The 115,343-nt window shown below is 63.7% G+C and carries 94 protein-coding genes and 1 pseudogene (1 of these 95 running past the window's edge); 53 read left to right on the forward strand and 42 right to left on the reverse strand.

What is annotated here, in order from left to right; translation table 11 throughout:
* Nucleotides 1-444 precede the first annotated feature (444 nt).
* The 3 genes from AC5RWA_RS16090 to AC5RWA_RS16100 all read left to right on the forward strand — a co-directional run bounded on the left by AC5RWA_RS16090 (nucleotide 445) and on the right by AC5RWA_RS16100 (nucleotide 3,361).
* A complete protein-coding gene (locus AC5RWA_RS16090) occupies nucleotides 445-954 on the forward strand; it encodes a DUF3592 domain-containing protein (protein WP_494058283.1) in 510 nt (169 codons plus the stop codon).
* Nucleotides 955-1,160: 206 nt separating this feature from the next.
* Complete coding sequence (locus AC5RWA_RS16095; RefSeq protein ID WP_494058284.1) at nucleotides 1,161-2,558, forward strand: GmrSD restriction endonuclease domain-containing protein; 1,398 nt, start codon at nucleotides 1,161-1,163, stop codon at nucleotides 2,556-2,558.
* A 65-nt stretch (nucleotides 2,559-2,623) separates the two neighbouring features.
* Nucleotides 2,624-3,361 carry an excalibur calcium-binding domain-containing protein gene (locus AC5RWA_RS16100; protein ID WP_494058285.1) on the forward strand — a complete coding sequence of 246 codons (738 nt, stop codon included), beginning with the start codon at nucleotides 2,624-2,626 and terminating at the stop codon, nucleotides 3,359-3,361.
* Between the two features lie 54 nt (nucleotides 3,362-3,415).
* Here AC5RWA_RS16100 and AC5RWA_RS16105 read toward each other — a convergent pair whose 3' ends face one another.
* Both AC5RWA_RS16105 and AC5RWA_RS16110 read right to left on the reverse strand, forming a co-directional pair.
* On the reverse strand, nucleotides 3,416-4,531 hold the full coding sequence (locus tag AC5RWA_RS16105; protein WP_494058286.1) for an amidohydrolase family protein: 1,116 nt from the start codon (nucleotides 4,529-4,531) through the stop codon (nucleotides 3,416-3,418).
* Nucleotides 4,532-4,621: 90 nt separating this feature from the next.
* Complete coding sequence (locus AC5RWA_RS16110; RefSeq protein WP_494058287.1) at nucleotides 4,622-4,753, reverse strand: hypothetical protein; 132 nt, start codon at nucleotides 4,751-4,753, stop codon at nucleotides 4,622-4,624.
* 196 nt (nucleotides 4,754-4,949) lie between these two features.
* Here AC5RWA_RS16110 and AC5RWA_RS16115 point away from each other — a divergent pair, with 196 nt between their 5' ends.
* Together AC5RWA_RS16115 and AC5RWA_RS16120 are read left to right on the forward strand one after the other, a co-directional pair.
* Nucleotides 4,950-5,825: an alpha/beta hydrolase gene (locus tag AC5RWA_RS16115; protein ID WP_494058288.1), complete on the forward strand. Its 876-nt coding sequence runs from the start codon at nucleotides 4,950-4,952 to the stop codon at nucleotides 5,823-5,825.
* A gap of 8 nt (nucleotides 5,826-5,833) precedes the next feature.
* Nucleotides 5,834-6,382 (forward strand): GNAT family N-acetyltransferase, encoded by a 549-nt coding sequence (locus AC5RWA_RS16120; RefSeq protein ID WP_494058289.1) that lies wholly within the window; start codon nucleotides 5,834-5,836, stop codon nucleotides 6,380-6,382.
* Here AC5RWA_RS16120 and AC5RWA_RS16125 read toward each other — a convergent pair.
* Nucleotides 6,330-6,725 (reverse strand): DUF1801 domain-containing protein, encoded by a 396-nt coding sequence (locus tag AC5RWA_RS16125; protein WP_494058290.1) that lies wholly within the window; start codon nucleotides 6,723-6,725, stop codon nucleotides 6,330-6,332. The two genes, AC5RWA_RS16120 and AC5RWA_RS16125, sit on opposite strands and share 53 nt — an antisense overlap.
* 117 nt (nucleotides 6,726-6,842) lie before the next feature.
* On the opposite strand from AC5RWA_RS16125, the gene AC5RWA_RS16130 reads away from it, so the two are divergent.
* The 3 genes from AC5RWA_RS16130 to AC5RWA_RS16140 all read left to right on the forward strand — a co-directional run bounded on the left by AC5RWA_RS16130 (nucleotide 6,843) and on the right by AC5RWA_RS16140 (nucleotide 9,351).
* Entirely contained in the window at nucleotides 6,843-7,355 is a 513-nt protein-coding gene (locus AC5RWA_RS16130; protein WP_494058291.1) for a mycothiol transferase, read from the forward strand.
* A 222-nt stretch (nucleotides 7,356-7,577) separates the two neighbouring features.
* Nucleotides 7,578-7,961, forward strand: a complete 384-nt coding sequence (locus tag AC5RWA_RS16135; protein ID WP_494058292.1) for a VOC family protein — start codon at nucleotides 7,578-7,580, stop codon at nucleotides 7,959-7,961.
* A 64-nt stretch (nucleotides 7,962-8,025) separates the two neighbouring features.
* Entirely contained in the window at nucleotides 8,026-9,351 is a 1,326-nt protein-coding gene (locus AC5RWA_RS16140) for an aspartate aminotransferase family protein (RefSeq protein WP_494058293.1), read from the forward strand.
* Nucleotides 9,352-9,382: 31 nt separating this feature from the next.
* On the opposite strand, the gene AC5RWA_RS16145 is transcribed toward AC5RWA_RS16140, so the two are convergent.
* Complete coding sequence (locus tag AC5RWA_RS16145; protein ID WP_494058294.1) at nucleotides 9,383-9,817, reverse strand: nuclear transport factor 2 family protein; 435 nt, start codon at nucleotides 9,815-9,817, stop codon at nucleotides 9,383-9,385.
* Between the two features lie 20 nt (nucleotides 9,818-9,837).
* Nucleotides 9,838-10,236: a DUF1304 domain-containing protein gene (locus AC5RWA_RS16150; RefSeq protein ID WP_494058295.1), complete on the reverse strand. Its 399-nt coding sequence runs from the start codon at nucleotides 10,234-10,236 to the stop codon at nucleotides 9,838-9,840.
* Nucleotides 10,237-10,356: 120 nt separating this feature from the next.
* Here AC5RWA_RS16150 and AC5RWA_RS16155 point away from each other — a divergent pair, with 120 nt between their 5' ends.
* Nucleotides 10,357-11,406, forward strand: a complete 1,050-nt coding sequence (locus tag AC5RWA_RS16155; RefSeq protein ID WP_494058296.1) for a helix-turn-helix transcriptional regulator — start codon at nucleotides 10,357-10,359, stop codon at nucleotides 11,404-11,406.
* Between the two features lie 9 nt (nucleotides 11,407-11,415).
* On the opposite strand, the gene AC5RWA_RS16160 is transcribed toward AC5RWA_RS16155, so the two are convergent.
* Nucleotides 11,416-12,153: a hypothetical protein gene (locus AC5RWA_RS16160; protein WP_494058297.1), complete on the reverse strand. Its 738-nt coding sequence runs from the start codon at nucleotides 12,151-12,153 to the stop codon at nucleotides 11,416-11,418.
* Nucleotides 12,154-12,311: 158 nt separating this feature from the next.
* Here AC5RWA_RS16160 and AC5RWA_RS16165 point away from each other — a divergent pair, with 158 nt between their 5' ends.
* The 4 genes from AC5RWA_RS16165 (at nucleotide 12,312) to AC5RWA_RS16180 (ending at nucleotide 15,160) form a co-directional block, all read left to right on the forward strand.
* On the forward strand, nucleotides 12,312-13,181 hold the full coding sequence (locus AC5RWA_RS16165; RefSeq protein WP_494058298.1) for a DUF1295 domain-containing protein: 870 nt from the start codon (nucleotides 12,312-12,314) through the stop codon (nucleotides 13,179-13,181).
* A gap of 184 nt (nucleotides 13,182-13,365) precedes the next feature.
* On the forward strand, nucleotides 13,366-14,046 hold the full coding sequence (locus tag AC5RWA_RS16170; protein ID WP_494058299.1) for a maleylpyruvate isomerase family mycothiol-dependent enzyme: 681 nt from the start codon (nucleotides 13,366-13,368) through the stop codon (nucleotides 14,044-14,046).
* Nucleotides 14,043-14,693: a maleylpyruvate isomerase family mycothiol-dependent enzyme gene (locus AC5RWA_RS16175; protein WP_494058300.1), complete on the forward strand. Its 651-nt coding sequence runs from the start codon at nucleotides 14,043-14,045 to the stop codon at nucleotides 14,691-14,693. The genes AC5RWA_RS16170 and AC5RWA_RS16175 overlap by 4 nt, the downstream gene beginning before the upstream one ends.
* A 131-nt stretch (nucleotides 14,694-14,824) precedes the next feature.
* On the forward strand, nucleotides 14,825-15,160 hold the full coding sequence (locus tag AC5RWA_RS16180; RefSeq protein ID WP_079598497.1) for a cupin domain-containing protein: 336 nt from the start codon (nucleotides 14,825-14,827) through the stop codon (nucleotides 15,158-15,160).
* Nucleotides 15,161-15,240: 80 nt separating this feature from the next.
* Here AC5RWA_RS16180 and AC5RWA_RS16185 read toward each other — a convergent pair whose 3' ends face one another.
* Nucleotides 15,241-16,308, reverse strand: a complete 1,068-nt coding sequence (locus AC5RWA_RS16185) for a glycerophosphodiester phosphodiesterase family protein (protein WP_494058301.1) — start codon at nucleotides 16,306-16,308, stop codon at nucleotides 15,241-15,243.
* 175 nt (nucleotides 16,309-16,483) lie between these two features.
* Between AC5RWA_RS16185 and AC5RWA_RS16190 the strand changes: the two genes are divergently transcribed.
* Nucleotides 16,484-17,662 carry a serine hydrolase domain-containing protein gene (locus AC5RWA_RS16190; protein ID WP_494058302.1) on the forward strand — a complete coding sequence of 393 codons (1,179 nt, stop codon included), beginning with the start codon at nucleotides 16,484-16,486 and terminating at the stop codon, nucleotides 17,660-17,662.
* 11 nt (nucleotides 17,663-17,673) lie between these two features.
* Here the strand turns inward: AC5RWA_RS16190 and AC5RWA_RS16195 are convergent, their stop codons facing one another.
* Complete coding sequence (locus AC5RWA_RS16195) at nucleotides 17,674-18,975, reverse strand: hemolysin family protein (protein WP_494058303.1); 1,302 nt, start codon at nucleotides 18,973-18,975, stop codon at nucleotides 17,674-17,676.
* A 74-nt stretch (nucleotides 18,976-19,049) separates the two neighbouring features.
* Between AC5RWA_RS16195 and AC5RWA_RS16200 the strand changes: the two genes are divergently transcribed.
* Nucleotides 19,050-19,868, forward strand: a complete 819-nt coding sequence (locus tag AC5RWA_RS16200; protein WP_115525976.1) for a pyruvate, water dikinase regulatory protein — start codon at nucleotides 19,050-19,052, stop codon at nucleotides 19,866-19,868.
* 144 nt (nucleotides 19,869-20,012) lie between these two features.
* Nucleotides 20,013-22,442, forward strand: a complete 2,430-nt coding sequence (ppsA, locus tag AC5RWA_RS16205) for a phosphoenolpyruvate synthase (RefSeq protein WP_494058304.1) — start codon at nucleotides 20,013-20,015, stop codon at nucleotides 22,440-22,442.
* 107 nt (nucleotides 22,443-22,549) lie between these two features.
* Here the strand turns inward: ppsA and AC5RWA_RS16210 are convergent, their stop codons facing one another.
* From AC5RWA_RS16210 to AC5RWA_RS16220, 3 genes are read right to left on the reverse strand one after another with little or no spacing between them, the layout of a single operon-like run.
* The gene (locus AC5RWA_RS16210; protein WP_494058305.1) at nucleotides 22,550-23,152 is read right to left on the reverse strand and encodes a TetR/AcrR family transcriptional regulator; all 603 of its coding nucleotides are present in this window, start codon (nucleotides 23,150-23,152) and stop codon (nucleotides 22,550-22,552) included.
* A 55-nt stretch (nucleotides 23,153-23,207) separates the two neighbouring features.
* Nucleotides 23,208-24,068: an alpha/beta fold hydrolase gene (locus AC5RWA_RS16215; RefSeq protein WP_494058306.1), complete on the reverse strand. Its 861-nt coding sequence runs from the start codon at nucleotides 24,066-24,068 to the stop codon at nucleotides 23,208-23,210.
* 49 nt (nucleotides 24,069-24,117) lie between these two features.
* Nucleotides 24,118-25,110, reverse strand: a complete 993-nt coding sequence (locus AC5RWA_RS16220) for an NADP-dependent oxidoreductase (protein ID WP_494058307.1) — start codon at nucleotides 25,108-25,110, stop codon at nucleotides 24,118-24,120.
* A gap of 260 nt (nucleotides 25,111-25,370) precedes the next feature.
* On the opposite strand from AC5RWA_RS16220, the gene AC5RWA_RS16225 reads away from it, so the two are divergent.
* Nucleotides 25,371-26,210 (forward strand): alpha/beta fold hydrolase, encoded by an 840-nt coding sequence (locus tag AC5RWA_RS16225; RefSeq protein WP_494058308.1) that lies wholly within the window; start codon nucleotides 25,371-25,373, stop codon nucleotides 26,208-26,210.
* A 146-nt stretch (nucleotides 26,211-26,356) separates the two neighbouring features.
* Nucleotides 26,357-27,253 (forward strand): diacylglycerol/lipid kinase family protein, encoded by an 897-nt coding sequence (locus AC5RWA_RS16230; protein ID WP_494058309.1) that lies wholly within the window; start codon nucleotides 26,357-26,359, stop codon nucleotides 27,251-27,253.
* A gap of 43 nt (nucleotides 27,254-27,296) precedes the next feature.
* On the opposite strand, the gene AC5RWA_RS16235 is transcribed toward AC5RWA_RS16230, so the two are convergent.
* The 3 genes from AC5RWA_RS16235 to AC5RWA_RS16245 form a co-directional block, all read right to left on the reverse strand.
* Nucleotides 27,297-27,563, reverse strand: a complete 267-nt coding sequence (locus AC5RWA_RS16235) for a hypothetical protein (RefSeq protein WP_275730217.1) — start codon at nucleotides 27,561-27,563, stop codon at nucleotides 27,297-27,299.
* Nucleotides 27,564-27,675: 112 nt separating this feature from the next.
* Nucleotides 27,676-28,224 (reverse strand): hypothetical protein, encoded by a 549-nt coding sequence (locus AC5RWA_RS16240; protein ID WP_494058310.1) that lies wholly within the window; start codon nucleotides 28,222-28,224, stop codon nucleotides 27,676-27,678.
* A gap of 132 nt (nucleotides 28,225-28,356) precedes the next feature.
* Complete coding sequence (locus AC5RWA_RS16245) at nucleotides 28,357-29,361, reverse strand: bile acid:sodium symporter family protein (protein WP_494058311.1); 1,005 nt, start codon at nucleotides 29,359-29,361, stop codon at nucleotides 28,357-28,359.
* 104 nt (nucleotides 29,362-29,465) lie between these two features.
* Between AC5RWA_RS16245 and AC5RWA_RS16250 the strand changes: the two genes are divergently transcribed.
* The 4 genes from AC5RWA_RS16250 (at nucleotide 29,466) to AC5RWA_RS16265 (ending at nucleotide 35,021) form a co-directional block, all read left to right on the forward strand.
* Nucleotides 29,466-30,158, forward strand: a complete 693-nt coding sequence (locus tag AC5RWA_RS16250) for an LmeA family phospholipid-binding protein (protein WP_494058312.1) — start codon at nucleotides 29,466-29,468, stop codon at nucleotides 30,156-30,158.
* A 149-nt stretch (nucleotides 30,159-30,307) separates the two neighbouring features.
* Nucleotides 30,308-31,330, forward strand: coding sequence for a 3-oxoacyl-ACP synthase III (locus tag AC5RWA_RS16255; protein ID WP_176156915.1), 1,023 nt, complete (start codon nucleotides 30,308-30,310; stop codon nucleotides 31,328-31,330).
* Nucleotides 31,324-34,038: an alpha/beta fold hydrolase gene (locus AC5RWA_RS16260; protein WP_494058313.1), complete on the forward strand. Its 2,715-nt coding sequence runs from the start codon at nucleotides 31,324-31,326 to the stop codon at nucleotides 34,036-34,038. The genes AC5RWA_RS16255 and AC5RWA_RS16260 overlap by 7 nt, the downstream gene beginning before the upstream one ends.
* A complete protein-coding gene (locus AC5RWA_RS16265) occupies nucleotides 34,035-35,021 on the forward strand; it encodes an NAD-dependent epimerase/dehydratase family protein (RefSeq protein WP_494058314.1) in 987 nt (328 codons plus the stop codon). The genes AC5RWA_RS16260 and AC5RWA_RS16265 overlap by 4 nt, the downstream gene beginning before the upstream one ends.
* On the opposite strand, the gene AC5RWA_RS16270 is transcribed toward AC5RWA_RS16265, so the two are convergent.
* Nucleotides 34,936-37,650, reverse strand: a complete 2,715-nt coding sequence (locus AC5RWA_RS16270; RefSeq protein ID WP_494058315.1) for a PEP/pyruvate-binding domain-containing protein — start codon at nucleotides 37,648-37,650, stop codon at nucleotides 34,936-34,938. The two genes, AC5RWA_RS16265 and AC5RWA_RS16270, sit on opposite strands and share 86 nt — an antisense overlap.
* Nucleotides 37,651-37,746: 96 nt before the next feature.
* Between AC5RWA_RS16270 and AC5RWA_RS16275 the strand changes: the two genes are divergently transcribed.
* The 3 genes from AC5RWA_RS16275 to AC5RWA_RS16285 all read left to right on the forward strand — a co-directional run bounded on the left by AC5RWA_RS16275 (nucleotide 37,747) and on the right by AC5RWA_RS16285 (nucleotide 39,461).
* Nucleotides 37,747-38,592 (forward strand): hypothetical protein, encoded by an 846-nt coding sequence (locus tag AC5RWA_RS16275; RefSeq protein ID WP_494058316.1) that lies wholly within the window; start codon nucleotides 37,747-37,749, stop codon nucleotides 38,590-38,592.
* Nucleotides 38,593-38,666: 74 nt separating this feature from the next.
* Nucleotides 38,667-39,209, forward strand: a complete 543-nt coding sequence (locus AC5RWA_RS16280; protein WP_494058317.1) for an alpha/beta fold hydrolase — start codon at nucleotides 38,667-38,669, stop codon at nucleotides 39,207-39,209.
* A 24-nt stretch (nucleotides 39,210-39,233) separates the two neighbouring features.
* The gene (locus AC5RWA_RS16285) at nucleotides 39,234-39,461 is read left to right on the forward strand and encodes an alpha/beta fold hydrolase (protein WP_494058318.1); all 228 of its coding nucleotides are present in this window, start codon (nucleotides 39,234-39,236) and stop codon (nucleotides 39,459-39,461) included.
* 619 nt (nucleotides 39,462-40,080) lie between these two features.
* Here AC5RWA_RS16285 and AC5RWA_RS16290 read toward each other — a convergent pair.
* Both AC5RWA_RS16290 and AC5RWA_RS16295 read right to left on the reverse strand, forming a co-directional pair.
* Nucleotides 40,081-40,869, reverse strand: a complete 789-nt coding sequence (locus tag AC5RWA_RS16290) for a DUF2382 domain-containing protein (RefSeq protein WP_494058319.1) — start codon at nucleotides 40,867-40,869, stop codon at nucleotides 40,081-40,083.
* Nucleotides 40,870-41,064: 195 nt separating this feature from the next.
* Nucleotides 41,065-41,541, reverse strand: a complete 477-nt coding sequence (locus AC5RWA_RS16295; protein WP_494058320.1) for a hypothetical protein — start codon at nucleotides 41,539-41,541, stop codon at nucleotides 41,065-41,067.
* 503 nt (nucleotides 41,542-42,044) lie between these two features.
* On the opposite strand from AC5RWA_RS16295, the gene AC5RWA_RS16300 reads away from it, so the two are divergent.
* Nucleotides 42,045-42,272, forward strand: coding sequence for a hypothetical protein (locus AC5RWA_RS16300; protein ID WP_494058321.1), 228 nt, complete (start codon nucleotides 42,045-42,047; stop codon nucleotides 42,270-42,272).
* Between the two features lie 248 nt (nucleotides 42,273-42,520).
* A complete protein-coding gene (locus AC5RWA_RS16305) occupies nucleotides 42,521-42,841 on the forward strand; it encodes a GYD domain-containing protein (RefSeq protein ID WP_079598516.1) in 321 nt (106 codons plus the stop codon).
* A 77-nt stretch (nucleotides 42,842-42,918) separates the two neighbouring features.
* Here the strand turns inward: AC5RWA_RS16305 and AC5RWA_RS16310 are convergent, their stop codons facing one another.
* On the reverse strand, nucleotides 42,919-43,335 hold the full coding sequence (locus AC5RWA_RS16310) for a methyltransferase family protein (protein WP_494058434.1): 417 nt from the start codon (nucleotides 43,333-43,335) through the stop codon (nucleotides 42,919-42,921).
* A 207-nt stretch (nucleotides 43,336-43,542) separates the two neighbouring features.
* Here AC5RWA_RS16310 and AC5RWA_RS16315 point away from each other — a divergent pair, with 207 nt between their 5' ends.
* Entirely contained in the window at nucleotides 43,543-43,788 is a 246-nt protein-coding gene (locus AC5RWA_RS16315; protein ID WP_494058322.1) for a hypothetical protein, read from the forward strand.
* A 61-nt stretch (nucleotides 43,789-43,849) separates the two neighbouring features.
* Here AC5RWA_RS16315 and AC5RWA_RS16320 read toward each other — a convergent pair whose 3' ends face one another.
* Nucleotides 43,850-44,962, reverse strand: a complete 1,113-nt coding sequence (locus AC5RWA_RS16320; protein ID WP_494058323.1) for a TIR domain-containing protein — start codon at nucleotides 44,960-44,962, stop codon at nucleotides 43,850-43,852.
* 121 nt (nucleotides 44,963-45,083) lie between these two features.
* Here AC5RWA_RS16320 and AC5RWA_RS16325 point away from each other — a divergent pair, with 121 nt between their 5' ends.
* The 5 genes from AC5RWA_RS16325 (at nucleotide 45,084) to AC5RWA_RS16345 (ending at nucleotide 47,514) form a co-directional block, all read left to right on the forward strand.
* Nucleotides 45,084-45,509: a hypothetical protein gene (locus AC5RWA_RS16325; RefSeq protein WP_494058324.1), complete on the forward strand. Its 426-nt coding sequence runs from the start codon at nucleotides 45,084-45,086 to the stop codon at nucleotides 45,507-45,509.
* 327 nt (nucleotides 45,510-45,836) lie between these two features.
* The gene (locus AC5RWA_RS16330; protein WP_494058325.1) at nucleotides 45,837-46,049 is read left to right on the forward strand and encodes a hypothetical protein; all 213 of its coding nucleotides are present in this window, start codon (nucleotides 45,837-45,839) and stop codon (nucleotides 46,047-46,049) included.
* Entirely contained in the window at nucleotides 46,042-46,365 is a 324-nt protein-coding gene (locus AC5RWA_RS16335; protein WP_494058326.1) for a hypothetical protein, read from the forward strand. Before AC5RWA_RS16330 ends, AC5RWA_RS16335 begins: the two co-directional genes overlap by 8 nt.
* A 165-nt stretch (nucleotides 46,366-46,530) precedes the next feature.
* Nucleotides 46,531-46,842: a hypothetical protein gene (locus tag AC5RWA_RS16340; protein WP_494058327.1), complete on the forward strand. Its 312-nt coding sequence runs from the start codon at nucleotides 46,531-46,533 to the stop codon at nucleotides 46,840-46,842.
* Between the two features lie 63 nt (nucleotides 46,843-46,905).
* Nucleotides 46,906-47,514, forward strand: a complete 609-nt coding sequence (locus AC5RWA_RS16345; RefSeq protein WP_494058328.1) for a hypothetical protein — start codon at nucleotides 46,906-46,908, stop codon at nucleotides 47,512-47,514.
* Between the two features lie 526 nt (nucleotides 47,515-48,040).
* On the opposite strand, the gene AC5RWA_RS16350 is transcribed toward AC5RWA_RS16345, so the two are convergent.
* The 4 genes from AC5RWA_RS16350 to AC5RWA_RS16365 are packed head-to-tail and all read right to left on the reverse strand — an operon-like array spanning nucleotide 48,041 to nucleotide 51,400.
* Nucleotides 48,041-48,223 carry a hypothetical protein gene (locus AC5RWA_RS16350; protein ID WP_494058329.1) on the reverse strand — a complete coding sequence of 61 codons (183 nt, stop codon included), beginning with the start codon at nucleotides 48,221-48,223 and terminating at the stop codon, nucleotides 48,041-48,043.
* The gene (locus tag AC5RWA_RS16355; RefSeq protein WP_494058330.1) at nucleotides 48,178-49,806 is read right to left on the reverse strand and encodes a serine hydrolase domain-containing protein; all 1,629 of its coding nucleotides are present in this window, start codon (nucleotides 49,804-49,806) and stop codon (nucleotides 48,178-48,180) included. The genes AC5RWA_RS16350 and AC5RWA_RS16355 overlap by 46 nt, the downstream gene beginning before the upstream one ends.
* Nucleotides 49,807-49,832: 26 nt before the next feature.
* Entirely contained in the window at nucleotides 49,833-50,723 is an 891-nt protein-coding gene (locus tag AC5RWA_RS16360) for a potassium channel family protein (RefSeq protein ID WP_494058331.1), read from the reverse strand.
* A gap of 8 nt (nucleotides 50,724-50,731) precedes the next feature.
* Complete coding sequence (locus tag AC5RWA_RS16365) at nucleotides 50,732-51,400, reverse strand: hypothetical protein (protein WP_494058332.1); 669 nt, start codon at nucleotides 51,398-51,400, stop codon at nucleotides 50,732-50,734.
* 181 nt (nucleotides 51,401-51,581) lie between these two features.
* Here AC5RWA_RS16365 and AC5RWA_RS16370 point away from each other — a divergent pair, with 181 nt between their 5' ends.
* The 3 genes from AC5RWA_RS16370 (at nucleotide 51,582) to AC5RWA_RS16380 (ending at nucleotide 56,906) form a co-directional block, all read left to right on the forward strand.
* Nucleotides 51,582-53,123 carry an alanine/glycine:cation symporter family protein gene (locus AC5RWA_RS16370; protein ID WP_494058333.1) on the forward strand — a complete coding sequence of 514 codons (1,542 nt, stop codon included), beginning with the start codon at nucleotides 51,582-51,584 and terminating at the stop codon, nucleotides 53,121-53,123.
* A 387-nt stretch (nucleotides 53,124-53,510) separates the two neighbouring features.
* Nucleotides 53,511-54,887: an FAD-binding oxidoreductase gene (locus AC5RWA_RS16375; protein ID WP_494058334.1), complete on the forward strand. Its 1,377-nt coding sequence runs from the start codon at nucleotides 53,511-53,513 to the stop codon at nucleotides 54,885-54,887.
* 198 nt (nucleotides 54,888-55,085) lie between these two features.
* Nucleotides 55,086-56,906: a calcineurin-like phosphoesterase C-terminal domain-containing protein gene (locus tag AC5RWA_RS16380; protein WP_494058335.1), complete on the forward strand. Its 1,821-nt coding sequence runs from the start codon at nucleotides 55,086-55,088 to the stop codon at nucleotides 56,904-56,906.
* Between the two features lie 116 nt (nucleotides 56,907-57,022).
* Here AC5RWA_RS16380 and AC5RWA_RS16385 read toward each other — a convergent pair whose 3' ends face one another.
* Nucleotides 57,023-57,919, reverse strand: a complete 897-nt coding sequence (locus AC5RWA_RS16385) for a ketopantoate reductase family protein (protein WP_494058336.1) — start codon at nucleotides 57,917-57,919, stop codon at nucleotides 57,023-57,025.
* A 159-nt stretch (nucleotides 57,920-58,078) separates the two neighbouring features.
* On the opposite strand from AC5RWA_RS16385, the gene AC5RWA_RS16390 reads away from it, so the two are divergent.
* From AC5RWA_RS16390 to AC5RWA_RS16410, 5 genes are all read left to right on the forward strand, one after another.
* A complete protein-coding gene (locus tag AC5RWA_RS16390) occupies nucleotides 58,079-58,849 on the forward strand; it encodes a type 1 glutamine amidotransferase domain-containing protein (RefSeq protein ID WP_494058337.1) in 771 nt (256 codons plus the stop codon).
* A 274-nt stretch (nucleotides 58,850-59,123) separates the two neighbouring features.
* Nucleotides 59,124-59,750, forward strand: a complete 627-nt coding sequence (locus AC5RWA_RS16395; protein WP_494058338.1) for an MBL fold metallo-hydrolase — start codon at nucleotides 59,124-59,126, stop codon at nucleotides 59,748-59,750.
* Between the two features lie 135 nt (nucleotides 59,751-59,885).
* A complete protein-coding gene (locus AC5RWA_RS16400) occupies nucleotides 59,886-60,548 on the forward strand; it encodes a dihydrofolate reductase family protein (protein WP_494058339.1) in 663 nt (220 codons plus the stop codon).
* A gap of 3 nt (nucleotides 60,549-60,551) precedes the next feature.
* The gene (locus AC5RWA_RS16405; protein ID WP_494058340.1) at nucleotides 60,552-60,959 is read left to right on the forward strand and encodes a nuclear transport factor 2 family protein; all 408 of its coding nucleotides are present in this window, start codon (nucleotides 60,552-60,554) and stop codon (nucleotides 60,957-60,959) included.
* Nucleotides 60,960-61,070: 111 nt separating this feature from the next.
* On the forward strand, nucleotides 61,071-61,214 hold the full coding sequence (locus AC5RWA_RS16410) for a hypothetical protein (protein ID WP_275729278.1): 144 nt from the start codon (nucleotides 61,071-61,073) through the stop codon (nucleotides 61,212-61,214).
* A gap of 63 nt (nucleotides 61,215-61,277) precedes the next feature.
* On the opposite strand, the gene AC5RWA_RS16415 is transcribed toward AC5RWA_RS16410, so the two are convergent.
* From AC5RWA_RS16415 to AC5RWA_RS16430, 4 genes are all read right to left on the reverse strand, one after another.
* On the reverse strand, nucleotides 61,278-61,991 hold the full coding sequence (locus tag AC5RWA_RS16415; protein ID WP_494058341.1) for a hypothetical protein: 714 nt from the start codon (nucleotides 61,989-61,991) through the stop codon (nucleotides 61,278-61,280).
* A 296-nt stretch (nucleotides 61,992-62,287) separates the two neighbouring features.
* A complete protein-coding gene (locus tag AC5RWA_RS16420) occupies nucleotides 62,288-63,019 on the reverse strand; it encodes a hypothetical protein (RefSeq protein ID WP_494058342.1) in 732 nt (243 codons plus the stop codon).
* Between the two features lie 343 nt (nucleotides 63,020-63,362).
* Nucleotides 63,363-65,021, reverse strand: coding sequence for a thiamine pyrophosphate-binding protein (locus AC5RWA_RS16425; RefSeq protein ID WP_494058343.1), 1,659 nt, complete (start codon nucleotides 65,019-65,021; stop codon nucleotides 63,363-63,365).
* A 119-nt stretch (nucleotides 65,022-65,140) separates the two neighbouring features.
* On the reverse strand, nucleotides 65,141-65,644 hold the full coding sequence (locus AC5RWA_RS16430) for an Lrp/AsnC family transcriptional regulator (RefSeq protein WP_494058344.1): 504 nt from the start codon (nucleotides 65,642-65,644) through the stop codon (nucleotides 65,141-65,143).
* Between the two features lie 93 nt (nucleotides 65,645-65,737).
* Here AC5RWA_RS16430 and hisC point away from each other — a divergent pair, with 93 nt between their 5' ends.
* Nucleotides 65,738-66,835 carry a histidinol-phosphate transaminase gene (gene hisC / locus AC5RWA_RS16435; protein WP_494058345.1) on the forward strand — a complete coding sequence of 366 codons (1,098 nt, stop codon included), beginning with the start codon at nucleotides 65,738-65,740 and terminating at the stop codon, nucleotides 66,833-66,835.
* A gap of 53 nt (nucleotides 66,836-66,888) precedes the next feature.
* Nucleotides 66,889-68,301: an amino acid permease gene (locus AC5RWA_RS16440; protein WP_494058346.1), complete on the forward strand. Its 1,413-nt coding sequence runs from the start codon at nucleotides 66,889-66,891 to the stop codon at nucleotides 68,299-68,301.
* A 96-nt stretch (nucleotides 68,302-68,397) separates the two neighbouring features.
* On the opposite strand, the gene AC5RWA_RS16445 is transcribed toward AC5RWA_RS16440, so the two are convergent.
* From AC5RWA_RS16445 to AC5RWA_RS16460, 4 genes and pseudogenes are all read right to left on the reverse strand, one after another.
* Nucleotides 68,398-68,673 (reverse strand): restriction system modified-DNA reader domain-containing protein, encoded by a 276-nt coding sequence (locus tag AC5RWA_RS16445; protein ID WP_494058435.1) that lies wholly within the window; start codon nucleotides 68,671-68,673, stop codon nucleotides 68,398-68,400.
* 93 nt (nucleotides 68,674-68,766) lie between these two features.
* A pseudogene (locus tag AC5RWA_RS16450) lies at nucleotides 68,767-69,195 on the reverse strand (HNH endonuclease family protein); the annotation flags it as partial.
* Between the two features lie 12 nt (nucleotides 69,196-69,207).
* Nucleotides 69,208-70,530: a DUF262 domain-containing protein gene (locus AC5RWA_RS16455; protein ID WP_494058347.1), complete on the reverse strand. Its 1,323-nt coding sequence runs from the start codon at nucleotides 70,528-70,530 to the stop codon at nucleotides 69,208-69,210.
* Nucleotides 70,531-71,435: 905 nt separating this feature from the next.
* Nucleotides 71,436-72,224, reverse strand: coding sequence for a FadR/GntR family transcriptional regulator (locus AC5RWA_RS16460; protein ID WP_494058348.1), 789 nt, complete (start codon nucleotides 72,222-72,224; stop codon nucleotides 71,436-71,438).
* A 95-nt stretch (nucleotides 72,225-72,319) separates the two neighbouring features.
* Here AC5RWA_RS16460 and AC5RWA_RS16465 point away from each other — a divergent pair, with 95 nt between their 5' ends.
* The 4 genes from AC5RWA_RS16465 (at nucleotide 72,320) to AC5RWA_RS16480 (ending at nucleotide 76,348) form a co-directional block, all read left to right on the forward strand.
* Nucleotides 72,320-73,198 carry a carbon-nitrogen hydrolase family protein gene (locus AC5RWA_RS16465; protein WP_494058349.1) on the forward strand — a complete coding sequence of 293 codons (879 nt, stop codon included), beginning with the start codon at nucleotides 72,320-72,322 and terminating at the stop codon, nucleotides 73,196-73,198.
* Nucleotides 73,199-73,207: 9 nt separating this feature from the next.
* On the forward strand, nucleotides 73,208-74,557 hold the full coding sequence (locus AC5RWA_RS16470; RefSeq protein ID WP_494058350.1) for an APC family permease: 1,350 nt from the start codon (nucleotides 73,208-73,210) through the stop codon (nucleotides 74,555-74,557).
* A gap of 48 nt (nucleotides 74,558-74,605) precedes the next feature.
* A complete protein-coding gene (locus AC5RWA_RS16475) occupies nucleotides 74,606-75,385 on the forward strand; it encodes a carbon-nitrogen hydrolase family protein (protein WP_494058351.1) in 780 nt (259 codons plus the stop codon).
* 285 nt (nucleotides 75,386-75,670) lie between these two features.
* A complete protein-coding gene (locus AC5RWA_RS16480) occupies nucleotides 75,671-76,348 on the forward strand; it encodes a hypothetical protein (protein WP_494058352.1) in 678 nt (225 codons plus the stop codon).
* Between the two features lie 467 nt (nucleotides 76,349-76,815).
* Here AC5RWA_RS16480 and AC5RWA_RS16485 read toward each other — a convergent pair whose 3' ends face one another.
* The 7 genes from AC5RWA_RS16485 to AC5RWA_RS16515 form a co-directional block, all read right to left on the reverse strand.
* Nucleotides 76,816-77,610, reverse strand: coding sequence for a hypothetical protein (locus AC5RWA_RS16485; protein WP_494058353.1), 795 nt, complete (start codon nucleotides 77,608-77,610; stop codon nucleotides 76,816-76,818).
* 68 nt (nucleotides 77,611-77,678) lie between these two features.
* On the reverse strand, nucleotides 77,679-79,736 hold the full coding sequence (drmB, locus tag AC5RWA_RS16490) for a DrmB family protein (protein ID WP_494058354.1): 2,058 nt from the start codon (nucleotides 79,734-79,736) through the stop codon (nucleotides 77,679-77,681).
* Nucleotides 79,729-82,923: a helicase-related protein gene (locus tag AC5RWA_RS16495; RefSeq protein ID WP_494058355.1), complete on the reverse strand. Its 3,195-nt coding sequence runs from the start codon at nucleotides 82,921-82,923 to the stop codon at nucleotides 79,729-79,731. Before AC5RWA_RS16495 ends, drmB begins: the two co-directional genes overlap by 8 nt.
* Nucleotides 82,920-84,731 carry a UvrD-helicase domain-containing protein gene (locus tag AC5RWA_RS16500; RefSeq protein ID WP_494058356.1) on the reverse strand — a complete coding sequence of 604 codons (1,812 nt, stop codon included), beginning with the start codon at nucleotides 84,729-84,731 and terminating at the stop codon, nucleotides 82,920-82,922. The genes AC5RWA_RS16495 and AC5RWA_RS16500 overlap by 4 nt, the downstream gene beginning before the upstream one ends.
* Entirely contained in the window at nucleotides 84,728-89,401 is a 4,674-nt protein-coding gene (locus AC5RWA_RS16505; RefSeq protein WP_494058357.1) for a DEAD/DEAH box helicase, read from the reverse strand. Before AC5RWA_RS16505 ends, AC5RWA_RS16500 begins: the two co-directional genes overlap by 4 nt.
* Before the next feature lie 114 nt (nucleotides 89,402-89,515).
* Nucleotides 89,516-90,619, reverse strand: a complete 1,104-nt coding sequence (locus AC5RWA_RS16510; RefSeq protein ID WP_494058358.1) for a DNA cytosine methyltransferase — start codon at nucleotides 90,617-90,619, stop codon at nucleotides 89,516-89,518.
* Nucleotides 90,620-90,729: 110 nt separating this feature from the next.
* A complete protein-coding gene (locus AC5RWA_RS16515) occupies nucleotides 90,730-92,565 on the reverse strand; it encodes a DUF262 domain-containing protein (protein ID WP_494058359.1) in 1,836 nt (611 codons plus the stop codon).
* 340 nt (nucleotides 92,566-92,905) lie between these two features.
* Between AC5RWA_RS16515 and AC5RWA_RS16520 the strand changes: the two genes are divergently transcribed.
* The 4 genes from AC5RWA_RS16520 (at nucleotide 92,906) to AC5RWA_RS16535 (ending at nucleotide 109,002) form a co-directional block, all read left to right on the forward strand.
* Nucleotides 92,906-95,827 carry a helicase-related protein gene (locus tag AC5RWA_RS16520; RefSeq protein ID WP_494058360.1) on the forward strand — a complete coding sequence of 974 codons (2,922 nt, stop codon included), beginning with the start codon at nucleotides 92,906-92,908 and terminating at the stop codon, nucleotides 95,825-95,827.
* Nucleotide 95,828: 1 nt separating this feature from the next.
* The gene (locus tag AC5RWA_RS16525; RefSeq protein ID WP_494058361.1) at nucleotides 95,829-100,427 is read left to right on the forward strand and encodes a DNA methyltransferase; all 4,599 of its coding nucleotides are present in this window, start codon (nucleotides 95,829-95,831) and stop codon (nucleotides 100,425-100,427) included.
* Nucleotides 100,428-100,729: 302 nt separating this feature from the next.
* Nucleotides 100,730-106,789, forward strand: a complete 6,060-nt coding sequence (locus AC5RWA_RS16530; RefSeq protein WP_494058362.1) for a DEAD/DEAH box helicase — start codon at nucleotides 100,730-100,732, stop codon at nucleotides 106,787-106,789.
* Nucleotides 106,789-109,002, forward strand: a complete 2,214-nt coding sequence (locus tag AC5RWA_RS16535; RefSeq protein WP_494058363.1) for a 3'-5' exonuclease — start codon at nucleotides 106,789-106,791, stop codon at nucleotides 109,000-109,002. Before AC5RWA_RS16530 ends, AC5RWA_RS16535 begins: the two co-directional genes overlap by 1 nt.
* 889 nt (nucleotides 109,003-109,891) lie before the next feature.
* Here the strand turns inward: AC5RWA_RS16535 and AC5RWA_RS16540 are convergent.
* From AC5RWA_RS16540 to AC5RWA_RS16550, 3 genes are all read right to left on the reverse strand, one after another.
* Complete coding sequence (locus tag AC5RWA_RS16540; RefSeq protein ID WP_494058364.1) at nucleotides 109,892-110,959, reverse strand: hypothetical protein; 1,068 nt, start codon at nucleotides 110,957-110,959, stop codon at nucleotides 109,892-109,894.
* A gap of 944 nt (nucleotides 110,960-111,903) precedes the next feature.
* A complete protein-coding gene (locus AC5RWA_RS16545) occupies nucleotides 111,904-112,404 on the reverse strand; it encodes a GNAT family N-acetyltransferase (protein WP_494058436.1) in 501 nt (166 codons plus the stop codon).
* An 8-nt stretch (nucleotides 112,405-112,412) separates the two neighbouring features.
* The gene (locus AC5RWA_RS16550) at nucleotides 112,413-113,279 is read right to left on the reverse strand and encodes a ribokinase (protein WP_494058365.1); all 867 of its coding nucleotides are present in this window, start codon (nucleotides 113,277-113,279) and stop codon (nucleotides 112,413-112,415) included.
* A gap of 142 nt (nucleotides 113,280-113,421) precedes the next feature.
* Here AC5RWA_RS16550 and AC5RWA_RS16555 point away from each other — a divergent pair, with 142 nt between their 5' ends.
* Nucleotides 113,422-114,861 carry an MFS transporter gene (locus AC5RWA_RS16555; protein WP_494058366.1) on the forward strand — a complete coding sequence of 480 codons (1,440 nt, stop codon included), beginning with the start codon at nucleotides 113,422-113,424 and terminating at the stop codon, nucleotides 114,859-114,861.
* A gap of 25 nt (nucleotides 114,862-114,886) precedes the next feature.
* Nucleotides 114,887-115,343, forward strand: partial view of a nucleoside hydrolase gene (locus AC5RWA_RS16560; protein WP_494058367.1) — the 5' end (the start) only. 563 nt of this gene lie beyond the right edge of the window; 457 of the gene's 1,020 nt are visible here — the first part of the coding sequence; its start codon is at nucleotides 114,887-114,889; its stop codon lies off the right edge, out of view.

Here is a 115,343-nt window from a genome sequence, read left to right on the forward strand (position 1 = left end):
TACTGCACCCGGGAGGGTGTGGGAGAGTAGGTCACCGCCGGACAACCATTAAGGTCGAGGCCCCAACCAGCAATGGTTGGGGCCTCCCGCATTTAAAACAACAACCCAACAAACCCGGGCACGCCCCATCACCTCCCGCACCCATACGCGGGACGCCCCATCACCTCCCGCACCCATACGCGGGACGCCCCATCACCTCCCGCACCCATACGCGGGACGCCCCATCACCTCCCGCCCCCAAACCCCCGACGCTCTCTCACGTCCTGCAGGGCAATCGGTGACGCCCTATCAGCTCCTGCAGAAAAACCGGGGATGCTCCATCAGATAACGCACCCAACCAGCCCGGATGGCAACCACAACTGACAGAGCAACGAGGGGGCGGGGACGGTTTGTGCGTGGGTCGGTGTGGCAACGGGCAGGTCTTCTGTCCGGCAGAATGGTGCAGTGACTGGGCGTAGAACTGCTGAAAACCGTAAGTCGAAGTTGTCGCTGGGACAGGTGCTGAACCTCGTTGTGACGGTGCTGGTCCTCTGCCTGGGGCCCGCGATGATCGTGTTCGGGCAGCACATTATCAACATCGACGAAGAATTGGCCCGAACAGGCACTCACACTACGGGGACCATTGTCGAGTTCGACGACGTCACCAAGGCTTCCGAGCGCGACATCGAGGTGGAGTTCATGTCCCTGGACGGGACTTACCACGCTACCTGGGCAGCCGTAGACCATGACCAGCACCCCGAGGTCGGCTCGTACGTCACAGTGGTCTACCGGGAAGCGGATCCCAGCCACGCGATAGTGCTCGGCTACGAAAGCGACGGCGTGTGGTTCCGCGGAGCCGGCACTCTCATAACTGCCCTTTTCGTCATGATTGGCGTGATCGTGGCAATTTCCGTTGCTGTTGGCAGAAGCAAACGCCGGAAGAATGCGGCTGTTGACGGCATGCCCGTTGTGTAAGTGCAATTGTTAAGCCGAAACTACGCAGCCCGGATAGTTTCCTCAAGGCCTGATCAAGAGCTGCTCAATCTTAGGCGAGGATCACGGTAATCGTGCGTTAACCCGAAAAAAGAGAAATAGGCTCGTCGACGACACATTTGCCGGGCTAAGCAGAAGGCCCGGCAAATTGCCGGGCCTTTTTGTGGGCCCTCTTAATTGGGGAAAGAATGTCCGAATACGAGGCCCTTTTGGGTCCAGCACCATCCGTTCCGTCGCCGAAGCCGCCGCGTAAACCGGGCGCCTCCACGTTTATCGTCGCCGGCATCACGGCTCTGTTTATGCTGTTGGGCGCGCTCAGCAGCGGGATTGGGCTCGCACTGGTCTTTGCGGCCATCTCGGCGGCCCTCACCGGCCTTTATGTCCTGCTCACCGGACGCCGATCCTGGGCTTGGCTCCCCGCCAAGCGGAAGTCAGGCGCCGTTGCCCTCGCCACCGCTTTCGCGCTTTTCATCGCCGGCGGACTCGCCCTCCCCCGTGTGTCGACGCAGGACCTCGAGGCAGCCGCATCTGGCACGGCCGCGACAGCCGCATCCTCAAAGGCGAGCCCATCAGCCACAGCCGGCGCAACGCCGTCGTCCGCTCCTACCGCACAGGAAACGGGTGCCCCGCTGGATCCCGAGACGCCCTCCCTGGTGGCGCAGGGTGTGTCCGTGACGTCGCCCAACCCGCAGCCCGCCTACGCAACCAAGGCGCTGGATCTGCTGGCCACACTTCCCATCAAGGGACGCGCGCCGAAGACGGGATATGACCGCGCGCTGTTCGGCCAGGCGTGGGCGGATGTTGACCGCAACGGCTGCGACACCCGGAACGACACCCTCAAACGCGACCTGACGGGAATCACGTTCACCAACAGCGTCCCGTGCAAGGTGCAGTCCGGTACGCTGGCGGACCCCTACACGGGCACGAACATCAGCTTCCTGCGGGGAACCGCAACCAGCTCGGCCGTCCAGATCGACCATGTAGTCGCCCTGAGCGACGCCTGGCAGAAGGGCGCACAGCAGCTGACCACTGACCAGCGGACAGCGTTCGCCAACGATCCGCTGAACCTTCAGGCGACCGACGGGCCGACCAACATGAAAAAGGGCGACGGCGACGCCGCCACCTGGCTGCCGCCGAACAAGGGCTTCCGGTGTGAATACGTCGCCCGGCAGGTTTCGGTGAAGGCGACCTACGGGTTGTGGGTGACCCAGGCAGAGCACGACGCCATGGCACGGATCCTCGCTGACTGCAGCGGACAGCTCACGCCGACGACTTCCCAGGCTCCTGTGGCCTCACCGGCACCTGTGGCACCTGAGCCGGCGCCCGCCGCTGTTGCCCCTGCTCCTGCTGTCCAGGCTCCGGCCCCGGTTGCTCCTGCACCCGCAGCACCTGCCCCGGCACCTCCGGCCCCTCCTGCACCCGTGGCGCCTGCCCCGGCGCCTGCAGCCCCGGCGCCCGCACCGGCGGCTGCCTACTACGCGAACTGTGCCGCGGCGAAGGCTGCCGGCGCCGCTCCGCTGTATGCCGGACAGGGTGGCTACCGGCCCGCGCTTGACAGGGACTCCGACGGCGTGGCCTGCGAATAACTGTTCTCTTTACCCGGGTTTCGCACCCATCCGCATCACCCACACAAACATTCCCAGGGGGAAAAATGACACCAAATCCGCAGGCTTCGGGAGGAGCCCTGAAGAAGACGCTGGCAGTGGTTGTGCTCGCTGGCTTGATGCTCACAGGCTGCAGCAGCAAGCAGGAGGCAACGGAACCGGCGTCGGCGGCAACTGCTGTGGCCACCACTGCTGCGGCAAAGGTTGGCGTTCCCGGAGTCGTGGGCCTGACCCTCGATAAGGCGACGGAGCAGCTGGAAGACCTCGGGTTTGAGGTCGAGGCGAAGGACATAGTGGACGGCAAGTCGATCGTCAAGAAGAGCAACTGGCAGGTAATCTCCCAGGACCCGGCTGAAAATACCCAGGCGGAAGAGGGCTCCACCGTGAAACTCGGGGTCAAGTCCCTCGAGCTGATCGAGGCCGAGAAGGTTGCCGCCGAAAAGGCCGCTGCAGAAAAGGTTGCCGCCGAGCTGGCCGCGGCCCAAAAGGCAGCAGCCGAAAAGGCTGCTGCGGAAGCCGCCGCTGCCGCACAGGCCGCGGCGGATCAGGCTGCACGGGATGCCGCAGCCCGCAAGGCCGTACCGGCACCGGCCGCTCCTGCTGCACCCGCCCCGGCACCGGCTCCCGCGGTTCCCGCGGCTCCGGCTGCCCCCGCTCCGGCTGCCGCCTACTACGCGAACTGCACTGCTGCGCGCGCTGCCGGCGCGGCACCTGTCTACGCAGGTTCACCCGGTTACGGGAAGCACCTGGACCGCGATGGGGACGGCATCGGCTGCGACAAGTAAGCCAAACCAGGAATGCCGCGGATACCTTCGAAAGGTGTCCGCGGCATTTCGTCGTTAAAGCCCGTTCCGGACAACCGCTCCCTGCGCCACAACAACCCGGACCTGCTCAAGTGCGGACGCACTGGACAGAGGATCCGCGTCCACCACAATCGCGTCGGCGAAGCCGCCACGGACCAGCCGGCCCGCGTCGTTGCCCAGCCCGAGCAGCCGCGCCGCGTGGACGGTAGCTGACTGCAGCGCCTCCAGCGGGGACAGGCCGGCTTCGGCGAGCAGGCGGGCTTCGGTGCCGATCGGGGTGACGTCCGTTCCGAAGGAGTCGGTGCCGGCCACGATGGTCACGCCGGCATCCTTCGCTGCCCGCACCGCGGCTTGCAGGATAGGTGCGTATTCCTTGCCGCGCGCCGCGAGGATGGGGTTCGGGGAGGCCGCCATGCTGGTGATCGCGTCCATGGTGGGCGTGAAATAGGTCCCCCGGCGCACCATCTCCGCGATGGTGCCCTCGGAGACGAAGACGCCGTGTTCGATGCTGCGCACCCCGGCGCGGACGGCGCCGTCGATCCCCTCCGCACTGTAGGCGTGGCAGAGCACGCCCGCGCCCCTGGCAGCCTTCACAACAGCGGACAGCTGCTCCTGGTTGTAAACCAGCTCACGCGGGTCCTGCTCCGGGATGCCCGCACGCGGGTTGGCGCGGGTCTTGATGACCTGGGCGCCGCGCGAAAGGTTCACGCGGGTGAGGTACGCCAGGTCAGCGGTTTCCCGCACACCGGTGGGAAGGGTGGCCAGCGGGGCGAGGTCCGGATCGGCAAGGAGCGAGTCGCCGAGGTCCGGGGAGATAAACAGCCCGGCAGGCGTCATGCGCGGGGAGACACCCGGTGCCCAGGCCGGCAGTGCTGCCAGCGCCACGTCCTGGTAGAAGCTGCTGGATCCGCTCCGGACGCTGGTGGCGCCGCCCTGAAGGATGGCCCGCGCGTCGGCAAGCGCGTTGGCGTGGACGTGGACGTCCACAAGACCGGGCAGCACCCACCGGCCGGACGCGTTCAGGACACGGGCACGTCCGGCGACGGCGGCAACGGCCTCACGCGTCTCGTCGCGCGTTCCGACGGCGGCCACCTTGCCGCCGTCGAGGACCAGGACGCCGTCCTCGATGGCGCCGCCGGTTTGGGGATCCACGATGGTGCCGCCTTCGATGACCAGCGGCGGATGGGTCAGCGGACTGCCGTGGTAGTTCGGGCCTGAGGGCTTTTCGCCGGCCTGCGCCGCCTAAGCGCCGCCGAGCTGCGCGGCGATGCTGGCCACGGAGATTCCGGCGAGCGCTCCGGCGCCGGCGAGGATGCCACGGCGCGGGAGGCTGGCCGCCGGTGTAGGGGCAGAGGTGTGGTCATGAAGGCACATCATTGTCTCCTTGGGATGGCGCCCGGCGGGGAAACGGGCTCCGTTGATGGTACTTGGTATTCCAAGCGTGGAACAACCCCTACTCCGAGGTATCTCGCTGCGCATCTGGTATTCCAGATGGACAAACGACGACAGACGCGGAAGCTGATGCCATGCTGAAGGTGCTGCGCATCCGCACCCAGGAAAGGGACCCGCAATGGCTGCTGAGCTAGAGGCCGTGCTTCACGACGGTTCCACCATTCCCGTCACGGTCCATGGTCACGGTCCTGCACTGCTGCTGCCCGTCCGGCTGCAGCCGCATCCGTCCGCCGAGGCCGGGATCATCAGCAAGTGGGGCGGCGAGCCGGACCTCGGACCAGCCCTCGTGAACGGTCTGTCGCCGACGAACCGGGTGATCACGGCCGACTATGAAGGCCACCGGATGGCATACCCCGCCCCGGACACCCTCACGCCTGCCAACCTGGCCGCCGACCTCCTGGCCATCGCCGACGCCGCCGGCGCGGACGCCTTTGGCTACTACGGCTACTCCTGGTTGGCACTGGCCGGCCTCCAGCTGTCCCTCCGCACCGACCGTCTCCGCGCCCTCGCCATGGGCGGATTCCCGCCGATGGACGGCCCGTACCGGAGCATGCTGGCCGTGACCCGGGCCGCGCACACCGCGTCCACCCAGGCCCCGGATCCGGCGTCGGTGCCGGTGGCCGAGGCCGAGCCGGGGGACTGGGACTCTGCTGCCGTCCAGACCACGGAGGCCCAGACCCGCCAGTTCGTCACCCTCTACGAGGCGCTCCAGGACTTCAACGATTCGACGACGGCGGCCCCGGCTGCGTTGCCGCGCCTCGCCTTCGCCGGCGGAGACGACCAGATCGAATACAGCCCGCAGTGGGGCGGGGTGCAGGTGCGGATCGGCGCGCCGTTGGCTGAGCACCGGGATGAACTCGTGGCAGCCGGCTGGGAGGTGCACGTCCTCCCCGGCCTCAACCATTTGAGCGCGATGCACAGTGCTGTGGTGCTGCCCATCCTGGCCGGCTGGCTCGGGAGGATCGGATGGGTTGGGCAGGCCGCCACTGGTTAGGCTGGGGGATGGACTACGTTCTTCGCCAGGCTGTTCCTGGCGACGCCGAGGCGCTGGTGGAGATGCACACGCTGGCCCACGAGGAGTGCTACCCGCACCTGTTGTCGGCTGACTTTTTCCGTGCCCGCCGGGCAGCCGTCCCGGAACGCGTGGAACGCCGTCGTCATTTTCTTGCTGATGCCGCGCCCCGGATCGTCGCCGAGGACGCTACTGGCGCTGTGGTGGGATTTGCCGACGCCGGTCCGGGCCGTGACGAGGACGGTCCCGTGCCGCTGGAGCTGTACTCGATCTACACGCTGCGGCGGACGCACGGCACGGGGCTTGGGGCAGCGCTGCTGGCAGCCGCCGTGGGGGAGCAACCGGCGTACCTGTGGGTGCTGGAGAACAACCCCCGCGCGCACGCTTTCTACCGCAAGAACGGCTTCCGGCCTGACGGAAGGAGCGCGCTGTTGCCGCCGGAATGGGAAAGCCTGCCCGAGATCCGCATGGTTCGCGCGCGACCGGCTACTGGCCCGAAGCGACCTTCCGCCAGCCGCCGGCACGGTTGGTGGCGATGATCGCCCTGAAAATGTCGCCCAAGGCCTGCCCGTTGAAGGGCTCCCCTTCCTTGATGGCGACGGTGCGGCCGGTCTTGTTGCCGTGCCCGCCGGTGATAATGCCCTGCGGGTCCGGGGAGAGCCCGCCGTCGTACAGGAAAACGTTCACGTGGTCCTTGGCCGCGAGGAGCGCACAAACGTTGCCTTCCAGGACGAAGTAGGGCTGGACGGTCCGCTTGATGGTCTCCTCGACGTCGGGGTCGGCCGCGTGGACGAGGTCCCGCACCTGGTGGCAGATGTCCTGCTGCCACGGCGGAAGGGCATTAATGTACTGGTCCACCCGGGGATCCGTCCGGTAGCTCATGGAATCATTGTTCACCTTCCGCAGCCCCGCCGCCCCTCAACGAAAAACGGCGCGCTTAGGATGGCGCCATGGTTCCCGCTCGGATGCGAACCAAAAGATGGCCCTAAGGAGCTCATGATGAAGTCGAATGATCTGCTGCTGGACGCCTTCGGCAGGATCCGTGAAACGGTGGAAGCGGTCCTTGACGGGCTCGACGACGGATCCCTCACCGACAGGCCGGCGGGCACCGGCAACTCGATTGCATGGCTGATCTGGCACCTGGGCCGGGTGGAGGACGCGCAGGTGGCGGACGCGGCCGGCCTCGAACAGGTCTGGACCGGGCAGGATTTCGTGGGCCGCTTCGGTCTTCCTTTGTCCGGGAAGGATACCGGCTACGGCCATTCCAGCGGCCAGGTGGACGCGGTGCAGGCGCCGGCGGGCCTGCTGCTGGAGTACTACGACGCGGTCCACCGGCAGACCGTGGGGTTCCTGAAAACACTCGAGGGCGGAGACCTGGACCGTGTGGTGGACACCCGATGGGACCCGCCCGTTACCCTCGGCGTACGCCTGGTCAGCATCCTCGCGGACTGCCTCCAGCACGTGGGCCAGGCTGCCTACGCCAAGGGTTTGAACCGGTCGCACAGCCACTAAGAATCGCCTATTTCCGTAGCTGCAATTCGGTTCCATAATGGGCCCATAAGCTTCGGGGACTCTTTCGCGCCGATGAAGGCTGGCGTTGCGCAGCAGGGTCCCAGGTGGCCAACCCGGCTTATGGCGGAAAGGGTTGCCACGCGGCCCCGGAGTAGGGATATTCCGGGAACGTCAAGGGGAGAGCATCGCCGCCGACGCGAACAATGCACAAAGGAATTCATCATGCTCAAGGATTCTGCAGTCATGGCCGTCCTCGCTGCGAAGGACATCAACAGGGCGAAGGAATTTTATCGGGACAAGCTCGGCCTTGAATCTTCAGAGGCCATGGAGGAGTACAGCCTGCTGTACCGCTGCGGCAACGGAACGAGTTTCCTCATCTACCAGACCGACAATGCGGGTTCGGCGAAGAACACGCAGATGGGCTGGGAATCGGACAACATCGAACGCGACATGGAGGAACTGCGGGCCAGGGGAGTGGTCTTCGAGGACTACGACATGCCCGGGCTGAAGACGGAGAACGGCCTCGCCACGGATGACTGGGGCAAATCGGCCTGGTTCCTGGACAGCGAGGGCAACATCCTTAACCTCTCCCAGCGCACACAGTAGCCAGTTGACGGGATAGCCACCGACCACGGGCCGCCCTGCACTGAAGCAGCAGCGGCCCGCGTGCGTGTGCGGAAGGAACGTGTCAATGAACCTCGACGAAATGGTCTTCCACCCGTGGGCTGTCCAGGGGCCGCGCGATGTGCCCACCCTGGTGGGTGGATCCGGGAGCCATGTCACCGACGTCAGCGGAAAGCGCTACCTGGACTTCAGCTCCCAGCTGGTATTCACCAACCTCGGCCACCAGCATCCGAAGATTGTCGCCGCCATCAAAGAGCAGGCCGACCGGCTGTGCACGCTCGCACCCGGGAACGCGTCCGATATCCGGGGCGAGGCGGCGCGTCTGATTGTGGAGGTCGCGCCCGAGGGGCTCGGGCACGTCCTGTTCACCACCGGCGGCACGGAGGCCATCGAGCACGCGGTCCGGATGGCGCGTCTCGTCACCGGCCGGCCGAAAGTCCTCTCCGCCTACCGCTCGTACCATGGCTCCACCACCACATCCATCCACCTCACCGGAGATCCCCGCCGCTGGGCCTCGGACACCGGAACGGCGGGTGCCGTCCACTTCTTCGGACCCTTCCTGTACCGGACGGCATTCGGATCAAGCACCGCAGAGGAAGAGTGTGAGCGGGCGCTCGCACATCTGGAGCAGGTGATCCTCCTGGAAGGACCGTCCACCATCGCCGGGCTGGTCCTGGAATCAGTGACCGGCAGCTCGGGCGTCATCGTGCCGCCGGCCGGCTACCTGCGCGGCGTCCGCGAACTGTGCAGCCGGCACGGCATCGTTTACATCGCCGACGAGGTGATGGTCGGTTTCGGCCGCACGGGAGCCTGGTTCGGCGTCGACCACGACGGCGTGGCACCGGACCTGCTGGTATTCGCCAAGGGTGTGAACTCGGGCTATGTGCCGCTGGGCGGAGCCCTGATCGGTGATGCGACCTATGAGATGTTCACCCAGCGCCCCTACCCGGCTGGCCTGACGTACAGCGGCCACCCGCTCGCCTGCGCGGCAGCCGTCGGCGCCATCAACGCCATGCATGAAGAGGCAACCGTGGAAGCAGCTGCCCGCCTCGGCAGGGATTTCCTCGGGCCAGGACTGAAGGAGCTGGCCGGGAAGCACGAGGTGATCGGGGACGTCCGCGGCATCGGCGGCCTGTGGAGCATGGAACTGGTCCGCGACCGGGCCACCAAGGAACCGCTCGTGCCGCCGGGAGCCGTCGGTGCGTCGAACGCGCCGATGGCCTCTTTCGCCAAGGCATGCCTGGAGCGTGGCCTGTTGCCGCTGATCATGGGCAACCGGATCCATGTGGCCCCGCCCCTCAACGTGAGCGACGCTGACGCCGCCTCGGGACTGGCGATCCTGGACGACGCGCTTGCGGCGGCAAACTTCTGAGGGACCTGCCCGGTCCCTGCCCGGACATCGGTCAGTGTTCGGACATTTGGCGCATCAGCCCGAGCTGCGCCAGGAACTCCATCTGGTCGAAGTAGAAGTGGTGGGAGGTAATCCCGGCGCCCTCCACCGTGGCCACGTCGCAGCTCCTGATCCGGAGCTGCCGGCCGGTGGCGGGCATGGTCTCGCCGGAGGGCATGCGCAGGGGCCCGGTGTTGGTGCCCACCACAAACCCCTCGTCGATGGCCACGTTGCCTGCCTCGTGCTTTTCCGCATGCTCGTACCGGACATTCGGCATGGCCTCCCAGAAGCCGAAAAGGTATCCGGCGATGGCGTCACGCCCGCGGAGTTCCCCCTGGTCAGGGGTGTACGCCACAGCGCCGGGGGCGTAGCAGTGTGCCAGCGTTTCCTTGTCTTTTGATCCCATGGCCGCCATCAGGCGGTCCATGACATCGCGGGCCTGTCCCATTGTTGACCTCCGATATTCCTTCAAAACGGCAGCGCGATCAGCGCTATCAGGGCCGGCACCGTGGCACCCAGGGTTCCCGGGATGCTGTCGCCCTTTTTCGGGTAATGGCCCAGCATGTCCGCCAGCAGCATGGCGGGCGCGGTGAGCACCATGTTCGCGCAGCAGTAGATCACCAGGGTGTAGCCCGCCACCAGGTAGCCCATGTTCACCGCCACCACTCCGGCCAGGACTCCCAGGCCGATCACCAGGTTGCGGAACCCGGTGGGGATGGCCCACATCATCACGGCCGGCACGTTCTGCGGCGGGGTGCTCAGGAACTTCTGCGCCGCCGGGCGGTGCATCAGGAAACTTTCCAGCGGGAACACCACGATGTAGATCAGGGCAGCAAGTACCGCGAAAACCTGGGATACGACGTTCATGAGGGAAAGGTACGACGGCGGTGCGCGCCTGCCCCATCCCCCGCAAGGGTGTTCCGGGGTGCTTGAAGAACCCCCACTTTGGGGGATTGCGGCGTCGCCCCCTGGGCGGATACTGGAGCTATGTGGGAGGAGCGCGCCGAGCGTGCCCGGCGGGAGATCGCCGCCTTCGCCGCCGGCGGGATGAGCCTGGCCGACCTTTACCCGTCGGCGCTCGCCGTGGTGCAGCAGGAGGTGCCGTTCGAGCAGGGCTGCTGGGCCGCCGTCGACCCCGACTCCATGGTGATGACGTCCATCACCAACTACCGGCCGTGGCCCGTCGGCAGGGACGAATATGAGGAGTACAGCCTCCGCTTCGCCGAATGCGAATACACGGGCCAAGAACCGAACACGTTCGCTGAGCTGCTGCGGCGGCAGCGCCCGATTGCGAGGATCTCGGACGCCGCGCACCGGGACGTGGTCCGCAGCGTGCGGATTAACGAGCTGTTGAAGCCGCAGGGGTTGGACCACGAACTGCGCGCCGCCTTCCGCATAGACGACGCATGCTGGGGAGTGGGCAGCATCTTTCGGGCCGGCGGCAGGGATTTCACCGACCGGGAGGTGGAATTCCTGGAGGCTGTGACGGCCACCCTGGCTGCGGCGACCAGGATCGCCGTCCGCATGGCGCACCCCGCCCGTCCGGCCGCCGTCGGGCCAGTGATTGTGATCGCCGGGCTGCGCGGTGAGCTGCGGGCTGCCACGCCGGCCGCGGCTGCCTGGCTGACCGAAGTGGAGGATGCGGCACCGGGCCGCTTCACCATGGCGCTGCACTCGGTGGTGGCCCAGGCGCACGCTTCCGGTTCCGGCACGGCGCGCGCCAGGATGCGCGACGCCGGGAACACCTGGGTGGTGCTGCAGGCCAGCCGCCTGATTACCGGCGATGACCCCGAACAGATGGTGGTCACCGTGGAGCCGGCCACCACGCACGACGTGGCCACCCTGCTGCTGGCTGCCTACGGGGTGACCGCCCGCGAGCGGGAGGTCTGCCTGGAGGTGTTGTCCGGAAACGCGACGGCGGACATCGCCCGCCACCTGTTCATCTCCCCGCACACGGTGCACGACCATCTGAAGTCACTCTTCGGGAAGGTGGGCGTGGGCAGCCGCGGCGAGCTCGTGGCCAGGCTGGTGGCGTAACAGTTGACGCTAGGCAGCCCGGCGCGCGCTGGCTGGAAGATGCCGGACCGGGTCAAACCGGTCGTAGGATGACGCGCCGATCAGGAAGATGCCGCGCTGCGGGATCCAGAAATCGCGCAGCCCGGTCTGGATGCGCAGGGGCTGCGGATGGCCGAAATCCTCGCCGTCAAGGGACGCCGAGCTGCCGGACACAAACCACATCCGGCGTGGTTTGGCGCGGAAGCCCTGCCGGTTGGGCACGGTGCCCGTCAGCCCGAGCCGACCCGCCCTCAGCGCAGGTCCTGCTGCGGCGCCCATGACCCGCAGGAAAGGATGGCTTTCCAGCAGCGGTGCGGGCAGTGCGCTCATCACCGCTGTCATGGCGCGGGTCACGGGAGTGGGCGTCAGCTCGAGGTCCCATGCCAGGTCCACATCCCCGCCTACAGTGACGCTGAAGGCGGCGTCGCCCGTCCAGGTGACATCAACCGGGCATTGGACTGCCTCGTCCAGCGCCGCGCCGAAGTAGCGGGCGCAGGAGAGCCCGGGCGGGGCGTCGGCGTAAATGGTCCAGGCGCCGGTGGGGCGCCGCAGCCACAGCGAGGTGTAGCCGGGGCCAACGCTGGTCACGGGGAACCGCCGCATGGCCAGGACGTGGCCGGAGCTGAAGGGCAGGCCCATCACCCCGTAGCCGGAAAACCGTTCGTCCTCACCGGGCCCAAGTTCAGCGCTTTGTTCTGCTTCAAGGACCTGCGCCCGGATGCTCTTCATGGCTTCCCGCCTCTGCCGTCAGTGGTGCGCTGAGTCTACGCTCGGTGGCCTTTCCCCGGGAGTCACGGGACCGGTCAATGCGGAGCCACCCATACAACACCGCCCCGGCTCCGAAGACTATGTGAACCAGGCGAATTGCGTGAAAGGACCACACCCGCATGATCGAAAAACGCCGCAAGGCGCTCATCAGCATCCCCATCGCGGTGGTGGCCGCGGTCCTCATCGCCCTCGCGGGGAGCCAGGGCGGCTCCACCGTGGGCGGTTTCCCCGTGTTCGCACTGGGTGTGGCTGCCGCCTTCGTGATCCAGTGGCTCGTGTTCATTCCGTCCTACAAGGCGCAGACGGAGAAGTTTTACGACCTCACCGGCGCCCTGACGTACATCACCATTACGGTGCTCCTGGTGCTGGCTTCGCCCGGCGTGGACGCGCGCGGCATGCTGCTGGCGGCGATGGTGGTGCTGTGGGCTGCCAGGCTGGGCGTCTACCTTTTCCAGCGCGTGATGAAGCACGGCAAGGACGACCGCTTTGATGAGCTCAAGACTGACTTTGCCCGGTTCCTGAACACCTGGACCCTGCAGGGCCTGTGGGTGGTGCTCACCGCGGCGCTGGCATGGGTGGCCATCACCTCGGACCGGAAGGTGGGCCTGGACGGGTTCTTCTGGGTGGGCCTGCTGGTCTGGGCGCTGGGGATCACGATTGAGACGGTGGCGGACGTCCAGAAAACCCGTTTCAAGGCCGACCCCGGCAACAAGGGACGTTTCATCAGCACCGGCCTCTGGTCCAGATCCCGGCATCCCAACTACTTCGGCGAGATCACGCTGTGGGTGGGGGTAGCCATTGTTGCCCTTCCGGTGCTGCAGGGCTGGCAGTGGGCTGCCCTGGTATCTCCGGTGTTCGTGGCGCTGTTGCTGATCAAGGGCAGCGGCGTGCCCCCGCTGGAGGAGAAAGCGGACAGAAAGTGGGGCGGCCAGTCCGACTATGAGGCCTACAAGCGGAACACTCCGGTGCTGGTCCCGAAGCTTACGTAGCGGGCCCTGGACCAGGCGTACGACGGCGGCACCCGGCTTGGGTGCCGCCGTTTGTGTTCCAGCTGTCTGCCCCGGGCGGGTTGACCTGCTTTACTCGACCGGCCACGTATGGCAGGGCATGGCAGTAGTGTCTAGTCCAGCACTCATAGTGTTGGTTACCGAGACATCACCGGGAAGGAACCGCATGCGCAGGGCAGCAGAAGCGGTCTGGCAGACCGTTCATTCTGAGAGGCGACGGCTCGCCGCGGATCTCTCCGACCTGCGCGACGAACAATGGCGCTTCCCCTCCCTTTGCCCCGGGTGGGATGTCCACGACATCCTTGCGCACCTGGTGGACACGGCACGAACCGGCCGGCTCGCCTTCGTCCGAGACCTGCTGACGGCACGCATGGACTTCGATCTGGCGAACGAGAACGGTATTGTGCGGGAGAAGCGGCAGGATCCGCGGGACACGGTCAACGCGCTCGTGGAAGTTGCGGACCTCACGCGGACGCCGCCGGCGAATCTCGCAACACGCCTGGTGGAGGCCATCGTGCACGGCGAGGACATTCGCCGGCCCCTGGGCATTGCCGGAAGTTACCCGGAACCTGCGGTCGTTCAGGCGCTCACGTATCAGCTGCGCACCCCCGTCTCCTTCGGGGGAGGACGCGAGCGTGTCGCCGGACTTCGGCTGATCGACCAGAAGACCGGGGCGGCCTGGGGCCAGGGAGACGATGTCGAGGCCGATCCGCTTGATCTGCTGCTCGCGGTTTCCGGGCGTCGCGTGGACCGGGGGAGCTTCAAAGGCAGCGGAGCCTCCCGCTTCGTGGCCAGCTCGGCAACCGATGAATCGCGTCGACGAGGAGAGGCGCCCGAAGCGATATGACGAGATGGCAGAACGACGACCTGTGGGCGCTGGCACACGCCGAGCGCACCGCTCTGGCGCAGGACTTGTCGAACCTCAGCGCAGAGCAATGGCAGCACCCCACTCTGTGCGGGCAGTGGAACGTCGAGCAGGTCGTCGCTCACCTTACCGCCGCGGCCAGCCTGAACCAGTGGCAGTGGCTGCGCAGCATGCTCGGCGCGCGTTTCCGTCCCGATGTGCACAACCAACGCCGGCTGGCCGAGCACCGCGGCAAGAATCCGAAAGAGACACTCGACCGTTTCCGCGCCGTCGCCAGGAGTACCACGGCACCCTCGGGACACACCCCGGCCTACCTTGGCGAGGTCGTCGTGCACGCCCAGGACATCCGCCAGCCCCTTGGGCTTCCCCGCACACCGAGCGTCGAGGCGCTGACACCCGTGGCCGAATTCTTCGCCCGGCACGACTTCACCGTTGCCAGCCGCACCCACGTGGCCGGCCTGCGGCTGCGGGCCGATGACGGGCCGTTCGCTGCGGGCACCGGGCCTCTGGTCACCGGATCGACCCTCGCTGTGGTGATGGGCATGGCTGGCCGCGAAACCTACCTTGACCAGCTCAACGGCCCGGGCGTCGCGACCCTCCGGTCGCGCCTCCAGGGCACTGCAGCCTGAACCGCCTTCTGGTAAAAAATCGATTGTTCATCGTAGTTACGAGACACGACGCCGGCGCAGCGGGAGATGCTCGGTACGGCAGCGATGACGATCGGCAGCATCCTGGGGCGCCAGGTGGGTACGGTGTCCTCATGCAGAAGATGTCGATTGATGCCCTGGCCCGTCAGCAACTCCAGGCAGCAGTGTCCGGATCCAGCGGCCGCGCCTCGGACACCGTGTTCGGCGGCCACGAAAAGCGGCTGCGCCAGACCGTGATGGCTTTCCGCGCCGGGACCCAACTCAGCGAACACTTGAACCCCGGCGAGGCCACGGTCTTCGTCATCAAGGGCTCCGTCTGGCTGAAGGCGGGCGCCGAAGCCTGGCAGGGCAAGGCAGGCGACCTGCTGATCGTCCCGGACGGCATGCACAGCCTGGAGGCCGAGGAGGACTCAGCAATACTGTTCACCGCGGTGAAGCTGGACCGGTAAACGGTGGACCCTTAAACGGGGAAGGCCCGGCACCAGCTCGAAGAAGCTGCCGCCGGGCCCCGCCCGGGTCAGTGCAGGGCTTAGCCCTTCAGCCCGTACGCCTTCGGCAGCTTCAGGCCGCGCTCCTCCATGAGGGTGCGCAGGCGCGTGGGGTAGTCGGTGATGATGCCGTCCACGCCCAGGTCCATCAGGCGCTCCATGTCGGCGGTGGTGTTCACGGTCCATGGAATGACCGGCAGGCCCAGATCGTGCGCTTCGGCGATCATCTCTGCGGTGACGGAGCGGAACGTCGGGGAGACGACGTCGTACCCCTGGGCAGCCGCCGCCTTGGGAAGGGAACCGTCGTAGTGGTCGATGTCGATGCCGCCCAGGTTGGGGCTGGCGCCGGGCTGGCCCACGCCCATCCAGGTGTCGCCGCTGGAGAGCGCCACCAGCGGCAGCTCCGGGGCGAGCTCCTTGGTGAGGTTTAGCGAGGACCAGTCGAAGGACTGCAGGGTGGTGCGGTCCGCCATGCCCGAGGCCTGGATGTCGGCCACCACGGCGCGGGTGAGGGACTCCATGCCGGCGCCGCCGATCTGGCTGCTTTCCACCTTGGTCTCGACATTGAAACGGACCTTGGCGGCGTTCGTGTCGCGGACCAGCTGGTAGACGTCCTTCAGCTCGGCGATCCGGTTGCCCTCGATGACGTCCTGCTCCGGGTAGCCGGGCAGCTGCACAAAGCCGCAGTTGAGCGTCCTGACCTGCGCCAGGGACAGCTCGGCCACGCGGTCACCGACGTACGGGAACTCCGGGTCACCGGCGGTGGCGGGGGCGGTGTCGGCGCACTTGGCGGCCTGGATGGTGTCGTCGTGCCAGACGATCACCTTGCCTTCCTGGGTCAGGTGGGTGTCCAGCTCCAGGGTGGTCACGCCCAGCGCCAGCGAGTTCGTGAACGCGGCCAGGGACTCCTCGGTCCATTCGCCGCGGCCGCCGCGGTGGCTCTGCAGGTCGAAGGAGCCGTTGCGCTCGTTCACCGTCAGGGCGGACGTGGCGGTTCCGGCAGCGTTCGACGACGTCGTGCCGGCCTGCGTCTCCGGGGCGGCGGCGGCGGGGCTCGCCATGGCGGCGATCAGGGCGGCGGCGGCCGCGGCAGTCAGGACTGTGCGCATGGGTGGTTTCCTCCAGGGATGACGGGGCCGGCTGGTGGCCGGCCCCGTCCACGCTAGGAAGGGCAGGTGGCGCGTTTGGTGCCAAAAGTTGGAGCGGAGGTTAACATCAAAGGGCCGGTGCAACTGGCGGTCTCCCCGGAGTCCAGCTGCGGCCGGCGTCTCCTAAGGGGATGAGATGCAGGCAGGCCGTTCCACCCTGTTGCGCAGCGTTGCCGCGGCCGTTGCCGCCCTGGTGATTCCCGCCGTCGCAGGCTGCACCGGTGTGCCGGAGCCGCCGGACGCGCAAAGTCCGACGGCGGCCGTCACCGCTACTGCCACCGCCCCGCCTGTTCCGGCGTACGCCGCGGCCCTGGAAAAGTACAGCGAGGATATGCGCGCCGGGGGAGCCACGGCCGTCGTGATTGAGGTGAAGTCCCGCGTGGGCGGCTGGTCCTCGGCAGAGGGCGTCCGGAACCTCGACACCAACGAACCCGTGCAGCTGACGGACCAGACGCATGCCGGGGACATCACCATGACCATGGTGGCGGTGTCCGTCATGAAGCTCGTGGAGGAAGGGAAAATCCAGCTGGATGACCCCGTCCAAAAGCACCTCCCGGACTTCGAAAGCATCATCAAGCCGCCCGGTCCCATCACCATCGGCAGCCTGCTCAGCCACCGCTCCGGGATGCCGGACTACCGGGTGAGCCTGGTGGAGGTAGGGAACAGGCGCTCCACCCACGAGGAGCGGATTTCCTACGCCGCAGCCATGCCGTGGACCGGCGGCTCAGGCAGCCTGTTCAGTTTTTCCGCCACCAACTATTCGGTGCTGGCCCTGCTCCTCGAGAAGCTGCGGGGACAGGGCCTTTCCGCGGTAATCCGCGCCGACAACGTGGAACCTCTCGGGCTGCAGGACACCCTGGTGGCCGGTGACGAGCCGGGGCCGCGGCAGATGATCCGTGGCTACACCAAGACGGCAAGCGGCGAATTGGAGGACAACGCCCTGGCCCCGATCCACAGTGGTTCACCCGATAGCGGAGTGATCTCCACCGTTCCAGAACTCAACACCTACTTCGCGGCCCTGCAGAAAGGGGCGTTGCTGACCGCCCAAAGCGTGGCGGAGATGCACCACCCCAAGTTCCAGACCTATGGCCTCGGAGTGGTGCGGCATTACGATTCCTGCTCCAACAACGACTATTACGGGCACGTGGGAGTGGTGCGGGGCTACGCGGCGCTGGCGCTGGTCAGCGCCGACGGCTCGCGGCAGATTGCCATGGCCGTGGCCCGCGCCCCGAAGTCCGATCCGTTTGGTCTCGGCGAATGGGACTCGTACGAGATGGAGGAAGCGGCGGTGGCGGCACTCAACCAGGCGTGTTGAGCAGTAACATTTCAGGGTTCCTCGGGCTCGGCCTGCACACGTGTCACGCGGATCCGGGCGATGCGCAGCCGGTCCATCGCGGTGACCGTCAGCGCGTGCCCGTCCACTTCCACCCGGTCCCCAACCCGGGGCAGCCGGCCCAGCCGGTCGATGACAAACCCTGCCACCGTCTCGTAATGCCCTTCGGGCAAAGCCAGCCCGGACGCTGACGTGAACTCCTGGAGGATGAGCCCGCCGTCGACGTCCACCTCACCGTTGGTGACGGTGACGCGATCCTCGGGGTCGGCGCCGGCGTCGTACTCGTCGTATATTTCGCCCACCAGTTCCTCCACGAGGTCCTCCAGCGTGACGATGCCGTCCGTGCCGCCGTACTCGTCCACCACCAGGGCAATCTGCTGGCCCAGCCGGCGCATGCGGGACAGCGAGGGCAGCACCTTGTTGGTGCCCGGCAGCGCGAGGATTTCGCGGACGATGTCCCGCACCGGCCGTTCGTCGGACACGGCGTCGCCGGGCATGAGGTCGCGGATGTGGATGAAGCCCAGGACGTCATCCGGGCTGCCGCCGGTCACGGGGAAGCGGGAGTAAGGGCCGTTCTGGACGATGCTGCGGGCCTCGCCGACGGTGAGGCCGCCGCTGATGAAGGCGACGTCGGGGCGGGGGCGCATCACCTCCTGCAAGGTGCGGTCCGCGGCCCCGAAGACGTCCGTGAGGATGTTCCGGTGGCTTTCTTCCAGCGCCTCGCTCCCCGAGACCATGTCATGGAGTTCCTCCGCCGTGACGCTTTCCTGCTTGGCCTTCGGGTCGCCGCCGAACAGCCGGACCACGGCGTCGGTGGAGACGGACAGCAGCCAGACGGCGGGGCGCATCAGTTCCGAGAGGAACAGCAGGGGCGGGGCCAGGACCTTCGCGAAGCCGACGGCGCTCTGCATGGCCAGGCGCTTGGGTACCAGTTCGCCCAGCACCAGGGAGAGGTAGGCCACCAGCAGGGTCATGCCGATGAAGGCCACGGGTTCGGCCGCCGCGCGGAGGCCAAGACCCTCGAGGAGGGGTTCGACGTCGGGGGCGATGGTGGAGGCGCCGTACGCGGCGGAGAAGAATCCGGAGAGCGTCACGCCGATCTGGATGGTGGAGAGGAAGCGGTTGGGATTCCCGGCGAGGGCCGCCACCTGGGCACCGCGTTTGCCGGCCTTTTCCATGCGGCGGACCTGGCTCTCGCGGAGGGAAACCAGCGCCATCTCCGTGCCGGCGAAGATCCCGCCGAGCAGCACGAAGAAGAGGACCAAAAGGAAGTTGACCACGGTGTCGCTGTCCATGGACTGACACTACCGAACTGCGGTGGCCGGTGAACGGGGCGTGGACAGGCGGCCGCGCCCGCTAAGGTCGTGCCATGGTTAATGACGATCTCCGGCCTGTCTATTTCCTCTCGGACAGCACCGGCATCACGGCGGAAACGCTCGGCAACACGCTGCTGACCCAATTCCCCGGGAACAACTTCGACCGGATCACCATCCCCTTCATCACCACCGTGGCCCAGGCCCGGTCCGTGGTCAGGACCATCGACGGCATCGCCGAGGCCGGGCCGGCCCCCATCGTCTTCTCGACGGCGGTCAGCAGCGACATCCGCCAGACCCTGTCCGGGTGCAAGGGCATCGTGGTGGACCTGATCGGGACGCACGTGGGGCAGTTGGAGCACGCCCTGGGCAGCCACGCCAGCGGCGAACCCGGGCGGGCGCACGGCCTGGGGAACGCAGCGCGGTACCAGTCCCGGATGGCCGCCGTCGAATATGCCATGGAGCACGACGACGGCCAGAGCCTGCGCGCGCTGGAGAAGGCCCAGGTCATCCTGGTGGCCCCGTCGCGGTGCGGCAAGACGCCCACCACCATGTACCTGGCTCTCCAGCACGGAATCTTCGCGGCGAACTTTCCGCTGGTGGACGAGGACTTTGAACGGGAAGGGCTCCCCGGGTCCCTGAAGCCGTTCGTGTCGAAATGTTTCGGCCTCACCACCAACGCCCTGCGCCTCAGCCAGGTCCGCACCGAACGGCGCCGCGGCTCGCCCTACGCCTCGCTGCGGCAGTGCGGTTTTGAGCTGCGCAGTGCGGAGCGTTTGTACGAATTCCACGGGATTCCGTACCTCAACTCGGCCAGCGTTTCGGTCGAGGAGATGGCGGCCACCATCCTGCAGAAGATGAACCTGAAGCATTAGGGAAGGTTTTCACAAGCAAAGTGTGGTGTACATCATGTGGCGCACCTCTCCAAGGCCTGCCACTGTGGAGGAGATTTGTGCCCAAGCCGGTTACCGCCCCGGGCACGCCCCTGCACGCCACACTCTGCGAAGGAGCAGTAAATAATGACAACGGACATCCTGTGGTTCTCGGAACTTGGGCTCAAAGACCTGGACCGGGTGGGCGGCAAGAACGCCTCCCTTGGGGAGATGGTGCAGAACCTGACCTCCGCCGGCGTGCAGGTCCCGGACGGTTTCGCCACCACTGCCGATGCCTACCGCCGTTTCCTGGCGGATTCCGGCCTGGACCAGCAGATCGCCGACCGGCTGGTGGGCCTGGACACCGATGACGTGACCGCCCTGGCCGCTGCCGGGCAGGAGATCCGGTCCCTGGTGCGCCAGACGCCGTTCCTGCCGGACTTCGAACAGCAGCTGCGCAGCGCCTACCGGGAGCTGGTGGAAAAGCACGGCGGCTCCGACGACCTTTCCTGGGCTGTGCGGTCCAGCGCGACGGCGGAAGACCTCCCCGACGCGTCCTTCGCCGGCCAGCAGGAAACCTTCCTGAACGTCCGCGGCATCGAGAACATCCTCGCCGCCATCAAGGACGTCTTTGCGTCGCTCTACAACGACCGCGCCATCGCCTACCGCGTGCACCACAAGTTCGAACACGCCGACGTCGCGCTCTCGGCAGGCATCCAGCGGATGGTGCGCTCCGACGTCGGGGCCTCCGGCGTCATGTTCACCATGGACACCGAGTCCGGCTTCCAGGACGCCGTGTTCGTCACCTCCTCCTACGGCCTCGGCGAGGCCGTGGTCCAGGGCGCGGTGAACCCGGACGAGTTCTACGTCTACAAGCCGGCGCTGCAGGCCGGCCGGCCCGCCATCCTCAAGCGCGGACTGGGCGAGAAGGCCCTGCAGATGACCTACACGGCAAGCCAGGAAATCGGCCGCACCATCGACTTCGTCCCGGTCGAGGCGTCCCTGCGGAACCGCTTCAGCCTCAGCGACGAGGACGTCGAGCAGCTCGCACGGCACGCCGTGGCCATCGAAAAGCACTACGGCCGTCCCATGGACATCGAGTGGGGCAAGGACGGGATCGACGGCGGCCTGTACATCCTGCAGGCGCGCCCGGAAACCGTGCAGTCCCGCCGCGCCCCCGGCAGCCAGAGCCGCTTCCGCCTCAACGAAACCGGCCCCGTGCTGGCCGAGGGCCGCGCGATCGGCCAGCGGATCGGTGCCGGCAGCGTCCGCATCCTCACCGCGATCGACCAGATGGCGGCGTTCCAGACCGGCGACGTGCTGGTGGCCGACATGACCGATCCCGACTGGGAACCGATCATGAAGCGCGCGTCCGCGATCGTCACCAACCGCGGCGGACGGACCTGCCACGCGGCCATCATCGCCCGCGAACTGGGGATCCCCGCCGTCGTGGGAACCGGCCACGCCACCGACTCCCTCTCCGACGGGCAGGAAGTCACGGTCTCCTGCGCCGACGGCGAGACCGGCGTCATCTACGCAGGCCTGCTGGACTTCACCGTGGAGGAAACCGGGATCACCAAGATGCCCGAGGCCCCGGTGAAGGTCATGATGAACGTGGGCACCCCGGAGCAGGCGTTCACGTTCGCCCAGCTGCCCAACCATGGCGTGGGCCTGGCCCGGCTTGAGTTCATCATCAACCGCCAGATCGGCATCCACCCCAAGGCCCTGCTGAACCTGGACAGCCAGCCGGCCGAGGTGGCCGCGGAGATCCGGGAGCGGATTGCCGCGTACAGCAGCCCGCGGGAGTACTACGTCAAGCGCCTGGCCGAAGGGGTGTCCACCATCGCTGCCGCGTTCGCGCCCGAGCCGGTGATTGTGCGCATGTCCGACTTCAAGTCCAACGAGTACGCCAACCTCCTGGGCGGCCCGGCGTACGAGCCGCACGAAGAGAACCCGATGCTCGGCTTCCGCGGCGCCTCGCGCTACCTGGAGCCGTCCTTCCGGGACTGCTTCGACCTCGAGTGCGAGGCCCTGTCCTTCGTCCGCAACGAGATGGGCCTGACCAACGTCAAGCTGATGATCCCGTTCGTGCGCACCCTGGAGGAGGCCCGCGGCGTTATCGAGCTGCTGGCCGAGAACGGGCTGCGCCGGGGCGAGAACGGCCTGGAGGTGATCATGATGTGCGAGCTGCCCTCCAACGCGCTGCTCGCCGACGAGTTCCTCGAGTTCTTTGACGGCTTCTCCATCGGCTCCAACGACATGACGCAGCTGGCCCTCGGGCTGGACCGGGACTCCGCCATCGTGTCCGGCGGCTTCGATGAACGCGATCCTGCCGTCAAGAAGCTCCTCCGGATGGCCATCAGGGCCTGCCGGGAGCGCGGCAAGTACGTGGGCATCTGTGGTCAGGGCCCCAGCGACCACCCGGACCTCGCCGAGTGGCTGGTCCAGGAGGGCATCGAGTCCGTCTCGCTGAACCCGGACACCGTGGTGGACACCTGGCTCCGGCTGGCGGATGTCGCGGCAGGTGCTTCGGCCGCCGCGGACACCACTGACCTGGCGGCCGCCGGGGTCCGCTGACTCCAGCTGAAGGCCATCCCTCAGCCTCCCGCGCAACGCACCAGGCCGCGTGCCGCCGTCGTAATGTACGACGGCGGCACGCGGCTTTGGTGCGTTACGGCACCGCGTCAGCGGGGCAACAGCAGGCTGATCTGGTTCCTGATGTCCTGCACAATCGCCTCGATGCCCGCGCCGGCGTTCACGCTGGCTGCCATGCTGATAAACATGATCGCCGAGACGATGCGTGCCGCGGTTGCGGCCGCATCGGTTGCCATCAGCCCATTCCGGCTTAGGACGGCCGCGATGGCCTCCTCGGTCTGCGCGACGATGGACAGCGCTTCACCGTGGTGCGGCTCCGTCGGGTCGCCGAAGACCATCTCCCGCAGGTAGGTGCGGCCGTTGTCCACCTGGCTGCGGTTGCATTCCACGATGGGCCGCACGATGGCCATCACCGCATCCAGGGCATCCGGGATGGTTTCGGCGTCGGCCCGGCCCCGCTCCAGTGCTTCGGCGTAGTTCGCATTCTGCACGAGCAGGAGGAGCTCGCCCTTGGACTTGGCGTAGAGGAAGAGGGTTCCGGTGCCGATGTCCGCCTTCTGCGCAATCTGCTGCGTGGTGACATCCTCCACCCCGTTCTCGGCGAACAGCTCGCTGGCGGCGGCAATGATGCGCTCGAGCTTCTGCTGCTTGTTCCGCTCACGGCGTCCGAGCGGCTGGGAAGCGACGGGCATGGCGTTCCTCTCGGTGTAACTGACTGGGCTCAGTAAGGAGTATAGGTCCGGCGCGTCACCCGGCGAGGAAGTCGACGGCGGCGGGGGCGAAGGCGGCGTGGTGCTGGAAGATGCCGCCGTGACCGGAGTCGGGGTAGATGACCAGCTCGGATCCCTTGATGCGGCGGTGCAGGTCCTCGGACAGGATGGAGGGCACCATGCGGTCGTTGTCGCCGTTGGCGATGAGCGTGGGCTGGGTGAGTTTGGACAGGTCCGCCGGGGCCGAGCGGCCGAACTTCCGGATCGCCTTCAGCTGCGTCTGGAACGCGGCGGTGCTGATCGGCTTGTCCCGGTCCACGGTGCGCTCCTGGAGGCGCCTGATGAACGCCTTTGCGGCGGGCTTGCCGGTGGGGTTGCGGTTGAAGAACAGGAACTCTTTGGGGTCGGACCGGGTCAGTGCCGCACGGAGGATGTCGAAGTACGTAGTGCCCACCACCTTGTCCATGTCCTTGCCGCCCCGCGGGCCGGTGCCGGTCAGCACGAGCCTGCGGACAAGCTCGGGGTGCTTGAGGGCCAGGTCCTGGGCGATCATGCCACCCAGCGAGAAGGAGAAGACGTCGACCGTGTCGAACCCGAGGGCCCGGATGAAGGTGTAGGCGTCGTCGGCCATTTCCTCGATGTTGCCCGGAACCTGTCCGGTTGAAGCGCCCACGCCGGGCTGGTCGAAGGTGATGACGCGGCGGTTCCGGGCGATGGGATCGATGATGCGCGGATCCCAGTTGTCCAGGGTGGCGGCGAGGTGCACAAAGAACACGACCGGGATGCCGCCCTTGGGTCCCAGCTCGCGGTAGGCGTAGGTGGTGCCACCGGCGGTGACGGTCCTGGTTGGCGCATCGGCATATGAGGTGATGACGGAGTCGTTCCCGGGATTGCTCATGACGGTTGTTCTCCTGGATGCTCTGTTTGGCTGAAGGGGGTGCGGGCGGTTACAGCGTGACCACGGCTTTGCCGCGGATGCCACCGCCGGCGAGGGACTGCAGTGCCTCAGGGGTGTTGTCGAAGTCGAAGACCTTGCCCACCACCGGGCGCAGCACGCCGTCGTCCACCAGTTCGGTGATGCGGCGCAGTTGCTCGCCGCTGGCGCGCATGAACAGGAACTCGTAGCTGACGCCGAGCTTTTTCGCCTGCCGCCGGATCTTGCTGCTGAGTCCGGCGATTGCCAGGCGCAGCACGGGGTTGAGGCCTGCCTCGCGGGCGAATGCCGGGTCCGGCGGGCCGGAGATCCCGATTGCCTTGCCGCCGGGCTTCAGGATGCGCAGCGACTTTTCGAGGTTCTCCCCGCCCAAGCTGTCCAGCACCAGGTCGTAGCCGGTGAGGAGCTGCTCGAAGTCCTGCGCGCGGTAATCGATCACCGTGTCCGCGCCCAGGCTGCGGACGAAGTCGGCGTTTGCCGCGCTCGCAGTGGTGGCCACGTCAGCGCCCAGGTGCTTGGCGAGTTGGATGGCGATGGAGCCCACCCCGCCGGCGCCGGCATGGATGAGGACCTTCTGTCCGGGCTTCACGTTGCCCTGCTCCACGAGGGCCTGCCAGGCCGTCAGTGCCACCAGCGGCAGCGCTCCGGCTTCCGCCATGCCGGCCGACGCGGGTTTCAGTGCCAAGTCTTCCTCGGCGACGGCGATGCGCTCAGCGAAGGTGCCGATGCGGTCCTGGGCCGGGCGGGCGTAGACCTCGTCGCCGGGCTTGAACTGGCTTACCTTTGCTCCGACGCGCAGGACCGTGCCCGCCACATCGTTGCCGAGGACCAGCTGGAGCTTGTAGGGGAGGATCTGCTTGAACTCACCCAGCCGGATCTTCTCGTCCAGCTGGTTCAGGCCCGCTGCCTGGACCTGGACCAGCACGTCCCCTTCGCCGACACTGGGCTCGGGCACGTCCGCTTCCCGCAGTGGCTCCTTGTACCGGGTGACGACGAACGCTCGCATGTGTGGTGCTCCTTCTGAGTGGGTTGAAGCAAATAACTGATTGCACTCAATTATGACTTAGCTCAGAAAAATGTCAAGGGGTTGCCGCGGTAGACCAGGCATGGAAGTACGACGGCGATTACGCGGCTCGGGCCCTTCGGCGGAGGACCAGCAGGCAGCGCCGCCGCCGTGAGCGGCCTGTGCATTGACGCGGACATGGCCGTGGAGAAGACTGCATCCCTAGGCTTTGCAAGCGAAGCATTTTCCTCGTGGAGGCGGCCATGCTCCTGGACAGCTCGTCGATCGTGGTTGAGACGAACCTTGGTCCCATCCAGGTCCGCCGGTGCGGCGCGGGAAAGCCGGCCCTGCTGTGGCACAGCCTGTTTGTGGACTCCAGCACCTTCGAGGGCGTAGTGGAGGACCTGTCCAAGGAGCGCGAGCTTTTCCTGCTGGACGGGCCTGGCCATGGCGGGAGCCCGGGTCCGCGAAAGCTTTATTCACTCCAGGGCTGCGCGAAGGCCGCCGCGGAGGTCCTTGATGCGCTGGACGTTTCGGCGCCCGTGGATTGGGTGGGTAACGCGTGGGGCGGGCACGTGGGCATTGTGTTCGCGGACAGCTTCCCGTCGCGCTGCCGGACGCTGACCACGATCGGCACACCCGCGTACCCGCTTTCCAAGGCCGAGCGCCGCCGGTCGGCCCTGCTGGTGTACCTCTTCCGCGTTCTGGGACCCGGGCCGTTCGGTTCGATGGTCGTGGACGCCCTGGCTGGCAAGGGTTCGGCCAAGACCGAGCCGGCGGCTGCCGCGGCCGTCACGGAGTCGTTCCGCCGGGGCGACAAGATGGGCAAATACTGGGCCATGCAGTCCGTCATGCTGCACCGTCCGGACCTCCGCCCGGTCCTGCCGCGGCTGCAGGTGCCGGCCCTGATGCTGGCCAGCAGGAACGACGCCTTGCTCGATATGGCGGAGGCGGAGCGGGCGGCTCGTACCGTTCCGGACGGCCGATTCACGTTGGTGGCAGGAGGCGGCCACGTGGCACCGCTCCTCGTGGCACCTGCCGAAGTCACCCGGCACATCCTGGCCTTCTGGTCGGAAACGGGGAGCGGGGACGCCGCACCCTAATTCCGCGGGGCCCACTGTGCTGCGCAGGCAAAGGAAGGTCCGCGGAGTGGAACCGGCGGCAGTTTGGACTGCGGAGTAGGGCTTCGAATAGCGCGCGGCCGGGGACCTGTCATCCACGGCCGCCGCTACCGTGGGAGGATGGCGCCATGGCTGATGACCCCGCACCTGCCGGCCCGTTCGACAGGGTAGTCCTGATTTTCAATCCGTCCAGGGCCGGAATGGCCAGCCGGATCGATGCCCTGCAAAGGGATATCACCGCTAAATTGCCGGATCTTCATGTTGAGCTCCTGCCAACAGACTTTGCCGGTCATGCCCGTGACCTGGCGCGCTCCGCGGCCGCGGAAGGAGCCCCGCTCATCGTTTCGGTCAGCGGCGACGGCGGGTACAACGAGGTTGTCAACGGCGTCCTGGAGGTCCCCGGCAGCAGGGCGGTGTGCACCGTCCTCCCTGCCGGCAACGCAAACGACCATCACCGGAGCATGCCGGAAAAGTCACTGACCGGGGCCATCCGCGCGAACCGGGTCCGCCGCATCGACCTGCTGCGCATCACGTTCCGCGGTCCGTCTCGGGAGCAGATCCACTACGCCCACTCCTACATAGGGTTCGGGCTTACGCCGTTGATGGCCATCGGCATCGAGAAGGGCGGCAAGGGGAAAATACTCGAACTCATCTCGGTTGCCCGGACGCTCTCCGGCCTGAGGCCGTTCGAGCTGGTGCGGGACGACGGGGCCACCGCGCGCTTCGACAGCCTGATCCTGGCCAACATTTCCCGGATGGCCAAGTATGGAACGGTCAGCGAGTCCCATCACCCGGACGACGGAAAGTTCGAGGTGGTGACCTTGCCCCATGCGGGCCGCTGGAAGATGGCGCTGATGACCCTTCGGGCCGTCACGCTGGGACTGGGGCATCAACCCAGCGTCAGCAGTTATGCCTTTACAACCCGGAACGCTGTTCCTTGCCAGATCGACGGCGAAGTGGTCCATGTGCAGGCCGGCACCCACGTGCTGGTGGAAAGCGCCAAAGGAGCCCTCGCCACAATCTGACGGAACGCCATAGAGCTGCGTTCCCGGTGCGGCGCCCTCGGGCTTAGGGCTGCACGGAGTCGAAGAACTTGTAATCGGTGTCCGGGTGCCCGGTTTCGGCCTCGCGCGATTTCATCCGGATGAAATCCACGTCCTGCTGCCCGAGCGCGGTTTCGCCGTGGAGGTCCTGGTGGAGGGGCTGGCCCGTTGCCGCAATGATTTCCGCGGATAAGGTCCGGGGAAGGATCACGCAGCCTGGGTTATCAATCAGCCACTGGGTAACGGTGGAAGGAAGCCGGTGCCACTGGTCGCGGATGCTGCTCTCGGTCATTGAGGGTGCCTTTCAGGGCATTGGTGCACGGGCTTACATGGCGTCCGACGTACCCGGAGTCTACGCCCTATTGGCGCGCTAAAGGGCGGAGAAGCCAATCCAATCCAGGCAGCTATGCCCACCCGAGGGCAGCCGGCCCCGGTACCGGGTGCAGGACCGGGACGTCTGCCGGGATCTCCGGCGCTGCGGCGGGTGTGGACGGGGCCGGATCGCCGAACAGGGGACGCAGGCCGGACCGGTATGCGGAGTCGATGACGGGTTCGAGTTCGTCGAACACGGTGCGGTTCCCCGGGAGAACCACATGTGCGAGGAATTCCGATTCCAGGGTGGAAATGCCAGCCGCCACCGCCGCGAGTTTGGCATCTATTGCCAACGCCATGGCGTGCCAAGACCTGCGGTTGGCCCGTTCGATCACTTTTGCCTTCGCTTCGCGGACAGGGCCCTCCGCTGTGTCCCCTCGGCCGAGGGAGATCTCGTCGGATTGCGACAGCGAAAGGACGATGCGGAATTGCCTCCCGCCGCCCCTGAAGGCGATGGCGCTGCGGTGCCCGCGCTGACTGAAAAGCACATCGGTGGCCCCGTAGCCCACGAGCGCCCGTTTGATATGTTCCCGGGAATCTCCGCCACTGAAGGAGTCGCCCCGGGTGTAAGGGACTGTCATTGTCCAACTATGCGCCTTTCCCGGCGCATGGTCACGGAGACAGCCTTCCCACATAGCCAAGCGCCGCCGTCGTAATGTACGACGGCGGGGCTTGGCTGGGCGCCGGCATGTTGGCCGGGCGGGAATTTGCGCTTACTCGGCAACAGCCGCCGGAGCCGGCTGACCGTCGCGGAGGGCAGGAGTGCTGCGGCGGCGCCAGTAAGCCGCCAGGACCGCGCCGGAAACGTTGTGCCAGACAGAGAAAATGGCGCCGGGCAGGGCTGCTTCGGGAGTCAGGTACTGCCGTGCCAGCCCCGCTGCCAGGCCTGAGTTCTGCATGCCGACCTCGATGGCAGTAGTACGCCTGGAAGGAATCGGCAGCTTGCAGAGGCGGGCGGCAGCGTAGCCGAGGGCGTATCCCAGGCCGTTGTGCAGAATAACGGCCACGAGAACCAGCAGTCCGGCGGCGAAAATGGCTTTTGCGCTTCCGGAAACAACGGCAACCACCACAAGGGTGATGGCGAGCACCGAGATCCAGGGAAGGGCCGGCAGGGCCTTGTTGACGAGGCGCGGCAGGAAGAGCCGGATCACCAGTCCCAGCAGCACAGGGAACAGCACAATCTGGACGATGGACCACGCCATGGAACCGGCGTCCACCGGCATGTACTGGCCAGCCAGCCACAATGCCAGCACCGGGGTCAGCAGGGGAGCGAGCAGCGTTGACACGGTGGTCATCGCCACGGACAGGGCGACGTCACCCTTGGCCAGGTAGGACACCACGTTCGAAGCCGTTCCACCGGGGCAGCAGCCCACCAGGATGACGCCCGCGGCCAGTGCCGGCGGCAGCCCCAGCGCCGCCGCCACCAGCCAACCCAGGAACGGCATGATGGCGTACTGCGCCACGACTCCGATCACCACCGGGACCGGGCGTTTGGCGATGACGGCGAAGTCGGGCGGCGTCAGCGTCAGCCCCATGCCGAACATGATGACTCCGAGCAGGGGGTTGATCCAGGGAGCAAGCCCCGTGAAGGCTGACGGGGCGGCAAGCGCTACGCCTCCTCCGGCCAGGATAAGCAAGGGAAAGAGGGTGACGGCGATGCGGGCGCTGCGTTCCTCGGCGGGTGATGCCGTCGCGGACGATTGGGATAAGGAAGACATACCTACCGGATTATCACAGCGGGAGTTCCATTTCGGAATCAGCTCGTGATGATGACACGCGCGCAGCGCCGGCCCAACGCAGCCTGGCCACCCATACTGTCCTAGTGAAGTGGACACGTGCGAAGGATTGGCTGGTCGGCGCCGGTGGAATGGTCTTCCTCCTGGCGGTCGCGGTGGCGATCATGTGGTGGGTGGCGAGCAGCCCGGCCGGCGGGAGAGAGGCGCGTCCCGTACCGCTGCCGGCGGAGGGTGCCGGGCCCCGGCCAGGCGCAGAGCCTCCCGCCGACCTGGGCGGGGACGAGGTGTGGTTTGCCGACCTGGAACTGGACGCCGGGACAGTGGTGGCTGCGGGCTCGATGCTCCGTGACGTGCGTGCCGTCGGGCAGGATGTGGTGACAGGGCCGGACGGGCTGGTGGCTGCACGCCTGGCCGTGGACGCGACGGTCCCGTTCGAGGTTGTCGCAGACGAGCTTGGGGGCGGGTCCGTGGTCCGTCCCGCCGACGGTGGCCAGGCCACGGTGGTCCGCACCGTCGAGGCCCTGGGCCGCGAACTGCGCGTCACCGCCACCGGAACAGTGGAGGTAGAGGGCGGCAAACTCGTTGTCGAGCCCAGCTCGATCGACGTTGGCGGGCCGGACTTCCTCTCCGAGGCCACCGCCGCCGTGGTGCGTACGTTCGTCACCATCGAGCACAGCATCGAGGGCCTGCCCGAAGGCCTCGTGCTTGAGGACGTCGCCGTCCAGGATGACGGCTTCCGTACCAGCCTCCGGGGCGGGAACGTCAGGCTTGTCCCATAGAGTCGCCCGCGCAGCTTGTCCACTTTTGGTTGGCGGCCCGCCGATGCGCCTGTAACATATCCTAAGCATGCTTACCATCGCGTTTCTGGTCAGTCGGCTAACGTACTGTCAGCGCATGGCTGCAGGACGGAAACGAACAGGGGCTTGAATTGGCAGGAAATGCAACCTTCCGGCACAGCAACACCGCGTTGCTTTCGGTGAGCAGTGTCGAAGCTCCACGGATTGTGAGTTCCACGGATTTCGACCGCAGGTTGGCGTCCACCCTGCACCGGCTCAAGTTCCCGCCCCGGCTTCTTGAGCGGGTTGCCGGTGTCACGCACCGGCGCTGGTGGGCGGCCGGGACGTCATTCGATGATGCTGCCACGGAAGCGGGCGCGAAGGCCCTGGCCGAGGCCGGCGTGGAACCGTCCGACGTCGGCCTGTTGATCAACACCTCGGTCACGCGGCGGAACCTTGAGCCGTCCGTTGCGGTGAAGATCCACCACGGGCTGGGCTTGCCGTCGTCGGCCATGAACTTCGACCTTGCCAACGCCTGCCTGGGCTTCGTGAACGGCCTGACATTGGCGGCCAACATGATCGACTCCGGCCAGATCAAGTACGCCATGATCGTCAACGCCGAGGATGCCGAGGCCACGCAGGAGGCCACGCTGGCCCGTCTCCAGCGGCCCGAGACCACGCGCGAGGACTTCAACCGCGAGTTCGCCACGCTCACCCTGGGCTCCGGAGCTGCCGCCGCCGTCCTGGGCCCGGCGGACCAGCACCCGGGTGCGCACCGCATCGTCGGCGGTGTGATGCGCGCCGGCACCGAACACCATGAGTTGTGCGTGGGCGGCATTGACGGCATGGCCACCGACACGAAAGGCCTGCTCGACGGCGGCCTGCAGCTTGTGGTCGACGCCTGGCACGAAGCGCGTCCGGAGTGGGACTGGGCAGACATGGACCGTTATGTCACGCACCAGGTGAGCAACGCCTACACGCAGGCCATCATCGACGCCATCGACCTGGATCCTGCCAAGGTGCCCATCACGTTCCCGCACTGGGGCAACGTGGGCCCGGCGTCGCTCCCCATGACCCTCGCCGCTGAGGCGCAATCCCTCGAAGCAGGGGACCGGGTCCTCTGCATGGGCGTCGGGTCCGGGCTGAACACCGCCATGATGGAAATCGTTTGGTAGCCGCAGACTGGCCTGGCGTCGATCCGGAGTGGTCGCGCGAAATTGATGTCCAGTCCACGTCCGGGGCCGATGAACCGGGGACGGTTCGCCGCTGGCACGTGCTGGACAACGGCGCGCAGCTCGCCAGGCTCGGCCTGGCTCCCGCCGGTACTCTGCTGTGCGTGCACGGCAACCCCACCTGGTCATACCTGTGGCGGACGCTGCTGGCAGCTGGATCGGATCCGGTACACCCATGGCGGGTGGTAGCGGTGGACCAGCTGGATATGGGCTATTCGGAGCGCACCGGCACCTTCCGCCGGCTGGCAGACCGGATCAACGACCTCGGTGACCTGACGGACGCACTCGGCCTTGACGGGCCTGTGGTGACGGTGGGCCACGACTGGGGCGGCGTCATCAGCCTGGGCTGGGCCCTGGCGCACCCGCAACTCCTCGCCGGGGTGGTGCTGACCAACACGGCCGTCCACCAACCCGCCGGGTCGGACATCCCGCCGGCCCTGCGGCTTGCCCTGCACCCCGCCGTGCACCAGTGGGGAACAACCACATCGGACGCCTTCCTGCGCGTGACCCACTCGCTGGCACACCCGCCGCTGCCCGCCGACGTGCGCCAGGCCTATATGGCCCCCTACCGCCGAGCCGACCGACGGGCCGGGGTGGGGAATTTCGTGGCGGACATTCCCGTGGACGCCTCCCACCCCAGCTTCCCGGCGCTCAGCGGCGTGGCGGAAGGGCTGCGCGGGTTGAAAGTCCCGGCGCTCATGCTCTGGGGCCCCAAGGATCCCATCTTTTCGGACCGGTACCTCAAAGACCTCATCACCCGGCTTCCGCACGCGGACGTGCACCGCTTCGAAGGCGCCGGCCACCTTGTGGCGGAGGACCGGAATATTGCCGCGCCGATTTTCCAGTGGCTCGCCGGAAACATCAGTGCAGACGGCAGCGGATCCCTTGAAACCGAAGCCATTACAGCCGGGAGGCAGGGGCCGAAGGACACAGCCCAGCCGGCGCCGTCGGAATTCCGGCCCTTGTGGAACCTGCTCGGCGAGCAGGCGGCGGGTCCATCTGGAGGCGATACCGCCGTCGCGGAAATGGCGCCGGACGGCACGGTGGCCCGCTCGCTCAGCTGGCGGCAACTGGACCGGAGCATCCTGGACCTCGCCGTGGGGCTGCAGGAAGCCGGAGTGGGACGCGGCAGCCGGGTCAGCCTGATGGTTCCGCCCGGCGTGGACCTGACCGTAGCCCTGTACGCGTGCCTGCGTCTGGGCGCCGTGGTGGTGGTGGCCGACGCCGGGCTGGGAACCAAGGGCCTCAGCCGCGCCGTGAAAGGTGCCACCCCGGACTTCCTCATCGGCATCGACAAGGCAGTGGCGGCTGCCTCGGTGCTCGGCTGGCCGGGACGGCGGATCAGCGTGCGGGACCTCCCGGCCGCCCGCCGTCGGATGCTGGGGGCCGAAAACTCCCTTGAGGCCCTGGCACGCTCCGGTGCCGGCCGCAGCCCTGGGCAGCTGGCGGACAGCGTGGATCCGGATGCCCCGGCCGCCGTCCTCTTCACGTCCGGCTCCACCGGCCCCGCCAAAGGCGTGCTCTACACGCACCGGAAGCTGGCTGCGATGCGGGACACGGTGGCCGAAACGTTCGGCATCCGTTCCGGTGCCCGGCTGGTGGCAGGCTTCGCCCCGTTCGCCCTGCTGGGACCGGCGCTGGGAGCGGTGTCGGTGACGCCGGCCATGGACGTCACCGCACCCCGCACCCTGACGGCCAGCGCGCTCGCCGACGCCGCCGCGGCCATCGACGCCACGGTGGTCTTCGCCTCGCCGGCGGCTTTGCGGAATGTCGTTGCCACCCGCGATGGTTTGACCGAGGCCGGGCATAAAGCGCTGGAAGGTATCGGGTTGCTCCTGTCCGCCGGCGCGCCCGTCCCGGAACCGCTCCTGGCCGAGGTGCAGCGGCTGCTGCCGGCGGCCTCGCTGCATACCCCGTACGGAATGACCGAGGCGCTGCCGGTCACAGACATCAGCCTGGAACAGATCCAGGCTGCCGACGCAGATGCTGCCGCCGGCACTGAGACTTCTGCCGGCGCCGTAGCGGGAGCAGGCAACGGCGTGTGCGTGGGGTGGCCGGTGCACGGCGCCCGCGTGGCCGTCGTCCCGCTGGCAGCGGACGGCACCGCATCCGGATCCCAACCCGTGACGGAGCCCGGGGTCACCGGCGAGATCCTGGTCAGCGCGCCGCACGTGAAGGAAGCGTACGACAGGCTTTGGCTGACGCAATGGGAAAGCGCCAGCGTGCCGGGCTGGCACCGTACCGGCGACGTTGGGCACTTCGACGCCGCCGGCCGGCTCTGGGTGGAGGGCCGCCTCGCCCACGTGGTCACTTCGCCCGGTGGGGTGGTGACGCCGGTGGGCGCCGAGCAGGCCATCGAACGGCTCGACGGCGTCCGGCTGGCGGCGATCGCCGGGGTGGGACCGGCGGGCACCCAGGCCGTGGTCGCCGTCGTCGAGACCGTCCCGCCCGCGCGGAAAGCCGGCCCTGCCGGGACGCAGCTGGCCGGGGATGTGCGGAAGGCAGCCCTTAAGTCCGGCGTCCAGGTCTCGGCCGTGCTCGCAGTCCCCGCCCAGCCCACCGACATCCGGCACAACGCCAAGATCGACAGGACACGGCTGTCCCGCTGGGCGTCGAGGGTACTGGCCGGCGGCCGTCCGGGAAAGCCGTGAGGGTCCTCGTCACGGGCGCAAGCGGGCTGCTCGGGGGAGAAGTCGCCCGGCTGCTGGTGCGCCAGGGCCATGACGTCGTTACCTTCCAGCGCCGTCCGTCAGGGGTCGACGGCGCCACGGACTTCCGCGGGTCCGTCACGGATGATGATGCGCTCCGGGAAGCAGTCCAGGGTGCCGAAGGGGTCATCCATCTCGCCGCGAAGGTGTCCTTCACGGGCCGCGCCGCGGAGTTCGACGAGGTCAACGTCGAAGGGACCCGCCGCCTGCTCGAAGCCGCCCGGGCGGCCGGGGTGCGGGACGTGGTGTTCGTGTCCTCCCCGTCCGTGGCCAACTCCGGCGCCGCCATCGCGGGGCTGGGCGCGGAGCCGTCCGACCCGGAGCACGCGCACGGCGACTACTCCCGCACCAAGGCTGAGGCGGAGCTGCTGGCGCTGGCGGCGGACGCACCTGATTTCCGGGTCGCTGCGGTGCGGCCCCACATCGTCTGGGGCCCGGATGACACGCAGCTGGTGGAACGGGTTCTGGCCCGCGCCAGCCGTAAGCGCCTGCCGCTGCTCGATGCCGGTGCAGCCCTGATCGACACCACCTACGTGGACAACGCCGCTGCGGCCATCGTCGCCGCACTGCACCGGATGGACCACGTCCACGGCAGGGCCCTTGTCGTCAGCAACGGCGAGCCCCGCCCGGTGGGCGAGCTGTTGGCGGGCATCTGCGCCGCGGGAAGCGTCCCTGCGCCGTCGTGGTCCGTGCCCGGTGCGGTGGCACGGGCGGCGGGAGCGGTGGTGGAGAAGCTGTGGACCTGGGCCGGACGGGACGAGGAGCCGCCGATGACCAGGTTCCTCGCCGAGCAGCTCTCCACAGCCCACTGGTTTGATCAGCGCGAGACCCGGGAGCTCCTTAACTGGACCCCCTCCGTCTCCATCGATGAGGGACTGGCGAGGCTGGCGGAGCACTACCGTTCCCGGCCGGCCGCTCGGGGGTGACCGTTCCGGCGTCGCCGTCCACGGTGATCTGCTGGCCAGTGGCAAGCCGCCGGGTGGCAACCCCGGTGCCGAGGACGGCGGGGATGCCGTACTCGCGGGCCACAATGGAGCTGTGGCTCAGCGGTCCGCCCACGTCCGTCACCACAGCGGAGGCCATCGCGAAGAGCGACGTCCACGCGGGAGTGGTGATGCGGGCCACCAGGACGTCCCCGGGCTTCATCTGGCCGAAGTCCTGCGGTCCGGCCAGGACGCGCGCGGGAGCGGTGACCCGGCCCGCGCTGGCCCCGGCGCCCTTGATGATGTCGCCGTGCTGGTGCTGCGATCCGGCCGGCATCATGGACCCGAAGGCCCGTTCCATCCACCGGCTCTCGGGCAGCATCTGCGGGGCGGCGGCCTTCGCCTGGCCCCGCCAGAGCATCCTGCGTTCCTCGACGGCGGCGGCGCGGACGGGCCGGACGGCTCCGGAAATGGCCACGCCGGCCCCGGCCGCGGCGTCGGCGAGGCCGAATTCGACGGCGCTGCGCAGCTCCTGGAAGCGCAGCCAGAACACGTCGCCCGGCGACGCGATGACGCCGGAACCCACCAGCCGCGTCCCGAGTTCCAGCAGCATCCGCCGCAGCAGCGGCCAGGCAAGCCCGACGTCGGCCAGCGCATCTTCGCGGAGCGGCGCCGTTTCCTGTGCCCAGTGGAGCAGCCGGAGGAACGCGGCGCGCCGGCGGGGTCCCAACCGGGCGGCCAACTGGCGGGTGAGCTCCTCCCGGCGTTCGGTGGAGAGCCGCTGCCGCTCATGCGGGTCGGTGCCCTGCCCGCGCAGGTAGAACTTCACTGTCTCCAGCAGGGCGGACGGATCGTCGGCCGCCACGGGGCTGGCGAAATCCAGGTTGTAGACGGCGTGGCCGTAGAGGGCCAGATGTTCCTGGAAGGCGATACGCCATTCCTGCCACAGGACCCCGTCCACACCCTCGGGCGCGGAACCGGTGCGCTGGCACTCGGCGAGTACCGCCGTCGGACGTTCCAGCAAAGCAGCCGTCAGCCCGGGATCGCTGCGGGCCCAGCCGGCGAGGTCGTACAGCGACTTCTCCGCCCGGATGGGTTCGCTGTCGTAGCCGAGCAGGAAAGTCTGGGCCGGGGGATCGCCGTCGCGGCGGACGAACTTGTCGTAGAACGCCCGGAAGGAGAGCTCGCTGGTGGCGGCGAGCGGAATGATGGACTGCACGGCCGTGTAGTACACGGTGCCGGCATCCAGCAGCGCCTGCACGCCCGCCAGCAGTTCCCCGCCGGTGAGCTGCGCCGGGGGCTTCGCGGACCAGCCCTTGATCACCCGTTCGTACCGGGGGTGGGAGAACTCGCGCCAGCCGGCCACTCCCATGTGCGCCTTGCCGCGGGCCAGCGCCCCGACGGCGGCCGGCGCCTTGCCCATCATCCGCCACATGCCGGAGGTGCGGTAATAGTAGTAGGCGTAGCCGTTGATGGTGGGCAGCCCGATGTCGCCGTCGCGGATTACGTTCTTGCCCAGGGCCTCGGCCAGCAGTGCCTGCAGCGACCGCGCCACGGACCCGTCAACCATGTCGGCGAACAGCGGTGAGAGCGGGTCGGGCAGCTGTTCCACGATGCTCGCGCGGAAGTAGAGCCCCTTGGCATAGGGCAGGGGCCAGGTCTCCGGGGTGTCGGCCGCCGTGTCCGGCAGCGCCGTGATGGGGCGGGACTGCAGGATGAAGAAACCGTCTGCGGTGCGCGCCCACTCGATGTCCTGCGGCGTCCCGAAATGCTCCGTGATCCGCTGTCCGTACCCGGCCAGCTCGGCGGCCGCACTGTCATCAAGGACGGGCGCACGACGGCGGTCTGCCGCCACCGGCTGCTCCCGCGTTCCGTTTTCCGCGTAGACGGTCATGACGTCCTTGTCGGCTGTCTGCCGCGAGACCACGGTGCCGGTCCCGGCGTCGACCACCACGTCATCGGTGGTGACCGTCCCGCTCACCACCGATTCGCCCAGGCCCCACGCGGCACTGATCACCGTCTGGTCCCGCCGCCCGTTGGCGGGGTTGGCGGTGAACATGACCCCGGCGGCCTCGGCCTCCACCATCAGCTGGATCAGGACGGCGAGGCGCACCTCGCCCGGTCCCACGCCTTCGCGCGCACGGTAGGCCATGGCGCGCGCCGTCCAGAGCGACGCCCAGCAGTCGATCACGGCTTCTGACAGCGACTCCGCGCCGCGGACGTTCAGGTAGGTTTCCTGCTGCCCGGCGAAGCTGGCCGAGGCGAGGTCCTCGGCGGTGGCGGAGGAGCGCACCGCCACCGCTGCACCTTCGCCGCCGAGCAGCCCGTAGGCTGCGTTTAATTCTGTTGCGATCCCGGCCGGCATGCCACCGCTCGTGAAGAGGGCGCGGATCTGCTCCGAGGCGTCCTCGTAGTCCTGCGGCGACGCCTGCCGTGGCAGCGCGGCCACGTCCTGGATCGCCGTCACAAGGTTGTTTTCAGTGACGAAATCCGAGTAGGCGGCGGTGGTCAGGACGAACCCCGGCGGCACCGGAAGCCCGGCCTGGATAAGGCCGCCGAGACCGACGGCCTTGCCGCCGGCCACGGCGATGTCGTCCGGTCCCACATCGGCCAGGCCGGTTAAATACGTCATGAGTCGTGCGTCCTTGCTGCCCGATGGGCGCCTGGAGTGAACCTGATCCTCCACATACTGGCACTGCCGGAGGCGGCAGGCCATAGACTCGGACCCATGTCAGCTCATGGGGGAGCGCCGGCACGGCGCGGGGGACTTTTGTTCGGTGTGGCCGTCCTGGCCGTTGCCCTTGCCGGCTGTGAGTACGCCGGGCCGGAGGATCAGCCCGCCCCGGCGTCCCCGCCGGCGGCAACACCGCAGCCGCGGTCCTTCGAGGAAAACGTCGATGAAGTGGCGCGTTTGCTTGAGGCTTCCCCGGCGGACCCCGGCATGCCGTCCGAGGCGGAGCCGGCCGGAAAACTGTTGCTGGATCTGGCGCCCGGAGACTACATGGTGACAGGCGCCTGCGCCGGGGCGTACGGGGCCAAACTCACCATCCTGGGGGCTGACGGTGTGCCGGAGGCAACGGACTTCACATGCGACTCCGCGCTGGACCGGTTCCTCAGGCACGACGGCGGGCCCATCACCATCAGCGCGGTCCCGCCCGTGGGCAAGCCGTCCGCAACGGGGGTCAAGGTGAAGACCAACCCGGACCCCAGGGCCTCGGAGCTGGAGGACTTGTCGGAGTGGTCAGCGGAGCAGTTGCAGCCACGCATCCCGGGGGAGTTGCGCGGTACCAGCGGCGGCAACACGACCACCACGGGAACGCTGATGGCCGAACCGGGCGAGTACGAACTGCACTTCGTCTGCATAGGGCCGACCTTTGCTGAGCTGTCCGTGTCGACGACGGCGGGTGCTGAAGTCCTTGCCCCCGTGCGGGTTCCGTGCGACGGGCAGGCGGTCAAGACGCCCATGCTGCTGCCGACGCAGGGAGCAGATTTCACGATGAGCCCACTCGAGGGTGTGGATGGCCGCTTCGCCTTCAGGCTCGTGCCAACCGCCGCGCCCACGGGTGCCGGATAGAACCGCAGTTTAGACGACGGACAGCATAGGTAGCGGCGTTGCCACGCTTGGCCGCCGGATGCCAAGCTACGTACATGGGCGCAGTTACCGTGTCCGGCCTCAAAATCAACTACCGGGTTGCGGGATCAGGCGAACCCCTCATCCTTCTTCATGGGGGCTTTGGTTTCGACAGCCGATCCTGGAGCCCGCAGCTCGACGCTCTCGGTGACGAGTTCAAACTCGTCGCCTGGGACGCTCCGGGCAGCGGAGGATCCGACGACCCGCCCGAGTCCTTCTCCATGGACGACTACGCCGACACCCTGGCCGCGTTTGTGAAAGCGCTGGGCCTGCCCCGCCCGCACGTCCTTGGCCTGTCGTTCGGCGGAGCACTTGCCTTGGCGCTCCATGGGCGACACCCGGGCCTGCCCAGAAGCCTGATCTTGGCGGGGGCGTATGCCGGCTGGGCCGGCTCCCTGCCAGCCGACGAGGTGCAGCGGCGCGTTCAGATGATCAGTGAGGACATCACACAGCCTCCCGAGGACTGGCTGCCCAAGTACCTACCCGGCATGCTCACCGAGTCTGCACCGCGGGAAATGGCCGAACAAACACTCGCGCTGATGTCCGGTATTCACCCGTGAGCCAGTTTGACGATGCTCCGGGCGATGGCGAATGCTGATCTTCGCGGCATCCTCCCCGACATCTGTATCCCGACGCTGGTGCTGCATGGCGACCTCGACGCGCGCTCGCCGCTGGCAGTCGGGAAGGAGCTGCACAGGAGAATTCCCGCATCGCAGCTCGTCGTACTCCCCGGCGTCGGGCACCTGAGCAACATAGAGGCCGCGGACGCCTTCAATGCCGAGGTGAGGACGTTCCTTCGTTCGCTCGATTAACCGCCACAAACCTCCGGTAGGTACTTCGGCTTCACGAAACGCGTACCAATTACTCGGGTCCCACGAGGGTAGGGGCCATATGGTCATTACTGGAGCCGGCGACGTGGGCGTTCGCCTGAGACCACGAACGCCTCCCCCAGCCGTCGCCGGCTCCGCACCCGGTGCTTGATGACCCGCCGATGACCCGTGGCGCAGCGAAGGCTCAAGATCGGCACAATAAATCCCGATGATGGACATATGTGCTTCCGCCCGGTCCTCTGGCTTCCTAAAGTGTTTTTACAGGGCAGCAGAACAACTACGTCGAGGGGGACGTATGGGCATGGATATACCGCGCGGGGCAAAGGAGTCGCGGCCGTCAATGGAGCTGCGAAAGTCCGCTCCTGTTCCAGCTCCGCCTAAGAGCCGCCTGGTAAGGCCGTGCGCGGTGCAACTGACCCCGCCCCGGAGAGGCCGGGAACATGAAGTCCAGCGGCTGATCCGGGACCTGGCCGCACTCGCAGCCAAAAATCGTCCATCAGTTTCTTAAGGTTCGCTCTGCCAACCCGGCGGGAGCCCTGCAGCCTGGAAGGCATGCAAAGGGCCCGGGGGTTGGTGCCCGGGCCCTTGTGCACAAATTGGTTTAGCGGCGGGTGCCGCCGGTTCCGTCGGTGTCGATGTTTTCCTTGCGGACTTCCTCGTTGACGGTGACGTTTTCGGTCACGGTGTCCTTGTCCAGGCGGACCCGTTCGACAGGGACGGTCTCCTTTTCCACCACGGGGCGTTCTTCGTGGAGGATGACTTCGTGTTCTTCCTCGCTGATCGCGGGTCCATCCATCGCGGCGCCGACGTTCGCGTCGGTGATGGGTTCGCGCTCGATCCTGACTTCTTCACGCTGCACCGGTACGGTCTTGGTGACGTTCTCGGTGGTGACGTATTTGCGAAGCCGGGCCCTGCCTGCGGCCTGCTTTTCGGTGCCGACGCGGAGCTGCTCTTCCGACCGGGTCATTGCATCATCAGTCGTTGGGCCGGAGGTGTCATGGCCTACGGTGCCCGTCCTTTCGCCGGTGTCGGCTGTGCCGGTCCGGGAAGGGGTCCCGCTGTAGGAGGTACCACCACCGAGGTTGTAGTAGGTGTACAGCCGATCTTCCTCGGCCGGTTCCAGATGGCCGTCTTCAGCGACCCGCGGTGCATCCTTGACCTGGTCCTTGCCGTAAGGCACAACAATGTCGTTGCCCTCAGTGCGTGCACCTTCCAGCGGGACGAACGATTCGGACGTACCGAAAAGCCCGGTCTTTACAGTGACGAAGGAGGGCTGGCCTGTCTCATCATCGGCGTAGACCTGGCCGATGGAACCGATCTTGTCCCCGTCAGCACTCAGGGCGTTACCGCCGGCGTTGAGCAGGGTGTCAAAGTTTTCCTTGGCGAACATGGTGTCTCCTTGGATTGATTTCAGGGCCTTTGGCTTTGCGCCAGATCAATACTAAGCACGCTTACTATTGATCTGGCAAGCCGCTCACCTCAAAAGGTCGCGCAGTTGCTCGGCGGGCCCTGCGGAGACTTTCTTCAACACCTGCCCGGCTTTGCGGCGGCGGAACCATTCTGGTGCGCCCCGCGTACGAAGCCCTTATATCCGGCCAGCGGCGAGCTCGGGGTCATCATCAGAACTCTTGCTGCCGGTCTCCTGCACAGTTAGCGAGGGCGCAGACTCTTCCCCTGATGCCTGCAAGGAGCGCCACACGCCCACTCCGGTCCCCGCCGCGAGCAGCATCGCGCCGAGCCACCACAATGTCCTGGCTGCCGACCGACCCGCTTCCACCGGGACCTCGGCAGTGGCTTTCGGCCCAACACGCTTCAACTGTTCCCGCACCCGGGGAGTCAGCGTCTCCACACCGCCTGCAAGCTCGTCCGCCAGCGCGCGCAGAAGCATTTGCAGGCGCGGGGACGCAGTTTCGATGCCGGTATCCAGGCCGGCCACCGCTCTTTGTAGAGCAGCCTGCACGCCGGGCGTGGCCCATTCCTTGCCCCTGGCCAGACGGGTGGTGAGGTTTTCCAGAAGATGGTGGAGCTGCTCGGTTTCAGTCATGGGTTCTGCCGTACGCATGGGTGCCTCCTGTGTGGGATGGATGCCCATAGCCTACGGCCGGCGGCGTGACAGAAGAAAGGGTATTTGGCTCGGACTGGAAGACCTGCGCAGTAGGTACCAACGGGGTATCACCAGTAGTCAGCACTCAGAAAACAGGTAAGGACTGCAGCCTGTTCCGGGCCTACACTCAGGCATGGGTACGATCCCGTCAGTAGTCCTAATCTTCGGCGCAGCTTTCGCTTGGATGGGATTAACGGTCTTCGTACTCCTACGATTGCGGCGCCGCCGGAAAGGGTCGTCGGTGGTGGCTTCGGCTGCCCCTCCCTCCGGCCAGAACAGCGAACTCGCATACAGGCCTTGGCGCCGAGTACGCCCAATAAGCGGGCACCATTCAGCTCGGCACCGCATGCCGGGCGTCAGGAAAGTCCGCACATGGAGGGCCCTGCCAAGCGTCGCACCGCCGACAACAAACAATCATTAAGCTTCATCCCGTTCACGGTAATTAGTTCTTGGGGGTAGACATGGATACCGGGACAATCCTCGGATTCACTTTCGGGTACTTTGCCACCCTTGCCGGCGTGTTCATGCTGTACTTACCCATCGTCGTCCTCGTCGTTGTGCTGTTGATTGCAGCAGGTGTTCTCCAATTACTGCTCCTGCCGTTCATCGTCCTGCTGCGCAAGGTTCGCCGGTCAAAGCCCACGCCGGACATGGATGCAGCATGGCTGTTAACACGGGCTGAGCCGTAGCCTGCCCCGGCTGCTTCGTCTCCGCAGGATCGGCCACTGTGGAGGTGCCAGGCATTAGGTATCCCCAGCATATTGACTGCCCTTAACCCGAGGAATAGCGTCTGCGCTAGCGGGGCAATCAACCCCGTTATCACCGAGTGAGGCGCCGCATCCGTGCCACTTCGGCCCTGCTACAACGGTGTCCTCAGGGCCGGTATGAAGTTCCTGCGGCGACAACCGGGATGAAGATGCAGGGAAGGGAAAAGACCATGCCAAAGTATCTGTTTGAAGCGACGTACGTGGGCCAGGGCATCAAAGGGCTGATGAAGGAAGGCGGCACCGCGCGGCGGGACGCACTGGTGGAGGCCCTCGGCTCGGTGGGAGGCTCACTGGAGAGCTTCTACTACGCCTTTGGCTACTACGACGTCCTGGGTGTTTTTGAGGCGCCGGATGATGCAAGTGCAGCAGCGCTGTCGCTGCTGATCAATTCGACCGGGAACGTCAACGTCCGCCTGAAGCCGCTCCTGACCGTGGAAGACCTCGACAACGCCGCCAAGAAGACGCCGTCCTATCGGGCACCGGGACAGTAGGGGAGCCAGGCATCAAGGCCAGCGGGCCGCCGTCGTGAAGTACGACGGCGGCCCGCTGGGTTTGGAGGCGAAGGCGCCTACGCGCGGGGGAGCCCCAGATAGCGTGGAACCCTTTCCGCATAGCCGGGGTAGGACTGCGGAAAGAGCTCCGCGAGGGCACCTTCTTCGCTGACGATAAAGCGGTGCTCCACCAGCAGCTCGGCGGGCAGCAGCGCGAGAATCCAGGATGAACCGGCCAGGACTCCGGCGCCGAGTTGAATGAGCCACCAGCCCACATACATGGGATGGCGGGTCACCGCGTAAGGGCCTGTGACCACCAGATCCTCCGGCCGCTCCAGCTCGAAGCGGCCCGCCGAGTGACGCCGGCGTTCAGCCAGTACGCAAACCAAGATCCGCGGCATCGTCCCGAAGGCTGTCGCTGGCACTGAGACCGGGACCGTCACGGGTGCCAACGCCACCGGTGCTTCCACCGGCGGCGTACTGACCGCGGCCATCAGCGCAGCGCTGAACACTTACTCGGCTACTCCGACCACCAACGACACGGTGGCGGCGGGTTCGTACTACCAGCTCACCGCTGCCAAGACGACCGCCAGTGGCAAGCTGAACCTAACTCTTGAATATGTGAGGGCCTAAGAAAGCGAGTTGAAGTAACCAAACACAACAACGTCAAACACGGTTTAGTCCTGCACGTCGCCGGTTCAGTGTTCGAGGCTGACGATGAGTCGGCCAAAGCGCTGATCGAAGCCGGCGCGGTAGTGGCCGTCGCCGAAGAAGAAGCAGCGGAGCCAGCTGAGGAAGTGGCCGAAGCTACGGAGGAGCCCGCAGAGGCGCCCGAAGAAGCGGAAGCGACTAAGACTGCTCCTGAAGCGGAGAAGCCTGCTGAAGAGGCTAAGGACGCACCAAAGACAAAGGCCGCGGCCAAAAAGAAGCCAGCGCGCAAAGCGTAAATCAACCCCTCAACCGAGGTTCAAAGAAGCCGCCCATCTGGGCAGCTTCTGTATTCCTGGACTAGGCGATTCCCATAGCTGCTCGGATTCTTAGACAAACAGGGTTAAGGGCGGCGCTCAAGTTTCCGTCTGTCCGTCGGCCCGCGTAGTCCAGCGCCGTCACGCCGTTCAGGTCGCTAGGGAGGTGGATTTGATCCTCACGAGACTTGACCATGAACGTCTTTGCCCGGCCCAAGAGTCCGGTGAAGAGTCCCAGCTCAAATATCAGGTTGTCTCGGGCGACGGGCGATGTCCTGTCACGCATGGTGAGGATATCGTCGGCGGTTAGTACGATGACAGCGCAATCAAAGGACACAGCGCTCTCTACGAGCGTCTCTATGGCCGTCATGGACGGCTGGAACATGTTCTGGTTCCAAACAGTGCATTCAGCAACATAGTCTAGGTTGGCCTGGATGTGTTCCGCCACTGGCAAACCCTCGGCAGAAGAACCGATAAATATCCTGGGCGTCGGGTTGGCGAGGGGCTCACCCGGTTCGCTTAATTCAGTCGCACCTGACGATATCGCTACGACGGCCGCCTGAAGCTCGTTGAGTCTGTCTGAAAGGGATCTCACTTCACCGAGGATCTCGGACAGGACCGCCTCTGTCGCCCTGTCGGTGCGACTGCCAATCAGTTTGAGCTTTCCCTCGGACTTGAAGTTGAGCAGGGGGAGGGCCTTGCGTAGCTCCTCCTCCAGCTTTGGAGACCAAATGCGCAGCAGGCGGTCCAGCTTGGTCTGGCTTAGCGGATCATCGGAAAGCGCATTGAGCATACTGACCAACGAGCGAATTCCTGGGCTATCTAGCGCGACAGCGGTATGCCTGGGAAATGAACGGCCCAGTTCAGAAGGAGAAAAGTCTATACAAACCGGGATGATCCGCAGACCGGCATCGGGCACAGCGAAATACTCATCCCGGAATGCATCAGAGAGCATGTTTTGGCGTGTCAAACACAGCAGGATAGCGGTCGCATCACGAAGATTTTGCTGGATCTGGTGAGCCACAGGCTGGCCGGGGTGAACATCCGTGGACGCTAGCCAAGGTTCTATTGACTGGAGCACTTGCGGTATCCAGTTGCGGAGTACCTGAGCGGCATGTTGGCTAACCTCGCCCGACCAGCTGATGAAGACCTTCATAGGGATGAGAATACAGCGACCGAACCTGCCTAGCCCTGTGCGCTCGGGGTTTCCCATTCGCTATTGCTAAGGAATGAGCACTAGCCCATAGTAAAAGCAGAATTTACGAGGCAATAAATCAATGGCTAGAGCCCTTTACTCGCTCTTCAAACAAAGTCTGCTTTCGCAGAGCCCGTCCATCGACCTGGACACCGACACAATCAAGGTGGCGCTGGTCAACACGTCTACTGATTACACCTACTCTGCCGCCCATCAGCACAAGTCCAGCATGACGAGCTACTCCGGAACGACGGACCAGACGCTGGGTTCGGTTACCGTGGCTATTGGCGTGCTGGACGCCGCAGGTTCCGTCTTTACGTCGGTCGTCGTCTCAGGTGGCAAGGCAGTCCAGGCAGCAGTTGCCTATAAAGATACTGGCTCAGCCGCGACTTCACCGCTGATTGCCTATGTCGAAATGACCGGAGTTACTCCGAACGGCGGCAACCTGCTTGTCAATGGGACAACGACGCAAGCAAGATCTTTGCCCTGCAACTCCCTTAAATCTTAGGAGAATAACATGGCAGTTGCAACAAATCTCGAGCCGTAGGAGCCATTGCAGCTACATCAATTGCGACGAAATATATTACACCCACGGCTATCCGTCTAATCCTGGCGGCTGTTAACTCCCGCACCCGTATCTCGGTGAACCCAAATACGCCAACTCTCGCCGGCAATGGCTTGACATGGGAATTCGTAGACACTACCCGACATGACACAAGTGGCTCTAGTCGCAAGCGCATCAGTCTATCCCGAGCAATGGGGACGAGCCCATCAGTCGGAGCGGCCACCACCAGTTTCGGTGGGCAAACTCAGACTGACATAGGAATCGTCATTGATGAAATTTTCAGACGTAGATACTTCCGGTGCAAATGGCTCGGGGGCTATCGTGCAAGCCGCCACCAACACGGACGCTTCGGTCACGGTCAACACGTTAACGGTGACCTTGGCGGCCTCTAGTTCAGCCAACAATGCCACCTATGGAGCTTTTGGTATCGGCTCGGTAACAAGAACATCTACCGCAGGAACAGACTTTGCTGCGAATGGGTGAAATAGGCACCGCCACTACCAATCGGTTGACAACTGAGTTGCGAAACGACAACGACACCACTGTTAGTATGAACTTCTCTGGCAACGAGGAAATCGGCGGCATTGCGGTCGAAATAAAAGCCAGCGAAGCTGGTGCTCAGACTATTTCCGCAATCGGCATTGCCTCATCCACTTCAATCGGCGCTCCATCCGTCTCTGCCGGAGCAGTCGTTATTGCTGCCACAGGTATGACACCATCCCTGCTTATAGGTTCACCCGCGCTATCGCCGGGCGTAGTCGTATTTGCGCTACTGGTATCGCCGCCAGCCCTTCAATAGGCGTGGCCAATGTCAGTTCGGCCTACAACCTCGCCCCGTCCGGCTTAGATTCTTCCGCCTCACCGGGCAGTCCGACGCTATCCGGGTGCGGTAGCAATCGCGGCGGCCGGTGTGGACGCTGTCTCAGCACTGGGGGCCGCAGCATTGACGGCTGGAGCAGTGTTTATGGCGCCCGCGGGCATCTCATCCGTCGATACGTTCGGAGTGCCGGTTCTTGTACCGGGTGATATGACGCTGCAGCCGACGGGGCTTCCAGCTCTTTGGCTTGCAGCCGACGGGGCTTCCAGCTCTTTGGCTTACGGGCTCGCCTCTCGGACATCGGTTGGGGATATTCAGGTCGAGGCGGAGACAACCATCCTGCCCGTCGAGGATCTCGGGACGGTGACGACCTTGGCAAGTACCGGCACCACGCAACTCGGTTCGCAAGACGATGTCGCTGTTACGCGGCTTGGTGGTGATGATGTGACGGTGCTCTGAGCGGCTGTTGTCGGTCCTGTCCAGTAGCATCGGTGGGTGCATAAATTAGGGGGAATAAGCTAAGTGAATCCACAGGCAGCGCCTGCATGGGTGAGTTACGTGTCGTTGGCATTTTCGTTGCTTTCGAGCAGCGCGGCCGTTTGGGCTCTGGTCTATACGGCCAGGAACTTTAGCGCCAGTAGCGCGAAGGTAAAGATCCGGCTTAACAGAGTTGAGCCGGATGGGCAGTACGTCAAAGTGATCCTCGACGTCATCAACTCGGGGCGCCTCGGAACCTCGGTTGGCCCCATCAAAATGCTGCTGCCAAGAGGATTCAAGACCGATAGGAAGGTCAGCGTCAATTTCTCGGGCATCAGTTCAAATGTGAAGATCGAAGGCCGCAGGGCGATAATCAAGCCGCAGGAGACTCACGAACTCACGTTTGAGATCGGCAAAGACATCGAGACGTTCGTGACCGCCAAACGCTTTCGCCCGTACTACCTTCCGGGTAGCCGCGTTCGATTCTTGTTTGAACTCGGAAACGGCAAAAAGGTCAAATCGAAACGTTCTTGGGGGCTTACTCCCCGCAAGTTCCTGATCATGGGTCGGAACATAGAAAAATATAATATGCAGCGTGAAGAAGAGTTCAGAAATACGGTCTGGGTAGCTAGTTCAGATTCTTCCGCTAACTGATCCGCCTCTTGCCGCCATTCCGTGATTGCCGCATTATGTGAGCAATGGCAATCACCCTACAAGCTGATTCATTTGCACCGGCGAACATAAAAGAGCGAGCCGTTCTTGACGCAGATGTAGCTGCGGGAGGTACGTCCCTCACACTCAAGTCCAACCAGGGCTTGGAAGTGGGGGATTTCCTGTATCTGGGCACGCTGGCGCAGGAGGGCTGCGAGAGGGCCGTCATCCAGTCACTGGTCGACAGCACGGGCGCGACCCTCACTGGTGGTTTGGATTTTGCCCACACGCGTTCTGAGCCGGTTACAGCTGTCCTGGGTGACGAAGTGCGTTTCTATCGGGCGGCCAACGTCGACGGCACTGTTCCGGCCGACCGCTCGTTTGCGGCCATTCTCACGCCCGCTGACATCGACCCAGACCAGCCTTCGACATATCGCGTCGACTCAACTGGTACAAGATCACCTACTACAGCTCATTTGCGGCGGCCGATGCCGCTCAGCCACGGCCCAGGCATTGAGGCCCGCCGCAATCAGCAGTCCGGCCCCGCCGTCCTGTGGACGGAACGGGAACCGGGAAGCGGCAGGGGACGGAGCCTGGCAAGGAGGAGATCGAGGGCCATCCCGGCCACGACGGGCGCCGGCAGGGGAAAGTTTTCGTAGGCAGCCTTCAGCCGCGCCGCCAGGGTGGGCGCAGAACTGATGTCCGCTGCCATTGTTTCAGGGTACGCCCCGTACGCCGTGCCTGAATGAGCAGCCACACCGTCCGCGGAACAGCCCATAGGATGGCCAGCCCGAGCACCGGCACCAGCGAGACGCCCACGTCCGGGAACTGGCGGATGATGACCAGCAGGCCGGTGTCGAACCGGGCCGGTGCGTACATGAAGCACAGCCACAGGGCGAACGCATCGAGGGCGAGCGCCGCCAAACCCGCCGCCAACAGCGGACGCCGCCCGCCGCCGTCGTACGTTCCACCGCTCCGGAACAGCACCCGAAGTGCCAGCCACAGGCTGAGCAGCTCCGCCACCAGCAGTCCCAGCGCGACCGCCCAGCTGTAGCGCTGCAGCCAGTCCTCCTGGACCACGGCGGGAATGGGCTGCTGGCCGTGGAGGATCCGCAGGATATTCGTGTCGATGGCCTTGAGCCGGGAGGGAGCCGAGGTGTCGTTCGCGTTGATGACCAGTGCGACGCCCAGCCTGGTGGAGGGAACCATCGCCAGGTACGTATGGCTGTTGCCCCACTCGCCCTGGTGCTCGGCGAGCAAGGGCAAGGAGGCATCGTCGGCGGCCTCCGCGGCAGGGACGGATTCAACAAGCGGGCGGGTGAACCACCCCATCGCGTACATCTTTGACCCGTCAACCCGGACCCCGGGCTCGAGCATGGCCCGGACGCTGTCAGGCTGAAGGATGCGCCGGGACCGGAATTGCCCCTCGTCCAGCAGCATGCTGAGCTCCCTGCCCAGGTCATTCGCGGAGGCGTACATGGTGCTCGACGGCATCCCGGTGGTGGGCGCGGGCACCTCCGTCTGCTGCCAGAAAGTGCCGAACCACAGCGAGTGGCCGGCGGCGGCACCGTCCGCGCGGGCAGCAGCGCGGGTCGCATGGCTATGGCCCATGTCCAAGGGGTCAAAAACATACTGGCGCATGTAGTCCCCGAACGGCTGCCCGGAGACCGTCTGAACCAGGAGGCCCAGGACGTTGAAGTTGGCGTTGGCGTAGCCGAAGGCAGCACCCGGAACTCCCGCCAGCGGGGAATCGGCAAGGTCCCGGACGCCGCCTTCGAGGGCCTCCGGGTCCTGCACGAAGGAGCCTTCGAAGGCAGTGTCCTTGGACGCCATGCCGCTGGCCTGGTGCAGCAGGTGGCGGACGGTGATGGCGGACGCGCGGCTGTCCTGCAGCGTGAACCACGGCAGGTAGGTCCGGACGGGTTCGTCCAGGCGGAGCCGGCCGGCCTCCACCTGCTGCATCACGGCGATGGCCGTGAGGGACTTGCTGGTGGATGCCAGCAGCACCGGGGTGTCGGCGGTCATCGGACGGCCCGAGTTGTCGGCGCTGCCGTAGGCGGCGGCATGCATCGGGACGCCGTCCTGGACGACGACGACGGCGGCGCCCGGGAGCCCGATGGCGGCCATTTGTTCCTGCAGGAAAGCATCCACCGCTTCATACGTCTGTTGGTCAGGGACGACGGCGGGCGGGGCCTCCTGCGCAGCGGCCGGGGCGTGTTCGAAAGGACCGAAGAGAACGGCACCAGCCAGGAGGCACAACAGGACAGAACGCGAAAACCGGGAGCTTCCTCGCACGCCTGCACCTGCCTCGGCTGACGGCGTCACCGGTCCGGTTCCCCCGCCCGCCGGTGGCGGTGGTGCAGCTCGTAGCTGTCGAACACGTCGGAGGAGGTGGTTCCGGCATGACCGAATTTGCCGCGCAGGACGTCCGCGAGCCCGTCCAGTGCCGCGTGCAGCATCCGTCCGGCGAACTGGAGTTCCCGGCTTTCGCTCCGCTCGGCGTCCGATGCCAGCTGCTGGGCGTAGGCAAGCGTGGCGGGCAGGGAACTCCGCTGGTCCACTTCGCGGAAATAGTAGGTTTCGTGGAACGCCACCAGGTCTATGCCTACGGTGGCTACGTTCCGGGCCAGCGACTCCAGCAGTCCGGCTGCATGGGTGGGTTCCAGTGCCGCTACACCATCAGGGCCGGCCGCCTCCCGGAACAGGTTCAGCTGGTGGGCCAGAGCACGGCGACGGTTCAGGGCCGGGTAGGTTTGCAGGATCCAGGAGACCGTGGCGGTCAACAGCCCGAAGCCGGTGATGGCCTGCAGGGCGGAGACCAGCCGGAGCAGAGGACTGGCGGCCACGATTTCACCGAACCCCACAGTGGAAAGAGTGGCGAGCGAGATGTAGAGGGCTTCGGCAAAATCTCCTCCCTGCGGAACATCAGTCCCGTACACAAAGCCGTCCGGCAGATGGGGCAGGTACAGCAGGGCCCAGCCGACGGCGGCCAGGCTTGCCCAGGTTGCGATGACGGCGGCCATGGCCAGGGGCGCCGCGGCGGAGGATGCCCGGCCCCGGAGTTTCTTCGTCAGCAGCCAGATTCCCCGCATGATCGCGCGCCCGGTAGGGCCGGAATCGTGCGGATAGAGGAGAGTGTGGAAGACGTCCGCGAGCATCAAGAGAATCAGCCCGGCGCCGAGCACCGTCCAGAGCACATCCGCGATGTCCATGCCTCATTTTAGTGGCGGCGTGGGCCCGTATCCCCTGATGGCTGCCGCTGGCCGCCGCGAAGAACCAGCGCAACCCCGGTGGCCAATTCAATGCCGTAAATGGACAGGGGCGGAAGGTCGCCGGTGCTGGCCAGCACGCCGGCGAAGGTTGCCGCGCCGCCGAAATTCAGCCAGCCGGGCCAGCGCGGAAAACCGGCGTGCGTGCGGGACCGCTGGAGCAGGGCGCCGCCGAGGGCTGCCATCCCCGCGAGGCTCACCCACACATACCCATAAAATGGCCACTCGGGCTGCCGCCCCAGCGCGAAGCCCTCGGGGTCGGTGAACCGGGCTGCCAGGTCCACAGGTAAGACGGCAGCTCCACCGGCCAGGAGGACTGCGCCGGCTTGGGCGAGCCGCCGCCCGGCCGGTCGTTCCTGTTCGCCACCCGCGCGTCCCTGGTCCCAAACTCCGGCGAGCACCGCCACGCCGGCAGGCAGCACAATGGTGCCCGCGCCGAGCAACACAGTCTGCGCCCTCCACTGCACGGGGTGCGCCAGCAAAATCTCCAGTTTGCGTTGCCGTTCCCGTTCCACGTATACACGCGAGACAGGCATGAAGGCCCCGGCAAGAAAAGACGCGGACCCTGCAGCCATGACAGCACCCGCAGTTCGGGTTCCTCCACGAAGCAGCCGGCTCATGTAACGACGGTAGGCCTGAGCACCAGGCGGTACAAGAGCCCCCACCGGGAAGCCAAATGGACTGGAGTAACTCTTTGTGAGAGGCTTCACAGGTTTTGGTGTGGTGCGCCACATCGCGTCGACCGACGCCGCGCAGCACCAAACGCATCACCCACGCTCTTCATGGAGGGAACCCACACTTATGAGCGATGCCTTATCAGCCATCAACAACGTGATCTGGAGCGACTGGCTCGTCTATCTCTGCCTCGCCACCGGAGTCTACTTCTCCATCCGGACACGTTTCCTGCAGGTCCGGCACGTTAAGGGGATGTTCCAGCAGCTCGTTCACGGCGAGAAGTCCGCCTCCGGCGTCTCCTCGTTCCAGGCCCTGGCCATGTCCCTGTCCGGCCGCGTCGGCACCGGCAACGTCGCCGGCGTCGCCACCGCGATCGCCTTCGGAGGACCGGGCGCCCTGTTCTGGATGTGGGCGGTCGCCTTCCTGGGCGCGTCCACGTCGTTCATCGAGTCCACCCTCGGCCAGATCTACAAGACCCGTGATCCGCTGACCGGCGAGTACCGCGGCGGCCCGGCCTACTACTTCTCCCGCGGGTTTGCCCACACCAAGGGCGCCGGCTTCTTCAAGGTCTACGGCTATGTCTTCGCGGCAGTGACCGTCCTTGCCTGCGGCGTTCTGATGCCGGGTGTCCAGACCAACTCCATGGCCACCGCAATCAGCGGCGCCTGGGCTCTCGAGCCGTGGATTGTTGCCGTCGGCTCGGTCATCCTCCTGGCACTTGTGGTCATGGGCGGCGTGAAGCGGATCGCCAGCGTTGCCGCCTTCGTGGTGCCCTTCATGGCCGCCGGCTACATCATCCTCGCCCTGATCGTCGTCGTCATCAACGCCGCCCAGCTGCCGGAGATCCTCTCGCTGGTGTTCCGCAGCGCCTTCGGCATGGATTCTGCCCTCGGCGCCATCATCGGCCTGGCCGTGATGTGGGGCGTCAAGCGCGGCGTCTACTCCAACGAGGCCGGCCAGGGAACGGGCCCGCACGCCGCGGCCGCCGCCGAAGTCTCGCACCCGGCGAAGCAGGGCCTGGTCCAGGCCTTCGCGGTGTACATCGACACGCTGTTCGTCTGCTCGGCCACCGGCTTCCTGATCCTCTCCACCGGCGCCTACCGCGTCTTCTCCGGCGGCAGCGAAGACGGCGAAATCCTCGCCGAAGGCGGCCTGCTGTCCGCCTCGGCCGTCGTCGGACCCCAGTATGTGCAGGCCGGATTCGACTCCGTCTTCCCCGGCGTCGGCGCCGCGTTCATTGCTGTCACGCTGATCTTCTTCTGCCTGACCACCGTCATCGCGTACTACTACATGGCCGAGACCAACCTGCGCTTCCTCCTGGGCAACTCGTCGGCCACGGTGATCCCCGGCCTCCGGACCAGCCTCGGCCGCGCCACCACCATCGCCCTGCAGGTGGCCATTCTCGTCGCCGCTGCTTACGGTTGCGTGAACACGGCCGCGGATGCGTGGGTGATGGGCGATATCGGCGTCGGGCTTATGGCCTGGCTGAACATCGTGGGCATCCTGATCCTGCAGAAGCCCGCGCTCAAGGCCCTAAAGGACTTCGAGCGGCAACAGAAGCTCGGCCTCGACCCGGTCTTCGACCCGCAGCCCCTCAGCATCACGGGGGCCACCTTCTGGGAGTCCTACAAGAAGGCCGACCGCGAGAAGGAAACCGCGCGGATTTAGTGCGAGTAGACCGTGCGCCGCGCCGTCCGCGCGGCGCACGGTCCGCATCGTCCCGGCCACCGATGCCGGGACGTACCTTTTCCTACCGCTTCTTGACCTTGAAAACGGGCAGGCGTAGCTTACGGGTAGTCGTCGGCCCAAGGGTGTCCCAAGCTTCGCCCGGCAGCGTCGCCGGCAGGCGCATATTCGAGAATCACGCCGGTGGTGCAATGCCCCATGCACGCAGCACCGGCGCATCCGGTCTCCGCCGCTGCTTCAGGCCGCCAGGCCTGTTCCCGGGCTCGTCCCGGGCCCGCAGCGGCTGCATCATGAAGGTCCCGCACGGCCGGGGGATGCCGTGCCAAGTCCCTGAGCGTGCAGGCATGCCCGGGGCGAATGGAAGTCTCCATGGACAACAACGGATTCCAGGCCCTGCAAGAAAAAGTACGGGGCCAGGTCATCACTTCAGACCACCCCCACTACGACGCGTCACGGGCCGTCTACAACGGCATGATCGACAAACGTCCCGCCGCCATCCTGCGGGTGTCTCAAGTCGCGGACGTCATCGCAGGAGTAAATTTTGCCCGCGACAACGGCATGGACCTCGCGCTCCGGGGTGGGGGTCACAGCGCCCCCGGGTTCGGAACCTGCGACGGCGGCCTCGTGCTGGACTTCGCCGGCCGTACGGGCGTCCGGGTGGATCCTGCTGCCCGGACGGCCCGGGCTGAGGCAGGCACCACCTGGGCCGACTTCAACCACGCCACAAACGCGTTCGGGCTGGCAACAACCGGCGGCATTATCGGGTCCACAGGTGTTGCCGGACTGACGCTCGGCGGAGGCATCGGCTACCTTGCCCGCAAGCACGGCCTGTCCTGCGACAACCTCATATCCGCGGATGTGGTCACCGCAGAGGGGAAGTTCCTCACGGCCAGCGCCACCGAGAACGACGATCTCTTCTGGGCGTTGCGCGGCGGCACAGGAAACTTCGGTGTGGTCACGTCCCTGGAATTCAACCTACACCCGGTGGACGTGGTCTATGGCGGTGTGGTGATCTACCTGCTCGAGCAGGTTGAGGCTGTTGGGCAGCTGTACCGGGACTACATCGCCACAGCTCCCGAAGACATGGGAATCTTCCTCGGATTCCACCAAGGCCCGCCGGTACCCTTCCTGCCGGAGGAGCACCACGGCAAACCAGTAGTGGTTGTGGTGGGCTGCTGGACCGGTCCCCACGATGAAGGCGAGCGGCAATGGCAGCAGTTCCTGGATGTCGCCCCAGTAGCCGGATCCTTTGTGGGCCCGCTCCCGTACCCGGTGCTCAACACGTTGTTCGACCCGATGCTACCGAAGGGCCTGCAAGCGTATTGGAAGGCGGAGTTCCTGCCGGAGCTGAGCGACGACGTAATCAGTGTTGCCCGGAAATTCGGAGCCGGGGTGCCCAGTCCCCAAACCGCCAATCACTACTACCCCATCAACGGTGCGGCGCAGCGCGTGGGACGGGACGAGACTGCCTTTCCTTACCGGAACGCCAACTTCTCGGTAGCCATCGCCGGGATGTGGGAGTCCCCGGAGGACAACGCTGCCAACACGAGGTGGGTCAAGGACTACCACCAGGCGCTGCATCCCTACGGAGCCGGCGGGGGCTACGTCAACTTCCTTGACGCCGACGACCAGTCCAGCATCGAGGACAACTACGGCGGCAACTACGCCAGGCTGGCCAGGATCAAGGCGAAGTACGATCCCGGGAACCTGTTCCATATCAACCAGAACATCAAACCTGCGGCCTGAAACGGGGAAGAGCCTTCCCTCACCTAATATCCGGTACGACGGCGGCAGGCACCTTGGGCGGGTCCTGCCGCTTAATGAGTGGTTACGTGTACGTCCACTTCCCGTGGCATGCCCGTGGGTAACCGTTTACCTGATCCTGTGAGGGTGGATGCGCCGGCTGGAACGGCCGGCAGCATTCACTCGACCCGGAGGACCTTTGTGTACCTGATTGCCAGACCGTCCAAGTTCCATCCCGCCAGGCCGTTGGCCCTGACCGCCAGCACCCTGGCCGTCATCGCCGCGGCCTCCCTCCTCAACCCGTCCAGCGGCAACGCCGCCGAGTCTGCCGACTGGGACGCCACCGCTTATCGCGGCAGCGTCAACGTCGTCGAAGGGCCTGACGAGAACCAACAGGTGATCGACGGCGTCGCCTTCGTGGACGAGGACCAGGACTCCGTGCAGGACGGAAACGAGCGCGGCCTGGCGGGAGTGACCGTGTCCAACGGGCGCGACGTCACGACGACGGACAGCCAGGGCCGCTACGCGCTGCCGGCGTTCGAGAACATGACCGTGTTCGTCACCCAGCCCCGCGGCTACCAGGTTCCTGTGGACGGGGCCAACGTGGCCCAGTTCTTCTACCACCACCTGCCGGCCGGCTCCCCGGAGCTGAAGTTCGGCGGCATCGAGCCAACCGGAGAGCTGCCGGACCAGGTGAACTTCCCGCTGGCCAAGAGCGGCCTGACCCAGTCGCCCGAACAGCGCTGCGTCATCGGCGGCGACGTCCAGACCTATGACCAGGACGAGGTGGGATATGCCCGCACCGGCGCCTTCACCGACCTGGCCGCACGCACTGACTATGCAGGCTGCGGGGCCCTGTTCATCGGCGACGTGGTGGGCGATGACCTTTCGCTCTACCCGCAGACCCGGGAACTGGCCGGCATGCTGAACGGCCCGGCCCGCTTCCTGCCCGGCAACCACGACCTTGACTTCGACGCCACCAGCAGCGAGCACACCTTCGACACGTTCAAGGCGAACCTGGGTCCGGAGTACTACTCCTACGACGCTGGCAAGGCACACGTCGTAGCCCTGAACACCGTGGAATTCCCCACCAAGCTTCCGGCCGCCAAGGGCGACTACACCGGTTCGCTGGATGAGCAGCAGCTGGAATGGCTGCGCAACGACATCGCCCAGGTGCCGCAGAACCAGCTGATCGTCCTGGCGGCGCACATCCCGCTGCTCGATTACGCCGACCAGGGCAGCAGCAAGCACCAGGTGGAGCAGGTCAAGGAGATCTACAAGATCCTTGAAGGCCGCGAGGTGGTTGCCCTGGGCGGACACACCCACAGCATCGAGAACCTGCGCGAAGGCGACTCGCTGGCAGGCTGGTCCGAGCTGTTCGGCATCGACGCCTTGCCGTTCACCCACATCACCGCCGGCGCCATTTCCGGTGACTGGTACTCCGGACGCCAGACCGCCGAGGGCTACCCGCTCGCTTACCAGCGCGACGGCGGTCTGCCGGGCGTGCTGACGCTGGACATCAAGAACACCGAGTTCCAGGAGCGCTTCACGGTCCGGGGCGAGGACGAGTCACTGCAGATGTCGCTGGGCCTGAACACCCCGCGCTACCGCGAGTGGTACGCCCAGAACCTCGCGAACAAGGGCAGCGCCCCCGAGTTCACCGGCCCGCTGACCGTCTCCCGCGACGACCTCGCCAACACCACCTGGCTGACCAGCAACTTCTGGATGGGCAGCACCGGCTCCACCGTGGAGGTACAGCTCGACGGCGGCCAGGCAGTTGAGGCGGTCCGCACCCAGCAGATGCAGGGCGAAGGCCAGCTGGTCGGCGCTGAATGGTCCGACCCGGTTGCCGTCCAGGAGCAGCTGGTCAACGGCGGAAGCCTGGCCGACCGCATGATGCACCTGTGGCGGCTGCAGCTGCCCGCCGACCTGGCAGCCGGCGAGCACACCGCCACGGTCACCGCCACGGACGTCTACGGCCGGACCTTCACCGAGACCCTGACCTTCCAGGTCGCCGGATAAAGCCTCCGGTGGTTGAGCCTGTCGAAACCCCTGGTGATTACCACTGCACGTAGTCCGGCTGGCTAGCGGACACGGAAAAGCCCTGGCACGAGGTACGTGCCAGGGCTTTTCCGCACTCAGCGCGGGAGGCCGGCCCTGATCTGGATGAGCGTGAGGTCCAGCAGCGGCGTCGGGACGTTGAGGTCGCGGGCCCGGCGCGCGAGGTCGCCGAGGATGTGCTCCGCTTCGGAGGGCAGCCCTGCGGTGAGGTCCCGGTAGAGGGAGGAAGTGAAGGCCGAGCCCGGCTCGGTGAGTATGCCGACGGCCTGTGCGTGAGCGGCGTCGGAAACGGGATGCCCCGCCGCTGCTGCCACTGCTTCGGTTTCGCTGATGGCCTCCAGGATCCTGGACTGCCCGCCGGCGTCGAGGATCCGTCCCACCGGTGCCCGGAACAGGCAGTTGACGATTCCCGCGGCCGCGATGAAGGCCCACTTATCCCACAGTGCGCCTACTACGTCGTCCACTACTGAGAAGTCGACGCCGGGCACGTCCAGAGCTTCGGAAACCTCTGGAGAGACAGGGTTTCCGTTCAGCCCGCCCACCATGAGGGAGGTCAGGGGCACCTGCTGGCGGACCACGTCGCCGTCGAGCGTGGCGACGATCCGGGCCAGGCCGCCCAGCACCTGCCCCGGGTACTGCTGCTCAAGCCGAACCACGTGGGCCATGCCGTTGAGGATTGGAACGATGGTGGTTCCGGGCCCGACGAAGGCGCCGATCTCGCCGAGTACGCCCTCGAACGCGGTGGCTTTGACCGTGACGAGGATCAGGTCGAAGACCTCTGACCCGTCCGGGGCGGTGATGGTTTTCACCGGGTGTGTCCGGTCAGCGGTGGGGGAGACGAAGCGCAGCCCGTCGCGGCGGAGGACCTCCTGCTTGCGCGGCCGCACCAGGTACGTGACATCCCGTCCCGCTTCCTGCAGGAGCGTACCGAACGCCCCGCCTGTTGCTCCGGCTCCGACGACGAGGATCCGCATGGGTGGGCACCTTCCGGTTGGTTCGACATTAGTGACCGGATTCAGAAGCCCAGGACGGCCGAGGCTTTGTTTCCGCTGCTCCAAGGCTAGGCCGTTTCAGCAGAGCCACCCACCGAGCGGGCCGGGCGTAGGGTGGGAGTCGGACGAAAGGAGCACTTCATGAAGAAAATCCTCATGGTACTGACCAGCGTTTCCGAGATCGGCGATACGGGGGAGAAGACCGGCTACAACGTGGCCGAAGCCGCACATCCCTGGAAAGTGTTCAAGGATTCCGGGCACTTCGTCGACTTTGCGTCCATCCAGGGCGGCCAGCCCCCGCGCGACGAGGTGGACTCGAAAGATCCCATCCAAGTGGCCTTCACGGAGGATGAGACCACGCGCGCCGGCCTCTACAACACTGCCCGCGTCGACGTCGTTGATCCGGACCAGTACGACGCCGTCTACCTCGTGGGCGGCCACGGCACCATGTGGGACTTCCCGGACAGCGAAGGCCTGCAAAGCCTGGTGGCGAGGGTCTACAACAACGGCGGCTTGGTGGGCGCGGTCTGCCACGGACCGGCTGGCCTGCTGAACGTGGAACTGGAGAATGGACTTCGCCTCGTCGAGGGCCGGAGGGTGGCCGCCTTCACCAACGAGGAGGAAGTCGCCGCAGGCAAGGACAAGGTCATTCCGTTCTTCCTGGCAGACCGGCTTGAGGAACAGGGCGCTACCCACGTCTCCTCCGGTGTCTTCGAGGAAAGGGTCGTGGTTGACGACCGGCTGGTGACCGGTCAGAACCCGGCGTCAGCTGCCGGTGTGGCCAAGGAGATGGAGAAGCTCTTCGCAGCGGTCATCCACCAGGAAAAGGCCGAGGAACAGCATGACGCGGAGGCTCTGCGCGCCGAGAAGGACGCGATTAAGGCGGCTGCTGCTGCCGAAGGGGAGCAGTAAGCCAACGCTCACTGAGACTGGCGGACACGCTGCAAGGACGGGAGCTGCCGAAAGCAGCTCCCGTCTTCGCGGTGGCATTGACCCTGAGGAGGACCAGATCGAATGCCCTGACCCGTCCGGGGGGTAATGGTTCGGATGTTGTAAGGCTAGGCCGTTCGACAGGACTGCCCACCCACACCAGGTAGCTTCCAGCTTTCGAGTGTGACGCCTTGAAGATGTGACGAAGGCGGCTCATCCTTGCAGGTAACGCTAACCGAGGCTGCTGAGGTGACCTATGTTGGAGCTTGCCCCTGGGGTTCATCAATTGACCGGGTTTCCCCGCCACAAGATCAACGTCTACGTCGTTGAGGACATCCTGGTGGATGCCGGCACGGTACTGGCGAGAGGGCGCATCCTGCGCCAAACGCGCGGACTGAATTTGAGGGCGAACCTCGTTACTCACGCCCACCCTGACCATTTTGGCTCCTCTCGGGCTATCTGCACCAAACTCAACCTTCCGCTGTGGGCGGGTGCGTTGGATGCCCCGTCCGTCCAATCAGGCAGGCCAGTCACAGGGCCCGGCCGGCTGTCCCGGCTCTTGGGAAAGTACAAGATGGCGCCTGGGCGAACGGTGGACCGGTTGCTCAAGGAAGGCGACGAAGTTGCCAGTTTCACCGTGCTTGATGTCCCCGGACACACACCAGGGCACATCGCGTTGTGGCGCGAATCTGACAGGGTGCTGATCTGCGGGGACGTCTTCTTTAATCTCCGTCGCCTATCCCAGCCTCCCGGCATCCTCACGTGGTCGTCGGAGCGCAACAGAGAGTCCATGCGCCGCCTCGCAGAACTTCAACCACGACTTGTTTTGTTCGGTCACGGCAAACCGGCTGCATACGGCCCGTCAGAACGCATGGCATTTTGACGGGGTGCTGGCCGGTCAGTTGTTGTCAGGGTTCCCTGCCCCGGGCCACGCTCAGGTACGCCGGGCATGGGCCCCTTGAGCCGTGGGGGCCGATCGCCATACAGCGACTGCCAACGACACTTCAGGAGCGACGCCATGTCCCTTGTCCGCGTGCATAACTTCTCGGTCTCCCTCGACGGCTTCGGCACCGGTGAGGGCCAGCAACTGGACGCTCCATTCGGCCACGCAGGCACGCGGCTGCTGGAGTGGGCTTTCGAGACGCGGACCTTCCGGGCGATGGGCATCCACGGGGAATCGGAAGGATCCTTCGGCATCGACGAGGGGTTCGCCAGCCAGTGGGGACCCGGGGTCGGCGTCGAAATCATGGGGCGCAACAAGTTCGGCCCTCAGCGCGGTCCCTGGGAGAACGAGGATTGGAAGGGGTGGTGGGGCGAGAACCCTGTGTTTCACACCCCTGTGGTCGTCCTGACCCACCATCCCCGGCGGGTCCTCGAAATGGAAGGCGGAACAACCTTCCATTTTGTTGACGCGGACCCCGTCTCCGCGCTTGAACAGGCCCGCGCCCTGGCAGGGGGACTGGACGTCAGGATCGGCGGCGGCGCCAGCACTGTGCGGCAGTTCCTGGAGGCCGACCTGATCGACCACATGCATGTCGTCCTTGTGCCGATCCTCCTGGGCCGGGGCGAACGGCTCTGGGACGGACTCGAAGGACTCGAAGAACGCTTTGACATTGAAGCGACCCCTTCTCCCCAAGGCGTGATCCACCTGGTCTTTACCCGTCGCCCGGCCCGGAGGTAAGTGATGCTCGACGAGACAGCCCTTATGGAGGCGCTGCGGCGCCATTGGGAGTACTCCGGCAAGGACGAGGACATCGCCCACGAGATCTACCACGACGACGCCGTGCTGGAGTTTCCCCAGTCCGGCGAGCGGTTTGAAGGGGTGGAGAACTTCCGCGAGTGGCGCCGGCAGTATCCGGCGAAGCTCAAGTTCCACACCCGGCGGATCACCCACCGCGAAGACCTGGTGGTTGTAGAGAACCTGATTAGCTACGACGGCGCGCCATGGATGCACACGGTCAACGTCCTGGAGTTCCGGGGTGACCGGGTGGCGCATGAGCGGATTTACATCATGGAGGGGTGGGATGCCGCGGAGTGGCGGTCGCCATGGCGTGCCGAGCGTCCTGCAGACCCGCCACCGCCGGCCCCCTGACTTCAGGGGGCGTATCAGCATTCAACGATGGCGCCCACGCTCGGTTCTCGGGCTATGCCATTACCCGTGTCAGGGGAGTCTGTCCGGCCGTGACGCCCGTAGGGTCGGTTCATGGGCACCAAACGAGACGGCGAGCTGGAAGGGCAAAGCTCCATCAACGAGCTGCTCGACAAGCCCATCGGCGACAAGCCAATCCAGCTGCCGCTGCCGTTCCATCTCCAGGTCCGGCCGGGGGAATTCCGCCGCGCGTCCTGAGGTGCGGCCAAGGTATGACGACGGCGGGGCTCGCCTTCCCGCCGTCGTCTCGAAACGTTGTGTTCAGAGGTCGTGCGGGCAAATTTCGGTGCCCGCCAGCCCAGGCCTTCCCTGCCCGAATGAAGGTTCGTCGTCGCTTCCCGCCCAGATGGCACCGCCTCCGGGGCAGGGCATCACGTCGAACGCGCGGCCATCAAGCTGCGCCCGCAGATGGCTTCCGTCATCCTCCACCACTTCCCAGCCCGCCGCCGGCAAGGCTCCCCGATAGTGCTGCAACACGTCGGCCCCTCCTGAGAGCTTAAACCAGCGGGTACAGCCGCCGACGCCACTCATGCCGCCGCCACTGAAATGGCCGATGTGGCTGATGGAATCGAACGCCTGCTGGGCCTCACGATCCGCGCTGGCCATGGGTTCATCGGTGCCCTCGGTCACGCATTGCGGAGCGGAAACAAACTGGTTTTCCATCTTCTGCCCCAGCGCCGCGGGGGTGACAGCGAACATCCCGAGCAGCATGAGGACCGGGATGGCCACGGCCGCCAGCCGCATCCACCGCCGTGTCGAGATCATGAAGCCGATCATGGCAACCACCGCGACCAGACCGAGCCCCAATCCGGAGGGTCCGGCCGTAAGCCCCCACGTGAGACCCTCCAACGGGGTACCGCTCACATCGCCGTAAGTTCTCATGAATTCGTAGTGGACCATCACAGCCAACACCGCCAGGCCTGCCCCAACGACGAGCAGCACCGCGGCAGAAACGACTCGGCCGGTCACGGGCATGGCTCATTGTATTCCCGGCCCAGTCCCCGAGACAGGGGACGAAATGCATGATCTGCTCCGTCGGCGGCCGCGCAATCCGACCGTGTCGCCCACGTCGTCAGTACGACGGCGACAAGCACCCTGGGCGCGCAAGAAGACTATGGTTACGTGCCCGTCCCCTTCCCGTGGCCTTCTCGGGTGCTCATGAGAAGCAGGGTAGCCGTGTGAACAAGCAGCAAGAGGCGACGGCTGCCTCCTTCGATACCTGCCCCAGGTACCTCCTGCCTTGCTGCGGAGTTAGGCCCGTTTGGCTACTGCTACCGATTCCCCATTGAACGTATGAGAAGCCTCATGAATTGGGAACCGCCTCGGGAAGGAACAAGCCTCGGGAACAACCCGAATGCTCGGTAGAGCAAGACAGCGTTTATAGAGGAGTTCTCCTTCAGCTTTCGAAGGTAGCGAATCATCAGCGCCACGTCATTCGTAGTCAGGCGTTCCACGTTGAATAAGACGAACCGGGGCGACTGTGAAGTCTGATCTACTATCTGAATGCTGAACTTATGGTCGTGGAGCTCGTCGCGCAGAGCAGTGTCAAGATTCGGTAAAAGCCTAAGGAGCGAATAAAAGGACCGTTCAGGCATTCCTTCTGAGGCAGATGCTTTGCTGCTGGTTCTCGCCGCAATGTCAATAATAACTGATGGGCAGTAGGGGTCCAGGATTTTGTTGTTTAGCCGCTCTTTGAGACGGCGCCAACGGAGGACTACGCCGGCGGCGAACCCGGCTAATAAAGTGGCGACCTTTTCTAGGGATTCCCAATTTTCTTGCACCCACAGAACAAATTCCCAAAATGGTGGTGCCCCAGTGGTTGAGCCAAATCCGCCTGCAAGGCGCCGACGGACGATTATCGCATGTCCAGCGAAGAAAGACTCGATGATATTCGCCGCTTTTCCTTCCAGTGTCGAGACGTTGTATATCTCGGGCGCTGAAACAAAGAGTGTGTACTCGATGCCAGCAAAGTCTTGGGGAGAGTTGCCGTCTGTGGAGTGCATAAGTTGAACATAAGAGACTTGGTTCTAGGTACCTGGCCACGACACGACATTGTCGTTCGTGAATACTCGACAGGTGGTACCGGACGCTTCTAATGGGGAAGTCGCCGGTGTCCCACCACCGTCCCAGCAATCAAGTTGTGGAAGCGCGGCAACGGGCGCCCGACGGTCCCGAAAGGCTTACTTGAGGCACTTTTTCGATCGCGATAGACAACTTTTCGTTGGACGTGTTGAACTCCCGCTCCGCGCGCCATAATTTCTCACTTATACGCTGGGAGGTCCAGACATTAGCACCAGCATATGAGCCGGCAGGCCGGAGTCGACGGTTCTGGCTGCTTCTAGTGGGCTATCCCGCGACCGCCGCCTTCGCAGCCTGGGACGCCTCCATCCACTCGCTCAGCCACGGGGCCCGGACGCTCGACGTGATCCGGCAGTCGGCAACGAAGGTTCCCTTCGCGCCGGCGTCGATCCAGTCCGTGAGAGCGGACAGGTCCGCCAGCGAGCGGATGATCGCAGACTCGGCGCCGAGCGCGCGGGCGATGCCGCTGAAATCCACCTCGGGGATCAGCATCGGCTTCTCGGTCAGCCCCTGGGAACCGTACTGGTGGATCTCGGCTCCGTACGCGGCGTCGTTGTAGATCACCACGATGGCGCTGCGGGCCGCGCCGATGAGCGATTCGAGGTCGGCCAGGCCCATCAGGAAACCGCCGTCGCCTGAGGCCAGCACCAGGGTCCGGCCGTCCTCCACAGCACGGGCTGCCCCGACGGCGCTCGCGAGTCCCAGCCCGATGGACTGGAAGGCGGTCCCCACCATCACCAGGTCCTGCGGCCGCGGGATGTTCCAGTACATGGGTGCCCAGCCGATGAAGTGCCCGCCGTCCTGGACCACCGTGCGGCGCTCCGGCAGCACGGCATCCAGTGCCGTGGCAAGGGAGCGCGGATCCAGCCGGCCGTCCGGGGTCTCGTCCGAGCCGGGGTGGTGGGCCGGTCCTTCGGCCAGGCGCCTGCGGGCTTCCGTACGCCACCCTTCCGCCGCCGCCTCGCCATCCAGCAGCGACAGGAGGCGCGCTGCCGCGGTCTTCACATCCGCGCTGATGAACACGTCCACCCGCGGGTTGGTCGCCTCCAGGCCGGCGTCGATCTGGATGACGGTGCTGTCCTGGCCCAGCAGGTGCCCGAACCGCATGGTGAACGGGCTCAGGCTCGCCCCGGCCACCAGGACCACATCGGCCTCGCCCATGAGTTCGGCCGCGGTGTCCGTGCCGAAGCCGCCCGCGACGCCGAGGTACCCCTCGCCCTGCAGGAGGTTGAGCGCCAGGGCAGTTCCGGCGGTCAGCGCGCCCAGCCGGTCGGCGAGCTCCCGGAGTTCCGGGCCAGCGCCGGCGAGATGCGCACCGCGGCCGGCCAGGATCAGCGGCCGCCTGGCCCCGGCGAGCAGGCGGGCTGCCTGCCCAAGGCCGCCGTCGACGTCGTCCGTCACCTTTGCTGCCGACGGTTCAGGCAGGTCCTCTTCCGGCGCCTCGAGTGCCGCGAGGTCGTAGGGAATGGCAAGGACGACGGCGGTGCGCCTGGTGAGTGCGTACTCCACCGCCTGCCGGGTGATGGCGCCCGCGGCGTCGCGGGTGACGGTGAAGGTGGCCGCGCCGAGGCCCGCGGCGATGGCCGCCTGGTCCACGTCCCAGGGCCGGGCTCCGCTGCTCGGGGCGTCCCCGGTGACCAGCACGACGGGGATCTGCGCCTGCACCGCCTCGGCGAGGGCCGTGAGTGCGTTGGTGTAGCCGGGGCCGTAGGTGGTGGTGCCGGCCGCGAGGCGTCCGGACGTCCGGTAGTAGGCGTCGGCCGCGGCGACGGCGGCGCCCTCATGCCTGACGGGGGAGAAGCGGATGCCCTGCTTCTCCGCGGCGTCCAGGAAGTAGACATTCCCGTTGCCCATGACGCCGAAGACATCGCTGACATAACTGCTGAGAACCTGGGCTACGCGGCCTGACACGGTAAGTGAAGTCATGCAGGAAGCCTGTGCGCCAAGCCTCGGATAAGCAATAGCACCGGTTTTGGTTGGGACTTTTGGCAGCAAGGGGAGGAGTGAACTGAAAATTTGCCTAGTTGTGGCCTGCGTCACCTCACCTAGTCCGAAGGGCGGGACTCCTGCTCGGACAGGCGGCTGATGAGGCCGTCGTAGCGGGGCGGCATGAGCTCCAGGATGGAGATGGCCGTGCTGGTCCGTTCGATTCCGTCGATCTCCAGGATCTCGTTGGTGATGCGGTAGAGGTCACTGGTGCCGCGGGCCACTACTTTGGCCATGAGGTCCGCGTCGCCGGTGGTGGCGTGCACCTCGATGACCTCCGGGATGGCGGCAAGCCCGTTCTCCACCGACCCGGTGCGCGTCTGGCTGATGGACAGGGAGAGGAAGGCCATGAGTTCGTAGCCCAGCGCGGCGGGGTCCAGTCTTCGACTGAACGAACGGAGGGCGCCGCTGTGCTCCAGCCGTGCCAGCCGGGCGTGGACGGTGTTCCGCGCGACGCCGAGTGTCCGCGAGAGTGCCAGGGCGCTGGCTTCCGGGTCCTTGTCCAGGGCCAGGATGATTCGGCCGTCGAGGGAATCGAGGGTGCGAGAGTTCGAGATGGTCATATTTTCACCACACACAGTAGAAGTTGAGCAGTTGTCCCAATGGCTAGAGCGTATCTTGCAATGTGGGCGGGATCACAACAATGATCGGTCCTCATGACCCCTGATCAGCTCCTGACCAGACCGGGCACCGCGCTTCCCACCCTTAGAAGCGCGGTCACCGGACTTCCGTCCTACGTCCCGGGCCGGCGCAGCGCCGGCATGGACATTGCAGCCCTTGCCAGCAACGAAAGCCACTACGAACCGCTGCCCGCAGCCATCACTGCGGTGGCCGCAGCGGCCGGTGCCATGAACCGCTACCCGGACAGTGCCGCCGTCGAACTCCGCGAACGGCTTGCCAGCCACCTCGGCGTCACGGTCGGGGAGGTCGCGGTGGGGCCGGGCAGCGTTGGCGTCCTCCAGCAGATCATCACCGGACTGTGCGACGCCGGGGACGAAGTGATCTTCGCGTGGCGCTCCTTCGAGGCCTATCCCATCCTGGTGGAGCTGGCAGGCGCCCGGCCGGTCCGCGTCCCGTTGGACCACCTGGAGGGCCACGACCTCGATGCCATGGCCGCGGCCGTCACCGACCGCACCAAAGTCATCCTGCTGTGCACCCCCAACAACCCCACCGGCGTGCCGATCAGCCACGAACGCATCGAGGCCTTCCTTCAATCCGTCCGCTCGGACATCCTCGTGGTGATCGACGAAGCCTACGTGGAATACGCCGAAGCGGGCAGCGGCCCCGATTCCCTGGCGCTCTACCGCGAATACCCGAACGTGTGCATTCTGCGGACCTTCTCGAAGGCCTACGGGCTCGCCGGCCTGCGCGTGGGCTACGCCGTGGCGGCGCCGGACATTGCCGAGGGACTGCGCCGGACCGCCCTTCCGTTCTCCGTGAGCGCGCTGGCCCAGAAGGCGGCCATCGCTTCGCTGGACGCGGGGGAGGAGATGGAAGCGCGCGTCGCCGTCGTGAAGCAGGAGCGCGCCCGGATGGCCGTGCTGCTGGAAGCCCGGGGCTGGAAACTGCAGCCGAGCCAGGGCAACTTCCTGTGGATCCGTGCCGATGACGGCCTCCGGGCGAGGCTGGTGCACGCGTTTGACGGTGCCGGCATCCTGGTCCGGGCGTACCAGGGCGGCGGCGTGCGGATCACCGTCGCCGACCCCGCCTCCAACGATCGCGTACTCCGGATCCTGGAAGCCCACGCGGCCTAAAGCTCTTTGCTCCCAACCCCAACCCGTTCCACCTACTATCTAGAGGAATCCCCATGGAACAACAGACAAAGACGTCTGCGCGCCCACTCGGCGCCGCCCTCAAACCCCGGCAGCTCACCATGATGGGGCTCGGAAGCGCCATCGGTGCGGGCCTCTTCATCGGCTCCGGCGCGGGCATCCAGGCGGCCGGCCCGGCTGTGCTGATCTCCTACCTCGTGGCCGGCACCCTCATCATCCTGGTGATGTGGGCGCTCGGCGAGATGGCTGCCGCCAACCCGGACAGCGGTGCCTTCTCCGTCTATACCGCCAAGGCGTATGGGCCGGTGGCCGGTGCCACGGTGGGCTGGTTGTGGTGGCTGCAGCTCGTGGTGGTGATCGCAGCGGAAGCGCTCGGTGCGGCAGGCCTGCTGGCCACCATCTTCCCCGCCCTGCCCGTGTGGCTGATGGCCTTCGTGTTCATCGTGGTGCTCACCGCCGTGAACCTGACCAGTGTGAAGAACTTCGGCGAGTTCGAGTTCTGGTTCGCCCTGCTCAAGGTGGCGGCGATCGTCGGGTTCCTCCTGGTGGGCGCCGCCCTGCTCTTCGGCTGGCTGCCGGGCGTCCAGTCGCCGGGCCTTGCCAATTTCATGGGCGACGGGTTCGCGCCCGGCGGTTTCGGCGGGATTGCCACGGCACTGTTCGTGGTGGCGTTCGCGTTCGGCGGCACCGAGATTGTGTCCGTGGCGGCAGCTGAGACGGCGGAGCCGGCCCGCAGCGTGAAGAAGGCAGTCCGGACCGTGCTGTGGCGCATCCTGGTGTTCTACATCGGTGCGATCTTCGTGATCGCGGCCGTGGTTCCGGTGGGTTCGGAGGGGCTGAAGAGCCCGTTCGCCGCGGTGTTGGAGGCCGCCGGAATGCCCGGTGCGGCCACCGCCATCACCCTGGTAGCTGTGGCAGCACTGCTGTCCGCGCTCAACGCCAACCTCTACGGTGCGTCCCGGATGGCGTACTCCCTCGCCGAGCGGGGTGAGGCACCGCGCTTCCTTGCCTCGGTGTCCAAGGCCCGGGTCCCGGTCATTGCGGTCCTGGCGAGTGTCGCGTTCGGCGTTGTCACAGTTGTGCTGGAGCTGGCATTCCCCGAGATGGTCCTTGGCGTCCTGCTGAACATCGTGGGCTCCACCTGCCTGTTGGTGTGGACGTCCGCGCTGCTGGCCCAGCTCGCGCTGCGCCTCCGTGCCGACCGCGAGGGAACGGAGCTTCCCCTGCGGATGCCCGGCTTCCCGTGGCTCACGTGCTTTGGCCTGGTCATTCTCGCCGCGATCTTCACGGTGGGCTTCATCGGCGAGGATTCCCGTCCCCAGCTCTTGAGCACCTTCGGGTTGGTAGCGCTGTTGGCGGTGGCGAATTGGCTGAACCACCGGAACCCGAAAGTTCCTGTCGCTGGTAACTCGTCGGGCGCTGCCAAGCAGTCGGTGCTGATCGACTGAATCCCGTCGCTTGGAACCACCACGCGGCTTCCGTTTGCAAGGGCGCGTCTGGCTTTGGCCCGGCGCGCCCTTCGCTATGCGAAGTATGGGCTGCTGCTACTCCTTTGGAGCGACTCGCGAGTTCTCCAGTTGACTGCGAAGGGTGGCAAGTGTCACCCCGCGCTCCCGATTTACCATCCAGAACGTCCAGCCATTGGCAGCGCGTCCTGTTAGTCGCTTCGCCGCGCCCGACGGCGTTTCAAAAGGGACTCCTAGTACCAATATGAAGCCATTCGCAAGAATGGTGGCTGATTCCGATGCTTCTGTACCTCGTGTGTAAATTTCTTGCCCAACAGTCAGCAATCCTGCCTGTATAAGGTCCGCTACCGACACATCATGGATGGCGTCTCCCCGGAACTCACCCTGGTTTACGCCAAGGGCTCGCTCGGGTACGGGCCAGATACTGAATATGTCTTCAAGCAGGGCCGACGTCCTTTTGTCGATCGCCTCTTCATCCCATCCGTTGGCGCCCAACAACCCAAGCTGCTGATTCATCAGCAAGACGCTGTGCTCGTTAAGTGCTTCTAGCTTGCCCCCGGGCCCAGCCCACGGACCGTTGGAAACTTTGCTGTTCAAACCGCCCGCCACTAAGGTCAGGTTCCCGAGCCGGTGGATATGCTTGTCCCGTTCCATTTGCTGCAGAGCGTCGTCGCCGACACCCCAGTTACGCCGCCAGCTCTGCGGCAACAAGTGCTCGATGGAGTGCATTCCTCGGCGGACCCTACCCTCAGTGAAGGATGACCTCGAGGTTCCGTAACCTCTGTAGTGATCTTCTACTGACTCGAGCACCATTTGGAGGAGTGATCTCCTGAATCTCCTGTAGACAGGAGCCTCAAGAAGCTCGGCTTTAAGGTCCTTATCAGATGGTCAAGCCAGATTCGGTGCGCTTGATTCCGTAAGTAGATCCGTAAGTGTGTCTCCAGCGTAGTCACGAGAGGAATCCTCGAGCCGGGTGATCAGCCCCGCCACGAATTGTCCGATGCCTGCATTCCCCGACCGCATTAGCGCGCGCCTAACGAGCCAGCTTTCCAAGGAGACAAGAAACCGGGTCAGTTGCGCCTGGGGAATGGAGGCCTTTCTTGGGTCTAACGCCCATATGAGGAGCGGCCCGGCACTTTGTGTTCCCAGTACTGACGTTCTGTAGGCAAAGAGTTCCAACCGGTTCAGATCGCTCGATTTGTCTTCCGCTGCTTCGTTCCACGACCTGTAGCTCACGGCGCAGGCGTCGATGTGAGAAAGCATGTCTAAGGTCGCTTGGCCCGACCTGCGGTCCGCAAACTGCTTAAATTTTCGGAAGACCTCGCTAGTTGGTACTTCAGATCCGGTCTGAGAGATGAGCCATTGGCTTAGGTAGAGGGAGATCCGGGGGGACGCAACGCGTCCGATACTTACTTCTTTTTCCCAAAAGGAGGTTTCGAAATGCGCCCAGTACTTCTGGTACATCGATTCAGTCTCCGGCTGGTCGAGATCCAGCCGCTGGAAGACGAAGTTCTTGATCAGGTCTGCTCCGGTGAGGGGCGTGCCGCGGGCATTCAAGGTCTCAAAAATTTGCTGGGAGTCTTCGTTATGCTCTAGCTCGATAGCCACGAGAGTTAGTTTGTGGATTAGTGTTCGCGTGAGAATCTTGGCGCGTTCGATCGGATCTCCAAGCTCAAGCCAGGAGCGAATCCGTTCTAAGAAGAAGGAATGCCCTGCGGTCAATAGACCATGTGACCCAGCTGTTACCGCCACCGACGGTTCTACATCTCCAGCCATGATGATGGCCAGATATTCTTCTTGGTCACGAGTGGTGGGGGTCAATTTGTATCTATCAGCCGGACCTAAGAAGGTTTCGCTATTTCGAAAATGAGCCCTGAGATACTCGGCTTCTTGTATCCCATACTCACCGATAGCACGAAACGCGGCATGGAAGATTAATTGGAGCGTCGTCAGACGCTGTTGCCCATCTATGACTGATCGGGTTTGGACTGCTGCGGCTCCCGAGACCTTTTGCAGGACCACTGCGCCCATGAAGTGGGGTTCCACGGCATCACCATCGACTGCAACTCGGCCAGCCAGTCTTTCAATGTCTTCCCACAATGGTGCCCATTGTCGTTCTTCATTCCACACATAAGGTCGTTGAAAAAGTGGAACGAGGATGCGTTGGCCAGCCTGAAATACTTCCTGAAGGTTTTTAACATTCGTGTCCATATAGGCCTCTCTTCAGTTCAAAGTCTTTCAAGCTCTGGCTTCGAGCAACGAAATCCTGCACTCTTGAGGTTAGCGGGGAAACAGTGTGTTTGGCATCAAACCGTGATGGTCAGCGATTCCAGAGCTGAGCACGGTGTTCGGTGATGAGTTGGGCTTCCAACTGGAGCGCGAGCGCTCTTGTCTCGACCGTCTGCCAACGAACCTCGAGACCTGCATGATCAATTGCTGAACGGGCCGCGGCCTTTGCCCTCAGGGGTCTACCCTCAAGAGATTCATCCAGCCGTGCTTGGAGCCACTTCGGGTCCTCCAGGGCTCTGTCAAAGGCATGCTCTCCTAAACCGGAACCGGCTCCCTTGCCGCTGGCGTAAATGGCTAGGCGGCCACGTAGGCCGTTGCCTTTCCGTTCTCCGGCCATCCCGATATAAACGGGGCCGCGCTGGGGCTCTGCTGCAATCCGGAACATGTAAACGCCGGGGAATCGCGGTGCGACTCTAAGGGCATCGTCGAACGGGATCCACTCGGACCAAGTGCCGTGCGTGGGTTTAACGACGGCAGGGTCGAGAGCGGGCCGAACTCTAGGCCTTTCAACTGTTGGTAGATGGGTTGGAATGGGTGGGTCGGCCGGAGGCGCCAGCGGTTTAGGGATACGCCGCCCGCGTTCGGCAGTGAGTTGTTCGACGTAACTCGGCCTAAGAAACCAGTTTCCTCCATGCTGTGGAGGAATTTGCCGGGCACCTGGAGGCCGTTCATCACGAAGCCTTTGTCGTAAGGTTTTCGGATTTATCCCAATAATTACAGCAGCCTCTTCCGCGCTGATTACGAAGTCATCCACGAGGACATCTTGCCGTACAGGCTCGGTAGACATAGCCAGGCACGACGAGGGATTGCGTGATGTCGATGCAGGGTTATAGCTGCAGGCCGCTTCCTTCAGCCCTGGGGCTTGCCGGCACTCCGCCCTGCGCCAGTCCCATAAACATCGTCCGGTGCAGGATGTCCACGTGCTTCCGGGAGACTTCGACGGCCTCCTCGACGCGGCCGGCCCGGAGGGCTGCAACCAACTCGATGTGGTCGTGGTTGGACTTGTGGAGCTTCTCGATCGGGTAGGGGATGAAGTAGTCGTAGAGCTCTGCGAGAGTCTCGTGATACACGTCGACGGCTGTGCCCATCCCTGACGCCGTCCCCACCAGTTGATGGAACCTCTCGTCCGCCTGATGGTAGACGGACCAGTCCGTGGCCTCCGCCATGTGGTGGGTCAGCCGCTCCAGCTCATTAAGCTGCTCGGCCGTGGCATTAACAGCGGCGTAGTGCGTCACGGCGCATTCGAACAGCAGCCGCCGGTCTACCAAACGGTTCACGGCCTGGGACTCCGCCGGCGACGCCGAAAGTTCCGCCAGCACATCCGGAGGTGGCGAATCCGCCACAAACGTTCCGCCCGCCCGGCCGCGCCGGCGGACCACCACGCCCTGCTCCGCCAAGCTCGCCAAAGCGCGCCGCGCCGTGATCGGACTGACCGACAGGCCGAGGGCGACATCCTCCTGATCCGGCAGCCGCTCGCCAGGCTTCAAGAGGCCCAACGAAATCGCCATCCCGATCCGCAGCCGTACGGCGTCAATGGCACTACGCCGGTCCGTCCCGGGCATCCTTCCGGCACCAAGACGTGAGGGCTCGGCGGTGTGTTCCAGCTGACGGGTCATATCCGCTACCTTACGGCCCACGCCGCCCCCTTTCCTTTATTGGTTCATTCTGATCTAATATAACCCGGATCACACCCCAACGCGGAGACAAACCCATGCAACGCATCCTTCCCCTCATCGCTGCCCAGGTTCGGCCGCGGCTCATCGGCGAACCCGTCTCGGCCTTCGCGGACGAGGTCAAGAAAGCCCTCGAAGCCCAGCCGCACAGCAAGCTGGTCGTCTTCCCCGAGCTCCACCTTTTCGGCGACGAAGACCCGGACCTGCAAAGAACCGAAATGCTCCAGGCCTCCGCCGAACCACTCCACGGGCCGCGGGTCAAAGAACTCAAGCAGCTCGCCAAAGACCTCAACATCTGGCTCGTCCCGGGCAGTGTCTGCGAGCGCGGCCCGGAAGGGCAGCTGTTCAACACCCAACTGGTCCTGTCCCCAGAAGGGGAGCTGGCCGGCTACTACCGCAAGATCTTCCCCTGGCGCCCGTTTGAGCCGTACGACCCGGGCGACAAGTTCACCACCGTGGACCTGCCCGGCATCGGCAGGGTGGGCCTGAACATCTGCTACGACGCCTGGTACCCGGAGGTGTCCCGCCAGCTCGCCTGGATGGGCGCCGACGTGATCCTCAACGTCGTCAAAACCACCACCCCGGACCGGAAACAGGAACTGATTCTCGCCAAGGCCAACGCCATCGTCAATCAGGTGTTTATGGTCAGCGTCAACTGCGCCGGCCCCACAGGCCAGGGCAAGAGCATCATCGTGGACCCGGAGGGAAACACCCTCACAGAAGCAACAGATGACCAACCGCAGCTGCTCACCGCGGAACTGGACCTTGCCGCCGTCGACCGCGTCCGGACGCACGGCACGGAGAACCTCAACCGCCCCTGGTCGCAGTTCCGCGAGGGCGAGCCCGCCGTCGAACTTTCCGTCTACCAAGGCCGGATCAATCCGGCCACCTGGACACCGCCGTCCTACAAGCCGTAAGGAAACACCGTGACAACAACCCTCACCCGCACGCTGAAGCTGCCCTCGCTGGTCCTGTTCGGGCTGGCGTACCTGACTCCCATCATCGTCCTGGGGATCTTCGGCATCATCGCCGAAACCACCGGCGGCGCCGCGCCCGCCGCGTACCTCGTGGCGCTCGTGGCCATGCTGTTCACCGCGCACAGCTACGGCCGGATGGCCATCGCCTACCCTGTGGCCGGCTCCGCCTACACCTACGTCCGCCGCTCCATCGATTCCCGGGTGGGGTTCCTGGTGGGCTGGGCCGTGCTGCTCGACTACCTCTTCCTGCCCATGGTCATCTGGCTCATCGGCGGCTCGTACCTGAGCGCCCAGTTCCCAGGCATCCCCATCGGCGTCTGGATCGTGGGTTTCATCGTCATCACCACGCTGCTGAACATCCTGGGGATCAAGGTGGCGGACAAGGCCAACTACGTGCTGATGGCGTTCCAGCTGCTGGTCCTGGTGTTCTTCGTGGCGCTGGCCATCGGCAGCGTGGTGTCCGCCAACGGCGCCGGGGGACTGGCCAGCGGGCAGCCGTTCTTCAATGACACCGCCAGCTTCGCCACCATTTCCGCCGGCGCGGCCATTGCCGCGTACTCGTTCCTGGGGTTCGACGCCGTCACCACCCTCACCGAGGAAACCATCAACCCGCGCCGGACCGTGCCGCGCGCCATCATGCTCGTGGCCCTGATCGGCGGCGGCATCTTCGTGGCGGTGTCCTACGTGACCCAGCTGGTCCACCCCGGCGGCGTGTTCGAGGACTCGGCCTCCGCGGCCAGCTCCATCGCCCTGCAGATCGGCGGGCAGCTGTTCGGCGCCGTGTTCCTGGCGGGCCTGGTGGTGGCGCAGTTCGCCTCCGGCCTGGCCGCGCAGGCCAGCGCCTCCCGCCTGCTGTACGCGATGGGCCGCGACTCCGTCCTGCCCAAGGCGGTCTTCGGCCGGCTGAGCGAGAAGTTCCACACCCCGGTGGCGAACCTGGTGGTCACGGGCATCGTGGGCCTGATCGCGGTCTTCCTGGACGTGGCCACGTCGACGTCGTTCATCAACTTTGGTGCCTTCACCGCCTTCACGCTGGTGAACGCCTCGGTGGTGTTCCACTATGTGCGCCAGCGCCGGGCCGGGCAGCAGCTGAACCCGGTGTCCTACGTGGTGGTCCCGGTGATCGGCGCGATCATCTGCGCCTATCTGCTCTCCCAGCTGGACAGCAACGCCATTACGCTGGGTGTGTCCTGGCTGGTGCTGGGCGTGCTGGTCCTGGCCCTGATCACGCGCGGCTTCAAGGCGTCGCCGCCGGAGATGACGGCCACGGAGAAGGCGACGGTCGAGGCCGCCGCCTGAGCCTGTTTCGTTTGTCGTGTGGCCGGTGGGCCGAGGGAAGGAACAGTTGTGAGGATTGCGCTGGGGCAGCTGGAGTCGGGCGCCGACATCCAGGCCAACCTCGCCGCGATCGAGCGGTTCGCCGCCGAGGCAGCGCGCGACGGCGCCGCGCTGGTCGCCTTCCCCGAATACGCCACCTACGAGAAGAAGAAGGTGGACGCCACGTTTCCGCAGGTGGCCGAGCCGCTCGATGGACCCGTCTGCCGGGAGCTCGCCGAGATTGCCCGCCGCCACCGCATCGCGCTGATGGCGGGCGTGGTGGAGACCTCGGATGAGCCGGGCAGGGCATACAACACCTTGGTGGCGTTCGGGCCCGACGGCGGCCGGCTGGCTTCCTACCGGAAGATCCACCTTTTCGACGCCCAAGGCTTCGGGGAATCGACGTTCATCAAGCCAGGACCGTCCACTGATCCGGTGGTGTTCGAGCACGGGGGAGTCCGGTTCGGGCTGATGACCTGCTACGACCTGCGGTTCCCGGAGCTTGCAAGGTCACTGGCCGACGCCGGTGCTCAGGTCCTGCTGGTCTGCTCGTCCTGGGTGCCGGGGGAGCACAAGACGGAGCAATGGCTGGCGCTGAACGCGGCGCGGGCGATCGAGAACAGCGTGTACGTGGCCGGAGTGTGCCAGGCGCCGCCGGTGTCGGTGGGGCGGAGCGTGCTGGTGGATCCGATGGGGGTTGTTGAGGCAGACCTTGGGCTGGAGCCCGGGGTGCGGGTGGCGGAGGTTTCGCTGGAGACGGTGGCCCGGGTGCGCGAGTCGTTCCCGATGTTCAGGCAGCGGCGGCTGTAGGGGCCGTCGTCAGTCGTGCCGATAAGGAAGACGCAACTGCCTGCATCGCATTACTGGGCACTGGGACCACTATCTCAATGCGGGCGTTGCCCTCCCGTCCGGACGAGGAGGCATTCCAGCTTGTTGATCGGAGTATCTCGACACCTCCACTTGTCCACCAGTTCTTATGGGTATAGAAGCAGTCCGCACATGTAGGTACGGAGAGGCGGACTCATCAGGAATTAGCCAACAGCTAGGCCCCCGCCACCTCAAGGTATAGGCTCAGCTTGAGCCATTGGAGGGGCAATGAGTAGTGAGAAGTCCAAGTTTCGGCAAGTGCTGGTTGACGTTGCGCAGTACGACAAGGACGGAAACTTCATACCCCTCGACTCCTTAAGCTCGGGCGGGGCTCGGAACGCTGACGGTTCCCTCATCACCCAATACCGTAATCCCAGGCTTGTAGAGCCAGCAAACGAGCCCGAGGCCGATCGCGAGTTCGACGAGTGGCTGAATCGCGAACATGAGGCACGGCTCAGGCGCGAAGAAGAGGCCGAGGAGCTGCGTCGCAAGGAATACGCCGAAATTGCCAATCTTGTCGTCGACAATCTTGTAATACCCTTCGCCCAGAAAGTCGTCATCCCGCAGGCGAAGGAGCTGTGGCGTAGCAAGGTACTTCCCGGAGGCAAACAGCTCGCGCGGCGCTGGCATCGCACGAAGAGGGGCCAGCTCGAGGTCCCGCTCGTTACGGAAGATGCGACGCAGCTTGCGGCGGAGCCAAGGACGCCATTGGGAACCGGGCCCAGCACCGACCAAAACGCTGGATCAGCGTATGTCCAAATCGGCGGCGAAGACGTCCCGTTGGTCGGCGTCATAGTGACTGACGGATGCTGGAGGCTCGACCCGCCTACGGATTCAGTGGCGTATGACGCAATAGCGACGACAGTTGACGGACATCCAGCCGAAAACCGTAAACGACATTGGTGATGCTAGTCCGCGCTGGATACAGTCTTGGACAAATCGACCCACAGAAACTGTCCTCCATCCCTTGGGATACGAGACGTCTCCCGGGCTAGTGGTAGCCGCTTTGTTTCTCCGCAATTAGGGAGGGGCTCCGTCGTCTGACCTCTTGTGGATTGTCAGGTCCGTCAGCCATGGCGCACGGACGAGGATGTGATTCGGCAGTGCCCGCGGCGAGCCGTCCCGAGGCGCGGTAGTAGGCGTCGGCCGCGGTGGTCCCAGACGGACTGCTGGCCTGACGGCGGTCGCAAGTTGTCGGGGTCAACAGAAACCTGGATCACTACAGGCTCACGCTCCTCGCTTCGACCGGCAGCCCGGACCAGACCAAATGCGGGAGCCTGCAGCACCTGATTATCAGGGCACGCCATTCCAGGGGCGGTGATGTGACGTACTCCGCGCCGTCCCGGAATAGGCGCGTCTAGCTGAAAAGAACTTCAGCTAGACGCCTTCACGACGTCCGGCTCTGGAACGGGTTCTTCTTGCCGTGGCTTTGTGAGCTCCAAGCTCGAGAGATGATTCTTGAGTCTCTTGCACATAGGAAGATAGGTAGCCCAAGTAAAACCGCCAGACACGACTGCCCCGACAACGGGCACAACTTTAGCGACCCCCTGAGCAAAGACCTTCTTGGTCATTTCGATACCCAGGCGACCCGCGACTTTCTTCACGATGGGGTAAATAACACCCTTGGTAAGCGCCTGCTGCGGCAGTTGCCGGATGACCTGCTTCGCAACCATATCTGCGACCTTCGCAACGCCCTTGTTTGCCGCCTGCGTCCCAAACATCACACCAATGAAGAGGGTCAGCACCGCTTTGGTTGCATCGTCCATTTCGTTGCCGTCGCCAGAAAAAAGATCGGGCCAGCTGTACAGGTACGCGAGCTTCTGAGCAATCCGGAGCATGTGCGCCATATATTGCGCCATATCCGCAGGTACCGTGCCGATCACGGCAAAACCACCGGGTATTCCCGCCGCTGCAGACAGCACGGTGACTTTGGCAGTTTCGTACTTGATCGAGTCGTCCGCTGCTTTATTCAAGGTTTCCAGTGGGATGCCCGCTGCCGCGGGAGTGCCGCTAATTGCGTTGAAGATCTGATCATCGGTGCAGTATCGAGCTAGCGCCGCCCGCAGATAAACGTCCCTGTCGATTCGCACCCCGGGAACTTTCACTGCCACACCCAGCAGAGCGTTGAAGTTTGCTTCCGGGCTCTCGGCCACCCTGGTTGTAGTCATAGTGTGCTAACAGTACCTCTCAGCGATCGATTTCCTGGCGCGCCCCGCAGCGTGGTCGTACGGATAAGTCAATGCAGCTCCGCGGCGATGGTTGCCGCCGGAACATCAGGCGCGAACCTCTTCCAGTCATTGGTGTCCAGCCACGCATCACGCTCCGTGTCATTACCTCTGACAACTACGACCCTTTCGTTAGTCCAAATGAAGTCCGCGATCCAGGCGCAATTCGGCCCGAAGTCTGCGCCGACATCAGGCACGGCAGAGGTGAGGGCGCTTAGCTGATTACCGAGACCTCGCACTGCTGGGTCCGCGGATTGGAGCGCCTCCTCCCAAGCTTCGTCAACTACGCAGTCGGTAGCCTTACTATCACTCGTGACGGAAGCGTTGTACTCCTCATCGTCGAGCAGGTCGGCGAAAAGCGCTTGCTCTCGCGTCAATGGACTTATGCCGAACAAGAGGCCCCGGTCCAGGTTTCCATTGAAGTGCTCGCAGCTAGTTTCTGGGAGATAGACACAGCAGTGGCATGCCGCCAAGTTTCGCCCGTCGGCTCCAGCCCCAGTCGACTCGATACAAACTGGATCGGCCGAACACCATGAAAGTCGGCGTAGTCCTTCTACGAAGACGTTACCTAGGACGTCCGCGTCGGCTTGGGCGGCTAGACCACCAAGGCTTCCCGCCGAGTCGGCCGACGCCGTAAAGATAAGGATCCCAGCCATGGTGTCATCAACGTACAGCCGCTCACGAATGGATGATGCCGGATACCCGGCATCGAGGGCCAGCTCATCAATTAGAACGTGTGCGAGTGTATGGACGGCAACCTTGGCAATGTCGACAGGTACGGCGGTCTGGTTGCGCTGAGCGGCGGCCTTTTTGGCGTTCTTGTCCAGAAGATCCTTGCGCTTGAGGGCAAATTCCCCTTCTGCCCAGATGCTCAACCGCGTGCGATCTAGGGCGATGAAAATTCCCTCACCGATGTTTTCGATTGCTGGAAGCCAGCTAGCTGTTTCGTTTTCTGGGCTTAGAGCGCATTTTTTGACGTCGGGGTTGTCTTCAGACGGAGCGACCAACCTGCTGAATCCGTTCAATGCCCGGACTTCTCGGAGCCGGGTTACCCGTCGAACAGCCGAAACAATATTGTGCAGCCTAGGGTCGACGTCTTCGTGAAGGCAGACAAAGTCGCGTCCTGGCCCATCTTCACGTCCATCGAGTAAGGCCTCAAACTCCTGGCGTCGCAGGAGCTTGAGATCAGGCTCACCCGATTCATCATGAAACTGCCGCTTGATTTCGGCAAGGATCTGGTCTTCAGAGAACTTTCCGCCGTAGATATTGGCGACAGTCTTGATAGCAAAGCTCCCGGCAGGAGTGAGGACCTCTGGCTGCTTGAGGAAGTCAGCGTGTTTGGACACGGCCTTAGCCAGGGACTCTGAGTACGGGGGAATGGAAATCACGGAGGACACCATGGGAAACCACACGTTGGAAGCACCACGCTGCAGGGTCCGCGGGCGCTTGTCACAAGAACGTTCGGAATAATTGGCCGAAGTACCTAGCCAGATGCGCCGGCCACGGCACCTGAAAGTTTTGAAGGCCTGGGGCGTGAAAGCATCGCCCAAAGATTCCCTGCGCCCGCAGGAACAGGAGACGATGATGTCGGCGAGTGATGAGGTGCGTCCGAGCGATTTCAGGCTCAGCTCGTGCTCCTCTGGATCCGCAGGGAAGTAGTCCCCATGAACCCAGTAGTAGTAGGGAAAATCGTCAAGATGACCGTTTTCGCAAGAAATTACTAGACGAGATGGACTGAGGGGCACTTTGGTCTTGCATATCCCACAGCTGGCTTCGTTCCACTTGGACTTGAGTTCCTGGAGCGTCCCGAGCCGATGGCAGTTGGGGCAGTTCTGAGTGAACGGGAATCTGATCACAGGGACGCGGCCGGTGTACTTTGATGCCGACGGAAGGCGCAGCGACGAGACCCCAAGGGCTCGGGCGAGACGTGGCTCAGGGATCTCGGTGAGCCTCTCACTGTCCCACTGATCCAGGCTGGCAACCATGTAGCTGGCATTCTCATCGGGCATTAGGCCACCGACGCCGTAGGTAGAAAGCACTTGCGATCGGCGGATAGCGAACTCAGACATTCGTGGAGTCCCTTCTTGGTGGCACCTGACGGAGCGGGGTCACCGCGTCCACGTCTCTCATGCTTTCGGGGGTGGCCCAGGGCGCGGCCTCCAGGGAAAAATCGAAGTCCTCGTGCTCAAGAGCCCTGGTGTATCTGATCAGCAGTGCATTCTGGCTGTTTCTCTGATCCTCGAACTGCAAAGATGCTTTATGGGAAGCTTCCTTGCCCCACACACTGCGGAGGTAATCTAGCTCCGTTTCCACCGCGTCCGCTTCCGCGGGAGCAACCCCTTCAGCGCGGGCGAGTATAGCCGTGACCACCTGCTCCAAGTGGTCGCCGTAAGACTCCACTTTCCCAGCGCCCTGGTTACTGGACAGGTCACCTACCACCATGCGGATGGCCGCGACCAGCACACCATGTAGGGCCCGATCGCGCGCTCGGGCGGCGAATGGGGTGGCACTCGTCGCCTCCACGGCTCGGTACATAGCCTGGTGGAAGGGGACAAAGCCTTCAAAATGGGACCTGTCCCGAGACTTCGAGGAATTGAATATCGTGACCACGAGACCTGGCCACCTGCGCCCCACGCGGCTTGTTGCCTGGATGTACTCAGCGCTGGACTGCGGCTGACCCATTACTGCCATGAGCCCTAGACGGTCTACGTCCAAACCGACCGAGATCATGTTGGTAGCCATGACAACGTCCTCCGCCGAACCCAGGTGGTAAGGCCGCTCGAGGTTCTTGAGGTTCGTCGGTATCTGACTGCTGGGGATACGGCTTGTAAGCTCGCTGGCTCTGACCCGTCGGACGGCCTTGGGCTGATTGTCACGAGCGGCGAGCAGCCCGAGTCTCGCATCAACGTCATCCGTGACTTGCAGAGACGCACTTCCAAGAACCCTGAGGCTGTTGAAGTAGCCAATCAATGTCCAATATGGATCGCGATCTGCGGGCTCAGCCTCGATGCGAGCGGCTGAGTTCAGGAGGGAAGCGTATACACGAACCATGAGCGTTGCATGACTCGTTCCTGACGCGAGGGCCCCGACATATTCACGGGTCCCCAGAAGGGATGATGCTGCCTTCATCGAGAAGAAGGAGTCGTCCGGGTCGAGGCCCGGCGGCGGGAAGAGCTCTGATTCTCTGTTGAATACGGCCTTGATTTGTTGGCTGGCCCTGCGGATAGTGGCCGTGGATGCTACAACTTTTGGTCGTCTCTGGCTGTTTTCGCAGCCTGGTCGTTGAAAGTCGCTGGCCGCCAGATCGAACGCGGTTTCGTAAAGTCCCACTGTAGATCCAAGAGGCCCGGAAATGAGGTGCAGCTCGTCCTGAATGACAAGGTCGGGGCCATAGTCATTGAAGTTTGTCCGTCCGAAGATCGCCCGGATGTCCCCGTTCCATGCCATCTGGGCGAACTTGTCCACGGTGGCTATGACGAGCTCTGGACGCTCCCTATAAATATCCGAATCTACGAGATGAACAGGCAATCCATCTGAATATTCACACTGCCTATTCGGACATTTGATTTTCATGTGCAGGACGGGGAACTTCGGAACCGAATAGTCCTCATGCGTGAGAACTTTGCCACACCAAGGGCAGGCTGTGAGCTGAACTGGGTTCCCCTCAATAACTTCCTGACCCATAGCGAGCTTCCGAAGATTTGCCCGAGCATCCTCTGGCCTGTTGGGTGTGACTGCGCTTCCAACCCACAAGCCGACGCTAAGACCTGACTCACCTAATTCCGGGTGTTCTTTCCGGAGCATCTCCAGTGAGCAAATTAGCATAGCGGCGCGCTCAAACTGCTGAATAGTCAAAAGACGGAGCGTATAGCGCATGATCGTCGCTACGCCTTTGGCATGAGGATCTCTGATACGGCGCAGGATGATCGTGTAAGCGATTAGGCCGAGGTAAGCTTCGGTCTTCCCACCACCTGTGGGAAACCAAAGTAGGTCGGCAATATCTCGCTCACCATGATCTTTATCGGTCAGCGAGGGAAGATTGATCAAGATAAATGCCATCTGGAAGGGGCGCCAGCTTTGTTCCGCATCCAGTGCGAACGGAGCCTTCTCGGTCGACGTGTCGCGTACCCAGTCCTGCCGAGAGCGCTGCAGATGCATCGCCTTGTTGGCAAGTTGGAAAGCACGGAATGCGGTTTTGTCGAGGCGGAGGGTATCGATGCCTGCCTGCATCCGTGATGCAGCCTTCTCAGCCGCGGAAAGGTGCCGCTCCGCCGTCGAACGAAGGAATTCCGGGACGATTTCAGCCGCTGATTTCGGAGACACAAGGCTGGTCTCCTTGCTGCTTATCCACTGCCGGTAATCATCCACCAAATCTTCGAGCGTGGAAATGACATCAGCAGCGTCATCACTTGAGAGCCGGGTGAATGAGAGATCTGCCTTCGTCTTCCCCGTTGTGGCGCGGTGTACTTCCTGACGGGGGAGGAATGTTGTCTCCACCCGCGAACAGAGTCCGTCCGCAACGTCCGAGTCCAACCAGGTCGCGGCGCAACCATGGCCCGCCGCGAAGCTCTGAGCATGACGGTAAAGGAGCTGTGCCGATGCTAGATCATCGTCAGCTGCAAGCACCTGATGAAGCATTTGGCGATCACGGAATGCCGGTACGTCTGTCGCAGCTGCGATGCCTACTTGGAACCAGCAAGCCACGTCGCGGTCGCCTGTACTGGGCTTAGGCAGCTTGTTCCGCAGCGACACAGTAACGGTCACTGTACCAGCGACCAACGGCCGGACGATCACGTGCAGTTCCAGCTCACTGTCTGAAAGGGGAGTGGCTATGGTTCCGGGCGCGAGGACGTCCAGGACCTCCATACCGAAGTCGACTGGCTTTCTCACCCACCGGAGCAAAGGATTTTCGCCCGGATACTCGACGGGGACGTACTTAGCCGCGTGCGGGGTCACAGACACGTGCGAGGTCTTGGAAACGTCTACGGTGAACGTGAGGCCAATGCTTGATGGATAAGTCATACGACTGGCAGCGACAGCTGAATCGACTGCGTCCTCCCCACTCGGAGCTAGTTCAGCATCGTCTGGCGCGTCTTCCTGGACGTCATCTGAAGCTGGCCAAAGGACTCCAGTTACGTATCGGTCGAGCGGACGTTCAGTAAGAACTTCATCTTCAGCCCCCGGGCCATACAGGTCCAGCTCAAGCCGGTTGACCATGTCATTCCTGAAGGCGTATTTGCTGGCGAGGGTGTTCACTCCGTGTCCTTCCAATGGGCGCGAGCCAATCCGGTAAAACGGGGGACGAGCCATAGGCCTGACCTCCCAAGCCCGACCTCCTCTGTCTGATCAGGGGAGCCTGCGGCACATTCAACGGACGCCAGTCTCAAGCCAGTGAAGCGTTGCGGCCAGTTAAACACTCGTCCTTTTTGATAGACCTTCTTTACGTCATATCCGAAAGTTACGCTGCTAAGACCGAGGGGCGCGCCTTCAGCATTCCGGAATTCATAACGAGAAGGCTGCCCATCAACGCCACTAACAATTTTTACTGCCGTAATCTGGGATCCTAAGGGTGTAGCAAATATGTTGGACTGAAAGGCGGGTCCATTCAAATCGGGTGCGTAAGGCGAAGCCGATGCCACATCCATAGAAAGAATTTCCATCCTACCTACATATGCTTGAGGCTTGCCGAAACGCATCTCCGTCCAGCGCCCTGTCTTTTCATGCTTCTTCCGGTAGAGAGCTTTGCTCTTGGAGATCCTGCCTGAGTCGATGCAGTCTCGCGCTCTGCTAAGAGCTACATAGGTCCGACGGGTAAGTTCGTCATAGTTTGGCAGATCTTTCAAGTTGTTATCGGGTTCAATATAAATGACGTGGTCAAATTCGAGACCTTTTGCTCTGTGTACGGTGGAAATAGTGACGGGGCATATGTCATTCACAGTGAGGGCAACCGGAATCGAGCGGCTCATGATGCGCCTTCCGAGACGAGCAAGATCGAGTGTTTTGTAATCTCGTGAATTCCCCTCGCTCTGTTTGAGGGCCAGCCAATCCTCTTCAGGATCATGCCGCCCGGCTTGGCGCAGATGGTCCAGTACGTCTTCGCGGTGATGACCCGTTGGTTCTAGGCTTCCGAGTGCTTCCCAGACCCACGGAGCCGTGCCTAGTTCCTGCGCTTGTCTACGAACAGTGTGATCGACGCCTAGCTCCGCTAAAACTTCACTGGCTCGAAGAACTTCATAGTTAGTGGCGCACAGTATGGCAGTGGTCTCGGGCTCGGGGTAAAGGAGTCCAGATAGCAGTTCAAACGGATCACATGTAGGCCTCTTGGTCCTGAAACGCTCGAGCTGCTCGAAGGATCCTTGGGTTGCTGGCCCTAGCTCTAGTTCCTGCCGAATCGCGCTACCAACTGTGATCAGTTCGAGCGCCCGCTCGCTCTTCGCCCGGTAGTGCTTATCAAGCTGCCTCAGCTCAGCTCCGTGCTCCTTTACGAGCTGCTCCATGAATTTTCGCGCGGTAGTTTTGTCATGCGACTCGGTGAGCTGAAAGTCGTAAATGCCTTGAAGCGGATCTCCCAGCACCGTGATTCCCAGACCGTCACCCGCGGCGACAATAAATGCCTCAGCGAGCTTCGCGCGATCACCCACCAAATCCTGAGCTTCATCAATGCAGAGGTGCGTCACAGCTAACAGGCTGTCTGGCAGGCCTTCTTGCTCGAGGAGAGCTGTTGCTTGCCGGATTCGCGCTTCAAAGGAATCATGGCGCTCGTCCACGTCCCCGAGCTCCAGCAGTATGAGCGACGCGAGGGAGTCGAATGTTCTGACAGTTACTTGATCCAGGTCAGATCTAGAAGCACGCTTTCGCGCGGCTTCGACCGCTGCCCGAGAAAAACTTAGCACCAGGATTTCATCGGCGGGGTTGAGGCCTTCTTCATCGACTAAGTACTGCAGCCTGGAGACAAGGACCTGCGTCTTACCCTGACCGGCGCCCGCAATGACGTATTGACGGTCAGACGTTTGCGCTTCTGCCACAGCGAGTTGGCTAGCATCGAGGGAGATTACTTCCGTCACGGGTTTTCATTCCACAGGTACTCGAAGTGGTTAAAGGCAAGTTTGTCCCCGAAGTTCTCGATGTTGTCCTTGACGTTGACAATGAGGACTTCGTCGCTGCCCCCGTTCTTGGGCCCCCGGAGGCCGCGTCCAATCATCTGCAGATACTTATTCGGTGCGAAGGTTGGCCGGCAGACGTAGACTGCTCCAACTTTGGGAGCATCGAAGCCTTGAGACAGGACATCAAAGTTCGTGAGAACACGAATTTTGCCTGTACGGAAGTCCTCGATCTGCCGCCGGCGATCTGCCGGGCTGGTCTTAGACGAGATCGCAGCGGCCCTGGCGCCTTCTCGGGTCAATACCGCAGCAAGTGCCTCAGCATGATTGACGGATGCTGCAAAAACGAGAGCAGTCGAGTGCTCCGCCACCGCTTTCACATGGTCAAGAATCGCATCGTTCCTGGTTTGATTCCTTCCAACAGCTTCGAGATCGATACGCGTCTCCAGCATTGCGCTGTCGGCTCCGGCTGAGCGTACAGCACCGCCAGTGAGCTGGATGCTAATTCCATCCAAAGCTTTATGTCGAACTTGCGCCAGGACGCCTATGCCCTGCAAATACTTATGGGCATTTTCAGAGGTGAATTGAGTAGGCATCAGCAGATGCCCGTCGAAGCGGCGCACGAGCCGCCCAGTCTCGGCCTCATTTATCCCACGGAAGGGAGTGGCGGAGAGGCCAAGTAGAGGTTTGCCGCGATCCGTATTTCCCCGTCCAAAGGCTCGGAATACTGACGTGTAGGAGGGAGCGATGGCTCCGTGAGCCTCATCGACGACGAGAATATCGGCGGCGAAGAGCCATTTGAAGTCAGTGAGGTTCTCTTCTGCCATTTTGCTCAATGTTTGAATGGTCGCCACCACAACGTGCAGCCGGGTCTCCTCTGGCTTGGGTCGCCTACCGCCCCAGAGCCGGCTGACGGCCATGCGTTCGCCTGGCACTCCTGCACCTTGCCAGACGTACAACCAGGCATCCACTGCCTGTTCGCAAAGTTCCTCCGTCTGTGCAATCCACACGACTAGCGAGTGTCCGTACGCTGTCCCTACGTGTTCAACAATCGACTGGACCGCCACCCTTGTCTTGCCTGCCCCGGTGGGGAGCTGAACAATTGCTCGATTCCGCGATTGACCTGCCAACAGAGTCCTGACTTGGGCGCTGACGTCGGCTTGATAATCGTGCATTGGATTAAGTCGTACCGGCCCAACCGCCTCCTCGCGGTCGGGCTTTCGCGGATCGTTGGCCTGACCCGCGAAGTCTTCTGAGATGCCAAGTCCTGCAACGAACTTCTTCGCCTCACTGCTTCCCCTGAACTGATCGGGTGTATTGATCCCTTGTTGCTCCAGGTAGGGCTTGATTTTTTGAAGAAGACTGGCACCGTGGAGCGTGCTCGCGAGACGGACCAGCTCCGTCCCACTCATCTCTTCGTCCTTCAGACGGCTGTCTACCAGTTCATAGACGTGATCCGGTATGAGCTTCCGGATTGTTGCTTCGCCGACAAGGGCTAGTAACTTTTCTTCGTCGCTCTGCTTCGAGAGCACGACCTTGAGGTGCGCGTCCTGGTCATACCTTTTCTTGGCTGCGCTCGCGCTAGCCAAGACCATCTGGGCGGAAAGTTTCTTGCCGGTGGCGTCCAGCAGCTGCTGGAGCCAGACGCGCTGAGGTAGTTCCGATTTGTAGTAGAAATAGTCGTTTTGAAGTACCGTCTCCCGTTGGCTGATGCTCGGCGGATCCCCAGCACTATTCATATGCTCGACGTAGAGGCTAGAGCACGGGACCGTTACAATTTTCGAGATCCCGCGTACCCCTTCTTGAACGAAAGGTATGCGCTTCATCAGCGTGAGTTCGTCTCCAACAGGCTCGAACTTAAGCGTGGACTCAAAAATAATCTCAATGGGCTCTAGCCCCCATTCGTCCTCAAGCGCATGCCGGAGTTCTTCGCGCTCCACCCAGAGAACAGAAGTGTCCCGGCTTTCCGCCAGATAATCATAGGTCCTTTTATTAACCGCGACCCGTGCCTCATCTAGCGGCTGTTCGGACCGGCCATACCTGGTCTTCACTGAGATCTGCCGTGGCTTCGGATAACCGTGGTGGGCCGCCAGACCGTACAGCTGATGCAATTGAGTGAGTTCCAGCTGTTTGTTAGCGAGTGAGTATATAAAGGGCCACTTAAATTTATGAGGATTAACAGGCAATTGGAGAAGTGCCGCTACATCACCTAAAACATTGCGGCCAAATTGGGGGACTGGCAAAAAACCGTCCGGAATTCCCTCAACCGAAGCAACAGCGTACCGAACGTCCACAATTCCGAAGGCAGTCGTGACTGCCCCGTGTTCCCGCACCCACCAGATGTCGGGGTCGGGGACCTTGTGGTCGTCGACGTATTGGTTGCTGATCTTCACATCCACGTCATAGTGACGCTGACTTAGGACCCACTCCGTGGCCCTTGCACGAACCTCCGCGCTCGCTTCGATTAGAAGCTCAAGTCCGTTTGTAGCAAAGGGGTGCGCGAAGGACAGGTGCATGGCGGAAACCGGCGTCAGCTTATCCCGGTAGATTGCAACTATCGCCTGGGAGATAGCGCTTTTCCACACCTGGTGCAAGGCGCCCGAAGTGATACGTGCCGGCTCCATAAGATTCTTGGGAACGCCTAGGGCGTGAAGGATCCGCACGTCGGGTTCATGAAATTTACCATCGACGACTAGGGCTGCGTCCTCGACGCCGTTAGGAGAAAAGAGGCCGCCGCGGAGCCAGACTTTGCTGGCAGGACGCCAGACGCCGTCTTCGCAGCGAACGGGAACGGACATGCCCGGACCTTTTTCCAAAAGGGTGAGCGCATCGGGGAAGGGGACAGATCGCGAAAGGGTCCATAGGGACTCTAGCGTGACAGGATCGGTGTCGTCCGTTGATAAGGCTGCTATGACCTTCTTCAACTGTCCTTGGGCGTTGAGGGGCCCGATGTCCAGCTTTCGCAGCAAGTCACGCACTTTTTCGGCATTGGCAAACTCCGGCGAGACGAAATTGGAAGCTAGGTCATCGGCGTCCATGGGCAGGAAAATGGCTGTGGCCACGGGACGCTGAAGGGAACCGTCGGCGGCAGGGATGATCCGAGCCGACCGCATGTCACGCTGGAGTTCGGGATGACGTTGATTGATCTCGACGGCGATTCTGAGAGCTGCGGAGTAGCTTTCAGTCGTCCCGGGAAAGACAACTTCCTCTATCCACTTGAGCGTTGAGGAACGTTCTTTCTGAGCCATATCCAGAAGTCGGTTTAACGTCGCATTACGATCCCGCGTGCTGGTAAGGCTACGGTGCGCCCAAGGCCGATCTTCGCCGACGGAGGCATCCCAAATTGACGTTATCCGGTTGGCGTCCTCGAATTCGGGCTCAATATTTAGACTGGTCGGTGGGCGCAGCACACCTGCCCTATCGGGGACGAAGTTCATCCGGGAAACCGTAGTCATCACAGGTTTGTTGAGGATCTCATCGGCCCAAGAACGGGCTTCACGTCCACGCGCAGGCAGGATGTCCAGGAAACTACCAGGGTCTTGCGGGTCGACCAGATCAGGCAGTGCGAACGCTACGATCTGCGGGAGTGTTCTGGTAAGAATTTCCTCGTTGTAAATTCCCGCCAGCATGTTTTGGCGATCCTCATTAAGCTTGAAAGCAGCGTTGATTACTCCGCTCAGGGTTGTGAAGGACTGCGTAGGGAAATAATTCCAGATCTTGCCAACACCGCGCCCTCTGTTCTTCACGGGCACTGCCCAAGAGACTCTTAACTCGGAGCGGGCGGCAATACTTCCGGCGTCTCTCATCGCCTCGTCCGAGGGGACATGGGGGAGATGGAACACGTCCCAGGACTCCTCTTCGCTGGCCGCCCGCAGAACCACACGCTCGCCACGTCCGTGAGGGTACCCGGTCCGCTCCACATGCCAGAACCGACGATCACCGACGTGTCGGTTATCGAACTCCAGCATCTTGATCTGATCGGCAAAGAGCACGAACTCTTTGGGAAAGAGTTTGAACTCATCGTTGAGCCAGTCAGGGACCTCTGTCATGGGCAGCCGAACGACTGATGTCGCCCATGCCATCAGTTCCCGGAGCACGGAGTCGTCAGCCGCTGCGACCGCTGGGTCAAAAGCTTCGGCCACTCGCAGAACAGGGTAGTGCTTACGGCCTGGAACGATTTCCGATATAGCTGATGCAGCCCTATGACGGTGCCAGCGCACGGAGATCGTTCGGCTGATTATCTCGGGTGCATCAGTCAGTTCGAGTACTGATTTGAACCCTAAACCGAACCGTCCGATTTTATCGTCACGCTTTTGGGAGGAGTGGGACATCAGGAGTGCCTCTAGGCCGCCTTTGGCCAGCGGCGCACCCTCGTTTGCGCAGTAAAGTGCACTGTCTGTCAGAACAAAGGCGACGCGTCCGGTCGTGCCTTCCATTGCATCAGCTGCGTTTTGGGCTAGCTCGTTGAGCTGTTTGCGGCCGTATCCGCTCTCGACAGTGCTGCGTTCCAGGTTGTCGTGCTCGGTGACGAGCTCCGGCTTTACGCGATAGGAATCTAGCGTGTTCTTGCTGAACTCTTTGAGCCAGGTTCCGAGACGCCCGTCTGGTCCGTCCCAACGATCTGTAGGCTGCACCGCAGCTCCCCCTTTAGCACCGAAAACACCTTTGCTCCGGCTTCCGTACAATTTTTCAGTTTTTACCAGGCCCAGAAGACATTCATGGAACTACGACCAGGATTTGGACAGCGATCACAATTTTGATGCAAGAAACCGTCCGATCGCCGCGCCCAACGCGATTGGGACCGCGTTTCCGATCTGGCGGGCGATGGAAGTTTTTGAGCCAAGCCAGAAGCGGTCCCCTGGAAACCCCTGCAGCCTTGCGGCTTCCAGGTGGGTTATGGCGCGATGCTCTACGGGATGTAGATATCGACCCTTCTCAGGTTTAAAAAATTCTGTCCGGATGGTTACCGACGGCTTGTCCCAACGGAGTCTTCCCATAACGTCCCCTGAGCCCGACGTGTGTCCGACCCAGCAGGGCGCTAGAAGATGAATTGGCAGGTCGAAGCGATTTCCGCCCGCCGGAATTGCTTGGAAGCGTTGGAGGGATTCTTGTCTGTATTCGCGGCCAAGGTGCAGTTCATCCGTGATGAAAGGCCCGGCCAATTTGGTCCCATTGAAGGAGGAGGAACGTGATGGAAGGTTGGTTCCCCTGGTGGCAGACGGAATGCCTTGCAGCGCTTCCTTAACAGTTACATGACGTCCACTATGTGTCGTGGGCGGAAATCCAGGAAAGTCGATGGCCCTGTGATGTCCAATCAGTATGGCTCGTTTTCGGGCCTGAGGAGCACCATAATCGGCGGCATTTAGAACTTTCCACTGAAAAGCGTAATCGCTGAGGATGCCTCTTCTACCTGTCGCCGCGATAAAGTCCTGAAGCTGGCCTGATTTACCAAACGCAGGCACGTTCTCCACGACGAAGTACGTTGGCTTCGCCTGAACGATCGTTTCTGCATATGCCTTCCAAAGGTGGTTCCTGAGGTCATTCGGATCTCGCTTCCCTAGGAGGGAGAATCCTTGACATGGCGGTCCACCTACCACCACGTCCACCTTTGGAACCGTGCCCTCGTCGAGCCACTCTTCAATGGCCCCGGCGTAGACCTTGTCCCCGAAAGTGGCAGCGAAGCTCGCGGCCGCGGCAGTGTCGATTTCAATCGCCTGTTCGGTCACAAAGCGTCGAGAGCCAGCGTACAAGCCCTGAGTCAAGCCACCAGCGCCAGCAAACAAGTCCAAAACACGGATGGAGTCGTTTTCGACGGTACGTTCATAAGGTGGGGGACTTGGAAGGGCGCTCATGATGCTCCAACATTACTGCCGTGTACAAGGAGAGAACGCCATTGGCCCCGTGCCGCCCTTTGAGTCCTACGAAAAGTGGGCGAGCCATCGAACCGGCTGGCCCACAAGAGCTAGCTGGCGGATCTGTTGGTAGGAAGGCCCCAGACGCGGCACGCGATGTCGGCGAGCTGTCTGGATCGCTCTTGAATGGTTAGCTCATTCCACTGCTCTGAAGCAGCGATCGCCCTATTAAGCTGAAGCCCTGACTGCATATTGAATTCCGAGCGTTTCACATCCCAACCGAGATTGGATACACCCTGATTGAAGTTAGGCGTGACCAAGGTCAAATTGCCGATGCGTTGGACCGCCGCGTGCCGCTTCTGCGTGGCCAGTTCATTTTGAGCTGCATTCGAATCATCAAGAGGCCAGTTGGTAGCCCAGGATTGAGGCAGTACGTGTTCAATCTGGAGGCGGTCATATTCAAATTTGGCTGGTTCCGCACGCAGATTTTCGTCTTGGAGTTGCTGGTCGATAGCTCCTAGTATCAGTCGGATTCTTTCCTGTGTGAACGAGTTGTAGAACCGGTTCTGCGTGAACGCGGCTGTGACATCCTCGTCGGAAGGCCAGGCTAAACCTGCTGAGGATCCATGCAAAGCGCCGATTATGGCGTCAGCGACGTTATCCCCCGACTCTGCCGCAGTTCGCCCTGACTTTAGGACATCCACGAAGAAGGCTCCATAGCCTCGACTGTTCGCACCGGTCATCATCCGCCTCATGACCCATGATTCGATAGCGGCAACAGCAGCTTCATGGTCTTGCAGCAAAAGCTGCTCGGGGGCCAGCGTGCGCAGCCACAGGAGTAGGGGATTAGCCGTAACGACACGGACTCGCTCAAGCCGTGAGTAGGCACGTGCCAGTCTGACAGATTCATCGCTATCTGGGTTGTAAATAGCTACGTAGGCCGAAGCATATTGGGCAAGCTCCTTCAGGACCTCTTCTGTGGCCCTGGGAAACTCCGTGAGGTATGTGCGCACCTGCCCATAAAGGTGGCCGACATTAGCTTCTTGGCCTGATACAGCCGTGAGCCAATTCGACAGGAGAACATCCCTCCTCCCGCGTGCTGCATGCCCCGTCCCAACTGTCCTCTTCCACCATGGGTCATCAAAGGGTGCCCAATACGTGTCGTACAGCTGGTCAAGTTCTTTTTCTCCGCTGAGATCGCCGCGAAGAAACAACAGATTCTTCACGAGGTCGGATGCCGAAAGTGGCGTTTGTCGTCCGTTGAGGACTTCGAAAATAACTTGTGCGTCATCGTTGTCGTCCAAGTCGATGACAACGAGCTTAAACAGGCCCAGGAGAGCGTCAACGATGGTGTCCAGAAGATCCTCACCGGGTGCCGCAGCAACCGCTGCGCGTGTCGCGTCGGCGAAAAACTTCCGTGCCTCTAGGTATAGGTGCCCATTGGAACCGCTAATGTCGTCGGAGATGGCGGAGGGCCAGACTTCCCTGTCTTTGCGGCGCGGCCACAGCTTGTACCGGTCAACGGGCTCTTCGCCCACATCTGAAGGGTTTTGGATAAGCCGCCTGACCTGCGGTGCACGCGTCGACCCGGACTCGAGTAGGACATCTAGAATTCCGCGGGCTAACAGCTGAAGAGTTGTGAGTCTCTGTTGTCCATCAATAACTGCTCTTTGGTCCACGCCACCTGTGCTGGACGGCAACTGATCACAGACGATGGCACCGAGAAAATGGGGAGCGACTTTGTTATCCGCGCGTGCGCGAGATTCTCCTAGCGCCTCGGCGTCAGCCCTAGCTTTTTGAAGCTTTTCGGCCGCTGTTATCAGGTCCTCGTGGAGTAACCGCCACTGCCCTTCCAATGTCCACTCGTAGTCGCGCTGAAATGTGGGAATGACGTAACGCCGTTCAAAACCTAAAACGGTCTTGAGCGCATAAGTTTCAGCCTGCAAAGGGTCCCCATTTCCAAAGATCTGCCCAACAATTTGTTCGTCACTCTAGCCCACTGATTGGTCGCCGAGACAAGAGCGAGGTGGGAAGGTTCTTGTGCCGGTCGCTTTGAACTCTGGGCCAAGTCCACAAGGGCTGTTCCCGTGACCTTCCTCTTGCATGAACTCGCAACACAGACGTTCTTTTGCTCGCACTTCGTCCGGCCGCAGATTGTTGACCGGGTGCGGCAGCGGCGTTGCACGAATTGCGGGAACGAGTGGTTAGATGTCACAGAGCCCCTCGCGTGCCGCTGCACCGTGTCGGGCTTGCGCAAAATGGGGATGGCAGCAAGCAAGGAGTACAGTGTCAGCGCCAGCAACGCAGGCGGAGAAGCTCAACGTCGCACCAGGTTCAGTCGTTCACGTTCGAGACGAAGAATGGCTTGTTACGGGAGTCGAGGAGACTGGCGACGGCCTTCTGATAAGAGTCCGTGGACTCAGTGAGCTTGTCCGCGACACAACAGCGGCCTTCTATAAGAGCCTGGACAAAATCGAAGTCGTCGATCCGGCAGAAGCCATCCCAGTCGCCGATGCGAGCCCAAACTACCGCCGTGCCCGCCTGTGGCTCGAGTCCACCCTCCGCAAGACGCCCATTCCGCAGGACCATGAGGGCCTCACCGTCTCCACCCGCATGCTCGCGGACAAGCTCGAGTACCAGCGCATCGCCGTCGCTCGCGCCTTGGACCCCCAGAACGTCCGCCCCAGAATTCTCATCGCAGACGCCGTTGGCCTCGGCAAGACCCTTGAAATCGGCATGATCCTGAGCGAACTGGCCCGGCGCGGAAGGGCGGAGCGCGTCCTGGTCGTCACGCCCCGGCATGTCCTCGAGCAGATGCAGCACGAGCTCTGGTGCCGCTTCGCCCTCCCGTTCGTCCGCCTCGACTCTGCTGGCATCCAAAAGGTCCGGCAGACCCTTCCGGCTACGCGCAACCCATTTACGTATTTCAAGCGCGCAATCATTTCGATCGACACCCTGAAGTCGGCCCGCTACAAAGCCCACCTGCAGAAGATCCGCTGGGACGCCGTCGTCATCGACGAGTCCCATAACCTCACCAACGCAGGAACGCTTAACAACGAGCTCGCGAGAATCCTTGCCCCGAACACCGAGGCCCTCATCCTGGCGTCCGCAACGCCTCACAACGGCAAACACGAATCGTTCGCCGAACTGATCCGTCTCCTCGACCCCACCGCCATACGCCCTGACGGCACCTTCGACGGAAACGACATTCAGCGACTGATCATCCGGCGTCACCGTCACAGTCCCGAAGTAGCCGCCGAGGTGGGCGCAAACTGGATGGAGCGCCTCGAACCGGATAACCTGCTGATCGCGGCAAGTCCTGCCGAGAATGCCGTCGCCCAGGAAATCGCAGATACTTGGCTCTACCCCCAAATCGGTTCCAGCCCCTACTCCGGCGCGAACAGCGCACTGTTCCCGTGGACACTCGCCAAAGCCTTCCTCTCAAGCCCGGCTGCGCTGCTCGAAACAGTCAAGGAGCGCCTCCGCAAGGTCGCAGACCGGAAGCTGCCAGCGGAACACCGGGAGCACGAAGCCCTTGAACGCCTTAGGGCCCTCACCGAGGAGTCGCTCAAGTGGCCCTCGGCCAAGTACCAGGAGCTCGCCCAGTACCTGAAAGGAATCGGCGTCGGTCCCAAGTCAAATATGCGCGCCGTCGTCTTTGCCGAGCGGGTCCCCACGCTCATGTGGCTCGAGCGCCACCTGCCAAAGGACCTCGGCCTCAAGCCCGAGAATGTCCGCATCCTGCACGGCGGCCTCAGCGACGTTGATCAGCAGGAGATTGTCGAAAGCTTCAAGCAGGAGGCCTCACCCATCCGCGTGCTTGTCACGGGCGATGTCGCCTCCGAAGGTGTGAACCTTCACAGCCAGTGCCATCACCTCATTCACTTCGATATCCCGTGGTCGCTCATCCGCATTGAGCAGCGCAACGGCCGCATCGACCGATACGGTCAGAAGAAGAACCCCCAGATCACCACGCTCCTCCTGCACCCGAACCACGAGAAGTTTGCCGGAGACCTCAAGGTCATCACCCGCCTCATGGAACGCGAGCACGTGGCGCACGGCGCCCTGAATGATGTCGCCTCCCTTATGGGTCTGCACAGCGTAGAGGCAGAACAAAAAGCGATCCTTGCAGTCCTTGCGGGCAAGCAGGCGGAGGACCAGGTCGTACGCAGCGTCGAGGACGTCCTCGACCCGGCCCACACAGACGACGGCGCGTTCGGCGATTTTGACAGCTTCTTCGAGCAGCTCACAGCGGACGACGGCGGCGGCTCGCCTGGGGTGCCGACCGACGCCGGCGTCGGCCTCTATGAGAGTGAGCTGGCGTACCTCGACGACGCCCTCCACGAGGCGTTCGGCAACCCTGAAGAGCCGCCAGCCAACGGGGCCGGGGGAGGGGTGAACTGGAAGATCCATGCCCAGCACCAGGTCGCCGAACTTGAGCCGCCTCGCGACCTCAAGCAGCGTCTCGCGCACTTGCCGCAGGGCTACCTCGCCGATCGCAAAGTCACGGAAAAGCTCAAACTCGCCACAACCCTGGACAAGGGCCAGAACGAGCTCGACGCCGCCAAGAAGGCCATTCCGGCGAAGGGCGAGAAGGCTACGACGTGGCCCGAGGCCCACTTCCTCGGCCCGCTGCACCCAGTCCTCGAATGGGCCAGCGACCGAGCCCTCGCGTCCATGGCTGGCAACGAGGTTCCGGTGGTCCGTGCCGACGTCGAGGAACCGAGCATCCTCGTCATGGGCACACTGATGAACCGTCGAGGACAGGTCATCTCCCAGGCGTTCTTCGCGACGCAGGGAGGCACGTTGTGTATCCCCGAGCAGGTAGGGAGCCTCGCCGAGTACCTCGGTGGCATCGGCCTCACCGACAAGTCGATCAACACCGGGCCCGTCGCAGACGCCGGGGCGTACCAGCCTTACATCGCCCGGGCCGTCAAAAACACCACGGGCTCGCTCGACATAACGTTCGAGGCCGCCGCCAAGGCCGCCGATTATCGGCTTGATGAATGGCACGGCCGAGCGGACGCGTGGAGCGAAGTCCACGGACAGGCACAGCTCCCCGGCATGAGTACGAGGCGCCTCAAAGAGAACAAGGCTCGCGTGGAGCAGGAACAGGAGATCGTCTCCTCCCTCGCCCCGGACCGCCGCCTCGTGCGGCCGCTTCTTGTCGTAGTGCCCCTCAATACCCCTGCGGAAGGAGAGCGCTGAGATGCCCTCGTTCGATTCATTCGTCGTCGGCGAGGACTTCGTCAGCGAGCACTTCTTCACCACGGACACCACCAAGGCCGGCGAGTCCTTCCAGTCCGAGGTCCTCAGGCTCCGCAAGCAATGGGACGAGACGTCAAAAGAAGGCCACGAGTCCCCGATGGACCGGTTCCGAAAGGCACGCGGCCAACTCCAGATCGACCTCGGCAACCTCGCCGAGGAACCCGGTAACGCCTCTCGCGTCTACCGGGACCTGCGCCAAGCGCTCGGCTTCAAAGGCCCGAGCAGCATATTCAAGGCGGAACGAAGCGGTGCCGAACTGCTGGCGCACAACGTCTGGTCTACCTCGAACAACCACGTCCTCTTCGTTGAAGCCCAGCCTGCCGACTCCCTCGAAGACGCCCTCGCCAAGGACCGCGGCGACCTCCTCCAGAAGGCTCAGGTGGACGACAAGGAAGCCAACTATTCGGCCAGCAAGCTCATTTCCGAGCTCTACCAGACCGACGAGGCCCCGCAGTTCATCGTCCTTATGGCTGGCCGCTGGCTCGTCCTCACCGAGCGGGAGCGTTGGCCCGAGGGCCGCTACCTCGCAGCGGATGCGCTGCTCGCCATCGAACGCAACGACACCAAGCGCGGAGGCGAACTGGACCGCTTTCTCGCCGTCTTCGGACGTGACTCGCTCCACCCGGACCCGAGCGATCTGATCTGGTGGAACGGCGTCATCGAGTCCTCGGTGAAGCACACCGTCGGCGTGTCGAAGGACCTCCGCGAGGGCATTCGGCTTTCCATCGAAATCATCGCCAACGACGTCCTCACCCGCCGTACCGCAGCCGGGATGTCGAACGGCGACGTCAATGGCCAGTCGCTCGCCAAGCAGTCCCTTCGCTTCTTGTACCGGATCTTGTTCCTCCTGTATGCGGAAGCGTCGCCGGAGATGGGCGTTATCCCCGTGGGCGACGAACAATATGACCAGGGCTACGGACTCGACCGCATCCGCGAACTCGTCCTTAATCCGATAACCTCCGAAAAGGCGAAGCGCGGCACGCACCTCTACGATTCTCTCAACCTCCTCTTTACCCTGGTCAACAAAGGCCACAAGCCTGAGGACGCCGACGACGCGCTCACTTTTGAGAACCTTGAAGCGGATCTCTTTTCCCCGTCCCGGACGAAGGACGTTGATGAGGTAAAGCTCAGTAACTCTGCTCTCCACAAGGTTCTGGACCACCTCCTGCTCACTAGGGAGGCCCGCGGCAAGGACCGAGGATTCATTTCCTACGCTGAGCTTGGCGTAAACCAGCTCGGGGCTGTGTATGAGGGGCTCATGTCGTACACCGGCTCTATTGCGGAGGAAGACCTTCACGAGGTCGCGAAGGACGGCGACTCGTCGAAGGGCTCGTGGGTCGTTCCGGTGACGCACTCTGCGGAGATCGAAGCCAAGCACTTCGTCATGCGTCAGGACGAGATCACGGGACAGCCGAAGCCGGTCCTCCACGAGAAGGGCACCTTCGTCTTCCGTCTCGCCGGACGGGAGCGGCAACAGTCGGCCTCGTACTACACGCCCGAGGTATTGACCAAGTTCGTCGTCTCGCAGGCGCTCGAGGAGCTGCTCGACCAGTACGGCACGACGCCTGCTGACGAGATCCTCAAGCTCACCGTCTGCGAGCCCGCACTCGGTTCGGGCGCGTTTGCCATCGAGGCCGTGCGCCAGCTTGCTGCGGAGTACCTCGAGCGAAAGCAAAAGGAGCTCGGCGTCCGCATTCCGGCCGACGAGTACCCGCTCGAGCTGCAGAAGGTGAAGGCACAGATTGCCTTGCACCAGGTGCATGGCGTCGACCTCAACGCGACCGCGGTCGAGCTCGCCGAGGTATCCCTGTGGCTCGACACGATGATGACAGGCCTGCAGGCCCCGTGGTTCGGCCTCCGTCTGCGGCGTGGAAATTCGCTCATCGGTGCCCGTCGCGCGACGTACTCGGCGGCGCAGGTGAGGGACAAGTCCTGGCTAACCGTGCCGCCGCAGGACGCTCCCCTCAAGGGGCTGGCCGCAGGGCTGGAGGCGGACGACGACGATCCCGCCGTGGTCGGACGGGTCCACCACTTCCTCCTCCCCGCACAGGGCTGGGGCGCGGCATCCGATGCTAAGGAGGTCAAGGACCTAGCGGCTGATGCGCAGAAGGCCCTTGGGAACTGGCGCAAATCGGTCCGCCAGAAGCCGTCGAAGCAGCAGGTTGACCGTCTGCTTAATCTTTCCCGTCGGGTCGAGTCACTGTGGAAGCTCACGCTGCGCCGCTTCGAGATCGCAGAGCAGGAAGCCCGTCGGGAGATTGCCTACTTCGGCAAGCAAAAGGCGGATGGGCCTGTCGAAACCACGCGAGCCGTGACCCGCGCGGAGATCGAGCAGGCAATCAACGACCCAAACGGTGCTTACCAGCGACTCCGTCGAGTGATGGACGCCTGGAACGCATTGTGGTTTTGGCCGCTGACGGAGCGTGCCGCGCAGGGAGCCGTCCCGCCGAGCTTCGACCAATGGCTCGAGGTGCTGGAAGCTCTCCTCGGACGGACCGGCAAGGAGTCCAGAATGATGGGCCAGCGGGCCCTGAGCACGGGCGCAAACTGGGACGAGCTAAACGAGGCTGAACACGCAGACCTCCAGCTCGCGTTGGCCAGGGACGTGAAAGTTCTGCTCGCGGAGCACCAATGGCTTTCTGTCTGCGACCGCGTGGCCCGAGACCAGGGATTCTTCCACTGGGAGCTCGATTTCCCTTCGGCCTTCGGTCGTGGTGGGTTTGATCTCCAGCTCGGTAACCCTCCGTGGGTACGGCCAACTATCGATCAATACTCCATTCTGGGAGAATTTGATCCGCGTTGGCAGCTGCGGAGTGGCCTCACCCAAGACGAAGAGAAAGTCTTTAGGGAACAAACTCTTTCCGTGGCAGGGCGGCCAGCCCGCTTTGTAGATGATCTCATCGGGGTGTACTGCATAGCCAACTATGCGCGGAATTCTCACGCATACTCAGCAGTATCTGACCAGCCGAATCTTTATCGACTATTCATGGTACAAACCTGGTGGGCCAGCCGCCGCGTGTCCGGGGTTGTAGGGCTTTTGCATCCGGAATCTGTTTTTGTTGACGATAAACTTGGACGCCTTCGACGGAATGCTCACTTGCGGCTCAGGAGGCGATGGCAGTTCACCAACACGTTGGAACTCTTTGAGTGTGATGCCAAAGAGGTGTATTGCGCGGCCGTTTACGGCAGCGAGAGACCTCGACCTGACTTCTTGATGGCATCATTCTTGGTGCATCCGGAGACCGTTATTGGATCGCTTAGGCACGACGGGTCAGGTGATGTACCCGGCGCCAGGGATGAGGCGGGAAAAGTTGATCGCCGTCCCCACCGGCAGAGAGTTGTCGCGGTCGGACCCGTGCAACTGGAGACATGGGCGCAGATCTTGGGGGACGACAGCCCCTTGGAAACTCGTACCATTTACACCGCGAATGTCGCCGTGTCAAATGCGTTGGAATGCTTTAAAGACGCGAGGCGATTTGGAGATCTTGGCCTTTCGTTTTCAACTGGCTGGCATGAGACTAATGCGCGCCGAACTGGCAAAATTGAGATTGAATTTGGGAAACCTGCGGACTGGAATCAGGTAGTCCTGGTTAGTCAGCAAATTGGATTACTGAATCCTGTGTTCAATGAACTGGAGCCAAAGACCACAGCGCAACAAACCAGCATATTGATAGATTTGGATAACCTGCCCGCGGATTATGTTCCCTTGACAGCCTATAAGCTGACCTCATCATCCTCGGTTGACTCGGATTTCGGGACCTGGGACTCTGAGCTCGGTCCAGTTCGTCCACGGGATCACTATCGCTTGGCATGGCGCGAGTTCACCAAGCCGGCGAATAGCAGGACACTTATTCCGGCGATCATCCCCCCTGGAGCGACGCACGTGAATTCAATGATGTCTGCAGGTAGGGCCGACTTTTCAGCTTCCGAAATGCTTGAAATTCTTGGTTATCTGTCATCGCTGGTGGTAGATTTCCGGGTCCGCGTGACCGGCAAGAGCCACATGTCGGTGAATTTGATGGAAAGGATTCAAATTCCGAACGCGTTTCCGCTTGCGAGCGAGCTCCGGCTTCGCGTTGCTAGGTTGGTGTGTCTAACTGGTGCCTTCGCAGATCTGTGGACACAGGCTTTTGAAGATTCGTGGGCGTCGAGCAGCGAATCCTCTGTTGGTTGCCTTCAGCCAACGTGGAGCGACCAGGTAGCGTTGCGGACGGAGCGCGACCGATGGCAAGCCCAGCTTGAGATTGATGCTATCTCGGCGCTGGCATATGGGATGAGCATCGCCGATTTAATTGGCGTATATCAGTCAATGTTTGGTGTCCTCCGGAAGTGGGATCGAAGCGCATATTGGAGTCGAGAGGGCGTGTCTGTTTCGGCCGCTGTTCGAGCTCTCGCGGAGGTTGAGGGCCAAGCATCGTGGCGGCATCCTCAGTCTCTTCGAGAGGTCCAAATTACTCCACCTTTTAATTCTGTAGATCGCGAGAACGGGTTGCGCAGGTCCTATGCCCGCTTTGAAAAGCTCTTGGCGGAGCAGAGCTGATGGCAGTCCTCCTGCCCACACATCAGGTCGAGGATCTTCAGGTGGGGCTGATTGACTACCTGTCCACAACGTTTGCCCTAACCGATCGGGATGCGCGCAACGGCCTGCAGGGATTTCTTGAGGATCTGCAGGACGGGATCTTCAAGGGTCCCTTCGTGCGGCTTAGGCTTCCGTTCGGGCCAGCGGCCCATGGATGGCGCGAGAGCCTCGACTGGTACAGGGGATTTACACCCTACGGCCATCAGGCTCTCGCTTTTCAGAGGCTGACATCTAAGCCAGACGCGTCGACAGACTCAACCACCGTGAGCAGCGTATTCCGCCGTCCGGAACCAACTTTGGTCACCACCGGCACGGGTTCCGGCAAGACAGAGTCATTCCTCTACCCGATCATTGACCACGTACTCCGGGCCAAGGCCGCGGGCATAACCGGCATGAAGGCGCTCATCCTCTACCCGATGAATGCCCTCGCCAATGACCAGGCGCAGCGCCTTGCCAGCCTGCTCACCGAGAACCCTGAACTCGGCGGCATCACGGCCGGCATCTACACGGGTCAGAAGGACGGCCAGAAGAACACGAAGGTTTCCGCCGCCGGGCTTATTAACAGCCGCGAGATCTTCCGCAGCGAAGCACCGGATATCCTCCTGACCAACTACAAGATGCTGGATATGCTCCTGCTCCGCAGCGAGGACGCGTCGATCTGGGAGCAGTCGGCCACCTCGCTGCAGTACGTGGTCCTCGATGAGTTCCACACCTACGACGGGGCCCAGGGTACCGACGTCGCAATGCTCCTGCGCCGTCTAGGCCTCACCCTCAAGAGCGATTGGCCAAACGACCTCAGCACAGTTCCTCACGGCCCGACTGAGGAGGACCGGGCCCGGCCGCTCGGCCGCATCACACCGGTTGCTACCTCTGCGACGCTAGGCGCAAAGGGCGAGTCCGAGCCCATGCTTCGCTTTGCCCAGACTGTCTTCGGCGAGGCCTTTCCCGGTGACGCTGTGGTCACTGAATCCCGTCTTCGCATCGATACGTGGTGTACGGACTGGGACGGGGACCCGGCGGCGGAGATGGCCCGCGTCGCCGAAGGTATCGAGGACACCACCAAGGCCATCGAAGCGTCGCTCGGCGCGGGCGTCGACGACCCGAATGCCGTCATCGTCGAGCAGGTCTCCCGGCTCGTGTTCGGCGGGCAGCCTGTGGACCTGCTCGCTGCCGTCCGCCGCCATCCACTCACCCGCGAAGTGCTTCAGGAGGCCAGCGACGCCGTCGTCCTTTCCGACCTGGCTGAGAGCGTCTTCGGCGAGTTCAACACCTCAGGCGGGCCCCGCCGCCGCTTTACTCTCGCCGAGCGGCATACCGAGTTCATGGCCCACTTCCTCTCCCTCCTCAGTCAAGTCCGCGCGGTGCCCGAACCCAACCGCGACGCGATCTCCGTCGAGACGCATCTGTGGGTCCGCGAGCTCTCCCGCCTCGACAAGTCGGTGGACGGTGAGCACCATTACCGCTGGGGCGACGACGGCCCCCACACCGACCGGACCCTCTACCTCCCTGCGGTCTTCTGCCGCCACTGCGGCCGGTCCGGCTGGGGCGCCGTCCTTGGCCCCACGGGCACGGACCTCGAGAACGACGACTCGAAGATCCGCCGCGAGCAGGCCACCGGCAACCCGCGATTCCGCGCGCTAATCCACGCCCCCAACGAGGACGCCCTCCGCGCCGAGAAGGGCGAGATCGCCGACAGCCTCCTCTGGCTCGATACGGTCAACCGCAGAATCCTGCACGAGCCGCCCGCCGAGGACACCGCCGAGGCCCACGAGGGCCACATCGTCCCAGTCCTCATGCTCCGGGGCCAGGACGCGGACGACGACTCCAAGCGCGAGGTCTGCCCTGCCTGCCAAACCACGGACGGCATCCGCTTCCTGGGCAGCGCCATCGCCACCATGCTCTCCGTAAGCATCTCGAACCTCTTCGGCGCCGATGGCCTCGATTCGGGGGAGAAGAAGGCCCTCGTCTTCACCGACAGTGTCCAGGACGCCGCCCACCGTGCTGGCTTCGTTCAAGCCCGTTCGCACATCCTCACCCTGCGAGCCGCCTTCCGCCATGCGCTCGAGGCCGCTGCACCGGACGGGGGAGTTGTCACTCTCAAGCAGTTGGTCGACAGGGCAATTGCGGACGCCGCCACTCCCGTCCGCAAGTACCAGCTCATCGCCCCCGACTACGCCGACAGGCCGCAGTTCCGCGCCTACTGGGATCCGGAGGCCAACGCCCAAGAGAAGCGCAACGCGACACGCAACGCGGAGAAGCGCGTCCTTTTTGACGCCTCCCTCGAGTTCGGCCGTCAGTCCCGCCTCGGCCGCACCCTCGAGCTCACCGGCAGCATTGTCGCCGAGACCGACGCGGGGACACCCCCCGCGATGCTCGCGGCCGCCCGTACTGCGCTCGAGGCGGTGCCCGGCACCCCTGGTCTCGAAGACCAGCTTACAGACGACGGCGCGCTGCTCGCGTGGGTGCGTGGCGTCGTCGAACGTGTCCGTACCCAGGGCGGCATCCGCCACCAGTGGCTTAACGACTACATGGTCGAGGCGGGGGAGAAGGCCCAGCGCTGGAAGGTGTGGGGCGGCCGGCGTCGCAGTGAGGGTATGCCCGCCTTCCCTTCCGGGCGGTCTAAGCCAGCCTTCCCGCGGCTCGGCAGCGGCGACTCCGGCTACATGGACCCGATAGCCCAGACCCAGAGCTGGTACACGCGGTGGACCGCGCTGTGCCTCAACATCCCGAAGGCGGACGCCACCTTTGTGGCCAAGGCTCTATTCGGGCAGCTCGCCGGACAAGGCGTGCTCGAGACCGTGCAGGCCAAGGATGGCGCAACGATCTATGCGCTTCCCACCGACCGGATCCTCCTTCAGGCACCCACAGGCGCGAGCCTCGGCGCAGGCCGCCACTTCCTCGCGTGCTCAGTGTGCCGCGCGGTCACGCCAGGTTCAGCAACGGTGGTGGATCAGCTCGACGGTGCGCACTGTCTATATGTTCGGTGTCCTGGACGGCTCGCGCGCCAGCCTGAGGAGGAGAACTTCTATCTCAAGCTGTACGGAGCGCGGGAGCCGAAGCGCGTCGTCGCCAAGGAGCACACGTCACTGCTGCCTAATGAGGAGCGGGTGCGTGCTGAGAACGAGTTCAAAGCCTCGGTACAGACGCCGCAGGCGCCCAACGTACTGGTCGCGACACCCACACTGGAGATGGGTATCGACATCGGTGACCTCTCCTGCGTCATGCTGGCCTCGCTGCCCACGTCCGTTTCTTCCTACCTGCAGCGAGTGGGGCGCGCCGGCCGCCTTACAGGGAACTCACTCGTCCTGGCCTACGCACGTGGACGTGGAGAGCACCTGCCCAAGCTTCACGACCCGCTGTCTGTGATCAACGGGCAGGTCCGCCCGCCTGCCACATTTCTCGACGCCGAGGAGATCCTGCAAAGGCAGTACCTCGCCCACCTCGTCGACAGGTTCGCGCGTGACGCGGCCCGTCCTCACCCGCGCAAGGCCGCCGGCGCACTCGCCGGCGACGGACCGGGGACCTTCCTGGGCGACCTTATCGAGACAGCGCACTCCAAAGCGGAGGAATATATCAGCGAGTTCCTCGGCCAGTTCGGGGATCTCCTCGCTCCCGCCAGCGCCGCCAGGCTCCGGGACTGGGCTGCCCCGTGTGCTGACGGTTCGAGCGAGCTTGCGGAGCACGTGGTCCGGGCCGCCAGGCTGTGGGCCGACGACTGCGACGAACTCAAGGCCCGCATCGACGACATCGAGAAGGCGATGCCCGAGCTCAAGGCCATGGCGGAGTCCAACGCGGCCACAGACGAGGACAAGCGTGCCCCTAAATCCGCCGAGGCCACACAGCGCATGCTGCGGGGACAGCTCTTCGGCCTGCGCGACGAATATTGGATCTCGGTGCTCGAGAAGTACGGTCTGCTGCCGAACTACACGCTCCTCGACGACTCGGTTAACCTGGACATCGGCGTGACCTGGCAGGAGGTCGAAACCCAGGACTACGTCACCGAGACGATCTCGCTGCAGCGTGGCGCTGCCATCGCGATCAATGAGCTTGCCCCAGGTGCCACGTTCTACTCGCGTGGCCTCGAGGTAAAGATCGACGCCGTGGACCTCGGCCCACAGCAGAGCCACATCCAGCGCTGGCAGGCATGCCCAGAGTGCGGGTGGATACACACCGACGTGGACGCCGCAGGCCCGGTCAAGTCATGTGGCCGGTGCCATCTCGGCGGTATCGCCGACGTCAGCCAGCAATTCGACGTTGTGGTCATGAAGAACGTCTCAGCTGAGGTGCGCCGCGACGAGGTGGCCATCGGCGACCGCAGCGACCAGCGCGTCAAAGAACGCTTTAACACGGTTCTCGCAGCGGATATCGATCCTGAGCACGTCACCGACGGATGGTTCCTCGATGATTTCGAATTCGGCGCTAAGTACGCGAACCGGGTACAGCTCAGGTGGCTCAACCTGGGGCGTGCCTCTGCCAACGCCGCGCCCCGGATTATCGCTGGCAACGAGTCCAAGGCGCCGCTGTTTCGGGTCTGTTCGTACTGCGGCAAGCTGGACTCCGCCGGGCGTGCAAACAACCTTGATGAGCACCGCTTCTGGTGTAAGTACCGTAAATCCGGTGACGAGCACGTGGCAGAGGTGGCGCTCGCACGTGTCCTCGCGACGCAGGGGGTTGCGCTTCGCCTCCCGGCCGGTCGCGTCTTAGGGGACGATTTTGCCCTCCCCAGCCTGACCGCTGCGTTACTCCTCGGCCTCCGCGAAGTGATCGGTGGCTCCCCGGACCACATTGCCGCAGTGCCGATAAACGAGCCGGCCGACGGGGGCACCGCCGTCTCTCTGCTCCTGCACGACAAAGTCCCCGGCGGCACTGGCTACCTCGCCGAATTCGCCAGACCGGAGAAGGTTTGGAACCTCCTGCGGGCCGCATGGGACGTGGTGCGGAACTGCGATTGCCGCGACGAGGAGCGCCTCGCCTGCCATCGGTGCCTCCTTCCTTTCGCGTCCCCCTGGAAGGTGGACAAGGTGGCGCGTGTGACGGCGGAGCGTCTCCTGCGCAGCATCTTGTCCGGGGATGACGGAGTTCCCGACGACGGTGATCCCACCTTCGAGGGCTGGACGGTAACGAAGGTTCCGCCGGCCGCGCCGGCCCTGGAATCACACCTCGAAGTCAAGTTCCGTAAGGCGCTCGTGGACAGGCTTTCCGCCGTCGGTGCCAACGTTAAGGTCACCCCCGGTCTTCGCGCCGACAAGGTGGAGTTCCGCGTACCGGGCGCCAAACATATTTGGTGGCTCGAGCCTCAGGTCGATATACACGGCACGCGACCTGACTTCGTCCTCTCGACGGCGGATCCCAACATTCCGAAGGTGGCCATCTACACGGACGGGTACACCTACCACGCGTCTCCAGAGCACAACCGGGTGGCCGACGATGCCGCTAAGCGGGAGGCTCTTCGGGCTGCTGGTGTGGTTCCCTGGGCAGTGACGTGGGAAGACATTGACACCTTTTCCGGCGACGGACAATCGATGCCACCGTGGTTCACTGACAAGGCGGCGAGCATCGTGCAGAACGGGGCGGCGCCGCTTCAGCCCGCGCTGCTTGCCGCCGTTAGGTCCGACGCCATGAGCCAGCTGTGGCAGTGGATCCGGGAGCCAAACAGTGACGCCTGGGCAGACCTGTCCGATGCCATCCCTCTGCTCATGCTGGGAAAGTGCACCACATTCAAGGGATCCGTTGTGGATCTTCCGGACTTCGTGCAGGCCACTTTGGATGACCCGGAAGCGGCGCCTGAGCTGGGGGTGGGGCGCGCATGGATGTACGCGGAAGGTCCTCTCCGATGTGCCGCAAACCTGACGTCGCCGCTCATGGTGAGCGCCGACGTCGTGCTCGTCCTTGATGGACGGGCCGAAGCAGTGGCGGAGCCTGGGTATAAGAACGTGTGGCGCGAATGGCTGCGCCTAAGCAACCTGCTCGGATTCAGGCGGACAGCCCCGGCTATCGGCGCGGTTACTCTCGCGATGCCCTCGGTCCCAGTCATTGTGGAACCGGGAGCGCTGGGTAAGCACTTCCGGCCGGAATGGCAGGACCTCATCGACATGGCGAGGCCTGGAGAGCGCAAACTGTTGGAACTGCTCGCCGAAGTCGACAAGTTGCCGCTGCCGGAGCTCGGTTACGAGCTTGACGATGGGACACCGCTGGACATTGCATGGCCGGAGCACAAACTGGCTGTCGTCTTCGATCCGGCGGGCGAGTATGAAGGCTGGACACTTATGGCCGGCGATGCTGCACAAGTTTTGAAGGCATTCAAGTTGAAGGAGAACGACTGATGGCATCGGTAACCCTGATGAAGGGGGCCAACAAGGTCGACGGATCGCTCAAGGGCAAGGTCCTGGACTTCCTCTACAAGCTTCAGGAAGACGACACTTCGCCTGGCCTCCACATCGAGCCGATGAAGACCTACAAGGACTCCCGGGCGCGCACAGGCCGCGTTGACCAGCAGTTCCGGGCGGTGCTTTTTAAGCTGAATGCCGGGACCGAACCGCATTACGTCTATGCGGGCACCTTTAACCACGATGAGGCGATCAAGAAGGCGCAGACGAGCATTCTGACCGTCAATCCTGTTAGTGGTATTGCGGAACTCATCAGTGCACCGGTAGAGGGATCGGCGCCCCCTCAGCCGGCCGTCGTTGTTCCCCCTGCAGCGACGGGTCCCGCATATGAGAACGGCCTCCAAAAGGCCGGGTACACGCCGTCCTACCTTTTCGAGGAGCTGGGCATCCCCGAACGGACAGGTGCAGCTGCGATTCGCGCAGCTTCTGTGGAAGCGTTCGAACTGGTGGTCACGGACGACGCAGTCCCGGAATGGCAGGGTCTTGCCCTTATTGACCTTGAGGCAGGGAAGTCCCTCCAGGAAGTCAAAGAAGGCCTGGGGATTGGCGACTACGTCGATGACCCCACGAAGTCCGATGATGAGAAGCTTGCCGAGGCGCTCAAGCACCCTGCCTCGAAGCTTGAATTCACGTATGCCGAGGGGTTCGAAGACCTCGAGTACGTCATCAACAACGAGAGTTTTCAGGACTGGCTGGTATTCCTGCACCCGGCCCAAGCCAAGTACGCGGTCAAGGACCGCAACGGGGCCTTCCGGCTTTCCGGCGGGGCGGGTACGGGCAAAACTGTGGTGGCGATCCATCGCGCCAAACACTTGGCAGACCAGTACCCGGATTCGCACATCCTTTTGACCACTTTTACGAAGACGCTGGCCGATAGCCTTGCTCAAAACGTGGGGCGTCTGGATCCTGGGCTGAAGCAGAGCGACAAGCTGGGTGACGCCCCGGTGACTGTAGCCGGCATCGACTCTGTCGCTGCCCAGGTCTGGTCAAAGGCGTCGCCCGAGGAACAAGCCGGCGCATTTAGCGCGGTGCTTGGGACTCCTGATGCCGCGGCGACGAGCCGCTCCAGTGACAAGGAATGGGGTGAGGCCCTTGAGCAAGTGGAGCACAAGCTCGAGCCCGCTCTGGCGAACCCCACATTCCTCGGGCAGGAGTACCTGTCCATCGTCCTTGCGAATTTAGTGACTGACAGGGACGGGTACCTGACCGTTCCGCGAGGAGGTCGCGGGACGGCCTTGAACCGGATGAAACGGATCGAGGTTTGGAAGGTCATTGAGGCTTATCGGCGGATCTGCCGGAGCAAGGGAGCCGTGAGCTACCCCGAACTCGCAGCACTGGCCGCTGCGGTCCTTGATCACCGGGCCGCTGGGGGAGGCGACCGCCCCTTCAACCACGTCATTGTTGATGAGGCTCAAGATTTTCACGCCGGCCACTGGCTCCTGCTGCGTGCACTGGTTGCGCCTGGTGCGAACGACTTGTTCATCGCGGAGGACTCCCACCAGCGGATCTATGGGCAGAAAGTGCCCCTCAGCAGGTTTGGTATCCAGATCGTTGGGCGCTCGCGGCGTCTGACGCTCAACTACCGGACGACGGCCCAGAACCTCGCTTTCGCCGTCGGTCTCCTCTCCGGGATTCCGTTCACTGACATTGAGGACACGGCGGAGGAGTCCGCAGACTACCGGTCGGCCAGAAGCGGGCCGCGCCCCCAGCTCGAGGGCAAGGAATCGCTCTCGAAGGAGCTCGATAACGCCGCCGACTGGATCAAGGCATGGACCACTGATCCGGACTTCGCGCCGGAAACCATCGGCGTACTCGTGCGCTCGGGCAAGCAGGTGGACTTCGTTGTCAGCGGCCTGCTTGAGCGCGGAGTATCGGCCCAGAAAGTTTCCGGTGACAAAGAGGCCCATTCTGGCGAACCCGTCGTGATGACCATGCACCGCGCGAAGGGCATGGAGTTTTCCAAAATCATCCTCTTCGGAGTGGGCGACGCGAACATGCCTCTGCAATGGGCGCTCAAGGATCTCGGCGACGCCGAGAAATCCGATGCTCTGTTGCAGGAGCGGTCATTGTTGTACGTGGCGGCGACGCGGGCTCGGGACGAACTGGTGGTCTCGTGGAGCGGCAAACCCTCCGAGCTCTTAGGTGCATGACTCAAATCGTGACAGGTACTTCTGCTCGCTCGATGTGGTGCGTGTCTCCTAAAGCTGTTAGCCAGATGCTGATGGCTCGGAGGACTGCTCCGCCGCGGTAGGTGAGGTCGAGTTTGTCGTAGTGGGTTGCCAGGGCCCGCCAGCGCTTGAAGGTGTTGACGTTAGGTTCGACGACGTTGCGGCCTTTGTAGTCTTCCTTGTCGAAGGCCGGGGGTGGGCCGCCGGTGAATCCTCGACGTTTTCGATAGCCGATTTGCTCCGATGGTTGCGGAATGACTGCGATGATGCCGCGGTCGCGAAGGTGGGTCCGGATGGCTCTGGATTAGTATGCCTTGTCACCTCGTACAAGGTCCGGGCGGTGCATGGCCTGCCCGGACCGCAGCGAGCAATCTTCAACTTGTCCATCAGGTGGGTGGACATTGGTGCATCTCCGCCTTGTCCGGAGGCGACGAGCAGTACCAGGGGCCGCCTTTGCCGTCGAACACGGCGTGAATTTTGGTGCTGAGTTCCGCCGCGAGAGCCCCCAATGGCGCGGACGCTGGGCTCAGCAAACAGATTCATGTAATTCGAGCTGGCCCCTGTGGTGCGGGGAAGGTTGGTGCCATGCTAGTGGGCGCGGTTCACTGTCGAGTCGACTGAGATCGACCAGTCGGCTTCACGGCGAACGTCCACAGTTGTCAGCAGGGCTCCGCCGGTACGTAGATGATGCTCTTAGCGGCCCACAGAGGCCGCAACGGCTGAACGCGAGCCCAGTGCCCATCAGTCGAAACAGAAGTGCGAGACACCCATCAAGGATCCCGCTACGGCGCCCAAGATCTAGGGGACACGCCCTAGTTCCCGACGGCGAGTCTTTGCTATGAACCATCTCTACCGGAGGATTTTTGTCGAGCTAAAAGTCGTCGTCGTCATCCGTCACAACCGGCTGCTCAGGCACGGCGGACAAGTATCCGTAAGCACTTAGTATCTGTGCCGTCGTTTCGCCATCGATGATCATGTATTGCGCATTATGCTGTCGCGCCAGTGCATCTAGCAGGTTGTTTACAGCTGGGACGATCTCTCTGTGATGTTGCACGATGCCGATGTCGATGGGCTCTTCGAAGAGCCTTAGGGCTTGGTCCCCATTCGTCCCCATAGCACTGATCGTCAGCTTCCCCTTCTTTCCAGGGCCCTTGAAGGCGAAACCGACGCTGACGGGCTGACCATCAATCGTCAATCGAGACGTGAAAAGGTCCGACTTTTCGCCACCCCAATCTTTGCCTACGTATGGTTCCCCGATGATCTCCGCGAAGTGTTGTTTAACTGTGTCTTCCGGCATTGCCGAGACTTCTTTGCGCATCTCTGATGTAGCTTTCGGAGCGTCCTTGATCTTTTCGAATTGATCTACTTGGGACGCCCATATTTGGCGTCTGTCGGTGTAGTCAAAGATCGGAGCACCTTCCGACTCGGGCCTCTCAACGATCCATCCGATAAATAGAGGACTGATCTCGATCTGTACCTTGGGCTTGACCTCTACAACCCGAGCGTACCCCAAAACCGTCACTCGTCGGCTTTGCCGGAGCATGTCGATGCCCGTATCCCCGACACACCGACTGATCGAAAACCGCCCTTCGACGATGACGTCTTTATCAACAGAAGAGGGAGCCCGAAAACTTCGTCTCGTTTCGCTAACCTTACGGAAATAGAACCTTTGTGTAGTAGTGACCAATTCTGAGTCTCCGACAGTCCGGTCTTTCATCAGCCAAACTGCGAGCTCTTGCGGTCTGCTCTTATAGATGTTAGTAACGATTTGTTCGCAGCGCCTCGCCCGCAGCTTGTTCCTGTGCATCTGAGTCGGTTGTGAATTGACCCACTCTTCAAACTTTCGATTGTCTGGCTCCGGCACATCTTGCGTGAGCAGGCGTTCGTGTAGGAAGAATGCTTGCGGATAGAACACACTCTTTTTTGCCTCTGATGTCATTCCTGCCCCTATGGCCCTAGAATCTAAAGTTAGGTGTATCGAACATGCTTGGTTCCGGCCGGTCACACCAAGGGAATTTAAACAATGGGACACCGCACTGCAAAGTTCTTCGTTTGCCACCAACAACCATCCGCCGTGCCGAAATTCCTATCCGACAATAGACCAACTTGGGTAGTTCCCGACGCTGAGACGCGCTGAAATCATTCTCTTGTGACGTTGCGCGGCCCATCGGAACTTGCTAGGGGCTTATAAGGAGGCAACTTGCTAGCTGGGCCGAGTCAGGATCGCCCTGACGAATAAGTTACCAACCCATTGGGAGACGGAACGAGAAGTGGGGACCGCATAACATTCGCCGCTTGTCATTGAACCGGCGCGCCGAAGAAGCTTGATTCTCGGGGCTTGTTCCGAGTTTCCTATCAGAATCTAACTGATGACCTTTAATCAGCCTGGTCGGCGATAAGAGTCCCCAGCGGACAATTCTCGATGTTGTGCGGTCCGGAGGCGATCGCATCGAGACTGGAATATCGCAAGCAAAAATAGACACGTTTCTTGCTGCTCATGCCCGTGAAGATCCCCATGAGCAGGCAATTGCCTTAGCTGTCGGCCAAGGGTTCAATCTGCTGAGCTTCCGTGAGCAGATTTAAACACCCTGGCGTCAGGAGTTTGAAGACGGACAAGCTGAGTTGGCTAGATTCCGCGAGGCTTTTGTCGGCAGTTCCCGGCGCCGGCCTCCCCGTGTTTTTGATTCGAACATAGGCTTGTTAGCAAGGTGCAAGCGCTGAATATATTTCGGATAAAAGAGAGATGCCCGCAGGCATTCTACAAAGGTGGATTGCTCCGAGTCATGGCCGCAGGCGACGGACGCCGTACCTAATCAGTCACAAGATCAGCCACTGTGGGAGATTGGGCGACCCGATCGGCTAAGTGCATACAACAACTGTCAGTTAGAGTTCGAGCTGGAACACCCACAGCAGCACGTCCTCGCCCGGCACGTACCAGTCACGCTCGGGTGCGCGCCGGAAGCCCAATGACGCATAAAGCCCGTGGGCACGTTCCATAAATGTGGCGCTGGTGATGCTGATTGCCCCGATGCCGGGCAGTCCCTGGGCGTGCTCCGCGATCCCGCGCACCACTGCGCGGCCAACGCCGCCGCCCTGGCACGCGGGGTCCACCGCCAGCATCCGGAACTCCAGTTCGCCTTCCTGGGCGATCTCGCTGTACGGCTGGCCCGCGAAGGTCAGTGTCGCCGCCGCCACCACCCGCCCGGCAGCCTCCGCCACCCACACCTGCGCATGTTCGGCGCGGTGCTCCACATCCTCCAGCACGCTCATGTACGGATGGTCCGCGGGGAAGTGGCCGGCCCGCAGGTAGGCGTCCCGGGTGATGCGCCGTACTTCCGGAAAGTCCGCGGGGACCGCTCGCCGCAGCGTGACGGTCACTGGCAGGACCACACTCACCGTGCGCCCGAAGCGGCGTCGGTCCGCTCGACGTAGTAACCCAGCCGTGCCAAGTCCGGCTGCGACGACGGATCCCCTACGGCGTCACCACCGACAGCATTAGCCACCGCCAGCGCCCGGCCGTAGTCCTGCCCTTGCCGCAGTGCGAGAACCAGGGCGGCGCAGAACGCATCGCCCGCGCCCACGGTGTTCACCACCGTCACCGCAGCTGAGGGTGCCTCGGCCACCTTGCGGCCGTGCTCGAACATGGCCGAACCGTCCCCGCCGTACGTCACCGCCACCAGCTTCGCCTCCGCGAGGGCGGGGATCAGGGCGTACTCGCTCTCGTTGACGATCACCAGGTCGCAGCGCTCAAGCAGCTCCGCCGGCAGGTCCATGGCCGGCGCAGCGTTCAGCACGAAATACCCTGCGTGCTTTCGGGCGGCCTCCACCACAACCGGCAGGCCCACCTCCAGCTGGCACAGCACCGTCTCCTCCGGGGCGAACTCCACGCCATCGAGGGAAAGGTGAGAGTTGGCGCCCGGGCACACCACAATCTGGTTCTCGCCGTCGCGGTCCACCACAATCAGCGCCGTCCCGGTCGGCTCCGGCAGCACGGCCACGTCCGCGGTGTCCACCCCAGCACCAGCCAAGGCAAAGAGCATCCGCCGCCCCTGCGCATCGCTGCCCACGGCGCCGACCATCCGGGCGCTCCCGCCCAACCGCGCCGCTGCAGCGGCCTGGTTGGCGCCCTTGCCTCCGGGCTGCTCGGAAAGCACAGCGCCGCCGATGGTCTCGCCCGCAGTAGGGAGACGTTCGGCCGTCGCGATCAGGTCCAGGTTGATGCTGCCGACAACGGTGACGGCAGGAGTTCGATTGCTCATGGGAAGTCCTAACGGGGGCGGGGCCGGAAGCGGCCGGATTGAGAAATAGTGTAGCCCATGGTTGTACTTGTGCGTCATACATGGTTGTATAACAACTCACATCCCAAAGGCAGAACAGGCCTGCAGAACAAAGGAGTTTGATGTGAACACCCCAACCCCGGCGGCCGCCGCGCCCTCCGCGGAAGCCGCCTCCGCCGTCGTACTTCCCCAAGAAACCAAATTCGCCGGCCGCCGCGCCGCGCTGCTCATCTCCACCCTGCTGCTGGGCGTCCTGTCCTTCCAGCTCAACGCCAGCATGGTCACCCCTGCACTGCCGCAGATCGCCGCCGAGTTCGGCCAGGGTGCGGACAGCGCCGCCCCTGTCCAGTCCATGTTCTTCCTGGCCGGCGCCATCGCCGGGCCCGTGATCGGCCGGTGGAGCGACTTCATCGGCCGCCGCGCCGCGCTGCTCCTGGTCCTCGGGATCATGGGCGCCGGCACCATCCTCTGCATCATCGCCCCCACTCTGCCGCTGCTGGTTACCGGCCGGTTCCTGCAGGGCGTCTCCAGCGCCGTCTTCGCGCTCGCCTACATCGTGCTCAGCGAAAACCTGCACGCCAAGGTCTTCGGCACCTCCGTGGGCATCATCGCCGCCATCAACGGGGGAGTGGGCGGTGTGGACGGCTACGTGGGCGGGCTCATGGCCGAGACCCTCGGCTTCCGGTCCATCTTCGTCGTCGTGCTGGTCCTCACCGCCGTCGCCGCCGCCTGCATCATCAAAATCGTCCCGGCAGGACGGCCGCAAGGCGTGCGCGGCACCATGGACTGGTGGGGCGCCGGGTCCCTCTCGCTGTTCCTGGTGTTCACCACCTACTTTGTCTCGGGCGGCTCAGCCGCAGGCTGGACCGCACCCGGCACGCTGGCGCTGCTGGCCGGCACCATCGCGTCCTTCGCCGCCTTCTGGATGATCGAGAAGCGCCGCAGCCACCCGCTGATCGCCGTCCACCACCTGCGCTCCCGCCAGGTGTGGCCCGTCATCGCCACCACCGTCCTCACCCTGGCCGGCATCTTCGCCATCATCAACTTCACCGTGGTGCTGCTCAGCCAGGACCCCGACGGCGGCTTCGGGCTTACCGCCTCCATCTCGGCGCTGCTGTTCCTTACCCCCGCCGCTTTGATTGGCGTCTTCGCCGCACCTTTGGCGGGATGGCTGGCCGACCGCCGCGGCTGGATCAAGACCCTCCGGTTCGGCACCGGGCTCAGCCTTGCCTGTGCCATCGCCGCCGCCACCTTCTCGGACAACCAGACGGCGGTGCTGATCGCTGTCGCGGCCCTGGGCATCTTCTACAACGGCTTCTTCCTCACCGCCATCAACGGGCTCTCGGTGCTCCTCTCACCCAAGGAAGCCCCGGCTGCCCTGCCCGGCATCAACGGTGCCTCCTTCGGCATCGGGGCGAGCCTCGGCGTCGTCCTCGTGGCGCCGTTCGCCGCGCAGGCCACCGCCGCCGGGTACGCCACCGCCCTCTGGATCTCGGTGGCCATCACCGCCGCCGCGTTCATCGTCAGCCTCTTCGTCGCCGCCCCCAAGGGCGAGACCGTCTAACCCCTTTTACTGTAGGAGAACCACCATGACCACGCCCTCCCCGTTCTACCTGGACTGCGACACCGGCATCGACGATGCCCTCGCCCTGGCCTACCTGCTGGCCTCTCCCTTTGCTGATGTGGTCGGGATCGGGACTGTCAGCGGCAACGTCAGTGCCGCCGCCGGCGCCCGCAACACCCTGGACCTGCTGGCGCTTGCCGGCTCCGATGATGTGCCGGTGGCCCTTGGTGCGCACGACCCCCTCTTTGGCTCGTTCGGTGGCGGGGCGCCGTGGGTGCACGGCGAGAACGGGATCGGCGAGGTAACGCTTCCGACGGCGGCTGCTTCCGTTGCTTCCGAGTCCGCGGCGGAGATGCTGGTCCGGCTGGCCCGTTTGTATCCTGGTTCTCTGAAGGTGCTGGCGATCGGGCCGCTGACGAACATCGCCGAGGCACTACGGCTGGAACCTGCCCTGCCGTCCTTGGTGGAGTCGGTCACGGTGA

The sequence above is a fragment of the Arthrobacter sp. 210 2 genome, assembly GCF_059093025.1.

Excerpts from the sequence above, each read along its gene's own strand:
- AC5RWA_RS16095 (WP_494058284.1), top strand. The coding sequence starts at position 1,161 with ATGTCCGAATACGAGGCCCTTTTGGGTCCAGCACCATCCGTTCCGTCG.
- AC5RWA_RS16100 (WP_494058285.1), top strand. The coding sequence starts at position 2,624 with ATGACACCAAATCCGCAGGCTTCGGGAGGAGCCCTGAAGAAGACGCTG.
- AC5RWA_RS16110 (WP_494058287.1), bottom strand. The coding sequence starts at position 4,753 with ATGTGCCTTCATGACCACACCTCTGCCCCTACACCGGCGGCCAGCCTC.
- AC5RWA_RS16115 (WP_494058288.1), top strand. The coding sequence starts at position 4,950 with ATGGCTGCTGAGCTAGAGGCCGTGCTTCACGACGGTTCCACCATTCCC.
- AC5RWA_RS16120 (WP_494058289.1), top strand. The coding sequence starts at position 5,834 with ATGGACTACGTTCTTCGCCAGGCTGTTCCTGGCGACGCCGAGGCGCTG.
- AC5RWA_RS16125 (WP_494058290.1), bottom strand. The coding sequence starts at position 6,725 with ATGAGCTACCGGACGGATCCCCGGGTGGACCAGTACATTAATGCCCTT.
- AC5RWA_RS16130 (WP_494058291.1), top strand. The coding sequence starts at position 6,843 with ATGAAGTCGAATGATCTGCTGCTGGACGCCTTCGGCAGGATCCGTGAA.
- AC5RWA_RS16135 (WP_494058292.1), top strand. The coding sequence starts at position 7,578 with ATGCTCAAGGATTCTGCAGTCATGGCCGTCCTCGCTGCGAAGGACATC.
- AC5RWA_RS16145 (WP_494058294.1), bottom strand. The coding sequence starts at position 9,817 with ATGGGACAGGCCCGCGATGTCATGGACCGCCTGATGGCGGCCATGGGA.
- AC5RWA_RS16150 (WP_494058295.1), bottom strand. The coding sequence starts at position 10,236 with ATGAACGTCGTATCCCAGGTTTTCGCGGTACTTGCTGCCCTGATCTAC.
- AC5RWA_RS16155 (WP_494058296.1), top strand. The coding sequence starts at position 10,357 with ATGTGGGAGGAGCGCGCCGAGCGTGCCCGGCGGGAGATCGCCGCCTTC.
- AC5RWA_RS16160 (WP_494058297.1), bottom strand. The coding sequence starts at position 12,153 with ATGAAGAGCATCCGGGCGCAGGTCCTTGAAGCAGAACAAAGCGCTGAA.
- AC5RWA_RS16165 (WP_494058298.1), top strand. The coding sequence starts at position 12,312 with ATGATCGAAAAACGCCGCAAGGCGCTCATCAGCATCCCCATCGCGGTG.
- AC5RWA_RS16170 (WP_494058299.1), top strand. The coding sequence starts at position 13,366 with ATGCGCAGGGCAGCAGAAGCGGTCTGGCAGACCGTTCATTCTGAGAGG.
- AC5RWA_RS16175 (WP_494058300.1), top strand. The coding sequence starts at position 14,043 with ATGACGAGATGGCAGAACGACGACCTGTGGGCGCTGGCACACGCCGAG.
- AC5RWA_RS16180 (WP_079598497.1), top strand. The coding sequence starts at position 14,825 with ATGCAGAAGATGTCGATTGATGCCCTGGCCCGTCAGCAACTCCAGGCA.
- AC5RWA_RS16185 (WP_494058301.1), bottom strand. The coding sequence starts at position 16,308 with ATGCGCACAGTCCTGACTGCCGCGGCCGCCGCCGCCCTGATCGCCGCC.
- AC5RWA_RS16190 (WP_494058302.1), top strand. The coding sequence starts at position 16,484 with ATGCAGGCAGGCCGTTCCACCCTGTTGCGCAGCGTTGCCGCGGCCGTT.
- AC5RWA_RS16195 (WP_494058303.1), bottom strand. The coding sequence starts at position 18,975 with ATGGACAGCGACACCGTGGTCAACTTCCTTTTGGTCCTCTTCTTCGTG.
- AC5RWA_RS16200 (WP_115525976.1), top strand. The coding sequence starts at position 19,050 with ATGGTTAATGACGATCTCCGGCCTGTCTATTTCCTCTCGGACAGCACC.
- ppsA (WP_494058304.1), top strand. The coding sequence starts at position 20,013 with ATGACAACGGACATCCTGTGGTTCTCGGAACTTGGGCTCAAAGACCTG.
- AC5RWA_RS16210 (WP_494058305.1), bottom strand. The coding sequence starts at position 23,152 with ATGCCCGTCGCTTCCCAGCCGCTCGGACGCCGTGAGCGGAACAAGCAG.
- AC5RWA_RS16215 (WP_494058306.1), bottom strand. The coding sequence starts at position 24,068 with ATGAGCAATCCCGGGAACGACTCCGTCATCACCTCATATGCCGATGCG.
- AC5RWA_RS16220 (WP_494058307.1), bottom strand. The coding sequence starts at position 25,110 with ATGCGAGCGTTCGTCGTCACCCGGTACAAGGAGCCACTGCGGGAAGCG.
- AC5RWA_RS16225 (WP_494058308.1), top strand. The coding sequence starts at position 25,371 with ATGCTCCTGGACAGCTCGTCGATCGTGGTTGAGACGAACCTTGGTCCC.
- AC5RWA_RS16230 (WP_494058309.1), top strand. The coding sequence starts at position 26,357 with ATGGCTGATGACCCCGCACCTGCCGGCCCGTTCGACAGGGTAGTCCTG.
- AC5RWA_RS16235 (WP_275730217.1), bottom strand. The coding sequence starts at position 27,563 with ATGACCGAGAGCAGCATCCGCGACCAGTGGCACCGGCTTCCTTCCACC.
- AC5RWA_RS16240 (WP_494058310.1), bottom strand. The coding sequence starts at position 28,224 with ATGACAGTCCCTTACACCCGGGGCGACTCCTTCAGTGGCGGAGATTCC.
- AC5RWA_RS16245 (WP_494058311.1), bottom strand. The coding sequence starts at position 29,361 with ATGTCTTCCTTATCCCAATCGTCCGCGACGGCATCACCCGCCGAGGAA.
- AC5RWA_RS16270 (WP_494058315.1), bottom strand. The coding sequence starts at position 37,650 with ATGACGTATTTAACCGGCCTGGCCGATGTGGGACCGGACGACATCGCC.
- AC5RWA_RS16275 (WP_494058316.1), top strand. The coding sequence starts at position 37,747 with ATGTCAGCTCATGGGGGAGCGCCGGCACGGCGCGGGGGACTTTTGTTC.
- AC5RWA_RS16280 (WP_494058317.1), top strand. The coding sequence starts at position 38,667 with ATGGGCGCAGTTACCGTGTCCGGCCTCAAAATCAACTACCGGGTTGCG.
- AC5RWA_RS16285 (WP_494058318.1), top strand. The coding sequence starts at position 39,234 with ATGGCGAATGCTGATCTTCGCGGCATCCTCCCCGACATCTGTATCCCG.
- AC5RWA_RS16290 (WP_494058319.1), bottom strand. The coding sequence starts at position 40,869 with ATGTTCGCCAAGGAAAACTTTGACACCCTGCTCAACGCCGGCGGTAAC.
- AC5RWA_RS16295 (WP_494058320.1), bottom strand. The coding sequence starts at position 41,541 with ATGCGTACGGCAGAACCCATGACTGAAACCGAGCAGCTCCACCATCTT.
- AC5RWA_RS16300 (WP_494058321.1), top strand. The coding sequence starts at position 42,045 with ATGGATACCGGGACAATCCTCGGATTCACTTTCGGGTACTTTGCCACC.
- AC5RWA_RS16305 (WP_079598516.1), top strand. The coding sequence starts at position 42,521 with ATGCCAAAGTATCTGTTTGAAGCGACGTACGTGGGCCAGGGCATCAAA.
- AC5RWA_RS16310 (WP_494058434.1), bottom strand. The coding sequence starts at position 43,335 with ATGGCCGCGGTCAGTACGCCGCCGGTGGAAGCACCGGTGGCGTTGGCA.
- AC5RWA_RS16320 (WP_494058323.1), bottom strand. The coding sequence starts at position 44,962 with ATGAAGGTCTTCATCAGCTGGTCGGGCGAGGTTAGCCAACATGCCGCT.
- AC5RWA_RS16325 (WP_494058324.1), top strand. The coding sequence starts at position 45,084 with ATGGCTAGAGCCCTTTACTCGCTCTTCAAACAAAGTCTGCTTTCGCAG.
- AC5RWA_RS16330 (WP_494058325.1), top strand. The coding sequence starts at position 45,837 with ATGAAATTTTCAGACGTAGATACTTCCGGTGCAAATGGCTCGGGGGCT.
- AC5RWA_RS16335 (WP_494058326.1), top strand. The coding sequence starts at position 46,042 with ATGGGTGAAATAGGCACCGCCACTACCAATCGGTTGACAACTGAGTTG.
- AC5RWA_RS16340 (WP_494058327.1), top strand. The coding sequence starts at position 46,531 with ATGGCGCCCGCGGGCATCTCATCCGTCGATACGTTCGGAGTGCCGGTT.
- AC5RWA_RS16350 (WP_494058329.1), bottom strand. The coding sequence starts at position 48,223 with ATGGCAGCGGACATCAGTTCTGCGCCCACCCTGGCGGCGCGGCTGAAG.
- AC5RWA_RS16360 (WP_494058331.1), bottom strand. The coding sequence starts at position 50,723 with ATGGACATCGCGGATGTGCTCTGGACGGTGCTCGGCGCCGGGCTGATT.
- AC5RWA_RS16365 (WP_494058332.1), bottom strand. The coding sequence starts at position 51,400 with ATGAGCCGGCTGCTTCGTGGAGGAACCCGAACTGCGGGTGCTGTCATG.
- AC5RWA_RS16370 (WP_494058333.1), top strand. The coding sequence starts at position 51,582 with ATGAGCGATGCCTTATCAGCCATCAACAACGTGATCTGGAGCGACTGG.
- AC5RWA_RS16375 (WP_494058334.1), top strand. The coding sequence starts at position 53,511 with ATGGACAACAACGGATTCCAGGCCCTGCAAGAAAAAGTACGGGGCCAG.
- AC5RWA_RS16385 (WP_494058336.1), bottom strand. The coding sequence starts at position 57,919 with ATGCGGATCCTCGTCGTCGGAGCCGGAGCAACAGGCGGGGCGTTCGGT.
- AC5RWA_RS16390 (WP_494058337.1), top strand. The coding sequence starts at position 58,079 with ATGAAGAAAATCCTCATGGTACTGACCAGCGTTTCCGAGATCGGCGAT.
- AC5RWA_RS16395 (WP_494058338.1), top strand. The coding sequence starts at position 59,124 with ATGTTGGAGCTTGCCCCTGGGGTTCATCAATTGACCGGGTTTCCCCGC.
- AC5RWA_RS16400 (WP_494058339.1), top strand. The coding sequence starts at position 59,886 with ATGTCCCTTGTCCGCGTGCATAACTTCTCGGTCTCCCTCGACGGCTTC.
- AC5RWA_RS16405 (WP_494058340.1), top strand. The coding sequence starts at position 60,552 with ATGCTCGACGAGACAGCCCTTATGGAGGCGCTGCGGCGCCATTGGGAG.
- AC5RWA_RS16410 (WP_275729278.1), top strand. The coding sequence starts at position 61,071 with ATGGGCACCAAACGAGACGGCGAGCTGGAAGGGCAAAGCTCCATCAAC.
- AC5RWA_RS16415 (WP_494058341.1), bottom strand. The coding sequence starts at position 61,991 with ATGCCCGTGACCGGCCGAGTCGTTTCTGCCGCGGTGCTGCTCGTCGTT.
- AC5RWA_RS16420 (WP_494058342.1), bottom strand. The coding sequence starts at position 63,019 with ATGCACTCCACAGACGGCAACTCTCCCCAAGACTTTGCTGGCATCGAG.
- AC5RWA_RS16425 (WP_494058343.1), bottom strand. The coding sequence starts at position 65,021 with ATGACTTCACTTACCGTGTCAGGCCGCGTAGCCCAGGTTCTCAGCAGT.
- AC5RWA_RS16430 (WP_494058344.1), bottom strand. The coding sequence starts at position 65,644 with ATGACCATCTCGAACTCTCGCACCCTCGATTCCCTCGACGGCCGAATC.
- hisC (WP_494058345.1), top strand. The coding sequence starts at position 65,738 with ATGACCCCTGATCAGCTCCTGACCAGACCGGGCACCGCGCTTCCCACC.
- AC5RWA_RS16440 (WP_494058346.1), top strand. The coding sequence starts at position 66,889 with ATGGAACAACAGACAAAGACGTCTGCGCGCCCACTCGGCGCCGCCCTC.
- AC5RWA_RS16455 (WP_494058347.1), bottom strand. The coding sequence starts at position 70,530 with ATGGACACGAATGTTAAAAACCTTCAGGAAGTATTTCAGGCTGGCCAA.
- AC5RWA_RS16460 (WP_494058348.1), bottom strand. The coding sequence starts at position 72,224 with ATGACCCGTCAGCTGGAACACACCGCCGAGCCCTCACGTCTTGGTGCC.
- AC5RWA_RS16465 (WP_494058349.1), top strand. The coding sequence starts at position 72,320 with ATGCAACGCATCCTTCCCCTCATCGCTGCCCAGGTTCGGCCGCGGCTC.
- AC5RWA_RS16480 (WP_494058352.1), top strand. The coding sequence starts at position 75,671 with ATGAGTAGTGAGAAGTCCAAGTTTCGGCAAGTGCTGGTTGACGTTGCG.
- AC5RWA_RS16485 (WP_494058353.1), bottom strand. The coding sequence starts at position 77,610 with ATGACTACAACCAGGGTGGCCGAGAGCCCGGAAGCAAACTTCAACGCT.
- drmB (WP_494058354.1), bottom strand. The coding sequence starts at position 79,736 with ATGTCTGAGTTCGCTATCCGCCGATCGCAAGTGCTTTCTACCTACGGC.
- AC5RWA_RS16510 (WP_494058358.1), bottom strand. The coding sequence starts at position 90,619 with ATGAGCGCCCTTCCAAGTCCCCCACCTTATGAACGTACCGTCGAAAAC.
- AC5RWA_RS16525 (WP_494058361.1), top strand. The coding sequence starts at position 95,829 with ATGCCCTCGTTCGATTCATTCGTCGTCGGCGAGGACTTCGTCAGCGAG.
- AC5RWA_RS16535 (WP_494058363.1), top strand. The coding sequence starts at position 106,789 with ATGGCATCGGTAACCCTGATGAAGGGGGCCAACAAGGTCGACGGATCG.
- AC5RWA_RS16540 (WP_494058364.1), bottom strand. The coding sequence starts at position 110,959 with ATGACATCAGAGGCAAAAAAGAGTGTGTTCTATCCGCAAGCATTCTTC.
- AC5RWA_RS16550 (WP_494058365.1), bottom strand. The coding sequence starts at position 113,279 with ATGAGCAATCGAACTCCTGCCGTCACCGTTGTCGGCAGCATCAACCTG.